Source organism: Achromobacter xylosoxidans (assembly GCF_002192695.1).
In the GTDB taxonomy this organism is placed as follows: domain Bacteria; phylum Pseudomonadota; class Gammaproteobacteria; order Burkholderiales; family Burkholderiaceae_B; genus Achromobacter; species Achromobacter xylosoxidans_C.
In genome coordinates this window covers 1-113,279 of sequence record NZ_MTLG01000055.1, presented here as the reverse complement: position 1 = coordinate 113,279, position 113,279 = coordinate 1, and the positions used below count along the sequence as shown (strand labels likewise).

Below are 113,279 nucleotides of genomic sequence, written 5' to 3'. Positions count from 1 at the left end.
AAACCCGCCGCGTAGTCCGGCAGCGGCACGCAATGGCGCCGCAGCTTCTGCGGCAAAGACTTCAGCAGCAGATGCACCTTCTCCTTGAGCATGCCGGGCACCAGCCATTCGCAGCGCGCCGGATCGATCTGGTTGAGCGCGAACAGCGGCACCGACAGGGTCACGCCGTCGCGCGGCGAACCGGGTTCGAAGTGGTAATCCAGCGCCATCGACACGCCCTGCCATTCCACCTTCTTGGGGAAGACATCGGTCGTGACGCCCGCGGCCTCGTGCCGCATCAGCTCGTCGCGGGTCAGCATGAGCTTGGCGGCGGAGGCCTTGTCCAGCCCCGACACCCACTTTTCCAGCGAGGCCGTCTGCGAGATGTCGGCCGGCAGCTGCCGGTCGTAGAAGGCGTGGATCAGCTCGTCGTCGACCAGGATGTCCGGACGGCGGGTCTGATGTTCCAGCTTTTCGATGCCGGCGATCAGCTTGCGGTTGTGCGCCACGAACGCCAGCCGCGTGTCGATCTCACCGGGCACCAGGGCCTGGCGGATGAACAGCTCGCGGGCGTGGGTCGGATTGACCCGGCCGTATTGGATGCGCCGGCCGGTGTAGATGGTCAGCCCGTACAGCGTGGCCCGTTCGTTGGCCACCACCTGCCCGGCCTTCTTTTCCCAGCGCGGATCGGACCAGTTCTTGCGGATCAGGTGCGCGCCGATTTTTTCCAGCCACACCGGGTCGATCCGCGCCACGCAGCGCGCGTACAGCCGCGTGGTCTCGACCAGTTCGGCCGCCACGATCCAGCGCCCCGCCTTCTTCACCAGCCGCGAACCGGGGTGGATATGGAAGCGGATTTCGCGCGCGCCCTGGTAGTGGCCGCCTTCGTCGCTCTTGAAGCCGATATTGCCCAGGAGGCCCGACAGCAGCGCCATGTGCAGCTGCTCGTAGGTGGCCTCGGCCTGGTTCAGGCGCCAACCCTGCTCGCCCACCAGCGCGGCCAGCTGGGTGTGCACGTCGTGCCATTCGCGCAGCCGGATCGGCGACAGGAAATTCTGGCGCAGCAAGGCCACCAGCTTGCGCTGCGAGGCCTTGTGCTGCACCTGCTCGCCATACCAGCGCCACAGCTTCAGGAAAGAGATGAACTCGGACTTGTCGTCGGCGAACTTGGCGTGCGCCGCCTCGGCCGCCTCGCGTTCCTGCATGGGGCGGTCGCGCGCGTCCTGCACCGACAGGGCCGAGGCGATGATCAGCATTTCGGCCAGGCATTGGTGTTCGCGCGCCGCCAGGATCATTCGGCCGATGCGCGGGTCCACCGGCAGCTTGGCCAGTTCGTGGCCCGTCTGGGTCAACGCGAAGGACGAGCCCGTGCGGGACGCCTCGGCATCGTCGTCGGAGGCGGACACCAGCTCGATCGCGCCCAGCTCCTGCAGCAGGTGATAGCCGTCGGCCACCGCGCGGCCCGGAGGCGCCTCGACGAAGGGGAACTGTTCGATGTCGTCCAGCTTCAGCGACTTCATCCGCAGGATGACCGAGGCCAGCGACGAGCGCAGCACTTCCGGGTCCGTGAACGGCGCCCGGTTGTTGAAGTCCAGCTCGTCGTAGAGCCGGATGCAGACGCCCGGCCCGACCCGGCCGCAACGGCCGGCGCGCTGGTTGGCCGAGGCGCGGCTGATCGGCTCGATGCGCAGCTGCTCGACCTTGTTGCGCCAGGAATAGCGCTTGATGCGCGCCAGCCCGCTGTCGACCACGAAGCGGATGCCGGGCACGGTCAGCGAGGTTTCCGCCACGTTGGTGGCCAGCACGATGCGCCGCGCGTTGGTGCGCGGATGGAAGATCTGCTCCTGCTCGGCCTGCGACAGGCGCGCGTACAACGGCAGGACTTCGGTGCCGGCCGGATGGCGCTTGCGCAGCGCCTCGGCGGATTCGCGGATCTCGCGCTCGCCGGGCAGGAACACCAGCACGTCGCCCGGGCCGTGGCGCGCGCATTCGTCCACCGCGTCCACGATGGCGTCGATCAGGTCGCGCTCTTCGTCGCCCGACACGCGCTCGCGGTCGCGGCCGGGCTTGGCCGGCGCGGCCTCGTCTTCCGGGAGTTCCTCGCGCACGGGGCGATAGCGGACCTCGACGGGGTAGAGGCGGCCGGATACTTCGATGACGGGCGCCAGCTTGTCCTCGGAGGCGCCGAAGTGCCGCGCGAAGCGCTCGGCGTCGATGGTGGCCGAGGTAATGATGATCTTCAGGTCCGGGCGGCGCGGCAGCAGCTGCTTCAGGTAGCCCAGCAGAAAATCGATGTTCAGGCTGCGCTCATGCGCCTCGTCGATGATGATCGTGTCATAACGGCGCAAGAGCGGGTCGCGCTGCGATTCGGCCAGCAGGATGCCGTCGGTCATCAGCTTGATGGACGCGTTGGGGCCGGTGCGGTCGTTGAAGCGCACCTGGTAGCCCACCACCTCGCCCATGGGCGTGTTCAGCTCTTCGGCGATGCGCTTGGCCACCGAGGTCGCGGCCAGGCGGCGCGGCTGGGTGTGGCCGATCATCTTCTGGCGGCCGCGGCCCAGTTCCAGGCAGATCTTGGGCAGCTGGGTGGTCTTGCCCGACCCGGTTTCGCCGCTGACGATCACCACCTGGTGATTGGCGATGGCGCGCGCGATCTCCTGGCGCCGCGCGCTGACGGGCAGGTCTTCGGGGTAGGTCACCACGGGGATGGGCCGCTCGGGACGCGGCGCGCGGGGCGCGTTGCGCGCGTTGGCCGCCGCCGGGGCCGCCGCGTCCGCGCTCTTGGGCGCGCGCGGGCTGGAGGATTCAGGCATGTACGATTTGTCCGGTTAGCCCGGCATTATAAATTTCCGCGGACCTCCTGCCGGCCCGCCGGGCGCAAAACGGAAAATCCGGCACCAAATTGGCACTCTTTTCCCCCTGCGCCGGGGCGCGACGGTCATATAATTTCGCCACGCCGTCGCCCGACGGCGCTATGGCGCGGCACGGCGCCGCGTTTTTTGCTTACTCTCAGGAATCCTTCCACCCATCATGCCCGACCTGGAACCAGACACCGTCTCCGCCCTCGAAGCCCCAGAATTCGCACCCGCCCAGTTCGTCCGATGGTTCCGAGAAGTGGCGCCCTATGTGCATGCGTTCCGAGGCAAGACATTCGTGGTGGCGTTCGGCGGCGAACTGGTGCAGGCCGGCGCGCTGAACGCGCTGGTGCAGGATCTGTCGCTGCTGTCCTCGCTGGGCATCCGCCTGGTGCTGGTGCACGGCTCGCGTCCGCAGGTCAATGAGCAGTTGCGCCTGAAGGGCTTTACCCAGCAGTTCGACCGCGGCCTGTCGCCCACCGACGCCGCCGCGCTGGAATGCGCCAAGGAAGCCGCGGGCGAAATCCGCCTGGACATCGAGGCCGCCTTCAGCCAGGGGCTGCCGAACACGCCCATGTCGCACGCCCACATCCGCGTGATCTCCGGCAACTTCGTCACCGCCCGCCCCACCGGCGTGCTGGACGGCGTGGACTACAAACACACCGGCCAGGTGCGCAAGATCGACATCGACGCGCTCAAGTTCGCCATCGAAAAAGGCTCGTCCGTGGTGCTGCTGTCGCCGCTGGGCTTCTCGCCCACCGGCGACGCCTTCAATCTGGCCATGGAAGACCTGGCCACCAGCGTCGCGGTGGCGCTGCGCGCCGAAAAGCTGATCTTCCTTTCCAGTTCGCAGGGCGTGCTGAACGACGACGGCACGCTCGACACCGAACTGGCCCGGGTGGACGCCGATGCGCTGCTGGCCGGCGGCGAGCTCGACGAAGAAACCCATGCCTTCCTGCAATACGCCTCGCTGGCGGTCAAGCGCGGCGTGGCCCGCGCCCACTTGCTGCCGTTCGCGCTGGACGGCAGCGTACTGCTGGAAATCTTCACCCACGACGGCGTGGGCACCATGGTGGTGGAAGACACGCTGGACGACCTGCGCGCCGCCACCATCGACGACGTGGGCGCCATCCTCAGCCTGATCGAACCGCTGGAAGCCGATGGCACCCTGGTGCCGCGCCCGCGCAGCGTGGTCGAGCGCGACGTGGAAAACTTCACCGTGCTGGAGCACGACGGCGTGATCTATGGCTGCGCTGCCCTGCATACCTTCGCCGAAGAGCAGATGGCCGAGATGGCCTGCCTGATCGTGCATCCGGAATGGCAGGGCTCGGGCGAAGGCGAAATCCTGCTGCGCCACATGGAATCGCGCGCGCGCGCCACCGGCGCCAAGCGCCTGTTCGTGCTGACCACGCGGACCTCGCACTGGTTCATGAAGCGCGGGTTCGTGCAGGGCGGCATCGCCGACCTGCCGCGCGAAAAGCAGCACAACTACAACCGTTCGCGCAACAGCCTGGTCTTCATCAAGAAGCTGTAACAGCCGGGCTACCCGCAGGGCCCGCAGGGGCTTGGCGCCGCCACGGCGCCAAGCCCGTTAAAATGCGGGATTACTCATTTCTTCCGGCAGCGAACCATGGCCCGTATCGTCAACTGTGTGAAATTGAAGCGTGAAGCCGAAGGGCTGGATTTTCCGCCCTATCCCGGCGAACTCGGCACCAAGATCTGGCAGAGCATTTCCAAGGAAGCTTGGGAAGAGTGGAAGGGCATCCAGACCCGCCTGGTCAACGAAAACCGCCTGAACCTGGCGGATGCGCGCGCCCGCAAGTACCTGAAAGAACAGATGGAGCGTTTCCTGTTCGAAGACGGTACCGTCGAAGCGCAGGGCTACGTCCCGCCGTCGGCCTGATCCGGCAGCGCCTTTCCGGCCGCAAGCGGATAGCGGCCGACCCAATGCAGCCCCTCGCCCGCGAGGGGCTGTTCATTTCCGGCGCCCGCTCCCGCCATGGCGCCGGCCTTAAGATTCAAGTATTGCTGGCCGTATCATCGCTGTCATGAAAGAAGAATCGAGCCTGTCCCCTTCCGCCGTCCCCTCCTCGCCCATCGAGCGCGCGCTAGCCATCGGGCCCGACCGCCGCACGGGCACCCTGCAGGATGTGCGGCACGTCGTGATCCTGATGCAGGAAAACCGGTCCTTCGACCATTATTTCGGCACCTTGCCCGGCGTGCGCGGCTTCGCGGATCCGCATCCCGCACCCACGCTGGCCGGCAACGTGCTGACGCAGGCTGACGGCGCAACACAGGTTCGTCCCTATGCCTTGCAGGCGGAATACGCCAGCGATGCGCAGGTGGGCTACATCACGCCGCACACCTGGGATGATGCGCAGCGCGCCTGGAACGACGGCCGCATGGACCAATGGCTGCCCGCCAAGAGCCGCCTGGGCATGGGCGCCTATCGCGGCGCGGAGATACCGTTCCAGACCGCGCTGGCAAACGCCTTTACCTTGTGCGACGCCTATCATTGCTCGATCCACGCCGGCACCAATCCCAACCGCCTGTTCCTGTGGACCGGCACCAATGATCCGCAGGGCCTGGCCGGCGGCCCGGCCCTGGTCAACACCTACGATCGCCTGGGTTCCGCCAGCGAAGGCTACGCCTGGACCACCTATCCCGAACGTCTGCAGACTGCCGGCGTGGACTGGCGCATCTACCAGGACATGGCCGACAACTATCACGACAACCCGCTGGCGGGCTTCCGGCAGTACCGCCGGCAGCACGCGGACGGCGGCGCCGACGCCCCCTTGCGCGACCGCGGCCTGTCCACCTACACGCTGGACGAGCTGGCCCGCGACGTCGCCCAGGGCACGCTGCCGCAGGTGTCGTGGATCATCGCGCCCACCCCCGACTCCGAGCACCCCGAGGTCTCCTCGCCCGCGCGGGGCGGCGCCTACACGGAACGCGTGCTGGAGATACTGACGCGCAATCCGGAGGTCTGGAGCCGTTGCGTGTTTTTCGTCACCTATGACGAGAACGACTGCTTCTTCGATCACATGCCCCCACCCGCGCCGCCCGCCCGCGCGGCCGGCGGCCTGCCCGGCGGCCTGTCCACGGTCGAGCTGGACGGCGAGTACCACGACGCGCGCCACGGTCCCAGCGCCGCCACGCGGGACGATCCCGCGGGCCTGCACGGCCGCGGATTCGGACTGGGGCCGCGCGTGCCCATGCTGGTGGTCTCGCCCTGGAGCCGCGGCGGCTGGGTCAACTCGCAGGTGTTCGACCACACCTCGGTGATCCGCTTCCTGGAGGCGCGCTTCGGCGTGCTCGAACCCAATATCAGCGCCTGGCGGCGCGAGATCGCCGGCGACCTCACCTCGGCCTTCGACTTCGCTGCCGACCGCGGCGCCCACGCCGAAGGCCGCCGCCAGGCCTGCGCCATTCCCTATGCACTGGATGTCCAGGGCAGGATGGCTGCCGACGGCGGGCATTACCGGCTGACCCTGCGCAACCCCGGCGTCGCGGGCGCGGTGCTGCAGGTGTATGACCGCCACGCACTGGAACACGCTCCGCGCCGCTACACCGTGGGCGCGGGCGCACGGCTGGACGACGGCTGGCGCCTGCACGCGGGCGGCTCCTATGACCTGTGGCTGCTGGGTCCCGACGGCCTGCACCGGCAATTCCGCGGCGATGCGCGCGATGCGGGCACGCTGGAGGCGCAAGTCATCCACGCGGCGGCAGGCTTGACCCTGCGCCTCGTCAATCGCGGCGAAACGCCGCAGCCGGTAAAGGTGGAGTCGCGCATGGGCGACGGCTGGTGCGCCATGGCGCACGTGCAGGCGGACGGCTCGCTGGAACTCGCCTATGGCGGTTGCCAGGGATGGTACGACCTGGAGGTCAGCGCGCCCGCCATGCCGGCCTTCGGCCGCAGGCTGGCGGGCCGCATCGACGCCGGCAAACCCGGCCTGCCGGACCCCCGCCTACAAGCTGGGGCGGCGCTGCCGCTGGACTGACGCAAGGCGTTTGGCGGCGCCGCGACGCAATCTCCGAAGCCAGACGCCCGGCGAGGCCGCCGGGCGTCAGACTGCGGCGATTACTCTTCCGTGTCTTCTTCTTCGCCGCGCGCCAGGCGTTCGGTGTTCTTCACGCCGGTATGGCGCACGTCGGCGCCCTTGACCATGTAGATCACGCGTTCGGACATGTTCTTGGCATGGTCGCCGATGCGTTCCAGCGCGCGAGCGATGAAGATCATGTCGATGGCGCGCGAGATGGTGCGCGGGTCTTCGATCATGTAGGTGATCAGGTGGCGCAGCGCGCCCTTCCATTCCTTGTCCACTTCCTTGTCGCTGCGCACGACGGCGGCGGCCTGGATGGGATCGAGGCGGGCGAACGCGTCCAGCGCCTGATGCAGCATGGTGCGCACATTGGCGGCCATGTGGCGCAGCTCGATCACCGGGATGTGGCGCAGCTCGGCTTCGTGGATGCGGCGCGCGACGGTGGCGACCTTCTCGGCTTCATCGCCGGAACGCTCCATGTCGGTCAGCATCTTGGACACGGCCATCAGCATGCGCAGGTCGATGGCGGTGGGCTGGTGGCGCGCCAGGATGCGGCTGATGCTCTCGTCGATTTCGACTTCGTGGCGGTTGACTTCCTTTTCCCGCTCGCGAACCTTGTCGACCAGCGACATGTCGCCGCTGGCGAGCGCGTCGATGGCCTCCTGGATCATGGCTTCCACCAAGCCGCCCATTTGCAGGAACTGCGAACGGACGCTTTCCAGGTCCGCATCGAACTGCTTGTTTGTATGCTCCGACATCCGGGCTCCCTGCGTGGTTGGTCTCATTGCACTGCCCTGATAAAAGGATATTACGGGGGTGGGCTTGCACAACCCGCAAGGTTATGACCCAAGTGTGACAGGATTATGAATGCGGTCCCCGGCGGCCACAAGGCGGGCCGGCCGGGGCCATGCCGGAGATCGCCGGAAGCGGAATCAGGCGCGGCGGTCCAGGCGGCGGATGCCGTTCTGCGTGGCCAGCAGGGCCACGTCGGCGCCCGCGATCGCGAACAGGCCGCAGGTCACCACGCCCGCCAGGTTGTTGACCCGGGCTTCCAGGCCCAGCGCGTCGGTGATGGACAGGCCGGACACGTCCAGGATGATGTTGCCGTTATCGGTGACGAATCCCTCGCGCAGCTTGGGCTGGCCGCCCAGCGCCGCCAGGGCGCGCGCCACGGACTCGCGGGCCATGGGAATGACTTCGACCGGCAGCGGGAACTTGCCCATGGTCTGCACCAGCTTGGATTCGTCGGCGATGCAGATGAAGCGCTCGGCGACGGAGGCCACGATCTTCTCGCGCGTCAGCGCGCCGCCGCCGCCCTTGATCATGTGCAGGTTGGCGTCGATCTCGTCGGCGCCGTCGACGTAGATCGGCATCGTCGTGATGTCGTTCAGGTCCAGCACCTTCAGCCCATGTCCGGCAAGCCGGGCGGCGCTGCGCTCGGAACTGGCCACCGTGCCGGCGATCCGGCCCTTGAAACGGGCCAGGCCGTCGATGAAGAGATCCGCCGTGGAGCCCGTGCCCACGCCGATGATGGCGTCCGGGCCGGCGACCTGTTCAACGAATTCCAGGGCCGCGTCGGCGGCTTGCTGCTTGAGTTCTTGCTGGGAAAGCATGGCGGAAAAATGCGGGAAGGTTGTTTGAGCCAGGAAATTTAGCACGCGGCGGCAGGCCACGCCCGCGCCAGGATGGCCTGCGCATCCGCGTCCGCCGCCAGTTCGCCGAACACGCCGCCGCCCGCGCTCAGGCGGCTGGCGACAAAAGCCCGAGCCACCGGCGCAGGCGCATGCTGGATCAGCAAGGCCGCCTGCCACAACCGCGCCAGGCCGGCGGCAATGCGGCGCGCCTGGAACTCGGCCTGGGCGCCGTCGGCCAGCAAGGCCCGCCAACGCGCCAGCGCGTCGTCGAAGTCCTGGTACTGGCCCGCCGCCTGCGCGAACTCGCGCTCCAGCGCGGGCAGCGCGCCGGCCTCGCGTTGCAAGGCCCGCAACACGTCCAGCGCCATCACGTTGCCGGAGCCTTCCCAGATGGAATTGACCGGGGTTTCACGGTAAAGCCGGGGCATGGGACCGTCGTCCACGTAGCCGTTGCCGCCCCAGACTTCCATGCATTCAGCCACCGCGGCGATGGCCCGCTTGCAGACCCAGAGCTTGGCGGCCGGCGTGCCCACGCGGACCAGGGCCCGCGCGCTGGCATCGCCACGCTCGTCCACAGCGCGCGCCAGCCGCAGGCCCAGCGCCATGGCCGCCTCGCTTTCAAGCGCAAGATCGGCCAGCACGTTGCGCATCAGCGGCTGTTCGATCAAGGGCTTGCCAAAGGCGTGGCGGTGGCGCGCATGATGGGCCGACTGCACCAGCGCCTGCCGCAGCAACGCCGCGCTGCCCAGCACGCAATCCAGCCGGGTGGTGGCGGCCATCTCCAGCAGCACCGCCAGGCCACGGCCCGGTTCGCCCACCATGACGCCCCAGGCATCCTCGAACTCGACCTCCGCGCTGGCGTTGCTGCGGTTGCCGAGCTTGTCCTTGAGCCGGCGCACGCGCACGGCATTGCGCGGTCCGTCCGGTATCCAGCGCGGCACGAAAAAGCAGCTGAGCCCTTCGTCGGTCTGGGCCAGCACCAGGTGCGCGTCGGCCTGCGGCACCGAAAAAAACCATTTATGGCCGACCAGCAAGTAGGCGCGGCCGCGGCCGGGCGCGCCTACCGGCGTGGCGCGCGTGGTGACGGCGCGCAGGTCCGAACCGCCCTGCTTTTCCGTCAGGCCCATGCCGATCAGGGCCGAGCGCTTGGCGGCCAGCGGCGCGTCGGCGCCGTCGAACTCCCGTGAATACAGGGCGTTCAGCCACTGCCCGCCGAAGTCCACGACACCCGCGGGTTCGCGCTGCAGCAGCGGCACCGCGGCAAACGTCATGGTGGTGGGACACAGGCTGCCCGCCTCGACCTGGCCCTGCATGAGATAGGCCGCGGCCCGCGCCACCTGCGCGCCCGGCTCGGGCTGCGCCCAGGCGCGGCTGTGCAGGCCGCGCGCCATGATGCCGCCCATCAGCAGATTCCAGGACGGGTGGAATTCGACGCGGTCGATGCGATGGCCGCCGCGGTCGTAGCTGATCAGGCGTGGCGGGCAGCGGTTGGCCTGCGCGCCGGCTTCCAGCGTCTGTGCACGGCCCAGCCAGGCGCCATGCGCCGCCAGATCAGTCGCCCAGGCTTGCGCGCCTTCGCGCCGCACCGCCTCGCGCAAGGCCGGGTCGGTCTCGTACAAGGAGTAGTCCTCCAGGGGCGGCACCTGGTTGGATACGTTGTGCGTCGCAAACGATGACATGGCTGCTCCCTGGATCGGTCCTCTGATGCGCCGCCCGCCCCGGCGCGGTCTGCCCCTTCGGGCCTATCTGGCCATCGGCGCCACCAGGGCCCAGGGCCGCAGCGCCTCGACCTGCGCCGCCAATTCCAGCAGCAGCGCCTCGCTGCCCAACGGCCCCATGAGCTGGATGCCGATCGGCAGGCCGTCGGACGACATGCCGAAGGGGATGGAGATGGCGGGCATGCCGGTCAGGTTGGCCAGGGGCGCAAAAGGCGAATAGCCGATGACGCCCTTCTTGCCCAGACGGTAGGCCAGGTAATCGGCGTTGTCCATGGCGTAGCGGCCGATGGGCGCCGGTGGCTGCGCCAGCACCGGGCTCAGGAACAGGTCGTAGCCATGCGCGCCGTCGCGTTCCAGGAAGCGGCCGACCCGGCGCGTGATCTCGTGGCAGGTATCGACGCAGGCCACGTACTGCGCGCCCGAGATGGCGCGGGCGTACTCACGCGCGCCCAGCGTGGTCGGCTGCAGTTCGTCGGCGGCCAGCCGGCGGCCGCGCGCGGCCACGAAGGCGTCGATGGCGTTGGCCGCCGCGCTGGCGATGAGCGGCAGCATGGGCGACAGCACCTCCTCGGATCCCACCGGCGGCGCGGCAGGCGCCAGCTCATGGCCCAGCGAAGCGAAAAGGCGCGCGGCCTCGTCCACGGCGGCCGCCACTTCGGGGTGGATGGCCTCCCCCTCGTAGGTCGTATTGACGAAGGCGATACGGCGCCGCGCGGCCGATTGCGGATCGGCGGCGACGCGCGCCACCACGGCGCGATAGGAATCCGCCGGCAGCGCCGGCGCGGCATAAGGCGCGCCCACGTCGGCGCCGGCGCTGATGTCCAGCGACGCGGCGCAGTCGCGCACCGACAAGGTCATCATGTGTTCGGTGGCCAGGCCGCCCCAGCCTTCACCCTTCAGCGGGCCCAACGGCATCAGGCCGCGCGAGGGCTTCAGGCCCAGCACGCCGCAGCAGGACGAGGGAATGCGGATCGACCCGCCGCCATCGCTGCCATGGGCGATGCGCACCATGCCGCTGGCCAGCGCGGCGCCCGCGCCGCCGCTGGAGCCGCCGGCGCTGTGGCCGGCCTTCCAGGGGTTCTGGGTGGCCGGTCCGTAGACCGGCGATTCGGTGGTGGGGCTCAGGCCCAGTTCCGCGCTGGTCGTGCGGCCAAACGGAATCAGGCCAGCGCGGCGGTAGCGCTTGACGATCTCGGCGTCGACGTTCCATTCCACCTGGCCGTACAACACCGAGCCCATGGCGCTGGGCAGGCCCAGTGCCGCCGTGCCCAGGTCCTTGAGCAAGGTCGGCACGCCCAGGAACGGACGCTTGCGCAACTGCGCCAGCCGCTGTTCCTGCGACAAGCCGGCCAATTCCTCGTCCAGCGACTGCGCCAGGCGCAGGCCGATTTCCGCCTGCAGGCCGCAGGCCGCGTTGATCGTGGGATTGCGGGCCGCCACCCGGTCCACCGCCTGCTGCATCGCAACAAGCGCAGTGGTGGCCCCTTGTGCGATATCGGCGCCCAGCGCCGTCGCGTCCAGGGTGGAGGAATCATGGCGTTCAGCGGTGCTCATGCTTGCAATGCTCCAGGTGTCTGACGGCGGATTGCCGCTAGCGCCAGGATATCGGCAGTCGCAGCGGGCAACAAGCTCACGCCCCTGCGATGCCGCCGGCACCGGATCAGTTCTGGCCTGCGGCCTGCGCGCCCTGGTCGCCCTGGTCGCCCTGGTCGCCCTCGTCGTCCCCGGCGTCGCCCTCGTCCGCGGCGCCAAGCAGGAGCCGGGCGTCGGCTTCAGGCAGCGCCTCGACGGCTTTCAGGTTCTTGAGCATCGCGCGGGTGCGCACTTCCGTCTGGCCGAGCTTGTTGCTGGCGGTGTCCAGGGTCTTCTTGACGCTGGCCAGCGATTCCCCGAACTTGCCGAACTCCGTCTTGACCGCGCGCAGCACCTGCCAGACCTCGGACGAGCGCTGCTCGATCGCCAAGGTGCGAAAGCCCATCTGCAGGCTGTTGAGCAGCGCCGCCAGATTGCTGGGACCCGCCACGTTGATGCGCAGGTCATGCAGCTTGTCCAGCAGACCCGGGCGGCGCAGCACCTCGGCGTACAGGCTCTCGGTGGGCAGGAACATGATGGCGAAGTCGGTGGTGTGCGGCGGCGCCACGTACTTGCCCGCGATCAGGCGCGCCTGCAGCTCGACGGCCCGGCCCAGCGCGGCCCCGGCGCTCTTCACGCCTTCGATGTCGGCGGCTTCCTGCGCATCCATGAGGCGCTCGTACTCTTCCTTGGGGAACTTGGCGTCGATCGGCAGCCAGACGGGTTCGCCGCCATCGCCGCGCCCCGGCAGGCGGATGGCGAACTCCACCACCGCGTCGCTGCCCGGCACGGGCTTGATGTTGCTGGCGTACTGGTCCGGCGTCATGTTGTCTTCGATCAGCCTGGCCAGTTGCACTTCGCCCCAGGTGCCGCGCGACTTGACGTTGGTCAGCACCCGTTTCAGGTCGCCCACGCCGGCCGCCAGCGCCTGCATTTCGCCCAGGCCCTTGTGCACGGCCTCCAGGCGGTCCGACACCAGCTTGAAGGACTCGCCCAGGCGCTGCTCCAGCGTGGCGTGGAGCTTTTCGTCCACGGTGCGGCGCATCTCGTCGAGCTTGGCGCTGTTGTCGGTTTGCAACGATTGCAGGCGCTGGTCCACCGTGGCCCGCACTTCCATCAAGCGCCGTTCGTTGATCTGGATAAGGCCCTGCAACTGCTCGGAGAAACCAGCGGCAAAGCGCGCCAGGGATTCCGCCGACTCGGCGCGCGCGGCCTGGGCGTCGCGCGACAGCCCGGCGCGCAGATCGCCATGCGACTGCGACAGCTCCACCCGCAGAGCGCGGGTAGAGTCCGCGAATTCGCTGCGCAGGCCGCGCTGCCCTTCCGCGATGTCGGAACGCAGCGCGCGCTCGCTGCGTTCCAGGCTTTCCAGCAGCGTGTCGAACCGGGCGTCCTGCGCAGGCGGGCGCAGCCATGCCAGCAAGGCCGCCAAAAAGGCCAGAACGGCGCCGCCCGCGGCGATCCAAAGCAGATGAATGTCGTTCAAAAGATGCGTCTCCAAAGCCGGGATTGTAGGACTCCGGCAACGTCTTCCCTGGTAAATCCAACAGAGACTCGGCATCTGGCGGACCCATGCTCCGGCTCAAGGATTAAACTCGGGAGCATCCAAACAGGCTTGATCTCCTCTTGAACCCCGCAGATCCCTCTCTCTGTACGCCCGCGGCGTCTTTCCAGTCCATCTTCGGGCCGTTGGACCTGAACGCCGCCACGCCGCTCGCCTCCGGCCATGACCGGCACATCTTCCAGCACCCCAACATGCCGTCCTTGCTCGTCAAGGTCATGGACATGCGCGCCCGCGCGATTTACCTGGAAGCCCGCCCGTTCAAGCGCTGGTACAAGCAGTACCAGCGCGAAAGCGCGTACCGCGTCTACCTGACCGAACTCTACGAATACGTCACCACCACCACCCGCCCCTCTGGCGTATGGCAGGTGCCCATGGCGCGCATACTCGGCGTTGCCCAAACCACGCTGGGCCTGGGCCTGGTGGTCGAAAAAATCTGCGACGCCAACGGCAACATCGCTCCCACCGTGACGGACTTGGCCAAGCAAGGCAAGCTGGACGACGCCCTCAGCGCGCAGCTCGACGAATTCTTCCAGGACCTGGCCGATGCCCACGTGGTGCTGCATGACGTCTCCGCCAGCAACATCGCCTGCGGCCTGAACGCCGACGGCAAGCAGGGCCTGTACCTGATCGATGGCTTCGGCGGGCTGCCGCTGATCCCGATCTATGCCTGGAGCAAACGGCTGAACACTCGGCGCATCCAGCGCAAGTACATGCGCATGCGCGCGGCCCTGGCCGAACGCATTGCCACGAACGGGTTCTGAGGCGCCCACCGCAGCCACGGCCAGCACGCATTCCGATCAGCTAGGGCTGCGGCGCCTGCCGCAACACCACGCCCTGGCGGTCCACCCAGACATAGTCATGGCCGGCGCGCTGTCCGCGGCGCAACGGATTGCGCGTGCAGAAGGCGGTGTAGCCCGGGTCGACAAAGCGGTAGTGCAGATGTTCGTCCCGCCCCAGGGGTATGCCCAGGCGCGTGGTGCAGATCAGGGCCTCGGGCGATTCCCCCACATCCTCCACGTACAGTGCCTGCGGATCGAAACTGCGCGCGTCCCAGTCCGGCACTTTCAGGCCCAGCGCCCGGCACAGCAGGGTCTGGCCGGCGCACAGGCCGGAGACCGGCCGCGGCCGCCCCTGCGCATCCGGATTCAACTGCAGCATGCGGGCCAGCGCCTGCGGTCCGGACAGCGCGTCCGTCCAAGGATAGGCGGATTTGATCAGCACGGCGTTGCCCGGCCCGCCGGCGCTGAAGTTCAGCGAATCGCCGCCACGGGCGTAATACATGTAGACCGTGCCGCCGTCCATGAACAGGGCGCGCCGCTTGTGGGTGTAGCCCAGCGACGCATGGCTGCCCTTCTCTGCCAGGTAATAGGCTTCGGTCTCGATGATGCGGGCCGACAGCCACAGGCCGCCCACGCGATGCCGGATGATCTTGCCCGGCAACTCGCGCGCCAGCTGCGCGGCGTCGCGGTCGAAGAAGGCGTCGGGCAAGGCCCGGCCGGGCGCGCCTGGCGCCAGGCCGGCCAGGGCCGGCGCCTCAGGCGAAACGTTCGCCGTAGCGTTTTTCGCTGAAGCCAACGCTCACCTCGCCATCGGGCGTAACCGTGACCGGGCGGCGCACCAGCGCCGGATACTCGGCGATCAGCTGGCTCCACTGGGCATCGGTATGCGCCGTCTTGCGCTCTTCGGGCAGGTTGCGCCAGGTCATGGACGTGCGGTTGACCAGCTTTTCCCAGCCGCCGACCTGGTCCGCCCAGGACTTCAGCGTGGCGGCGGGCACCGGGTTGTCGCGGTAGTCCACGAACGCGTGGGCGACGCCATGCTCGCTCAGCCAGTCGCGCGCCTTGACGCAGGTGCTGCACTTGGTCAGGCCGTACAGGGTGGTTTGCTTCATTTGGATTCGGACTCCTTGCGCCATTGCATGCGGTTGGCCAGGATCACGCAAGTGCCGACCGCCAGGATGAAGAGCGTCGCCAGCGCGTTGATCTCGGGTTTCAAGCCCAGGCGCACGCGCGAGAAAACTTCCATGGGCAGCGTGCTGGAGCTGGGGCCGGACAGGAACGACGCCAACACCACGTCGTCCAGCGACAGGGTGAAGGACAGCAGCCAGGCCGAGGCCAGCGCCGGCGCGATCAGCGGCAGCGTGATCTTGAAGAACACGGTCATCGGGGTGGCGCCCAGGTCCAGCGCGGCTTCTTCCAGCGAACGGTCCAGGTCGCGGATGCGGGTCTGGATGACCACCGCCACGAAGGCCATGCACAGGGTCACGTGGCCCACCCAGATCGTGAAGATGCCGTTCTCCGCGGGCCAGCCCAGGCTGCCGCGCAGTTCCACGAACATCAGCAGCAAGGAAATGCCCAGCACCACTTCAGGAATGACCAACGGCGCGCTGAGCATGCCCACGTACAGCGCGAAGCCGCGGAAGCGCCCCATGCGGCCCAGCACGTAGCCGGCCCAGGTGCCGATGATGACCGCGGCGGTGGCGGTCATGGCGGCGATGCGGAACGACAGCCAGGCCGCGCGCAGCAGCGCGTCGTCGTTGAACAGCGAGTGATACCAGCGGAACGAGAAGCCGGTCCAGGACGTGACGGTGGGCGACTCGTTGAACGAGAACACCATCAGGCTGATGATGGGCACGTACAGGAAGAAGTACCCCAGCCCCAGCACGACGGCGCGCAAAGTCTTGTTGGGCCCGTTCATTTGCTGCCTCCGCCCGGCTGTTCCTGCTGCTTGACCTGGTTGTATTGGAAATACACCAGCGGCAACAGCAGCAACAGCACCATCACGCAGGTCACGGCCGAAGCCATGGGCCAGTCGGCGTTGTTGAAGAATTCATTCCACATGAGGCGGCCCATCATGAGCGTATTGGCGCCGCCCAGCATTTCCGGAATCACGTATTCGCCCACCGCCGGGATGAACACCAGCATGGCGCCCGCGATCACGCCCTGGCGCGACAGCGGCACGGTGATCTGCCAGAACGCCTGCCAAGGCTTGGCGCCCAGGTCGTAGGCCGCTTCCAGCAGGCGCAGGTCCATCTTCACCAGCGTGGCGTACAGCGGCAGGATGAAGAACGGCAGGTAGGCATAAACCATGCCGATATAGACCGCGACGTCGGTGCGGTAGATTTCCAGCGGACTGGAAATAATGCCCAGCCCCTGCAGCAGGTTGTTGAGCAGGCCGTCGTTGCGCAGGATGCCGACCCAGGCGTACACGCGCAACAGCAGCGAGGTCCAGAACGGCAGGATCACGCCCAGCAGCAGCAGGTTGCGCACCGCGGGCGACGAACGCGCGATGTAGTAGGCGATGGGATAGCCGATCAGCACGCAGAAGAGCGTGGTGACGGCGGCGATCTTCACCGAATTCAAATACGTGGCGAAGTACAGGCTGTCCGTGAACAGCAGGATGTAGCCGCGCAGGTGCAGGCTGAACTGCACCGCTTCGTCCTTGAATTCCGCCAGCGACGTATACGGCGGAATGCCGAATTTCAGCTCGGCGAAACTGATCTTCAGGACCAGCAGGAACGGCACCAGCAGGAACAGCACCAGCCAGGCGAACGGCGGCACCACCGCCAGCGCCCTGCCCGACGGCAACCAGTCGCGGGGCGAAAACCGGATCATGACGCCAGCACCGTGGCGCTGTCGGCGTCCCAGCTGACGAAGATTTCTTCGTCGATGCCGGGCGCGTCCATCTGGGCCAGCAGTTGGCTGGGCACGCTGGCCTCGACCGTCTTGCCGGAATCCAGGCGGATCTGATAAAGCGCGTAGCTGCCCATCCACGCCATGTGGCTGACCATGCCATGGGCCCAGTTGTATTCGGCTTCGGGCTGCTCGCGCGATACCACCAGCCGCTCGGGGCGGATGGAGACGTGCACCTCCATGCCCAGCGGTTCGCTCACGCCGTGATTGACGAACAGCGGACGGGTCAGCTCGCCGCACTCGATGGCGACGTGGTCCGGTTCATCGACCACGATGGTGCCGGTGAACATGTTGGTCGAACCGATGAAGCTGGCGACGAAGCGGGAATTCGGGAAGGCGTAGACGTCCTGCGGCGTGCCGCATTGGACGATCTGGCCTTCGGTCATGACGGCCAGGCGGTGGGCCATGGTCATGGCTTCTTCCTGGTCGTGGGTGACCATGATGCAAGTCACGCCGACCTGCTCCAGGATCTTCACGAGTTCGATCTGGGTCTTCTGGCGGATCTGCTTGTCCAAGGCGGACATGGGCTCGTCCAGCAGCAGCAGCTTGGGCCGCTTGACCAGGCTGCGCGCCAGCGCCACGCGCTGCTGCTGCCCGCCCGACAATTGGTTGGGCTTGCGGCGCGAATAGCCGGCCATCTGGACCAGGTCCAGGGCTTCGAACACGCGGTCATGGATCTCGGCCCGGTCCACGCCTTCCTGCTTCAGGCCGAAGGCCACGTTGGCCTCGACCGTCATGTGCGGGAACAGCGCGTACGACTGGAACATCATGTTCACGGGCCGGCGGTACGGCGGCACGTGCGTGATGTCCTCGCCGTCCAGGAATATCTGGCCCGAGGTGGCTTCCTCGAAGCCCGCCAGCATGCGCAGCAAGGTGGACTTGCCGCTGCCTGAACTGCCGAGCAGGGCGAAGATCTCGTTGCGCTTGACCGAGAGATTGACGGAACGGACGGCGACCACATCGCCGAAGATCTTTACGACATCGGAGATCCGGACGAACTCGTCCGGATCGGCCGAATGCTGCGCCGAGTAACGGCTATCGCTCATGATGACTTATCTTCCAGACTTCAGCTCGGACCACATCCGGTTTTGCAGGCGTTGGATGTTCAAGGGCAGCGCCTTGATCACGTACAGGGTCTTGGAGACCTCCGCCGGCGGGTAGATCATGGGGTTGTCGGCCACGTCCTTGACCACGAACTGCCGCGCCTCCTTGTTGGCGTTGGGGTAGAACATGGTGTTGGTGATGGCCGCGTGCACCTTGGGCGTTTCGATGTAGTTGATGAAGGCCAGCGCCTCTTCGGGATGCGGGGCATCCTTGGGGATGACCATCAGGTCGAACCACGCGGGCGCGCCGCCCTTCGGAATGAAGTAGTTCACTTCATAGGACTTCTTGGCGTCCTGGGCGCGCTTGCGGGCGATCATCACGTCGCCGGAGAAGCCGTAGACCATGCACAGGTCGCCCACGGCCAGCTCGTCGATATAGCCCGACGAGCTGAACTGGCGGATGTACGGGCGGATCTTCATCAGCACGTCCAGCGCGGCCTTGTAGTCGTCGGCGTTGGTGCTGTTGGGATCCTTGCCCAGGTACTTCAGCACGGCCGGGAACACCTGGGCGGCTTCGTCCAGCATCGAGATGCCGCATTCCTTCAGCTTGGCGGCGTTCTCGGGCTTGAAGATCATGTCCCAGTTGGCCAGGTCCACGCCGTCGCCCATGATCTGCTTGACCTTGGTGACGTTGTAGCCCAGGCCGTTGGTGCCGTAGCCCCAGGGAATGGCGTACTCGTTGCCGGGATCGACGGTGGCGACCAGCGCCATGACTTCCGGATCCAGGTACTTCCAGTTCGGGATCTTGGACTTGTCCAGCTTCTGGAACAGGCCGGCTTCGATCTGGCGCGAGGCGTAATGCGTGGACGGGACAACGACGTCGTAACCCGACTTGCCGGCCAACAGCTTGGCCTGCAGGGTGTCGTTGCTGTCGTAGACGTCATAGCGGACCTTGATGCCGGTTTCCTTTTCAAAACCGGGAATCGTGTCCGGAGCCGTGTATTCGGCCCAGTTATAGACGTTGACGACCTTGTTCTGCGCCACCGCCGCCGAAGAGGCCGCCGTGACCAGCATCGCCCCAAGCGCCCAGCGCATACCCGCCCGTAATTTCATCACCAGCCCCCTTGCGTTATGCCGTATGTGACAGGAGTACCAAAAGGCGAAATGATAAAGCTTTTTAGCGAGGACCTGCCCAACTTTGCCGGGCGATTGGCGCGATTTGGGCCAGATGGCGGCAATTGGCCGCCCCCGCCCGGTCAGGGCTGGATTCCCACGCCCCAGGCCGTCCAGTAGCTGTCGCGCAGGCGCAGCCAGAAGCGCTCGCCCTCTTCCCCGGCCACCTTGCGCAGCGAACGGCGCAGGCGTTCCAGGTTGGCTTCGCGCTGCCGGTCCGATAGCGAGCCTTGCGTGCCCCGGTCGAAATCGATCAGCCAGACGCGGCCGTCGCTGCCCACCAGGATGTTGAAGGCATTGAGGTCGGCATGCCAGACGCCGGCCCGGTGCATGCGCACGATGGCCTCGGCCGCCGCCTGCCAGACCGGCTCGGCCAGCATGTGGGCCAGCGGCCGCACGCCCGGGATGCGCTCGACCACGATGGCGGCGCGGTAGATCGGGCCTTGCCGCCAATAGGCGGCGGCCAGCGGCGCGGGCACCGCCAGCCCCTGGGCGCGCATCGCGGCCAGCAGGCGGTATTCGCGGAAGCTGCGGGTGCGGGCCTCGCCGTTCCAGAGATAAGCGTCGCGGCTGATGCGGGCGATCATCCCGCCGCGGCGGTAGCGGCGCAACACACCCTGCCAGCCCGCCCCCTGCACGAACCAGGCCGCCTGGCGCCCGCCGGCATCCACCGGCCGGGCCCGGTCGCCATAGTGCGCCGGGTTGAACAGGTCCGGGCCGGCCTCGGCCAGCCGCAAGGGATCGCTCAGCATGGCTCCGCCCAGCGGGCCGGACCAGGCCAGGCGCCGTTCGCCGGCGCGGGAATCGCCTTCAGCCTTCACGGTTGCGCATCCAGTCGGCCACGCCGTAGAAGGACTGCAGCAGGCGTTCGACCAGGGCCGGCTCGATCCCCTGGTCTTCCATGGCGCGCCCGATACAGATAACCCACTGGTCGCGCTCGACCTCGCCGATCGAGAACGGCAGGTGCCTGGCGCGCAGCCGCGGATGGCCGAAGCGTTCTATATAGTGGTCCGGGCCGCCGAAGTAGCCGCACAAAAACCAGAACAGCTTGTCGCGCGCCTGGTCCAGGCTGGGGCCATGGGCTGCCCGCAGCTCTTTCAGGTCGGGCTCCATGTCCATCAGGTCATAGAAGCGGTCTACCAGGGCGCGCACGCCCGGCTCGCCGCCTAGTAGGTCAAAAATGCTGCTGGAGTTTTCCACGGGTTCGCTAATCGTATGGACGCGGGCTGTCATCAGGTTTCTCGTAGGGTGACCAGGGGCGGCGTGCGCAACACGCCGCGCAGGGCCAGGGCGCCGCCCGCCCAGGCGCCGAGCATGCCCGCGGCAATGCCCGCCAGCCACGGCCAGAGGCTGAGAGTAATAGTGAAATCAAAGACCTGCGTTGACAAAGCCCAAGCGATCGCGGTGGCGCCGGCTGCCGCCAGCAGGCCGGCCAGGCCGCCCACCGCCCACAGCTCGATGCGCTGGGAGCGCGCCAGCTGGCTGCGGGTCGCGCCCAGCGCGCGCAGCACGGCGGCTTCGCGCATGCGCTCGTCGCGCGTGGCGGTCAGCGCCGCGGACAGCACCAGCACGCCGGCAGCCAGCGTGAACAGGAACAGCAACTGCACCGCCTTGCCCACCTCGTTCAGCACGGACTGCAATTGCTGCAGGATGGCGCCCACGTCGAACACCGTCAGGTTCGGGAACTCGCGCACCAGCGCGGGCAGGACCGAGGCCTTTTCGGGCGGCAGGTAGAAGGAAGTGATCCAGCTTTGGGGCATGTCGGCCAGCGCGGCAGGGGTCAGGATGGCGAAAAAATTGACGCGCATCGTATCCCAATCGACCCGGCGGGTGCTGGAAACGGCCACCTCGACCTGCTGGCCCGCCACGTCGAAGGTCATCTTGTCGCCCAGCGCCAGGCCCAGGGTCTTGGCCAGGCCGGACTCCAGCGACACCTCGGCCGCGCCGGGTTCCAGCCAGCGGCCCTGCTCGATGCGGTTGGAGGATGGCAATTCGTCGCCATAGGACAGGTTGAACTCGCGGTCCACCAGACGCTTGGCGCGGGGCTCCTCGTAGTCGTCCGGCCCCACGGCCTTGCCGTTGATGGCGATCAGCCGCCCGCGCACCATCGGCGCCAGCGTGATGCGGCCCAGGCCTTCGCGGGTGAGCGCGTCGGTCACGGCCTGGCGCTGGTCCGGCTGCACATTGATGAGGAAGCGGTTGGGCGCGTCCGGCGGCAGGGTCCGCTGCCAGCCCTGGATCAGGTCGGTGCGCGTCATGGTCAGCAACAGCAGCGCCATCAGGCCCACCGCCAGCGCGCAGACCTGGGTGATGGTGGCCGCGCGCCGGCGCACCACGCCGGCCAGCGCGAAGCGCAACGCCGGCAGGCCGGCCGCCAGCCGGCGCACCCGCGCCAGGCCCAGGATGCTCAACCAGGCCACCAACGCGAACACGGCGAAGGCCCCCAGGAAGCCGCCCGCCACCACACCCCCCAGCTTGGCGTCGCCGGCAAACCACCAGATCAGCAGGGCAAAGCCCGCGGCCCCCAAGGTGTACCCCAGGGCGCTGCGCGCGCTCAGCGTGTCGGCATCGCGCCGCAGCACCCGGGCGGGCGGCACGTGGCGCAGCTGGGCCAGCGCCGGCAAGGCAAAGCCCAGCAACAGCAAAAGACCGGTCAGCAGCCCCTGCAAGGCCGGAATGGCCGAGGGCGCGGGCAAGGTGGTGTCGATGAGCGAGCCCAGCAGCATCACCAGTACCTGATGCACCGCGTAGCCCAGCAGGCAGCCCGCGGCCGACGAGAACAGGCCGACCAGGGTGAATTCCAGCGTCAGCATGCGCGACACCTGCGACTGCACCGCCCCCAGGCAGCGCATGACCGCGATGCCGTCGCGGTGACGCGTCATGTAACGGCCCGCCGCCAGGGCCACGGCCACCGCCGATATCAGCACCGCCAGCAGCGCCACCAGCGACAGGAAGCGCTGCGCCCGGTCCAGCGTGCGGCGCACTTCGGGCCGGCCGGACTCCAGGGTGGCAACCTTCTGGCCGCGCTTCAGGTTCTGCTTGAGCCACGCTGAGTAGCCGGCCACGGCATCGGGCGGGCCCGCAACCAGCATGGCGTAGCCGATGCGGCTGCCCGGCGCGATCAGGCCGGTGGCGGGCAGGTCGCTGGCGCGCAGCAACACGCGCGGCGCCACGTTGACGAACTGCATGCCGCGGTCCGGCTCATAGGTAATGACGCGATCCACGCGCAGGTGGGCGTCGCCCACGTTCAGCGTGTCGCCGACCTTCAGGTTCAGCAGGGACAGCAATTGCGCGTCCACCCAGACCGCGCCCTCGGGCGGCACATCGCGCGTTGCAGCGTCGGGCTCGAAGGGCGCGCCTGCCACGCGCAGGGCGCCGCGCAGCGGGTAGCCTGGCTCCACCGCCTTCAGCGCGGCCAGTTGGGCGCCGTCGCCGGCCCCGACCATGGACGGGAACTGCCACGTGCTGGACACGGCCAAGCCGCGTTCGCGGGCCTGGTCCATGAAGGCCGCGGGCACCGGCTCGTCGGCGTCCAGCACTAGGTCGGCGCCCAGCATCTGCCCGGCGTCGCGCTCCAGCGCCCGGCCGACCCGGTCCGCCAGGAAGCCGACGCTGGTCACCGCGGCCACGGCCACGACCAGCGCCAGCACTAGCAGCCGCAGCTCGCCGGCGCGGGCGTCGCGCATCATCATCCTGGCGCCCTGGCGCAAGGTGGACCAAAAACCTGGGCGCCTGGCCCGTGACGTATCAGGGAAATCCATCATTCCACAATGTTAACCAACGGCCTAGATCGGGGCCGAATCCCGATATCATCCCGGGGCGGGAGGCAAAGCCACCCATAAAGATACTCAAAACCTGGAGAAGACGATGCGTAAATCCTGGCTTGCCGCCACGATTCTGGCCGCCTGCACGGCCGCAACCGCCCTGCCCGCCGTGGCGCAGAACACCTTGAAGATGGCCTACGCGCTGTCCACGTCCTCGCACTACGGCGCCGGCGCCGACGCGCTGGCCAAGTCCATCGAAGCGTCCACGGGCGGCAAGTACAAGGTACAGCAATTCGCCAACAGCGCGCTGGGCGGCGAACGCGAAGTGATCGAAGGCCTGCAGATCGGCACCATCGACCTGGCCATCGTGTCCACCGGCGCCACGCTGAACTTCGTGCCTGAAACCGGCGTTTTCGACATCCCCTTCCTGCTGCGCGACCTGCCGCACGCCCGCAACGTGCTCGACAGCAAGATCGGACAAGATATGCTGGCAAAGTTCCCCAGCCGCGGCATCATCGCCCTGGCCTGGGGCGAACAGGGCTTTCGCCACCTGACCAACAACGTCCGCCCGGTCAAGACCCCGGCCGACGCCAAGGGCCTAAAGATCCGCACCACCGAAAACCCGATCCACATCACGGCCTTCCGCCAGATCGGCATCCTGCCCACGCCCATGGCCTGGCCTGAAGTCGCCACCGCCCTGCAGCAAGGCACCATCGACGGCCAGGAGAACCCGCTGTCGGTGATCACCTCGGCCAAGCTGTCGCAGATGCAGAAGTACCTGTCCTTGACCGGCCACGTCTATGGCCCGGCCCTGGTGCTGATGTCGGCCAACGTGTACGAGGGCCTGTCGGCCGCGGACAAGGCCAACTTCGACAAGGCCGGCAAGGAATCCGCCCAGGCCATGCGCGCCTACGTCGACAACATCGAGAAGACCGGCGTCGAACAGCTGAAGAAGGAAGGCATGCAGGTGTCCGAGGTGGACCGCGCCGCCTTCGCCGCCGCCGTCGAGCCCGCCTACCCCGAGTACTACAAGAAGTTCGACAAGAAGCTGATCGACTCGATCCGCGACACCAAGTAAACAGGGCCCCGCCCCGACCCGGGGCGCATCGCCCCTGGCGGCGGGATCCCGGTCCCGCCGCTTTCGTTCCAATCCTTTGCGTACATCGCCAACGGGATTCATCATGCGTTTGCTTTGCGCCTTCGACCGCATCCTGTTCAAAGTGGTCTCGGTCCTTGCCCAATTGCTGCTGGTCGCCGCCGCGGCCGCCGCCTTCTACCAAGTCATCGCGCGCTTCGTGCTGCACTCCCCGGCCGACTGGAGCGAGGTGCTGACCCGCGCCCTCCTGATCTGGACCGTGCTGCTGGGCGTGGCCCTGGCCTTCCGCCACGGCGCCATGATCAGCGTGGAGCTGCTGCGCAACCTGCTGGGCGGCACGCGCCGCCGCGTGCTCGAAGCCGTGATCGGCCTGATCTGCGCCGGATTCCTGGGCTTTCTGGCCTGGATCGGCGGCAACATGACCTACCGCGTGCGCTTCCAGAACGTGCCGAGCCTGGACATTTCGATCTCCTGGATCTACCTGGCCATTCCCGTGGGCGCCACCCTGGCAGCCATCGCCGTGCTGGCCCGCTGGTGCGCCGGCGAGGAAGACGACGTCCCCGTGCGCAACGACGCGCAAGGCTGAGCCGTCCCCCATCGAACATAAGCAGCAGATATCGCCATGTCCCAATTAATGATTGTCTCGATGCTGATCTTCTTCGGGCTGTCCGTGCCGGTCGCCGTGTCGATCGGCCTGGCCAGCCTGGCGGGAGTCGGCGCCGCCGGCCTGCCCTGGGTGGTGGTCGCCCAGCAACTGTTCGCCGCGCTGGACAAATACCCGTTGGTCGCCATCCCCTTCTTCATCCTGGCCGGCAACCTGATGGAAGCCGGCGGCATCTCCGAACGCATGGTGGAATTCGCCAAGAGCGTGGTGGGCGGCATCCAGGGCGGCCTGGCCTGCACCTGCGTGCTGACCTGCATGATCTTCGCCGCCGTGGCCGGCTCCAGCGTGGCCACCACCTTCGCGGTGGGCGCGATCCTGATTCCCGCCATGATCCGGCACGGCTACCCGGCGCCCTTCGCGGCCTCATTGCAGGCCAGCGCGGCGGAACTGGGCGTGATCATCCCGCCGTCGATCCCGATGATCCTGTTCGCGGTGTCCACCGACACCTCGACCGGCGAACTCTTCATCGCCGGCGTCATGCCCGGCATCCTGATCGGCGTGGCGCTGATGTTCTACGTCTGGTTCTACGCCAAGCGCAACAACCTGGGCAAGCGCGACGGCGAAGGCCGCCTGCCGTTGTGGCCGGCGTTCAAGAACGCCTGGCTGGCACTGCTGATGCCGGTCATCATCCTGGGCGGCATCTACGGCGGCATCTTCACGCCGACTGAAGCCTCGGTGGTGGCCGTCATGTACGCCGTGGTGGTAGGCAAGTTCATCTACCGGCGCCTGAGCTTCAAGCAACTGTCCGCCACGCTGCACAAGTCGGTGGTGTCTACGGCCGTGATCATGTTCGTGATCGCCAACGCCGGCATCTTCAGCTTCCTGCTCAACCGCGCGGGCATTCCGGACGCGCTGGGCGTGTGGCTGGCGCAGATCTTCGACACCAAGCTCACCTTCCTGATGGGCGTGAACGCGGCGCTGTTCGTGATCGGCATGTTCATCGAAACCTCGGCATCCATCGTGGTGCTGGCGCCCTTGCTGTTGCCGGTGGCGCTGAAGTTCGGCGTGGAGCCGGTGCACTTCGGGATCATCATGGTGGTGAACCTGGCTCTCGGGATGATTACGCCGCCGTTCGGCGTGAATCTTTTCGCGGCTTGCGCGGTGGCGAAGTTGCCGTTGGAGAGGTTGATCAAGCCGTTGATTCCGTTTGTGGGGGTGGTGATTGTTTGCCTGATGATCATTACTTATTGGCCGGGGTTGTCGCTGGGGTTGCGGGATCTGGTCTACGCTAAGTAGTTGTTCTTTGTTTGGCGAGTTGGCTTCGTAGGCCACCCGCCGGCGCGTGCGCCTGAGGGGCGAGCGCCCACGATTGCGGTCCGGAGCGTTCGCTCCGGACTGCCCCATCCTCATCCTCGTCCTCGCCTTCGGCGACTCCTTCGGATTCCGTCGGGCGCATCGAGGTTGCTCGCCCCTCAGGCGCCCGCGCCGGCGAGCTACCGGATTCTTGGCCTGTTGCGCTGCTAGAGCTGTGGTCGGTGGCGAGTCTTGCGTCGCCCGCTGCTTGCGGCCGCGCGGGCGGCCGCAAGCAGCATACGTGTTGATGGGCGTCGTGGCTGTCTGCGCTTGCGCGAATGCGGCGAGCTGCTTGTTAGTGACACCGGCATTTGGGGTGTGGGCGGTGATGGGTGGCGCGCGGCGCACACCTGCTTGCGCGTCGAGATCCGTACGCGCGCGCCACCCATCCGGCGGCGGAGTTGAAATGACGATGTTGGTTGGCCCATGCTCGCTGGCATCCAAAATCATTCACCGACAGCGCGCAGCGTCATCGCAAATCGCAAGACACCGTGTAAGCCCCACGAGGCCGCCCGGGCGGCCGGCATGGGGCGGGCACCGCAAGACCCGCCATACCCCATCGTCCGTGGCCAGAATGCCAAGAACACCGCCCACCCCGACTGACGTCAATTTTCAAACGCCGGAGCCAGCCGCGCCGTGGGCCTGGGGCGAGCGGGGCGTCGATAAGCCCGAGGGAATCGGAAGGCAGCCGCCGTAGGCGGCAACGACGATGACGACGGGGCAGTCCGGAGCGAAGGCTCCGGACCGCAATCGTTGCCCCGCTCGCCCCAGGCCCACGGCGTGGCTGGCGCCTTAAGAACCAGGACGCAACAAGCAAACAACTATCAGGCCGCCTGAACCACATCCCAAGTCACCGCATGACACCGCAGCTGACGTCCGCCAACGCTGGCAACCATCGGCGCCTCCACCTTGCACTGCTCCCGCGCCATCGAACACCGAGGATGAAACGTACACCCCGACGGCGGCGAAATAGGATTCGGCACCTCGCCCCCCATAGGCTCCCGATCCCGCCGCGGATCATCCAGGTCCGGAATCGTATCCAGCAGCATCCGCGTATACGGATGCTGTGGCGCATCGAACAGCTGATCCGCAGGCGCCTGCTCCACGATGCGCCCCAGATACATCACCGCCACGCTGTCCGACACATGCCGCACCACCGACAGGTTGTGGCTGATGAAGACATAAGTCAGCCCGAACTCCTTCTGCAGATCCCCCATCAGGTTCAGGATCTGCGCCTGCACCGACACGTCCAGCGCCGAGGTGGGCTCATCGCACACCAGGAATTCCGCCTCCGTCGCCAACGCCCGCGCAATCGAAATCCGCTGGCGCTGGCCACCGGAAAACTCGTGTGGGAAGCGGCCCGCGTCGCTGGCGGACAGGCCCACCAGTTCCAGCAGCTCGTCGACCCGGCGCCGCGTCTCGGCCTGCGTGGCTCGCAAACCCAGCGTCGTGATCGGTTCAGCCACGATATTGCCCACCCGCCAGCGCGGATTCAGGCTGGCATATGGATCCTGGAAAATCATCTGCGGATGCAGCACCCCGCCCTTGCAGTTGCGCCCGTAGCGCAGCGTTCCGCGCGTCGGCGCAACCAATCCCACCAGCAGCTTGGCCAGCGTGGACTTGCCGCATCCGGATTCGCCCACGATGCTCAGGGTCGTGCCGCGCGGCACGGATAGCGACACCCCGTCCACCGCCTTCAAGGTTTGCTCGGGCTGGCGCGACAAAGTGCGTTCCAGCCAGGGCGGCGACACGTCGAACCAACAGGCCAGGTCTTCGGCCCGCAACAGCACATCATCGTTACGCGGCATGGGCGACTCCTCCTTGATGCAGCCAGCAGGCGCTGACGGTGGCGCCGGCCGGAGATGCGGCCAGCGGCGGGCGCTGCTGGCCGCAGCGCGGTCCCGCCATGGCGCAGCGCGGATGGAAGGCGCAGCCCTCGGGCATGGCGTACAGGCGCGGCATGGCGCCGTCGATCTGGTTCAGCCGGGCCGCGCGCTGACGCAGGCCGGGAATCGCGTTCATCAGGCCCTGCGTGTACGGATGGCCCGGGCGGCGCAGCACCTCCAGCACCGGTCCGATCTCGACGATGCGGCCCGCGTACATCACCGCCACGCGGTCCGCGGTCTCGGCGATCACGCCCATGTCGTGCGTCACCAGCAGCACCGAGGTGCCCTGTTCGCGGCAAAGGCGCCGCAAGAGCGCCGTGATCTGCGCCTGCACCGACACGTCCAGCGCCGTGGTGGGTTCATCGGCGATGATGAGCGCCGGCCGCGCCGCCAGAGCCAGCGCGATCACCACGCGCTGGCGCATGCCGCCGGAGAACTGATGCGGATAGTGGTCGATGCGCTTGTCCGCCGCCGGGATGCCCACCGCCAGCAGCAGCTCCAGCGCCCGCTGGCGCGCAGACTGCGCCGTCACCTTGTCATGGTGGCGGATCGTCTCGACCAACTGGTCGCCCACCGTGAACAGCGGATGCAGGCTGGTCAGCGGATCCTGGAAGATCGCGCCGATCTCCTTGCCGCGCAGGCGCTGGCGCGCCTTGGGCGGCAGATTGTCGATACGCCTGCCCGCCAGATGGATTTCGCCGCCGCCCAGCCGGCCCGGCGGCTCCAGCAGGCCGATCACCGCCATGCCGGTCAGCGATTTGCCGGCGCCGGATTCGCCGACCATGCCCAGGATCTCGCCCGGCTGAATGTCGAAACTGATGTCGCGCGTGGCGACCAGGACGCCGTGGCGCGTGGGGAATTCGACCGACAGGCCGCGCACGGACAGGGTCGGCGCAACGTTGGCCGCGGCCGGCGGCTGCGTGGTGTTGGGTACGATGGCCATCATGACGGACTCCTTGCGGGACGCGGATAGCTGGAGGAAAAAATCTGCTCGACCGGCGGATGGCCCCAGGTGCGGTCGGGATAGCGCGCCACCAGCCCGTCGAATTGCGTCTGCGCCTGCTCTTGCGCCAGGCGCGCATCGAAGCCGGGGATACGCCCGTCCACCATGACGAAGCGGCCGTCGATCACGACCTGCGACACGTCGCGGCCGCTGCCGCTCACCATCAAGGTCTGTATCGGGTCGATCAGCTGGCCGTTGCGGTCGTGCGAAAAATCGAACACCACGATGTCGGCCTTGGCGCCCACGGCCAGCCGGCCCAGGTCCGGGCGGCCCAGCGCATCGGCCCCGCCCACCGTGGCGGCGTCGTAGTAGTCCTCGGAGCGGACCGCCTCGGTCGAGCCATCGGCCACGCGGCACAGCATCATGCCCACCTGCATGTTCAGCACCATGTCGGGCGGCCAGGTGTCCGTGCCCATGCCGATGTTCACGCCCAGCTTGCGATAGCGCGCGAACGATTCCAGCGTGGCGCCATGCCGCCCCGACACCAGCGGGCAATGCACGATACTGGCGCCGGCATCGCGGATGATCTCCATGTCTCGCCCGGGCCGCTCGATATGGCGCGAGCCCGACACGTAGGTGCCATGCGGCAGCAAGGCGCGCTCGGATAGGAAGTCCAGGCTTTGCAGCCATTCCGGCGGGCTCATGCCGTGCTGCTCCAGCACCAGGTCGTACTCCAGGCGCGACTGGCAGCAATGCAGCCGGATCGGAATATTCCGTTCGCGCGATGCGGCGGCCGAAGCACGCAGCAGCGCCGGCGTGCAGGTTTCGATGCGGTCGGGTGACAGCATGGCGCGCACGCGGCCGTTGTGGCGGCCTTCGATCTCGTCACAGAAGGCCAGGGCCGCCTCCAGTCCCGCCATGCCGCGCGCCTCGTCGTAGTGGCAGCGGATCTTGCCGTCCGCGTCCACATAGGTGTGGCCGCTGCGATAGGCCGGTCCCAGGTAGACGCGCAGGCCCAGCTCGCCAGCAGCGTTGGCCGCAGACAGGAATTCATCGCGGGTCTCGCCCCACACCCGGTAGAACAGCGACGCGATTGGCAGCGCCGTCGTGATGCCGTTGCGTATCAGCTGGGCAAAGGCGTAGCGCTTCTGGAATGCGAGTTCGGCCGCCGTGTACATCTCGTACGGCCCCCGCTTCATGTAGCTCTCGGGCCAGATGCGGCCCTTCTTCCAGGCGGGCGAGTTGTCGAAGCCCAGGATGGTCGTGTCCAGGTCGGACAGCGCATCCAGGTCCACGAAGCCCGGGCCGATCAGCGCGCGGCCGTAGTCGCGGCGCTGCGCGACCTGCCCCGGATAGCGGTGGCCGACGTAGATGACGCGGTCGCCCTCGAACACCACCTCGCCGTTCTCGTACAGGCAATGGCGGCCGTTCTCGTGGCCCACCACCCAGCGGGCGGTCAGCAGGATGGGGCCTTGCGGCGCGCTCATCACGGCGCCTCCGCCAGCGCGCGGCCATTGCGCGCGACCACACGCCCGCCCTTGACGACCAGCTTGCGCTGCGGGCGCGAGACGATGGCTTCGGCCACCGTCTCGGCGTCCACCAGCACGAAGTCGGCATGGCAACCTGGCGCCAGGCCGTAGTCCGACAAGCCCATGACCCGCGCATTGCCATAGGTGGCCACATGCAGCGCCAGATCCAGCTCGTCGTCGCGCCGGAAGTTGTTGCGCAAGCCCACCAGCATGGTCCGTTCCAGCATGTCGGGCTTGCCGTAGGGGCCCCAGGTGTCGCGCATGCCGTCGTTGCCCGTACAGACCGTGACGCCGGCCGCGTGCAGCTTCGCCACATTGGGTACCGGCCGCGAGGCCGAGCCCGTGGTCATGATGTGCACGCCGGCCTTCAGCAAGCCTTCGGTCAATGCCTGCACTGCGTACGTGTCCGGCATGCCCAGGCAGAAGGAATGCGACAGGGTGACCTTGCCCTGCATGCCCAGCGCCAGCACCCGGTCTATGGTCATCTGCATCGAGAACGCGCCGAGTTCGCCCGCTTCGTGCAGATGGATGTCAATGGGCTTGCCGTGCCGCTGGGCCAGCCCGAAGATGGCGTCCAGATGCCCCTTGGGATCGCGGTCCATGCCGGCCGGGTCCAGCCCGCCCACCACTTCCGCGCCCATGCGCAAGGCCTCGTCCATCAGTTCCAGCGTGCCCGGGCGGATCAGCAGCCCGCTCTGCGGAAACGCGACGATCTCCACGTCGATCTGGTCGCGGTACTGCTCGCGGGCGCGCATCACGCCTTCGATCGCGCCCAGTCCAATGTCCGTGTCCACGTCCACATGGCTGCGGATATGGCTGGTGCCGTCGCCGATCGACATCACCAGCTGACGCGCCGACTGCCGGTACGGATCGATGCCCAGGCGTTTCTTCTCGGCTCGCTCGTTCTCGATCTTGTCGATCAGGCGCGGGCCGACCTCGTTGCGGTACCAGGGCATGCCGTACATGGTCTTGTCCAGGTGCGCGTGGGCGTCGATCAGGCCCGGCAGCATCAGCGCGCCGCCCCCATCCACCACCGGCACGCCGGCGGGCGCCGGCCCGCCCAGCGCCTGGATGCGGCCGTCGCGCACCAGCACCGAGGTCATCTCGCCGCCTGCGGGACGGACTTGGGTATACAGCGTTGCGTTTTCCATGGTTCTACTCTTGTCGGTTTGCGTTCAGCGCAAACGGGGATTCAGGGCGTCGCGCAGCCAGTCGCCCAGCAGGTTCACCACCAGCACGATCAGGCTCAGGTACAGCGCGGGAAACACCACCACCCACCACTGCCCCGAAAACAGGAACTGGTTGCCCAGGCGGATCAGCGTGCCCAGCGACGGTTCGGTGGGCGGCATGCCCACGCCCAGGAAGCTGAGCGTGGCCTCGATCAGGATCGCCAGGCCCAGGTTCAGCGTCGCGGTCACCATGACCGGCGTCAGCGTGTTGGGCAGGATGTGCGTCAGCATGATGCGCAGCGAACTCACGCGGATCAGGCGCGCCGCCTGCACGTATTCCTTGCCGCGCTCCACCAGGGCCGAAGCCCGCACCGTGCGGGCGTACTGCACCCAGTTGGTCATGGAGATGGCCAGGATCAGGATCACGGCCGACAGCGTTTCCCGCAGGCCGGGCGGCAGCAACTGGCGGAACACCGCCGTCACCAGGATCGCAACCAGGATGGTCGGGATGCTCAGCAGCGTGTCGCCCAGGCGCATCAACGCGTTGTCGACCCAGCCGCCGAAATAGCCGGCCGCCAGTCCCACCAGCAGGCCGATGGCCAGGGACAGCACCACCGTCGCCAGCCCGATCACCAGCGACATGCGCGAGCCGTACAGAATGGCGGACCAGACGTCGCGGCCCTGCGTGTCCGTGCCCAACAGGAACTGCGGATCCGAGCCGGCCTCCCAGACCGGCGGCAGCTCCGCGTTCAACAGGTCCAGCTGAGCCAGGTCGTACGGGTTCTGCGGCGCGATCCAGGGCGCGAACACGGCCAGCAACACCACCGCCAGCAGCACGATGCCCGCGCCCATGGCCACATAGTCCTGCCGCAAACTCCACCACAGGTCGCTGCGCAGGAAACGGGCAAGCCGGCCCTGCCTCGTTGCGGAAATTGGTTTAGTGAGCATTGGCGCCTCCCTTGACGTGCTGGCTGCGCAGGCGCGGATCGACCACGCCGTACATCATGTCCACGAACGTGTTCAACGCCACGAAGATGAAGGACACGATCACCAGATAGGCGGCCATGACGGGGATGTCCACGAACATGACCGATTGGATGAACAGCAGCCCCATGCCGGGCCACTGGAAGACCGTTTCGGTAATCAGCGCGAAGGCGATCAGGTTGCCGATCTGCATACCGGTCACGGTGATCACCGGCATCAGGCAGTTGCGCAGGGCCAGGCGGAAATGCACGATCCGGTCGGGCAAGCCGCGCGCGCGGGCGAACTTGATGAACTCGGTGCGCAGCGTCTCCAGCATTTCGGCCCGCACCAGGCGCATGATGAGCGTGATCTGGAACAGCGCCAGCGTGATGGACGGCAGTACCAGCGCGGCGCGCCCCGAGGGCGTGAGCAGGCCAGTGGTCCACCAGCCGATCTTCACCGTGTCGCCGCGCCCGAAGCCCGGCAGCCAGCCCAGCTGCACCGAGAAGATCAGGATCAGCATGATCCCCACCACGAAGCTCGGCAGCGATATGCCCAGGATGGAAACGAACTGCAGCGCCTGCGCCAGGCGCGACTTGCGGTAGATGGCGGTCAGCACGCCCGCCGGCACGCCGATGGCGAGCGACAGCAAGGTCGCCATCAGGACCAGTTCGAACGTGGCCGGAAAGCGTTCGGCCACCAGCGCGAACACGTCCTGCTGGTTGCGATAGGAAATGCCGAATTCGCCTTGCGCCGCGTTGGTCACGAAGTGCACGAACTGCATGCCCACCGAGGCGTTCAGCCCCAGGCGTTCGCGCAGTTCGTCGCGCTGCGTCTGCGAGGCCTGCTCGTTGAGCATCATGTCGACGGGGTCGCCGACGAACCGGAAAATCACGAAGGCCAACAGCGCCACCGCCAGCATGACGCCGACCGCGTTGAAGACCCTTCTCACAATGAATGCCAGCATGTGCGGCTCCCCTTCAGACCCTAGTCATTCCCAGGACCGCCGGCGGGCGGCGGTCCGCGGCGTCACTGCATGCGCACGGTCCACAGGCGCGCCTTGTTGTCCGGCATCTGCAGCACCTCGCCGACCTTGTTGCCCACGGCCCAGGCCATCGGCTGCTGGTGCAGCGGCAGGAAGCGCACATCGTCATGCAGCGTCTGCAACACCTCGGCCATCATCTGCACCCGCTTGGGGCGGTCCATCTCGGCTGCGGCCGCGTCGATCCTGGCGTCCAGCGCCGCATCACCCCACTGGCCCCAGTTGAAGACGCCCGCCGGGCCGCTGCGGCTGTGCATCACCTGCAGCAGGATGGACAGCGCGTCGATCTGCGGCTCGTTGGCCCAGCCATGGATGGTGATGTCGAACTCGCCGCGCGAACGCTTGGGGTTCTGCAGCGAACGCGGGCCGCTGGCCAGCGAAGCCTTCACGCCGATGCGCGCCCACATGGAGGCGGCGGCCTGGCAGATTTCCTCCTCGTTGACGAACATGTCGTTCGAGCACAGCAGCGACACCGTGAACCCGTCCGGATAGCCGGCCTCGGCCAGCAGCTTCTTGGCGCGCGCGGCGTCGAACGGCAGACGCTCCTCCTGCTTGGGCTCGTAGCCCGGGATGGACGGCGCCACCAATGCGCCCGTGGTGCGCGACAGGCCGCGCATCACGCGCTTCTGGATCAGTTCCGGCGACAGCGCCATGTACAGCGCCTGGCGCACCTTCAAGTCCTTCAGCGGATTCTTGTCGGTGATGTTGGAGCCGACCAGCTTGTCGCCCAGGTTGAAGCCGAAGTACAGGGTGCGCAACTCGGTCGAGGCCAGCACCTTGACGTTGGACGCCGCGCGCAGCCGATCCAGGTCCTGCAACGGCGCGTTCTCGGTGAAATTGATGTCGCCCGACAACAGCGCCGCCACCCGCGTGGGCGCGGAGGCGATGGGCGTGAATTCGATGCGGTCCAGGTTGTGGCGCGGCTTGTCCCACCAGCCGGGGTTGACCACCAGCACGGTGCGCGTGTCCGGACGGTACGACTCCACCTTGAAGGGGCCGGTGCCGTTGGCATTGTGCGTGGCGTAGCCTTCGATCTTCTTGGCGGCGTCGGTCGGTTTCAGGCTGTTGTTGTCCACCAGCCACTGACGGTTGAAGATGAAGATGTTGGTCAGGTCGTTGAGCATCAGCGGATACGGATGCGTCATTTCGATGTCGACCGTATAGTCGTCGACCTTGCGCACCGCCTTGAAGGCCGGCAGATTGCCCTTCAGCGGCGAGGCTTCGTCCGAGACCCGCGTCATCGACGCCACCACGTCGTCCGCCGAGAACGGCGCGCCGTTGTGGAACTTCACCCCCTTGCGCAAATGAAAGCGCAGCACCGTGGGCGACGGCGTCTCCCAGGACTCCGCCAGCGCGGGCGTGATGTTGAACTTGTCGTCATAGCGGATCAGCGCTTCGTACACATGGTTCAGGAACGCCAGGTTGAAGGTGCTGCCGTAGGAATACGGATCCAGCGAATCCAGGTCCCGGGCCGCGCCCCACTTCAGCGTGTTGGCGGCGTTGGCCCCCGTGATGGCCGACAGCGCGATCACGGCGCCCGCGGTCCACTTGAGCAAAGTCTTCATGGCTGCAACTCTCCCTTGTGTATCTGTCTGAACTCGCCGGGGTCGGGCCCGGCGCGGTGGGTAAGACGAAAAGACTAGGAATGCGCGCCCGGACGGATCAGCGACAGCCGCTGCGCGCGCTCCAGGGACGCCAGCGCCAACACCTGGGCCAGCGCGGCACGGTAGGAATCGATGATGGGCACGGCCGGCAGGCGCGGCAGGCTGGGCAGGTAGCCGGCCAGCGCGGCGCCCGCCACGATGACCACGTCCGCGCCCTGCGCCACTGCGGCATCCAGCGCCCGGCTGACCTGCAAGGCAGACTCGGCCGAGCGCGACACGTAGTCCAGGGCATTGCCCGGCAGGGCCAGGATGCCGGCGCAGCGGGACTCCAGCCCCAGCTGGCGGATCTGTTCGCGCAGCATGCCGGGCCAGCGCTGCCCCACTGTCACGATGGCGTAGCGGTCGCCGCGCTGCAGGGCGCTCAGGATGGAGGCCTCGGCCATGCCCACCACCGGCACGTCCAGGCGTTCGCGCACCGCGCCGATGCCGGGCTCGCCGAAACAGGCCAGCAGGCAGGCGTCGAATCCGCCGTCCGGCGCTTCGCCTGCCGCGCGCTCCACGACGTCCAGCACGGCATGGGCGGCAATGGCCGCCTCCGCGCGGCTGGCGATGTAGGCGGGGCCGAACCCGGCGGTGACCGCATGGATGCGGACCATGTCCCCGTAAAAGGCCTCGGCCTGGCTGGCCAGGCTGGTCGTCAGCTCGGACGTGGTGTTGCCGTTGACCACCAGCAGGCGGTAAGGCGCGGAAAGGGACAGCTCGGTAGCGGCGGCCTGGGGTACAGCGGACATGGATCAGCCTTTGTGAACTTGTATACAAACAATTAGATAGATTAAGAACAACCAAGATTGTTTTGTATAAAAATTTGTATACGATTTATGTCGCCAATGTACTCCGCACAATCTCGGCGACAAGCTATCGCTAACCCTTATCCGCGGGTGTAGTATGCTTTCCAGCACAGAGAAAAATGCGCGCCGGCAGCGCCAGCCGGACCATTCCAACACCCTGAAAAGCGCGCAGGCATAGGAGCCAACAAGAAGATGAAGTCCCTCGCGCCGCCGGCCGACGAGCCCGCCAAGAAAGACATCAGCCGCAACGAAATCGTATACAAAAATTTGCGCAGAGCCATCATCGAGCAGGCCCTGCTGCCCGGCGACAAGCTGCCCGAGGACATCATCGGCGAGCGCTTCGGCGTCAGCCGGACCATCGTCCGCAGCGTCCTGACACGCCTGTTCAGCGAGGGCCTGGTGGATTTGCGGCCGAACCGGGGGGCTGCGGTGGCCCGCCCCAGCCTGGAAGAAGCGCACGACATCTTCGAGGCGCGCCGCTGCCTGGAGCGCGACGTGACGCGCCGGCTGCTGCAGCACATCACTGAGGCCGGGCTGGCGCGGCTGGAACAGCACGTGGCGCAGGAAGAGGAAGCCCGCAAGCGCAACAGCACCAACGAGTCCATCCGGCTGTCAGGCGAATTCCACATCCTGATGGCGGAACTGTCGGGCAATGCGGTGTATGCGCGCTACGTGAACGAGATCGTGTCGCGCTGCTCGCTGATCCTGGCGCTTTATGGCCGGCCGCATTCGAGCGAATGCGCGGTCAGCGAGCACATGGAGATCGTGGCGGGCCTGCGCGCGCGCGACGAGAAGCACGTGCTGCATCTGCTGGAGCACCACCTGGAATCGGTGACCGCGCGCGCGCTGCTGACCGCGGACGGCCAGGGCGTGCGCGATATCCGCAAGATCCTGGACCGATACGGCACGTAGGGGCGTGCGGCGTCCTCCAACGAAAAAGCGCCCGGTGAGGGCGCTTTTTTGGTTGGGGAGCCTAGATTTCGCGCTCTTCCGTCTTGAGGTTGTTGTCGCGGGCGAAATCCACCACGAACTTGTACGCCAGCGGTTCCAGATCGCGCAAACGCAGATCGACCACGATCCCGCGCACGCCGTCGATCACGACGGGCAGCACATAGGGCGAATAGGTGAGGTGGTTACCGGCACAGCCGGCGGGCCGGAATTGTGCCATTACGCCGGCGAGCCGTTCCGCCCAATCGCTGGGGCGAAAGCGGCTACCGCTTTCGGTAACGCCATGAATTACGAATTGTCTGACGCGAGTTGCCATGAGTTCTTCACTACAGCGCGCCCTTCACGAAAGCCGGATCTTCGGCGTGATCAAACATGCGCCCTGCGCCGCGAATTGTATATGATTGATCCTTTGCCCTCTTTCAAAAGGCGATTCGCCTGGGAAAACGAGCTGCCCGGGCTGCCAAACGCGGCGGCATCCCACGGGAACTCCAGCCGAGTCCCGGCGCAATCCGCTTCATCCACGGGAGGATCCGCGATGACTTCGCCTCTGGCCAATATCTACGCCCGGCTGCCGGTATCGTTCACGCACGGCCAGGGCGTCTGGCTGTGGGACGCCGAAGGCCGCAAGTACCTGGACGCGCTGGCAGGCATCGGGGTGTCCTGCCTGGGCCACGCCCATCCAAAACTGGTGGCCGCCATCAGCGAGCAGGCCGCCCGCGTCATCCATACCTCGAACATCTACGAAGTGCCGCAGCAGACCGCGCTGGCCGCGCGCCTGACGCAGCTGTCCGGCATGCAGGAAGTCGCCTTCAACAACAGCGGCTCCGAGGCCAACGAGGCCGCGATCAAGCTGGCGCGCTACTACGCCTACCAGCGCGGCAACAAGCACGCCCACATCATCACCATGGATTCGTCCTGGCATGGCCGCACGCTGGCCACGCTGGCGGCCACGGGCAGCGAAAAGGCGCGCAAGGGCTTCGAGCCCCTGCCCTCGGGCTTCATCCAGGTGCCGTACAACAGCGTGGACGCGGTGCGCGCCGCGGGCGACGCCGAGCCGCGCGTGGCCGCCGTGCTGCTGGAGGTCCTGCAAGGCGAAGGCGGCATCCGTCCCTCCGACATCGCCTACCTGCAGGAGGTGCGCCGGCTGTGCACCGAACGCGGCTGGCTGCTGATGATCGACGAAGTCCAGTCCGGCATCGGCCGCACCGGCAAGTGGTTCGCCCACCAATGGGCCGATATCGTCCCCGACGTCATGACCCTGGCCAAGGGCCTGGCAGGCGGCGTGCCCATCGGCGCCATGCTGGCCGCCGGCCCCGCCGCGGGCGTGCTCACGCCGGGCAGCCACGGCACCACCTTCGGCGGCGGCCCGCTGGTCTGTGCGGCCGGGCTGGCCGTGCTGGACGCGCTGGAATCCGAAAAACTGCTGGACAACGCCCACGACGTGGGCAACCACCTGAAAACCGCCCTGGCCGATGCGCTGGCCGGCACCCGCGGCGTCACCGAGATCCGCGGCCGCGGCCTGATGCTGGGCATCGAGCTGGCCCGCCCCTGCGGCGTGCTGGCCCTGCGCGCCATGGAAGCCGGACTGCTCATCAACGTGACGCGCGACCGCGTGATCCGCATGTTGCCGCCGCTGATCCTCAACCGCGACGAAGCCGACCGCATCGTCGCCATCCTGGTTCCGCTCATCCAGGAATTCCTGGCCGAAACACCATAAAATCAACGTCCCGCCCGGGCCATGAGCCTGGCCGGGCCCCATGACCTGCGACATCACCATGACACCTCCCACGACTCAAAACGGCCCGCTGCGGCACTTCCTGCAGTTCAAGGACTTCTCGTCCGCCGAGATCGCCTACGTGCTGGACCGCGCGCGCCTGATCAAGGACAAATTCAAACGCTACGAACCCCACATGCCGCTGCACGACCGCACGCTGGCGATGGTGTTTGAAAAGGCCAGCACGCGCACCCGCGTTTCGTTCGAGGCCGGCATGTACCAGATGGGCGGATCGGTCATCAACCTGACCTCCAACGATTCGCAACTGGGCCGCTCCGAGCCCATCGAAGACACCGCGCGCGTCATCTCGCGCATGGTCGACATCGTCATGATCCGCACGTTCGAGCAGACCCGCATCGAGCGCTTCGCCTCGCACTCGCGCGTGCCCGTGATCAACGGCCTGACCAACGAATTCCACCCCTGCCAGATCCTGGCGGACATCTTCACCTACATCGAGCACCGCGGCCCCATCGCCGGCAAGACGGTGGCCTGGGTGGGCGACGCCAACAACATGGCCTACACCTGGCTGCAGGCCGCGGAAATGCTGGGCTTCACGCTGCACGTGTCCACGCCGGCCGGCTACGAGCTCGAAGCCTCGCGCATCGGCACGCCGCCCGCCACGGTGCTGCGCCAGTTCAAGGATCCCATGGAAGCCTGCCAAGGCGCGCACCTGGTCACCACCGACGTCTGGACCAGCATGGGCTATGAAGCCGAAAACGAAGAGCGCCGCGCCGCCTTCGCCGACTGGTGCGTGGACGCCGAAATGATGGCCGCCGCCGACCCCCAAGCCGTGTTCATGCACTGCCTGCCCGCCCACCGCGGCGAGGAAGTCACCGGCGAAGTCATCGACGGCCCGCAAAGCGTGGTCTGGGACGAAGCCGAAAACCGCCTGCACGTGCAGAAGGCGCTGATGGAGTTCCTGCTGCTGGGCCAGCTCAAGTAAAGCCGCCCGAATACGGAAAAGCCTGCGCATCTTGCGATGCGCAGGCTTTTTTCATGGGCGCGGCACACCCGCATTCGAATCCGATGCGGCGGACGCCGCGCAATTACAGGAGCCGCTTGAACATGGTCCGGCGCGTATTGCGGAACGACGGCCGCACCCGGCTGCTCCAGTCGCTGGCGCGCACGACCAGCCAGGGCGGGCTGCCGAAGGTTTCGCGCGTGTGCAGGTCGTAGCAGGCCAGATAGCGCGGCGACTCGTCGCGGCATTCATAGCGCATGGCGCGCACCGTGCCAGGCACCGATGCCAGGCCCGGCAAGTGCTCCTGGTCGTACCAGGCATTCAGGTCGGCTTCGGCCTCGGGCAGCACGTCGGTCTCTACGATGTAGTGCCACGGCGCGTCCTGCCCCGCCGAAGCGCCTGCCAAGTCCAGCGTCAGGTGCAGCACGCGGCTGCGCGCGCCCGGGAAGCTCTCGGCCAGGCGCGCCTGCGCTTCCGGCAAGGCCGCCGCCGATCCGCGCAGATAGACGTAGGTTTCGTCCTCTTCCACGGCGGCGTACGCGGCGGCGCGCAGGCCTGCCAATCCTTGGGTCAAGGTCTGTTCAAGTTCGCGCGCGCGCGCCTCGTCGAAGCGTTCGCCCAGCGACACCAGCAATACGGTTTCCTGCACTCCAGTCTCCTGTTCAATGTCCGACGCGCAAGGCCACCAGAAAGCGCGACACCATGTTGTACGCGCCCACGGTCGCCGCCAGCTCCACCAGTTGCGTGTCATCGTAGCGCGCGCGCAGCGGCGCGAACACGGCGTCCGGCACCTCGATGTCGCGCGTCATGGCGTCCGTCAGCACCAGCACGTCGACCTCGCCGGCTTCCAGGCCCTGCAGGCCTGACGCCGCTGGACCGTCTCGCAACGCGTCCACCAGCGCCTGCGGCATGCCAGCGGCCAGCGCGTGCGGTACGTGCGCCTCGAACTCGTAGGGCGCGTTGTTCAAGGTCGCCACGCGCAGGATGATCAGCTCGCGCAGGCGCGGCGGTACCGCGGTGTTCAGGCGGATCGCCGTCAGCATGGCTTCCCAGCCCTGGACCACGGCCGGGCTGTTCAGCAGCACCTGGTACAGCGGCGAAATGCGCCCCCGCGCGGCCGCGATCCGCGCCTCGATGTCCGCCAGTTCCGGCCGGCTGCCCGGCGCTACCAGCCCTACTCTGCATGCCTTCATCTTCACTCCGGACGAATGTTCTTGCGCTGGATCAGCGCGGTCCACTTCTCGCGGTCGGACGCGATCAGGGCAGCCAGTTCCTGCGGGCTGCCGGGAGCGGCCTGGGCTCCGAATTTTTCCAGGCGCGCACGCACGCTCTCCGTGTTCAGCGCGGCGCGCACGGCCTGGTTGAGCTTGTCGATCGTGGCCGGCGGCGTGGCGACGGGCGCCACGATGCCGTACCAGTTGTTGGACTCCACGCCGGCAATGCCCTGCTCGGCCAGGGTCTTGACCTCGGGCAGCAGCGGGTGGCGGGTCGGCGCGGCGATGCCCAGGGGCTTCAACTTGCCGCCCTGGATATGGCCGATCAAGCCCGGCACGTCGCCGAAGAAGCCCGACACCTGGTTGCCCATCACGTCGTTGATGACCGGCGCCGCGCCCTTGTAGGGCACATGCATCACATTCGCCTTGCTGGAGTCCGCAAACATTTCCAGCGTCAGGTGGGGAATGCTGCCTATGCCCGACGAGCCGATCGCCACCGACTGCGAGGCCGCCTGCGACTTCTTGACGAAGTCCGCCGCGTCGACCGCCGGATTGGACGGGTTCACCACGAACACCGTGGCGTTGTTAACCACCTTGGACACCGGCGCGAAATCGCGCACGGGGTCATACGGCAGGTCCTTGTACAGCGCCGGGCTGATCGCGACCGCGCCCACGCTGGTCAGGAACAGCACCGAGCCGTCGGCGGGCGCCTTGGCCACGTAGGCTGCCGCAATGTTGCCATTGGCGCCGGCCTTGTTCTCCACGATGACCTGCTGCTTGAGTTCCTTGCCCAGTTGCTCGGCCAGCACCCGGCCGACCAGATCAACGGGCCCGCCAGGCGGGAAAGCAATGATGAGGCGCACCGGCCCATCGGCATGGGCAGGTCCCAGGGCGGCCAGGCTCAGCAGGCCGGCGGACAGTATTTTCTTGAACATGGTGTCTCCTGATTGAATGGAATTTTCTTGTCGTTCGCGCGCCGCCTGATGGCAGCCGCGTTTGCCGCGCCTACTCGAATCCGTACAGCCGCGCCGGGTTGTCCACCAGGATGCGCTGGCGCAGGGCCGCATCGGGGCAAGCTTCGAAAAACAGGTCGACCAGTTCGCCGTCGTCCGGCATGTCGCCTGCCACGTTCGGATGCGGCCAGTCCGTACCCCACAGGCAGCGGTCGGGCAACGCCTCGGCCAGCGCGCGCACGAAGGGCAGGCCCTCGGCGTATGGACGCTTGCCCGACGCGATGCGGTCGATGCCCGACACCTTGACCCAGGCCTGGGGCACCTGCGCCAAGCCCAACAGCGCCAGCATCGCCGGCGACTCCAGGCCATCACCCGCCTTCAACCGCCCCATGTGATCGACCACGAAAGGCAACGGCAAAGCGGCCAGGCGCGGCAACAGTTCAGGCAGCATCGCGCCATCCAGATGCAGACACAGATGCCAGCCCAGCGGCGCGATCAACGCCACCACATGGTCGAAGACCGCCGGATCGGGCGCGCCGCCCAGATGCGGCACGAAGTTGAAACGGGCCGCGCGCACGCCGCCCTCATGCAATTGCCTGACGCCGGCCTCGGTCGCGTCCGCTCCCAGCAGCGCGACGCCGCGATAGCGGCCGCCGCTTTGGGTCAGCGCATCCAGCAAGGCGCGGTGGTCGGATCCATGGCAGTTGGCCTGCACCACCACCGCGCGCTGCACGCCCAGGCGGCCGTGCAGCGCCGCCATGGCCTGGTAAGGCGCATCCGGCGGCGTGTACGAACGGCCCTCCGCATACGGAAACACGTCCGCCGGCCCAAACACGTGGCAATGCGCATCGCAGGCGCCCGGCGGCAAGGCGTGGCGGGGACGGGACGGCGCGGCTAGCGGAGGACGGCAATCGGGCACGGGCGGGTTCCTGCGTTGAAAACGCCATGGTCCCGGATTGCCCGCCGCCCAACAATGCTATATCTTTGATTTCAGATATAGATTTTTAGAATATCCGATGGATCTCAAGCAGATCGAATACTTCCTGCGGGTAGCTGAGAGACGCAGTTTCTCGCGCGCCGCCGAAATGCTGGACGTGGCGCAGCCCACGCTCAGCCGCCAGGTGCGCCTGCTGGAACTGGAGCTGGGCCAGCACCTGCTCTACCGCAACGGACGCGGCGCCGAGCCCACCGAGGCCGGGCTGCGCTTCCTGGAGCATGCCCGCGCCCTGCTGACCCTGGCCGAACGCGCCAAGGAAGACCTCCAGACCCTGCGCGAGACACCCACCGGCAAGGTCGTGGTGGGCCTGCCGCCCCGCATCGCGCGCGTGCTCACGCCCCCGCTGGTCCAGGCCTTCCGCCGCAGCTTCCCCGAGGCCTCCATCGCCGTGGCCGAGGGTCTCAGCGCCCAGGTGCGCGAATGGCTGCTGGCTGGCCGCGTCGACCTGGCCCTGCTCTATGACCCCGCGCCCTCGCCCCAACTGGCCTACGAATCGCTGTTCCGCGAAGACCTGGTGCTGGTGGCCGCGCCCGGCCACCGGCCCGCCCTGCCCCCGCGCATCGCCGTGGCGGAACTCGGCAACTACCCGCTGGTGGTGCCCAGCCTGCCCAACGCCATCCGCACTCTGGTCGAGAGCGTGTGCCGCGCCCAGGGCGTGCGCCTGACCATCGCCGTCGAGGTGGACGCCGTCCAGACCATCGTCGAACTGGCCGCCCAGGGCGACGCCTACGCCATCCTGCCGCGCTCGGCCGCGCGCGGCCCCGCCGCGGAACACGAACTGTCGCTGTGCGACATCGTCGAGCCGACCATCACCAACGACCTGGTGCTGGCCAGCGCCCGCCACCGCCCCGCCACCCGCCTGGCCGCCGCCACCGCGCTCCTGATCCGGCGGCTGGAGCTGCCTGCCCTGTTCGCCCCGGCGGCCCGCCCGCGGCAAAAGAGTTAAAATAGAGTCCGTTTTTCTTGTTTGGCGGCTAGCAGCTGTCAAAGTCTGCTGTCCAAGTCCTGTTGGCGTCTCACTTCAAACAATGACCACTATCCTCCCGAACCTTCCCACCGGCCAGAAGGTCGGCATCGCCTTCTCCGGCGGCCTCGACACCAGCGCAGCGCTCCTGTGGATGCGCAACAACGGCGCCATCCCCTACGCCTACACCGCGAACCTGGGCCAGCCCGACGAGTCCGACTACGACGAGATCCCGCGCAAGGCCATGGCCTACGGCGCCGAAAAGGCCCGCCTGATCGACTGCCGCGCGCAGATGGTGGCCGAAGGCATCGCCGCCCTGCAGTCGGGCGCGTTCCACATCTCGACCGCCGGCATCACCTACTTCAACACCACCCCCATCGGCCGCGCAGTGACCGGCACGATGCTGGTGGCCGCCATGAAGGAAGACGACGTCAACATCTGGGGCGACGGCAGCACCTTCAAGGGCAACGACATCGAGCGCTTCTACCGCTACGGCCTGCTGACCAACCCGGACCTGAAGATCTACAAGCCCTGGCTGGACCAGCGCTTCATCGACGAGCTCGGCGGCCGTTCGGAAATGTCCGAGTACATGCGCCAGGCCGGCTTCGACTACAAGATGTCGGCTGAAAAGGCCTACTCCACCGACTCCAACCTGCTGGGCGCCACGCACGAAGCCAAGGACCTGGAGCACCTGAACTCCGGCATCCGCATCGTCAAGCCCATCATGGGCGTCGCCTTCTGGCGCGACGACGTCGCCGTCAAGGCCGAGGAAGTCACCGTCCGCTTCGAGGAAGGCCACCCGGTCGCCCTGAACGGCGTGGAATACAGCGACCCCGTCGAACTGATGCTCGAAGCCAACCGCATCGGCGGCCGCCACGGCCTGGGCATGAGCGACCAGATCGAAAACCGCATCATCGAAGCCAAGAGCCGCGGCATCTACGAAGCCCCGGGCCTGGCCCTGCTGTTCATCGCCTACGAGCGCCTGGTCACCGGCATCCACAACGAAGACACCATCGAGCAGTACCGCGAAAGCGGCCGCAAGCTCGGCCGCCTGCTGTACCAGGGCCGCTGGTTCGACCCGCAAGCCATCATGCTGCGCGAAGCCGCCCAACGCTGGGTCGCCCGCGCCGTCACCGGCGAAGTCACCATCGAACTGCGCCGCGGCAACGACTACTCGCTGCTGAACACCGAATCGCCCAACCTGACCTACGCCCCCGAGCGTCTGTCCATGGAAAAGGTCGAAAACGCCCCGTTCACGCCCGCGGACCGCATCGGCCAACTCACCATGCGCAACCTCGACATCGTCGACACCCGCGGCAAGCTCTTCACCTACGTGAAGACCGGCCTGCTCGCCTCCTCCGGCAGCTCGCTGCCCCAGCTGAGCGACGACGGCAAGAAGAAGTAATTCTTCAACGCCCAAAACCAGAAAGCCCTTCGACACGCCGAAGGGCTTTTTGTTTGAACAACATCAATCGCAAGAAACCGCCAAAGCTCCCAAAGGCCGCCCGCGCGGCCGGCCGGGGGCGAGCGCCGCAAGATCCATCGCCATACCCCTCGCCCCAGGCGTCATAAGAACCCGAACACCGCCCCCAAGGCAAACAAACAAGAGCCTAAAGCTCCACCTGCATCCCCATCTCCACCACCCGATTAGCCGGAATCTTAAAGAACTTGGTACTCCGAGTAGAGTTCCGCGCCATGAACGAAAACACCGCCCGCCGCCAGCGCCACAACGCCGGCTTCTTCGCCGCCACCACCGTCTGCCGCGACAGGAAGTAAGAAGTCCTCATCGGCTCCAGATCGATCTCCGGATAAGCCTCCGCCACCAGCCGCAGCGCCTCCGGCACGTCCGGATCTTCCTTGAAGCCGTAGTTGATCGTCGCCTGCCAGCTCGACGCCGACAACTTGGTCACGGAGAAGCGCTCTTCTTCAGAGATATAGGGCACGTCCGCCACCAGGATCGTCAGGAACAGCACATGATCGTGCAGCACCTTGTTGTGCTTCAGGTTATGCAGCAACGCCGGCGGCACATTGCCCGAATTCATCGTCATGAAGATGGCGGTGCCCGGCACCCGCGACGGCGGATACTCCTCGAGCTGCGACATGAATTCCTTGAGCGGCTGGCGATCCCGCTGCTGCATCTCGGACAGCAGCCGGCGGCCGCGGCGCCAGGTCATCATCAGCGTGAACACCACGATCGCCACCAGCAGCGGCAGCCAGCCGCCCTCGTGGATCTTGAACACGTTGGCCGAGAACAGCAGCACGTCGAACAACAGCAGCAGGCCCAGCGCCACCAGCCACAACACACGCTTCACCCCGGTCGAGCCGCGCGGCAGCACCGCGAAAGCCAGCACCGACGTCGTGAACATCGTCCCCGTGACCGCGAAGCCATACGCCGCGGCCAAATTGTCCGAATTGCGGAACAGCAGCACCAGGATCAGCACCGCGCACAGCAGCAACGCGTTGACTTGCGGCAGATAGATCTGGCCCTTCTCCACCGCCGAGGTATGCAGGATCTGCATGCGCGGCCAGAAGCCCAGCTGCACTGCCTGGCGCGTGACCGAATAGGCGCCCGATATCACCGCCTGCGACGCCACGATGGTCGCGATGGTGGCCAGCGCCACCAACGGGGCCAACCCCCATTCCGGCGCCATCATGAAGAACGGATTGCGTATCGCCGTCGGATCGCGCAACAGCAGCGCGCCCTGGCCGAAATAGCACAGCGTCAGGGCCGGCAGCACCATGCTGAACCAGGCGCGGCGAATCGCCGGACGGCCAAAGTGGCCCATGTCGGCATACAGCGCCTCGGCGCCCGTCAGCGCCAGCACCACGGCGCCCAGCAGCACGAAACTGATCCACGGAAACTCGATGATGAAACGCAGGCCCCACATCGGATTCAAGGCCCGCAGCACTTCCGGCGTCTGCCATATCTGCCAGCCGCCCAGCGCGGCCAGCGTACCGAACCACAATAGCATCACCGGACCGAACAGCTTGCCCATGGCGCCCGTGCCGTGCGACTGGATCGCGAACAACGCGATCAACACCACCAGGGCCAGCGGCACCACCCAGGCGTCCAGTTGGTGCGACACGATGCCTATCCCTTCCAGCGCTGACAGCACCGAGATCGCCGGCGTGATCATGCTGTCGCCATAGAACAGCGCCGCGCCAAAGATCCCCAGCACGATCAGCACCCAGCGCAGCTTGCCTTCGCGCCCGCGCACCGCCAATTCCAGCAAGGCCAGCGTGCCGCCTTCGCCGCGGTTGTCGGCGCGCAGAATCAGCGTCACGTACTTGAACGACACCACCACCATCAGCATCCAGAACAGGATGGACAGCACGCCCAGCAAGTGGGCGGGCTCCAGGTCGGTGTGCACGCTCAGCCCCGTCAGACAGGCCCGCAGCGTATACAAGGGACTGGTGCCGATATCGCCATACACCACGCCCAGCGCCCCCATGATGAGGGCGGCCCGCGACGACGGCGCGTGTCCGCCTAGTGCTTGCCCATTGGACGACGAAGGAACGCTGACCGAACCCTGGCTCATGATGTAGGTTCTTGACGAGTGAGTTGGGCGCCCTTGCGGGGGCCGGGAAACACGACCGACAGCCGTGTTCCTGAAAAGTCCGGACGGCTGGTGAGCTTCCACCAGGCGCCATGCGCATGCGCGATTTCCCGCACGATGGCCAGCCCCAGGCCCGACCCGCCCGCGGTAGCCGTGGGCGAACGGTAGAAGGCCTCGAACACGCGTTCGCGTTCATCCGGCGAAATGCCCGGGCCATCGTCCTCCACGGTCAGCGAAGGCGGATTGGCGCCGACGATCAGCGTGATGCGGCCGGTCTTGTTGCCATAGCGCAGCGCATTGTCGATGAGATTGCCCAGCAGTTCGGCCAGCAACAGGGGATCGGCGTCGATCCAGATGGGTGCGTCGGGCGCGACCAGATCCAGGTCATAGTGCGCCTCGCGCACCCGCGGAAACCATTCCGCGCCATGCGCCCGCACCCATTCGCACAGGTCGATGCGCACGAAGCTGTCTTGCGGACGGGCGTTGGGGTCGGCGCGCGCCAGGACCAGCAATTGCTGCCCCAGGCGGATCATGCGGTCGCTCACGGCCTTGATCCGTTCGGCCCGCGCGCGCACGTCGTCGGGCAAGGGACGCGCCAACATCAGTTCGGATTCCAGCCGCAAGCCGGCCAAGGGTGTGCGCAATTGGTGCGCGGCGTGGCCGATGAAGCGGCGCTGCGCCGCCAGCGAGGCGTCCAGGCGCAGCAGCAAGTCATTGGTGTGCGTGACCAGCGGCTCGATCTCGACCGGCACGCCTGCCACCTCCAGCGGCTGCATGTCGTCGATCGAGCGCTGCCGGATCTCTTCGGACAGATGATTGACCGAACGCAGCCCCGAACGCACGCCTTGCACCACCACCCAGGTGAACAGCGCGATCAGCGCGACCTGCCCCACCACCATCAGCCAGAAAAAGTCTTCCAGCATCCAGAGCGACATGTCGATCTTGTGCGTGATGACCCAGGTGGCCGCCAGGTCCAGCAGGACCAGCAGCAGGATCGGCGGCATCAGGCGGATGACCAGATGCCGCGCCAGCGAACGGGAGGGAAGCAAGGGGCGGGAAGCCGGAGCAGCGGTAGGAGTGCGTTCCTGCATCATGACGCAATGCCCTCGCCTAGGCGTATGGATGCGCTCGGCCGGCGCGACGCGGCCGCAGCCGGCCCGTCAGGCCGTTTCCACATCCAGCATGTAGCCAAAGCCGCGCACCGTTTGAATACTGGCGCCCGTGCCTTCGAGGCGCTTGCGCAAGCGGTACACGTAGACTTCGACGGCGTTTTCGCTGAAATCGGCATCCCAGGCCGACAGCGAGTTCACGATCTGGCGCTTGGTCACGACGCGGCCGACGCGGGCCATCAGCATTTCCAGCACGGAAAGCTCGCGCACCGACAGGGACAGGCGCTGGCCATTGGCCCGGACTTCGCGGCCGACGGTGTCGAACACCAGCGGGCCGACTTCGATCAGGGGCTGCGCCTGTCCGGCACGGCGCCGGCCAAAGGCGCGCACGCGCGCCGCCAGCTCGGGCAGTTCGAAAGGTTTGGTGACGTAGTCGTCCGCTCCGGCGTCCAGGCCGGCGACGCGGTCCTCGATGCCATCGCGGGCGGTGAGGATCAGCACGGGGACCTGGTTGCCGTCCTGGCGCAATTGCCGCAGCACATCCAGCCCGCTCATGCCGGGGAGGTTGAGGTCGAGCAGCATGAGGTCGTAAGGCTGGCCTGCCAAGGCGCCCAGAACCCGGTCGCCCTCGGTCAGCCAGTCGACCGCATAGCCTTGGTCGGCCAGAAATTCCTGGAGCGCGTGGCCCAGGGTGGTGTCGTCTTCGATTACCAGAACTCGCATGCGGCGATTCTAGCGCGATCCCGGCCGGAACGGGGCGTGAAATACGCCCCGGGGCCGGGAAGCGTTCAAGGTGCGGACGGAGCCGGGGCGGCTCCCGCTGCTGCGGGGGCTGCCGCGCCCGCGGCGCCGCCCGAAGGAGGCGTGGTGACGAATCCGATGCGCGTCATGCCCGAACGGCGGGCCGAAGCCATGACCTTGGCCAGGGTCTCGTAACGCGTGTTCTGGTCCGCGCGGATGCGGATCTCGGGTTGCGGCTTGGTGCCGGCGATCGACTTGAAGCGGTTGGGCAGGTCGTCGATATTGACCGGCTTCTCGTCCCAGAACAGCGCGCCGCTGGCATCGATGGCCAGGTCGACGGTCTTGGGCTCTTCCTCGATCTGCTCGGCCGCCACCTGGGGCATGTTGATCTTGATCGAATGCGCCAGCAGCGGCGCGGTGATGATGAAGATCACCAGCAGCACCAGCATCACGTCGATCAGGGGCACCATGTTGATCTCGGAAACCGTATGGCTTCCGGATCCCTTGCCCTCGAAGCTGCCAAAGGCCATTATTCGCTCCCGCGTTGAGCCGCAGCGCCGTTGCCGTTCTGGCGACGCAGTGCGCGCACCTTGCCGTCGGACAGAGCGACTTGCTGGCCGGTGGTCAGGAACGCGAACAAATCATGCGCGAAAGCATCCAGACGCGAGAGGAACACGCGGTTGTTGCGCACGAAGGTGTTGTAGGCCAGCACCGCGGGAATGGCGACCGCCAGGCCCAGGCCGGTCATGATCAGCGCTTCGCCCACCGGACCGGCGATGCGGTTGATGGTCACGCCGTCGGACAGGCCGATGCCGACCAGGGCATGGTACACGCCCCACACCGTGCCGAACAGGCCCACGAAAGGCGCCGTCGAACCCACCGAAGCCAGCACGGTCAGGCCGTTTTCCAGCTTGGCGGTTTCTTCGTCGATGACTTTGCGCATGGTGCGCGTGACGAAATCGGTATTGCTACCGGCCTCTTCCAGCTTGGTCGCGCCGAACTTGTTGTGATGCGCCTGCGCGTGCATGGCGTGGCTGGCCAGGTGCGAGAACGGATCACGCGCGCCGTGCGTGACGATTTCGTTTTCGACCTGCTCGAGCGAGCTGGCGTTCCAGAACTTGTTCAGGAAATCCGCCGAGCGCTTGCGCATGCTGACGTTGCTGGCGACCTTGACCAGGATCAGGTACCAGGTCACCAACGACATCAGGATCAGAATGATGAACAGGCTCTTGCCGACGAAGTCGCTCTGCGCGATGAAGTGCAGAAAGCCCATATCCGGGACCGCGGCGGGAGCCGGCGCGGCAGGCAGCGCCGAGGGCAGCGCGGCGGCGGCGCCTTGCAGCGCGTCGGCCGATTGCTGGACAGCGCCAGCGGCTTGCTGAGCCACGGCGCCGACGGTCGAGGCGGCTTGTTGGGCTGCGGGCGCGGCCGCGGCCGCGGCAGGCGCAGCGGCGGCGGCAGCCGGCACAGCCGGGCTGGTGGTCGCCTGCGCCACCAGGGTGGCGCTATGCAGTGCGTTGGACATCTCAGTTCCTCATTACGAAATCGAACGGAATTTTGGCTTTGGCGGGATAGGCCACGCCGTTACGGGTATACGGTTTGAAACGGCCCTTGCGGGCGGCTGCCAGCGCCGATTCGTCCAGGCGCGGAAAGCCCGAGGATGCGTCGATGGTTGCCCGCTCGACCAGCCCCTGGGTATTGATCTCGACCAGCACCACCACCCGGCCCTCTTCCCGCATGCGGCGCGAAGCCATCGGGTAGTTGGGCATGGGACGAGCGCCCTGGAACTCGATGCTGGAAACCAGCACCGGCTGATCCGGCGGCGGCCCTTGCTGCGGTCCTTGCGGCGCCTGCGTGCCTTCGGGCGCGCCGCTGGGCGGCGCCTTTGGCGCATCCGGCTTGGGCTCGACCTTGACGTCCTGCTTGGGCTCGGGCTTGGGTTTAGGCTTGGGCTGCGGCTTGGGCTTGGGTTTGGGCGCCGGCATCGGCGGCTTTTCAACCACCGGCTCCGGTTCGGGTTCAGGCTCCGGCTCGGGCTTGAGTTCGGGCTCCGGCTCGGGCTCAGGTTCGACTTCGGGTTGCGGCGGCTCGGGCGGCGTTTCCGTCACCGGCTGCGGCTCCTCGGGAGTAGGTTCGGCCTTGGCGATCTGGGGTATGGGCGCATCCACCACGCTCACCATGATGGCTTCGGGCTCCTCGAGTTCAGGACGATTCTCGGGCGCCATGAAGATGGCGCCAATCACTGCCGCATGCAGCGCCAGGACCGTCAGGCCAGCGCCTGCGCGTATACCGAATGAAGAGCGCGAAGAAGAATTCCAACCGCGTTGAAAACTAGGCATGAATCAGCCAGGGTGCATTGACTTATCCGGCCAGCCAGGAAAGACGCACACGCGATGGCGACGCCGGCTGACCGGTACAAGCCCACAATAATATCTTAAATGCGAATGATTCGCACGTCCTATTTCATCTGATCCGGTCCTACTTCTTGACCACGATCATGGGCGCAAGCAACGCCGCTCACGCAACGCGCGCCGATCGCCAATGAATGAGAACACCTGACCCTCAAAACAAAAAACCCGCCACCATGACGTGTGCGGGTTTTTAGCGGAGCGCGTATCGGATGCAGTGCGTGCTTTTGGTGGGTGCTACAGGGGTCGAACCTGTGACCTACGCCTTGTAAGGGCGCCGCTCTACCAACTGAGCTAAGCACCCTTTCTGATGCAGCTTCAAGACGAAATTCGCGAAAAATCCGTACAAGCAACTGCCAACCGGGGCACTCAAAAGCAATACGCGGGCCGGAGTATACCGGACCGCGCACTTGTGGGCAAATCGCCAGGGCCGGGCCTGCGACCTGCCCGCCGTCCATTAGTTGACGGCGTCCTTCAGGGCCTTGCCCGGACGGAACTTCGGCACCTTGGCCTTCTTGATCTTGATGGTTTCGCCGGTGCGCGGATTACGGCCGGTGCGAGCGGCGCGAGCCGACACAGCGAACGTGCCAAAGCCAACCAACGTAACCGTACCGCCCTTCTTCAGGGTGGTCTTGACGGCACCGATCAGGGCGTCGAGCGAACGGCCAGCGGCAGCCTTGGAGATGTCGGCCTTGCTGGCGATGTGATCGATGAGTTCGGTTTTGTTCATTCAGGTGTACCCCTCACAAGGTATGGAGTCTGCCGGTAGTGCAGTTCATGGCCGTCATGATGGACGCCACAGAAGACGCAAGACCCGACAAACGACGAACAGACAGTGGATAAACTTTTTTCTTGCGCTGCGAAGCACAACTTTTAAACTGCTGCGCCGCCTGGATTCAAGGGCAAATTGCCTTCAAACCGTCAGCGACGCAGACGTGTATTAGGCCTTGGCGTGGCGCGGCTGTCAAGCGAAAACCTCACTACAACCCGCGCCAATACTAGCTTTTAGACCTTTTCGCAATAAACAGAAACACGCATTTCGGCGTTTGCGCGACACCCCTGGGCACGATAGTTAACTTGCGTCAGACCTCGGCCCATCGGCGCAGCAAATTGTGATAAATGCCGGTGAGCTGCACGATGGAAGCATGCCCCGCGACGTCCTGATTCAAGCGCTGTATGGCCACATCCATGTCCAGCAGCAGCGCGCGCTGGCTGTCTTCGCGCACCAGGCTCTGCATCCAGAAGAAGGACGACACGCGCGCGCCGCGCGTCACCGGATTGACCTTGTGCAGGCTGGTGCTGGGGTACAGCACCATATGCCCCGCAGGCAGCTTCACCGCGCGCGGACCGTAGGTGTCGTCGATGACCAGTTCGCCGCCATCGTAGGAGTCAGGTTCCGAGAAGAACAACGTGGCCGACAGGTCCGTGCGCACGCGCTCGGCCGTGCCGGCGATGCCGCGCACGGCGTTGTCCACGTGATAGCCGAAGGACTCTCCGCCTTCGTAGCGGTTGAACAGCGGCGGGAATATCTTGCGCGGCAAGGCAGCCGACATGAACAGGTTATTTCCCGCCAGGCGTTGCAGGATCAGGCTGCCCAGTTCCTGCGCCAGGGCATGTTGTTCCGGCAGTTGGCGGTTGCGCTTGACCTCGGCCGACTGATGGCCGGCCGTGACCTTGCCATCGATCCAATCGGCGGCGTCCAGGCGGCGCCGGATCTCGGCCGCCTCTTGCGGCGTAAAAACTTCTGCGATCTGTATAAGCATGGGGGCTATCCCGATTGCGTTGCAGGCGCGGCCGGCCAACGGCCGCACGCGTGCCGCATTATCCCTGCAGGCAGCCGTTGAGCGCCTGATCGAAATCAAACAGCAGATCGGCTTCGTCTTCGATGCCCACGGACACGCGGATGAGGCTGTCCGCGATGCCCATCTGCTTGCGGCGCTCGGCGCCCATCTCGTAATAGATGGTGTGCGCGGCAGGCAGCGCCAGGCTGCGCGTATCACCCAGGTGAGTCGCCATCAGTACGATGCGCAGGCGGTTCAGGAAATCGAAGCAGTCCACCCCATCGGCCAGCTCAATCCCCAGCAGGCCGCCGAAGCGCGAACCGAACAGCGCCGCCGAGCGCGCATGCTGCGGGTGGCTGGCCAGGCCCGGGTAATGCACCTTGGCCACGCCGCGATGCTCTTCCAGGAAGCGCGCCAGCGCCAACGCGTTGGCGCAGTGCTTGGCCATGCGCAGGGCCAGGGTCTCGGCGCCCACCGCGATGCGGTGCGCGGGCTCGGCCGCCAGGGTTCCGCCCATGTCGCGCAGGCCCTTCTTCTTGACCTGCGTCAGGCCCCAGCCGGTGGACGGCCCCTTGCGATAGGCCTCGTAGATGTTCGAGTAGCCCGACCAGTCGTACAGGCCGGTGTCCGTCACGGCGCCGCCCAAGGCGTTGCCATGGCCGCCGATGTACTTGGACAGCGAGTTCATCACCAGTGACGCGCCGACCGAGGCCGGCCGGAACATCCAGGGCGTGGTCAGCGTGTTGTCGACGACGTAGACCAAGCCCTTCTCGCGGCAGATTTCTCCGATCACGGCCAGGTCAGCCACTTGCGTGCCCGGGTTGGCGATGGTTTCGGTGAAGACCATGCGGGTGTTGGGCTGGATCGCGGCGCGCACCTGCGCCGAATCGGTCGCATCCACGAAGGTGATCTCCACGCCCAGGTCCAGCAGCGTGCCCAGCAGGCTGTTGGTGTTGCCGAAGACGTATTGGCTGGACACCAGGTGGTCGCCGCGGCGCAGCAGCGTGGTGAAGATGGCGGCCAGCGCGGCCATGCCGGTCGCGAAGCTGACCGTGCCCTTGCCGCCTTCCATCTGGCTGACCTTGGCCTCCAGCGCGGTGGTGGTGGGCGTGCCCTGGCGGGCATAGGTAAAGCCGGCCTTGCCCTGAAAGACCGCGGCCAGTTCGCGCGCGTCTTCGTAAGCGAACTCCGAGGACGGATGCATGGGCTTGTGCACCGCTCCGTGCTCGACGGATTGCTTGCGGTCGGAATGGAGGATCGTGGTGGTAAAGCCGTTCTGGTGCATGATGGGCTGACGCGAAGAGGAGGTGGTCTACAAGATAAGCAAGACGAATGGATCAGGAACGGCGCTGGCGCACGGTTTCATAGAGGCAGACGGCGCTGGCCACGCTGACGTTCAGGCTTTCCACCGAACCCAGCATGGGAATGTTCACCAACTGGTCGCAGGTTTCCCGCGTCAGGCGGCGCATGCCCTCGCCTTCCGCGCCCATGACCCAGGCCATGGGCTGGCGCGCATCGATCTGATGCATGCTGTCGGTGGCTTGGTCGTCGGTGCCCACCAGCCACACGCCTCGATCCTTCAGGCTGCGCATGGTGCGCGCCAGGTTGGTCACCATCAGATAGGGCACCGTATCGGCCGCGCCGCAGGCCACGCGCTGCACGGTTGCGTTCAGGCCCACGGCCCGGTCGCGCGGCGCGATGACGGCGTGCACGCCGGCTGCGTCGGCGGTGCGCAGGCAGGCGCCCAAGTTGTGCGGATCGGTCACGCCGTCCAATATCAGCAACAGCGGCGGCCCTTCGATGACGTCGAGCACTTCGTCCACGTCCACCGCCAGCTGGCGCTCCTCGGCCAGCGCCACCACGCCCTGATGGCGGGTGCCGCGGGACAGGCCGTCCAGGCGCTCCATGGGGACCGGATGCAGGCGGCAACCGGCTTTCTCAGCCTGTTCGATGAACGTCTGCATCCGCTTGTCGCGGCGCGACGCTTCTACATAGATTTCCTTGATCGAGTCGGGCGCGTGGCGCAGCCGCGCAACAACCGCGTGAAACCCGGCCAGGACTTGGGTCGACGCCATAAATGCAATACCTTTAGATAAACGAATACCCGCCCCAGAGCGGGGCGGGCTACCGGACCAAGCCGGCCATAGATGCAATGTTACCCCTTATGGCTCGGCCGCCAAACGACGGCCTCGCCATAAGGAAGCGTCAGTGGCGCTTGTGCGCGGCCTTCTTGGCCGGCGCGGCGCGCTTGGACGCCTTGGGCGCCCGGGGCGGCTTGCTGGCCTTCTTGGCCTCGGCGCGCCGCTCCTTGGCGGTCTGGCCCTTCAAGGCGGCGGGCTTGGGCGACGCCGCCTTCTTCACACGGCGGGAAGGTTCGTCCGGTCCGCGCGCCGAGGCCTTGCGCAAGGCGTCGAAGCTCGTGCCCTGCACCAGGCGGAACTCGATGCGGCGGGCTTCCAGATCCACGCGCGAGACCTGGACCTGGACCTTGTCGGTCAGGCGATAGCGCATGCCGGTGCGCTCGCCGCGCAGTTCGTGCAGGGCGTCGTTGAACTGGAAGTACTCGCCGCCCAATTCGGAGACGTGCACCAGGCCTTCGACGTGCAGGGTATCCAGCGTGACGAAGATGCCGAAGCTGGCGACGCCCGTAACGGTGCCGCTGAAGTCTTCGCCCACGCGCTCCTTGACGAACCAGCACTTGAGCCAGGCCTCGACGTCGCGCGACGCCTCGTCGGCGCGGCGCTCGCTGGCCGACAGCACCAAGCCCATCTTTTCCCAGATGGCGTGTTCGTGTTCGCGTTGCGTGCGGCCTATCACGACCGGCTGGTCTTCCAGGCTGGGCACGTACCGCTGCCCGGCCAGCAGCGCCTTGATGACACGGTGCGTCAGCAGGTCGGGATAACGGCGGATGGGCGAGGTGAAGTGGCTGTAGCCGGGATAGGACAGGCCGAAGTGGCCCATGTTGTCGGGGCTGTAGACCGCCTGCTGCATGGAGCGCAGGCACATGGTCTGCAGCAGCTGGTAGTCGGGGCGTCCGCGCACGGAATCCAGGAAGTCGCCATAGTCCTTGGCGGTGGGCGTTTCCCCGCCGCCCAGCGACAACCCCATGGTGCGCAGGAACTCGCGCAGCGATTGCAAGCGCTCGGGGGTGGGGCCTTCGTGGATGCGGTATAGGCCGGGATGCTTGCTGCGGGTCATGAAGTCGGCCGCGCAGGTATTGGCGGCCAGCATGCATTCTTCGATCAGCTTGTGGGCATCGTTGCGCACCGAGGGCACGATCTGCTCGATGCGGCCGAGTTCGTTGCAGACGATCTTGGTCTCGACGGTGTCGAAGTCGATCGCGCCGCGCTTCTTGCGCCCCTGCGCCAGAAGTTGGTAGAGCTCGTACAGGTGCTGGACCTGGGGCATGACGCTGCGCATGGCGTGCGCCGCCGGACCGCCCGGCTGCTGCAGCGCGGCCCAGATGTTCGTATAGGTGGTGCGAGCATGCGAGTGCATGACCGCGTTATAGAACTGGTAGGCCGTGACCGTGCCGGCCTTGGCGCCGCTGGCCGGGATGACCATGTCGCAAACCAGCACCAGGCGGTCGACGTCCGGGTTCAGCGAGCACAGGCCGTTGGACAGCGATTCCGGCAGCATCGGAATGACCCGGCGCGGAAAATAGACGCTGGTGCCGCGCTCGATCGCGTCGTCGTCCAGCGCGTCGCCCGGACGCACGTAGTTGCTGACATCGGCGATGGCCACCAGCAAGCGCCAGCCTGGACGCTTGCGCTGGCCCGTGCCGAGTTCCACGGGTTCGCAGTAGACCGCATCGTCGAAGTCGCGCGCGTCCTCGCCGTCGATGGTGATGAGGGGTACGTCGCGCAGGTCGACGCGGTCCTTGAGATCGGCCTTCCTGACCACGTCCGGCAGGCGCGCGGCCTGCTTGAGCGCGGCTTCGGAGAAATCGACCGGCACGTCGAACTTGCGCACCGCGATCTCGATTTCCATGCCGGGATCGTCGATCTCGCCCAGCACCTCGGCCACGCGGCCCAGCGGCTGCGTGTGGCGCGTGGGCTGCTCCATGATTTCAACCGCAACCACCTGCCCGTGCTGGGCGCCGTTGGTATCGCTGGGCGGAATCAGGATGTCATGCTTGATGCGCTGGTCCTCGGGCACGACGATGGACAGTCCGTGTTCGTGCAGGAAGCGCCCCACCAGCTTGTTGGTGCGGCGTTCGATGACTTCGACGATGGTGCCTTCCGGCTTGCCGCGATATTCGCCAGTGGGCTTGACCAGCACGCGGTCGCCATGCAGCACCTTGAGCATTTCGCGCGGCGACAGGAACAGATCGGGCCCGCCATCATCGCGCAGCAGGAAGCCGAAGCCGTCGCGGTGCCCCAGCACCTTGCCGGCAACGAAGTCCAGTTTGGTGGCCAGCAGCAACACGCCCTTGCGGTTGGGCATCAGTTGCCCGTCGCGCTCCATGGCGCCCAGGCGGCGCTCGAAGCCCACCATCGTCGCGGCGCGCTCGACGCCCATGCGTTCGGCCAGTTCCACCGGCGAAAGCGGCGAGCCTGCGGCGCGCAGCGCTTTCAGGATGGCTTCGCGGGACGGGACATCGGGATCGAAGTCCGGCGGCGCTTCGGGCAAGGGTGTTGATCTGTTGTTATTCGATTCGTTATTCGATCGTTTTGCCAAAGCTAAAATTTCCGTATATAATGCGCAGCTTCTGTGGTTCGCCCAAGGCTGAACACTGAAGCAGAAAAAGGTCAGAGGGTGGTTTAAAGCGAGTGTTGCTTGAAAACCGTATTGTAGAACCAACTGCACTTTGGACGCATGCTTTAGTTAATGTGTTTTAACTGAAGCGATGCAACTAGAGAGGCAGCGTATCACATACTTCTGACAGTATCTCTCAGTGCCCAGGTGGCGGAATTGGTAGACGCGCACGGTTCAGGTCCGTGTGCCGCAAGGTGTGGAGGTTCGAGTCCTCTCCTGGGCACCACGGAATTTCAATCAAGACCATGCAAGACGGTCTTGATGGCAAGAGCTAAAAAGCCCCGGAAATCGCAAGATTTCCGGGGCTTTTGCTTTGCGCCCTGCCACCCTCGCCGCTTCAACGCCACGGCACCTTGCGATTCAAATGATGCCGCGCGTACAGGTCGGCGCCCATGCCGTCGATCTGACCATCGATCAAGGCCTCGAAGGGCTTTAGCAACGCATCGAAATTCATCGGCGCCTCGATGGCATTCAAGGCATGCGTCACGGCCTCTATCGTGGACAGCGCGCCATCGACGTCGGCATGGCGCACCCGGTAACGCGTGGACAGCCCTGCGGGCAGCATCACGCGCGGCAAGGCGGCAAGCCCGGGATTGATATGCAGCAGCTTGCGCGCGTGTCCCCAGGTGCCGTCGGGCACGATCAACCTGATGGGCGCGCCGAGATCCTGTCCATAGCCCGGCGTCAGTACCTCGGCGTCCTCGCCGGGAAACAGCAGGCGGGGCAGATAGCCGGACAGCGCCCAATCGTCTTCCGAAAAATATTCGCTGACTACGCGGCGCGCGCCGGCCAGGCCCAGCACGGCCAATCGCGCTGTGTTCAAGGCATGGCGCGCCTCGCTGGGATGCTGCAGCACCACCACTTGAGTGCGGCAGGAAAGCGAGGGAATCAGCGCACACAGACAGTGCGATCGAGGACGCAGGCAACGCGTGCAAAGGGTACGGGACATGGGGCGACACTATATCGAAAGTTCGAAAGCGGCCCGGCAGCAAAAAAATATGAAAAAAACCCACACGACTTGCACACTTCAAAAAAAGTGTGCATAATCTCATTCCTCTGCTGCTGAACAAGAAACAACGCGAAAGCGAAGCGACAAGTAAAGCATCAGCGCCCAGGTGGCGGAATTGGTAGACGCGCACGGTTCAGGTCCGTGTGCCGCAAGGTGTGGAGGTTCGAGTCCTCTCCTGGGCACCAATTATTACATCACGAGGTACCTGCGTGATGCGCCAAAAAAACCCCGAACGCGTAAGCGTCCGGGGTTTTTTATTTGTCCGGCCCATTTGCTTGCCCGGCTCGCAAATCCTTGGAGCCGGGCAATCCGCCCTACTTCAGCACGCGCGTCATGACCACGTGCGGAATACCGGCCTCGACGAATTCCTCGCCTTCCACATTGAAGCCATGCGCCTGGTAGAAGCCCGCCGCATGCGTCTGCGCGTGCAGCACCAGCATGCGGTGGCCGTCGCCATGCCCTTGTTCGATCAATGCGTCCAGCAGCTGGCTGCCGACGCCCATGCCGCGGGCCTTCTTGTGGACCGCCATGCGGCCGATATGGCCGTCGGGCAGCAGCCGGCCCGTGCCCATCGGCGTGCCGTCCGGGCCATACGCCACGGCGTGCACCGACACGGCGTCGTCGTCGTCCAGCTCGACCTCGGGCGGCACTCTCTGTTCGACGACGAACACCTCGTGGCGCACCGAATACGCGTCGTCGCGCAAGCGGTCCCAGGTTCCCAGGGCGATACGCACCGTAGCTTGTTTGTTGGTCGACATGTCCATCCCTCGCGTGCAGCAAATGAATAAAAGTAATCCTACGCCGCATTTTGGCAGGGATGAAGAACGGCCAAAAGGGGGTACGATCGCGGCTTGCCCACGTCGCCCAGGTTCCGCCACATGCCGCCTGCCGCTCCTCCCGCCTGGCTGAAAGCCGCGCCCGCGCTCTTCCTGCTGCTCTGGTCCAGCGGCTTCGTGGTGCTCAAGGTGGGTTTGGCCTATGCCGACCCCATGACATTCCTGGCCTTGCGCTACGCCTGCGTGGTGCTGATACTTGCGCCCTTCATGCTGTTCCTGCGCCCGCCGCTGCCGCGCGGCGCCAGCGCCTGGGGCCACCTGGCGATGGTCGGACTGCTGTTGCAGGCAGGCTACTTCTGCTTCACCTACCTGTCGCTCAAGCAGGGCATGTCGGCCGGCGCCGTGGCGCTGATCACGTCGCTGCAACCCATCCTGATCGGCCTGCTGGCGCCGGCCATCGCGCACGAGAAGGTGGATGCGCGCCGCTGGGCAGGCCTGGGCCTGGGCGTATCGGGCGCCGCGCTGGTGATCATCGCCAAGGCTTCGATCGACGTGATTTCTCCGCTGGGCCTGGCGTTCGCCATCAGCGCCCTGCTCTGCATTACCGGCGGCACGCTGTATGAAAAACGCTACGGCGTGCAGACGCATCCCGCCACCTCCAACATGGTTCAGTACGCGGTCGGCCTCATCGCGACCGCGCCGCTGGCGTTCTGGCTCGAACCCATGCATATCGAATGGACCGGGCCCCTGCTAGGCTCGCTGGCCTACCTGGTCGTGGGCAATTCGCTGGTGGCCATCACCTTGCTGCTGACCATGATCCGCTACGGCGAAGCCTCGCGCGTGTCCGCGCTGTTCTTCCTGGTGCCGCCCTGCACTGCCCTCATCGCGCTGATCATCCTGGGCGAAGCCATCCCCGCGCTGGCCTGGCCGGGCATGGCCCTGGCGGCGCTCGGCATCCTGTTGGTGACGCGCACCGCGCCTGCAGCCTCCAAGTAGAATGAGCGCCCCTCCAGGTCTCTGTCCATGAACGCCGTCATTACCTCCGCCCTGCCGGTCTTCGCGCTGATCCTGACCGGCTGGCTCGCCGCCCGTTGGCGCATCCTGGGCTCCGGCGCCACCGACGCGTTGAACCGCTACGTTGTCTATCTGTCGCTGCCCGCACTGCTGTTCCGAGCCATGACGCAGGTGGACCTGGCGCACATGGCGCACTGGGGTTTCGTGGGCGCCTTCGCGGGCGGCATCGCGGTCACGTTCCTGGCTTCGTTCGTCGGCGCGCGCCGCTCGCAGCGCGCGCTGACCGATCGCGGCATCCAGGGCCTGGCCGCGTCCTACGCCAACGCCGGCTACATGGGCATTCCGCTGTGCCTGGCGCTGTTCGGCCCCGATAGCATGGCGCCCGCCACGTTCACCACCCTGCTCACCGCCAGCGTGCTGTTCGGCTTTGCCATCGCCTTGATCGAGTTCGACCGCCAGCAGACGCCCAATCTTTCCTTGACCCTGCTCAAGGTCGGGCGCGCGCTGCTGCGCAATCCGCTGCTTGCGGCGCCGCTGCTGGGCCTGGCCTGGGCTTTCACCGGCCTCGCCCTGCCTGAAGGCGTGGACCGTTACGTGGCCCTGCTGGGCGCATCCGCCAGCCCCTGCGCGCTGGTCACGATCGGCCTGTTCCTGGCGCAGACGGAAACGTCCAGTTCGGGGCCGGGCGTCATGCGCCTGGTCACCGGCAAGCTGCTGCTGCAGCCCGCCGTCACGGCGGTGCTGGCCTTCTACGTCTTCAGCATGCCGCCAGTATGGGCCTGGACCGCCGTGCTGATGAGCGCACTGCCCATCGGCACCGGTCCCTTCATGCTGGCCCAGATGTACGGCCGCGACGCCCGCGTGACCTCGCGCGCCATCCTGGTCTCCACCGTCGCGTCGGTGCTGACAGTCAGCCTGCTGGTCGCCTGGATCAGCGCCCACCCGATTTCCTGACGTTTTTCATCATGCTGCTCGCCGCCGCCATTTTCGTGCTCACCATCACGCTCGTCATCTGGCAGCCCAGGGGCCTGTCGATAGGCTGGAGCGCCGTGCTGGGCGCCGCGCTGGCCCTGGCCACGGGCGTGGTCCACCTGGCCGACATCGCGGACGTCTGGCGCATCGTCTGGAACGCCACCGCCACCTTCATCGCCATCATCGTCACCAGCCTGATCCTGGACGAGGCCGGCTTCTTCGAATGGTCGGCGCTGCATGTGGCGCGCTGGGGCGGCGGCCGGGGCAGGCTGCTGTTCGTGTTGATCGTGCTGCTGGGCGCGGCCGTGTCCGCGCTGTTCGCCAACGACGGCGCGGCGCTGATCCTCACGCCCATCGTCATGGAAATGCTGGTGGCGCTGGGCTTCGGCCCAGGCGCTTCGCTGGCCTTCGTGATGGCCGCGGGCTTCATCGCGGACACGGGCAGCATCGCGCTGATCGTGTCCAACCTGGTCAACATCGTGTCGGCCGACTTTTTCAACATCGGCTTCGGCGAGTACGCATCGGTGATGCTGCCGGTGAACCTGATGGCCGTGGCCTCCACGCTGGCGGTGCTGCTGCTGTTCTTCCACCGCAGCATTCCGCCGCGCTACGACGTGAGCCAGCTGCCGGCGCCCGCATCCGCCATCCGCGACCTGACCACCTTCCGCGCCGGATGGGTGGTGCTGGCGCTGCTGCTGGCGGGCTTCTTCATCCTGGAACCGATGGGCATCCCAGTCAGCGCCATTGCCGCCGTCGGCGCGCTGGGCCTGTTGCTGATCGCCGGAAGGCAGCACATCGTCGGCACGCGCCGCATCATGCGCGAGGCGCCCTGGCACATCGTGGTGTTTTCGCTGGGCATGTACCTGGTGGTGTACGGCCTGCGCAACGCCGGCCTGACCGCGCATCTGGCGCAAGTGCTGGACCGCTGCGCCGAGTACGGCGTCTGGGGCGCGGCGATGGGCACGGGCCTCATCACCGCCTTCCTGTCGTCCATCATGAACAATCTGCCTACCGTGCTGGTGGGCGCGCTATCGATCGCGGACACCAGCGCCACGGGAGCCGTGAAGGACGCGATGATCTACGCCAACATCATCGGCAGCGATCTGGGCCCCAAGATCACGCCTATCGGCAGCCTGGCGACGCTGCTGTGGCTGCATGTGCTGGCGCGCAAGGGCCTGCGCATCACCTGGGGCTACTACTTCAAGGTCGGTATCGTGCTGACCCTGCCGGTGCTGCTGCTGACGCTGGCCGCCCTGGCGTGGCGGCTGCAATAAACATTTTTATATTACTTTTAGTTATTTAAAAGGCATTAATTGGTGTTTTGAGCCAGGCGCTTGCCGCTTTAGACTTCCAAACATCGACGGGTGCCTGCGCGCGCCCGTTTTGCTTTCTTACGCATCAAATCCCAGGGACTCGCCCATGAGCACCAACGCCTCGACCCTTCCCCTGCCTCCCTCCGCCTTGCCGCCCATCCAGATCAACCGCAAGCCGCTCTGGATCGCCCTGCTGCTGGTGCTGGCAGGCGCCCTGTACTTGAACCAGACGGTCAGTTGGCGCCAGGGCGCGCTGTGGGTCGTCGGCGCGGCACTTGGCGTCACCCTGTACCACGCCTCGTTCGGCTTCACGCAAGCCTGGCGCGTCTTCGTGTCCGACCGCCGCGGCGCCGGACTGCGCGCGCAGATGCTGATGCTGGCCGCGGGCGTGCTGCTGTTCTTCCCCTTCCTGGCGGCGGGCACGCTGTTCGGCCAACCCGTCAGCGGCTTCGTGTCGCCCCCGGGCGTCTCGGTCCTGCTGGGCGCCTTCCTGTTCGGCATCGGCATGCAGCTGGGCGGCGGCTGCGCCTCGGGCACGCTGTTCGCCGTTGGCGGCGGCAACACCCGCATGGTGGTCACGCTGCTGTTCTTCATCATCGGTTCGGTCATCGCGACCGCCAATTTCGGCTGGTGGTCGAACCTGCCGGCGCTGGCCCCGACCTCGCTGATCAAGACCTGGGGCCTGGCGCCCGCGCTGCTCATCAATCTGGCCGTGTTCGCGCTGATCGCGTGGGCGGCCACGGCGCTGGAGAAGCGCCGCCACGGCCATGTGATCTCGTTCGCCTCGCGCACCGCGCGCCCGGCGTCCCTGCTGCAAGGCCCCTGGCCGCTGATCTGGGGCGGCGTGGCGCTGGTGGCGTTGAACTTCGCCACGCTGGCGCTGGCCGGGCGCCCCTGGGGCATCACGTCCGCCTTCGCGCTGTGGGGCGCCAAGACCCTGGACGCCTTCGGCGGCGACGTGGCCACCTGGGCCTACTGGGCCAAGCAGCCCTCGCTGGCCGCGCCGCTGCGCCAGGACGTCACCACCGTCATGGACATCGGCCTGATGCTGGGCGCGCTTGCCGCCGCCAGCGCCGCCGGCAAGTTCGCCCCCATCTGGAAGGTGCCTGCCCGCTCGCTGGCCGGCGCCGTCATCGGCGGCCTGCTGCTGGGCTACGGTTCGCGCCTGGCCTTTGGCTGCAATATCGGCGCCTACTTCAGCGGCATTCTGTCGGGCAGCCTGCATGCCTGGCTGTGGCTGCCGGCCGCCTTCGCCGGCAGCGCCCTGGGCGTGCGCCTGCGCCCCGCGTTCGGCCTGGCGGTCGAGAAGACCCCGGCGGCGTCCAGCTGCTGAGAAACAGTATTCCAGGACCGTCGCCCGGCACGGGGCGACAACTCCTGGTGTATGGTTGCTCCATCCCGAAATACGGAGATGGACATGAGCTGGATTTTCGGCCGCTACACGGCCTTTCTGTTGACCCTGATCGGCGCCGCGGTCACCGCCGCCCTGGCCGCGGCCAGCTCGCCCTGGTGGCTGTGGCTGGCCGTGCCGCTGACCCTGCTGGCCGCACTGGGCGTCTATGACCTGGCGCAGACCCGCCACGCCATCCGCCGCAACTATCCGGTCCTGGGCAATCTGCGGTTCCTGTTCGAATTCATCCGGCCCGAGATCCGCCAGTACTTCCTGGAAGACGACACGCAGGCCGCGCCGTTCTCGCGCGCGCAGCGCTCCATCGTCTACCAGCGCGCCAAGCGCGAAATCGACAAGCGTCCCTTCGGCACCCAGGAAGACGTCTACGGCGATCGCTACGAATGGATCAACCATTCCATGTCGCCCTCGCAGATCCCCGACACCGACTTCCGCGTCACCGTCGGCGGTCCCGATTCCAAACAGCCTTACTCCATGTCCGCGTTCAACGTGTCGGCCATGAGCTTTGGCGCCTTGTCGGCCAATGCCATCATGGCCCTGAACGAAGGCGCCCGCCAGGGCGACTTCGCGCACGACACCGGCGAAGGCGGCATCAGCCGCTACCACCGCCAGCCGGGCGGCAGCCTGGTGTGGAACATCGGCTCGGGCTACTTCGGCTGCCGCGACGAACACGGCGCGTTCTCCGAAGAGGCCTTCGTCAAGAATGCCTGTACGCCGCAGGTCAAGATGATCGAGATCAAGCTGTCGCAAGGCGCCAAGCCCGGCCATGGCGGCATCCTGCCCGCGGGCAAGGTGACGCCGGAGATCGCCGAGGCGCGCGGCGTGGTGGCCTGGCAGGACTGCAATTCGCCGGCCACGCATTCCGCCTTCGATACGCCCCTCGGCCTGATGAAGTTCGTGGCACGCCTGCGCGAACTGTCCGGCGGCAAGCCGGTGGGCTTCAAGTTCTGCGTGGGCCATCCGTGGGAGTGGTTCGCCATCGTCAAGGCCATGCTGGAAACCGGCATCACGCCGGACTTCATCGTGGTGGACGGGGCCGAAGGCGGCACCGGCGCAGCGCCGGTGGAATTCGTCGATCACGTCGGCACGCCGTTGCGCGAAGCGCTGCGCCTGGTCCACAACACGCTGATTGGCGTGAACCTGCGCGACCGCATCAAGCTGGGCGCCTCCGGCAAGATCATCACGGCCTTCGACATGGCCCGCGTCATGGCCATGGGCGCGGACTGGTGCAACGCCGCGCGCGGCTTCATGTTCGCCATCGGCTGCATCCAGGCCCAGGCCTGCCACACCGGCAAATGCCCCACCGGCGTCACCACCCAAGATCCGCTGCGCCAGCGCGCGCTGGTAGTGCCGGACAAGGCGCAGCGCGTGGCGAACTTCCACCGCAACACGCTGCATGCGCTGGCGGAACTGCTGGCGGCGGCCGGCCTGACGCACCCGGGCCAGCTGCGCCCGCACCATATCGCGCGCCGCATCTCGTCCAGCGAAATCCGGCTGCTGTCGGCGCTGTTCCCCGAACTCGCCCCCGGCGAACTGTTGCGCGGCGAATTCCGCCACCAGGTGTTCCGCGCGGGCTGGGCCATGGCCCAGGCCAATTCGTTCCAGCCCACCCACGACATCACCACCGCATTGGCGCAAGAACACGCCGCCCATGCCACGCCGGCCGCCGCACAGGTCTGAACCGGCTGGCGCCGGGCGCTACAGCCAGCGCTCGAACATGCGCGAGAAGAACTCCATCGAGCGGTCTCCCACGCCCCTGGCCCGCCAGGCCTCGGGCGTGATCCGCACCGAATCGGCGACGTCGCGCTGGAACAGCGACTCCATCTCGGCCGCGAATTCAGGCCCCAGCACGACGGCATTGATTTCGTAGTTCAACGCAAAGCTGCGCCAATCCAGGTTGCTGGACCCCACCGTGGACCATACGCCGTCCACCACCGCCGTCTTGGCATGCAAGAGCGCATCACGCCGCTCGTAGATTTTCACGCCGGCCTCGAGCAGGTCCGCGTAGTGCGAACGCCCCGCATGGAACACCAGCGAGGAATCGCTGAAGCCGGGCAGCACCAACGCCACGTCGACGCCGCGTCGGGCCGCGTCCGTCAGGACTTCGATGAAGGCCGGATCCGGCACGAAGTACGCCATGGTGACATGGATGTATTCCTGCGCGCTTTCAAACGCCGACATCAGCGTCAGATAGACCGTATAGCCGTCGCTGCGGTCCGGCTGGTTGGCCAGTATCCGCACGGTCGTGGCACCCGCGGGCGGCGCCACCTGCGAGTCTCCGCCCTTGATCGGCTCCTTGGACTGGGACTCCCAGCCCGCGCGGATGACTTGCTCCAGCTGGGCCACGGCTGGCCCCTCGATGCGCAGATGGGTGTCGCGCCAGGGAGCGACCTTGGCGTCGGCGGCCGCCGGCGCGTCGGCCTTGCCGGCGCCGCTCCCGCTTCCCGATCCTGAGCCTGCGCCCGGCGAAGACTGGTAGACGCTGCTGACGTTGATGCCGCCCAAGTAGCCGACCCTGCCATCCACGACCAGCACCTTGCGATGGTTGCGCTGGTTCGGCGACCAGCCCGCGCGGCCGCTGGCCGGGTTGACTGGATTGAAGACCGCCACCTGCACGCCCGCATCGCGCAATCGCTGGAACAAGGCGTCGGGCGTCTTGATCGTGCCGACCGCGTCGACCATCAAGGACACCTCGGCGCCACGGTTGCGCGCCGCGATCAGGGCCTCGGCAAAGCGCGAGCCCTCGGCATCGTCATCGAAGATATAGGTTTCCATGTGCACGTATCGGCGGGCCTGCGCGATGGAATGCAGCATGGCGCGATAGGTGCTGGGGCCGTCGGCCAGCAGCCGGACACGGTTGCCGGCCACCAGCGGCGCGCCGCTGACCGCCTGCTCGACGGCAAGGTGACGCGCCAGGAAGTCGTCCTTGGGTGTTTGCGGATCGGCGGCAATGCCCTGCCCTCGGCGATAGCTCTGCAACGCCGCGTCGGCCGACAGGGTGGCCTGCGATTCGCGCGCGCGGCGCTCCTGGGTGTCGGGAACGCTGGCGCACGCCGCCAGCAAGGCCGCGCACACCAGCGGCGGCAGCCACCGGCGCACGCCGGCCAGCCACGGCCAGCGCACAGCCCCGGGCGGCCTCATGGCATGACGGCTTAGCGGCGGCCGCCCGACGCCAGGAAGCAACCGAGCAAGGCGCCCACCAGCGCCGCCACGCCCACCGACTTCCAGGCGTGTTCATGCACGTACTCGTCGGCATAGGCGGTCGCGCGGCGCGCGCGCTCCCGCGCCGCGCCCTCCCAGTCCCCCGCGGACTCGCGCGCCTCGGCCAATTGGCGCTTCAGGCGCGTGCGCGCCGCCTCGATCTCGGAACCAGTGTATGTGGCCGTCGACCGCAACAGGTCTTCCGTGCCGGCGAGCAGCTCGTGGAAGCTGTCGCTGACGCGTTCACGGTGCAGGGACATTTCGGCGCGTTGGTGCTTTCGGTTCATGGTCGCTCCTTGTCGTTGTTGGGCCTCGCGGAGTCAGGCCGCCTGACGCAATGCAGCAAGCCCCGTTCCCGGACTGGGCTGCGCATTGAAGAGTCTCATTGTGACCATCATCGGCCGCCCCCGCCAGAGCTTTGGCAACCAGCCGTAAACCGATATTTCAACGCAAGCAAAGGTATCGGCAGCGCACGTCCGGGCGCCGGCGCTGGCGCTTGCGAGCGCCTTTCGAATTCGTAAAAGTCCATTGCATTCAGCGGCTTGGCGCTTGACACCGGCCCCGCCCTGACGGCCACAATAGACTTTTGCAATGCGCCAGAACCGCCTGGTCTGAGCCTCCCAACGCCGCGCCTCCCGACCGCCACCCGCCCCATCCGGGACGTGTTCGCGCCGGGCGTCCCAGCGACAGAAAAGGAACAGGACGCATGGTTTCGCCTTCTGCACTGTTTGCCCCCGCCGCGCCGACATTCATCGCGCAAGAACCGCAGCCTCCCAGCGCCGAGCAGGCCGAACTGCGCGCAGGCTTGCTGGCGCGCCATGCGCATATCGATCCCAAGTTCCTCTATGACGCGTTGGGCTCGGCGCTCTTCACCGCGATCACGCAGCTGCCGGAGTACTACCCCACGCGCTGCGAGTCGGAAATCTTCCAGCGCCACGGCGCCGACATCGCGCGCCACGTCGGGCCGGTGCTATCGATGATAGATCTGGGCGCGGGCGATTGCGTCAAGGCCGAACGCCTGTTCCCCAGCCTGCGTCCGCGCCACTATGTGCCGATCGACATCTCGGCCGACTACCTGCAAGCGGCGGTGCGCCGCCTGCAACTGTCGTACCCCGACCTGCGGATCACTCCCATCGGCCAGGACTTTACCCACGCGCTGGCCCTGCCCGACAGCATTCCGCCCCAACAGCGGCTGTTCTTCTATCCCGGCTCCAGCATCGGCAATCTCAGCCCCGAGGACGCGCATGCCATGCTGCAGCGAATCCGAGAACAATGCGCGGGCGGCGGACTGCTGGTGGGCGTGGACCGCGTCAAGCCCAAACAGGTACTGGAACCCGCGTACGACGACGCGCTGCATCTGACGGCGGCCTTCAACCTGAACCTGCTGCGGCACGTGAACAACGTGCTGGACGCCGATTTCGACGTGGACGACTGGCGCCATGTGGCGCTCTTCAACAGCGCCCGCTCGCGCATCGAAATGCATCTGGAAGCGCGGCGCGCGGTACGCGTGGCCTGGCCCGGCGGCGCGCGCGCATTCAGCGCCGGCGAACGCATCCACACCGAGAATTCCTACAAGTTCACGCCACCGGCCTTCGCCGACCTGCTGCAAAGCGCCGGCTACCGCGACGTCGCGCACTGGTCGGATTCCCGCGGCTGGTTCTCGATTTTCAGCGCCCGCGCATAAAGCGGGCTCGCCATCAACGCCACTGGAGGATCGCCATGGAACCTGCGTGCCTGCTGACTCACCCCGCCACCGGATCTTACGCTGCCGGCCAGGCGGGACAGCACGACCGCTACGACGCCGTGCGCTCGACCAGCACGGCCCTGGCCGCCCCCCTGAGCCCCGAGGATTGCCAAGTGCAGTCCATGCCCGACTGCAGCCCGGTCAAATGGCATCTGGCCCACACCACCTGGTTCTTCGAGACCTTTCTGCTGACGCGCTTTCATCCGCCCTATTCGGTCTTCCATCCGCAGTACCGCATGCTGTTCAACTCCTACTACAACGCCGTCGGCGCCAAGCATCCGCGTCCGCGCCGCGGCCTGCTGTCGCGCCCCGCGCTGGCGGAGGTGCAGCATTACCGCCGGCACGTCGACGGCGCCATGCACGAACTGATCTCGCGCCTGGGCGGCAACGATCCCGCCTTCGACGCCTTGCTGGAGCTGGGCCTGAATCACGAGCAGCAGCACCAGGAACTGATCCTGACCGACCTGAAGCACATGCTGTCGGCCAATCCGCTCAAACCGGCCTACGTGGCCCCAGGCCCGCCCGCGCTGCCGCCTGCCACGCCGGCCGGCTGGACCCGTTATGCCGGCGGCATCAGCCGCGTCGGCCATGACGGCCACGGCTTCGGCTTCGACAACGAAGGCCCCGCCCACGACGTGTTGCTGGCCCCGTTCCATCTGGCCGACCGGCTGGTGACCCAGCATGAATACCTGGCCTTCATCCGGGATGGCGGCTACAAGCGGCCCGAACTCTGGCTGTCGCTGGGCTGGGACATGGTCTGCGCCGAAGGCTGGCGCGCGCCCCTCTACTGGGAAGGGCAGCGCGACGACTGGCGCATCTTCACCTTGCGCGGCGTGCAGGAGCTGGAATTGCAGGCCCCGGTGACGCACGTCAGCTACTTTGAGGCCGACGCCTACGCCCGCTGGGCGCGCGTGCGGCTGCCGCGCGAAGCGGAATGGGAGCATGCCGCCCGCCAACTGCCCGAAGGCCTGCTGGCGGGACGCGCGAACATGCTGGAAAACGGCCACCTGGACACCCGCCCCGCCCCCACGCGCAACGGTTCGGGCGGCCCCGTGCAACTGTTCGGCGACGCCTGGGAATGGACCTCCAGCGCCTATGACGCCTATCCGGGCTTCAAACCCGACAGCGGTGCGGTGGGCGAATACAACGGCAAGTTCATGTGCAACCAATACGTGTTGCGCGGCGGCTCCTGCGCCACGCCCAGGGACCACATCCGCCCCAGCTACCGCAATTTTTTCCCGCCCGAAGCCCGCTGGCAGTTCTCGGGCATCCGGCTGGCGCGGGATGCCTGAAAGCACTTCCTTGAAATTTGATCTTGGATCGCTTGCGCACGCCAAAATTTTCGTGCTAGAATTTCTTTCTTCGTTGATCACTGCTTGCAACACAGATGTGGCGCAAATGCAGAGATTGACCGAAATGGCGCATTAGCTCAGCCGGTTAGAGCGACGGAATCATAATCCGCAGGTCCCCTGTTCGAATCAGGGATGCGCCACCAGGAATTCAAAGGGCGCCCACGCAAGTGGGCGCCCTTTTCGTTTTGCGCATTGGAACTCTTCGCGCGGGGAGCCAGTCTTACGACGCGGCGCCCGCCGCTGGTAGACGGACGCTACACGGCAACCAACTTGGTGGCCGCTATCCAGTCCCCTCAGGAGCGATCAAATTTCCTTGCGTCGACTTATCCATAGAGCAAAAAAAGGGCTGTTCCACTGGTCTCCTGAACTAGCCGCGCGTTGCGGCTTTGATTTCCGGCTGAAGGCTCCAAATCGCAGTTTCCTGGAGCAGCAGATATTCGACTACCTGAACCAGCAGGCTACCCGAACCGACACGCCGATGCGATGCCTGTTCGTCGGCATGCATGAGTACACCTGGCATTACCCCCGCTTGCTGAAGATGGAGTTCCATTCTCTGGATATGGATCCTGAACAAGCCATCTACGGCCCTACCGGCCGGCACACCATCGGAAGCGCAACGAACATGTCGGAGTTCTACGCCGAAGCTTCGTTCGACGTCGTGGTGGCCAATGGCGTGATCGGCTGGGGCCTCAACAAGAGAGCCGATTTCGAGCGCTTGATGGAGCAATGCCATCGCGTGCTCAAGCCTGCCGGGCTTCTGATCCTTGGATACAACGACACGCCGGAGCACGCTCCCTTTGAAGTGGACATCGCGTGGCGGGATCTGTTTGCTCCCACGACTCCGGCCATTCCAGGAGTCACGCAGGCCCGTCATGCCATGAACGACAGCTATGCGCACGTATTCATTTTCGGAGAAAGGCGCCCGGCGCTGGTCACTCCCTGACAGTAGCGGCCCGGCGCCCGCCTCTCGGCTAAGGCAACCGAACCGCATCGCGCCGCCTGCCGCCCCAGGTGGCCGCCAGGCTGGCCACGAAGGCGCCGATCAGCATCGAAGCGAAGCCCCACAGCGCGAATGCGGCCGCGGCCTTGCGCGCCTGGTCCGCGGCCTCCTTGGCCTTTTGCCGGGCGTCGTCCGCGGCCTGCTTCACGTTCTGCACGGCCTGCTCCACACGGCGCTGCGCCGCAGCCGGCTCCAGCCCGGCCTGTGCCGCCACGACCTTCACGACATAGTCGCGGTCTTCGCCGGTCATGGAGCCGCGCGCCACGCTCATCGCCACGATGCGGCCCACCTCCTCTCTTGCGCCGTTGCGGTCGCCGCCGGCGTCCGGCCGTTCCGATCGCAGCAACGCATCGGAGAAGTAGCCCTGCATCTGCGCCATGCCGTCGCCTCCGCCCGCAGCCGCCGCGGCCGTCGCCGCGGTGCCAGCCCCTGCCGCCACCGCGGCGCCCGCTTTCGCCACGCCGGACGCCAGCGTCGCGATGGACGCGCCCAGCAGCACTGCGCTTACGACCGCGCTCAAGGCCCACACCAGGAAGCCGTGCGCCGTATCGCGGAAATAGACCTCATCCGAATGCACGTCGACCCATTTGGTGCGCAGCCGCCCCGCGACGTAGCCACCTATGCCATAGGCGACGATCTGCGTGGCCAGCATCCACACGATAAGGCCTATGCCTACCGCGGGCGCGCTCGCCCCTTCGCCGCTCCAGGGCGACACTGAAAGAAAGCCCAGGCCCGTGCCGCCGGCGAACAAGGCCAGCGTAAGGGCCGCCGCAATGACCGCGCCCGCGATCACGGCGGCCCACGACACGGCGGAGATGGCGGATTCCCTCGGCGGCATGCCGGCGGGGTATGGCTGGCTCAATGAAGATGCGTTTTCCATGGATCTGTTCCTTGTTCACGGTTCAGCGCGGCCGCGCCGATACGCGCCGCCGCGGCGGTAAAGCCTCGCGGGTCAATGCCAGAAAAGCGCCAGCAGGATGATGATGGGAATGGGCACGCCCAACAGCCACAACAAGATGGAACGCATATAGCCTCCTTGAATGAAGTCCTGCGCGTCGCGCGCGGCGCTCAGGCCAGGTCGATCGTGCCGGGCGCGCGCGGATTCGGCGGCGGCTGCACGGGATCGGATGACGTCGGGATCGATGCGCGGCCGCGTCGGATCCTGCGGCGGATCGTCGGGCGGCGGATTACTGGGGAATGCGGGGTCGTCGGGCACGGGCTGGTCGCCCCCGCCGGGTTCGCGATGCATGGACTGGGACATGACGTTCTCCTCAAGCGGCGCGTGGCGCGCCGTCGCGTCCCATCAGCAAACCGCATTCCCGGCACGCTGCCGGCTGCCGTAAAAAAGCCCTCTTGCGAGGGCATTCAGGCATGCGCGGCCGGCCAGGGTCAGGGCTTGCCCTTGACGTCCCTGGCCGGGTCGGCGGTTTTCTGGCTACCGTTGCCGAGGAATTCGACGACGGCAGCCTTGCCCGCGGCGGAGGCCTCATCCTGGCTGGCGTAACGCCTGGGCGAATAATTGGTGCTGCGCACATTGCCGGTTTCGGGATCGAACAAGGTGATGATCCAGGCGAATTCTCCCGGCATCAATTGCCTGACTTGCAACGTGGCGCGCGTGCCTGGGCGCAGTTGCGGCATGGGTAGGCCTTTAGCATGATTCGACGCCGCCATCGTAGCGCAAGGTGCGCCGGCGCAAAACGCGTCGCCGGGAACCCGCGGAGAAATGCTGCGCCCGCACATGGATTCATGCTGCACACCCCGCGGCAAAAACGCCACAAACCCCATCTCGCGTCAGGAAAACCCTAGGGCCTATTGCGCAAATACAGGCGCACAATCGACACAAACATCTAGACCGCACAGCGGCAGCCGCATTCCCCTTTAATCAGGCGAGGACGGAGACAACATGACTTATGTAGCAGTGGTTATCAGCTGTTTGATGGTTGTGGGTATCGTCGCGTTGGTGATTCAAACGGTTCAAAGCGCAGGGTCCGAACCCTGGCTGAGAATCTCGGCGGCGATCACCAGTTCCTTGTTCGCTTCACTCTTGTTGATTCCGCTCGGATACGCGGTCGCGCAGACCGTGCTGATCGAATAACTCCTTGATCACGACATGTACGTCCCGGGGCTATCCGCCCCGGGCGGCCTTGCCGCGCGTGGCCGCCCAGCACAGCAGCGACCCCGCGGTAACCATGGCCACGCCCTGCCAGAATGATGCGGTCAGGCGGGTCGACAACCACACGGCCGCGAAGAACGTCGAGAAGACCGGAGTGAAGTAGGACGCCGTGGCCAGCAAGGTCAGGTTGCCCTTGAGTATTCCCACGTTCCATAGCGCATAGCCTGCGGCCATGGCGCCGCCCGTCACCAGCAATTCCAGCGTGGCGGGCCAGGTGAAGGCCAAGGCGGGCTCTGCGCCCAACAGGTACTTGGTCCACAAGGCAGCCGCGGTCAGCATGAAAAACAGGGCGACCCCATTCTTGCCGTCGGCGAATCTCGTGGTCACGTTGCAATAGACGGCCCAGATGATGGCGCCGCTGAAAGCCAGTCCATAGCTGAGGGGATTGCTGGACACGTTGGCGATGGTGCGGTCCCAGGAAAGTCCGCCCGATCCGCCGAGGACCCAGACAATGCCGCACAACGACAGCAATATGCCCGGCACCACCCACGCACTGGCCCGCTGGCCATTGATGAGGATGGCGAGTATCACGGTGAAGCAGGGCCAGAGATAGTTGACGATACCCAATTCGATCGCCTGCCCGCGGTTGGCGGCGTAGCCCAAAGAGAGCGAGAGGCAGATTTCGTAGGCGACGAACAGCAGGCTGCCCACGATGAGATAGGAGCGCGGAAAGGTCCGCAGCTTCGGGAAACCCAGCAGCAACACCAGGAACGCGGCACCCGTCGTGTAGATCAGCGCGGCGCCGCCGACCGGGCCGAAGCTTTCGCTGACGCCGCGGATCAGGCCGACGACGGTGCCCCACAGCAGCACCGCCAGCAAGCCCAGTGAAGTTGCCGTGTTCCGGCTCAGGGAGAGTTGCATTACCGATTCCGATTGCCCGCTTGGGGCGCCAAGCCGGGCAGTTTAGCGAAAACCCGCACGGCCCGCGGTCAGCCGCCGGCATGCGGCAGTGCCTGCGCCTCCACCCGAATGCCCGCAAAAACAATGCAGCACAAGGAGCAAGCGGCTTATGAGCATATCCACACGCAGACTGAGTGACGTGCTGGCCAGCACGGAATCGGGCCGGCTTTACCGGATTGAAGTGTTCGTGCGGCGGGAAGAGCCGGCCCGGCCTGACGCGGCCCGGCCTGACGCGGCCCGGCCTGACGCGGCCCGCTACATACTCCGCACCACTGAAGGGGAGCGGGTGTTGCCGCTGGATCGGAACCGGTACCGGCTGCAATCGGGCGAAGTGCTTACCGCCCTGGCCCCGCCGCCTCATGACGCGTGACGGCGCACCGGCGAGCGACAGGCCGGATCATTGATCCGCCTCCACCCTGCGCTTGCCCTGCCCCTTGGCCTTGTAGAGCGCCATATCGGCGCGTTCCAGCAGTTCGCGCACGGTGACGCCGGACTGCGGATATATGGCGATGCCCACGCTGGCGGATACCGAGACGCTGACCTCGGGATACGGCAGGGACAGGCTTTCCACCAGCGCCTGCGCGACACGCCGCGAATTGTCCCTGTCCGCCCCCAGCAGCAGCACGGCGAATTCATCGCCCCCAAGCCGCGCCGCCACGTCCGACACGCGGATCGCGTCGGCCATGCGCTCGGCTGCTTCCTGAAGCACCGCATCGCCCGCCGCGTGGCCATGCAGGTCGTTGACCGCCTTGAAGCCGTCAAGATCGATCGCCAGGATGGCGAAGGGTTCGCCGCTGCGCTGCGCCACCGCCAGCTCGCGCAGCACCAGTTCGCTGAACAGCACGCGATTGCACAGGCCGGTCAGCGGATCGTAGTGCGCCAAATGCTGGGCATGCGCCAGCATGCGGGACGCCTGCACCAGGGCGCCGCCCACTTCCGCGACCTCTTTGACGCGCGTGCCCGGCACCGCCACCGCGTGCCCCTTGCCCAGGGCCAACGCCGGCGCGACCAGGCTCTGCACGGCCGAAGTCAGGCGGCTGGCGAGCCGCAGGGCCAGCAGCAGACCCAGGCCGAAAGCCAGCAAGGTACCCAGGGCGATCCAGGCGATGGAGCGGTACAGGTCGGTGGTCAGCAGGCTCATTGGCGCGCCGGCTGCAACGGTCCAGCCGGATAGCGAAGAGCGGCTGAACGCGGTGTAGACCGGCGTGCCTTCCTTGGTGATGGTCTCCAACGAGCCCTCGCTTTCCTGCTGCACCGCCCGCGCCAGCTCGGGAACGGCCTTCTGGCCCAGGAACTTCGAGGTATCGCGTGTGCGCGCCAGGATCGTGCCGCTGTCGTCCAGCACGGCCGCCACCCAGCCGTCCGGCAATGCACGCCTGCCCAGCAGGTTGCCGATGCGCTCGGGCAGGATGCCGACGTTGAGGCTGTAGGCGACCTCGCCGTTGCGCAGCACCGGCACGCCCAACGCAATGAGCGGACCTTGATTGACCCTGCTGGTGAAGAGGCCCGTCAGCACCGCCGCGCGCGTCTGGAACACCTGGGCCAGTTGCGTGGAGGCGCCGGTCATCGGCAGGGGATTGCCGAACGGCACGGACGTGTTGATCAGCTGACGGCCGTCCTTATCGGTCAGGACATAGCTGTCTATGATCTGGAAGCGCACGGATTCGCGCGCCCGCCGGTGAAAACCGGCCAGGTCGCCAGCCACCAGATCCGGGGACGACGCCAGCATCTGCAGGCCCGCTTCGACGCCAGTGAGTTCGCGGTCCAGGATCGCAGTCAGATTGCGCGCCAGGAAGATCGTGTCGCGGAAGATCCGTTCTTTCTGGATGACGTAGCTTTCGTAGACCGCCACCGAGGCCATGACCAGCGCAGGCGTGATACAGGCGAACACGAGCGTCAGCAGGCCCGTGCGCATGGAATAGCGGCGCGGCCGGCGCACGCGCGCGCCCGCCAGGCTTTCGGCGTCAGCCACCGGAACCTCGCCCTGCGAAGTCCGCAAGCGTCGGCCTGCCGATCGAAACCACACCTCTGGACCCATGCGCCTCCCGATACGCTACGCTCGGCCCGCGGCCCGGGGTCGAACGAACGTCGGAAATTATTGCAGAAGTTCGCAGTCGCACAATCCGCGCCATGGGAATCCCCTCGCCGCGTCAATACGGATGTGATGTAAATACCGCGTCCCCAATTTACTCCGGACGCGCGGCGCCTGTCACGCCTGCGGGTCTTCCAGGTCCGGGGTGCCGGTGAACTGGGTCTTGAGCAGCGTCAACGCCCCCTTTTCGGCCAGCGCCTCGTTGGGGAACACGTGCTTGGTGTCTTCCAGCACCGGAAAGCCGAAAACCCGCACCCGAGCGTGATAGCCGTCCGGGGTCTCGGCGAATTCGATGTCGAAGTTGCGTTCTTCGATCCAGCCCGATCGATGCAGTTTCCATTCCATATCCCACGCGCTCCCGAAAAGTCGAGGTTGATACGAAAAGCCGGCCCCGATAAAGGCCGGCGCTGCTACACCATACACCCGTCTTGAGACGGGCGGACTGCCCCGGGCAGTCCGCCGCGTCTATTTGCCTGCGGGCGGCTGGTCCTCGGCGCTGTCCGCCAACCCGTCCACCGGCGGCGCGAACAGATCCCAGCTGGCCATGAACAGCGCGGCGATCAGCGGGCCGATCACGAACCCGTTCAGGCCGAACAAGGCCATGCCGCCCAGCGTGGAGATCAGCACCACATAGTCCGGCATCTTGGTGTCCTTGCCGACCAGAATCGGGCGCAGCACGTTGTCCACCATGCCGATGACCAGCACGCCAAAGAGGATCAGCACGACGCCCTTGATCGTGGCGCCGGTCAAGAGGAAGTAGATCGCGACCGGCGCCCAGATCAACCCCGCGCCTATCGCCGGCAGCAAGGACAGAAAGCCCATGATCACGCCCCACAGCAGCGCACCCTGGATGGACAGGATCGAGAAGATGATGCCGCCCAGCGCGCCCTGCGCCGCGGCCACCGCGACGTTGCCCTTTACGGTGGCGCGCACGACGGTGGTGAACTTGCGCAGCAGGTGCTGCTTGTGCGTGTCGCTCAGCGGCATGGCGCGCTTGAGCCGCGCCGAGAGCAGCGGGCCATCGCGCAACAGGAAGAACAGCAGGTACAGCATGATGCCGAAGCTGATCACGAACTGGAACGTGTCCTGGCCGATGTTCAAGGCCTGGGTCGCCAGGAACTGGCTGGCCTGCATGGCGCCCGCGCTGAGTTTTTCCTGCAGGCTAGGTATGTCGGTCAGGTCGAAGCGCGCCAGCAAGTCATGCACCGACGGCGGCAGGGCCGCCATGGCCTGCTGGAAATAGTCGCCGAAGTTGATCTGCCCGGACTTGACGCTCTGATAGAGGTTCGCCCCTTCGCGCACCAGCGACCCGCTGATGACGATGAGAGGCAGGATCACCAGCAGCAGCACCAACAGCAAGGTGATCAGCGCGGCCAGGTTGCGTCGTCCGCCGATGCGGGCGACCAGCCGGCGCTGTAGCGGCGCGAAGATGATGGCGAGAACGGCGCCCCAGAAAACAGCGCCGTAAAAAGGCCACAACAACCAGCCGAATGCGATGGTGACCGCCACCAGCAGGAGCAGAAAGGTTCTGTAGTGCACGCTGGAAGATTGGCTCATATTACGTCCCAGGCTCGGCAGACGCCGCGAGACCCGCATTGTACAAAGCGCTGCTCAGCGGACGTCCGGCGACTGTCCGGCAAGCTGCATCAAGGTGGCGCGCGCACGCTCCAGGACCTGCGACTGCGCATTCAGCCCCTGCAGGCGCAGGTTCAGCTCCTGCAGCAAAGTGAGCGTCGCGACGCGCGCCTGCCCGTCGAGCAGCAGGATGTCCTGCGCATGGGCGGCCACGAAATCCGCCACGCCCAGCGCATCGCGCGCCACCGCATCCATGGCGGCCGCCGCGTCCAGCAGCTCGGCCGCGGGCGCAGTCACGGCTTCGTCATAGACGCCGTCATAGACGGGCGCGAGATCGGGCGGCAGCGCCAGCGCCGCACGCGCCTTGTCCGCCTTGGCCTGGGCCCGCTGGACCTCGGCAGCCTGCTCGGCCAGCGTCTTGCGCGCGCCCTCGAAGCGAGCGCGCCGCTCCACGATCTCGGCCACCGAACGCAGGGTTTCGATTTCCGGCACATCGCGCATGGACGCCGCCGCCTGCGCCAGGGCTTCCTGAAAATCGGTGATCACTTCGTAGGCATCGGCGTAGCCGCCGACGGCCTCTTTTTCCGGCTCGCTCAGGATGCCCATGGGCAGCAGCGACGCGCTGCTCATCCGGCTTTGCAGCAGTTGGATGAACGCGGCGCGCTCCTGAGGCTCTTTGTTGACGCAGGCCGACAGAAACAGCATCGACGCCGTCGCCAGGCCCAGCAGGCAAGCTCGCAGCAGTGCCATGCCCATCCTCCTTGCATGCGGGTTCGCAAAACCGGCGCCGCCCGCGAGCAGGACGGCCGCCCTCCGGCAGATTATCCCGAAGGCGCTTCCCCGCGCCGCCGACGGGCGGATTTTGTTGCCATCGAAGCGAGTTGACACAGCGTCCGCCGCCCGCATCATGGCTCCAGCAAGAGCGCCATCGCGCAGCGGCGCGCCGGGTCGAAACCCATGGCAGCCTCGTGCCGCAAACGCGCCCGCAGGCCCGGCGTGAGTTCCGCCTCGGCCAGCTCGGCAAAGCCTTGCCGCTGGTAAAACGGCCCATTCCAGGACAGGCCGCGGTCGGTGGTCAGCACCACGGACCGGTAGCAGCCGGCATCGCGGGCATGGCGGCACACGGCGGAAAGCAACGCCCGCCCCAGGCCGCGCCCCTGCCACGGCAAGGCCACCGCCATCTCGGCCAGGTAAAGATCGCCGTCCATGGGCCGGGTCAGCGCAAAGCCTGCCGGCTGGCCCTCGCATTCCGCGATCCACAACAGGCCGGCCGCTTGAGACTGCGCAAGCTCGTCCTGCGGCGCCGTCTCGTCGCCAGCGGCCCAGGCCATGTGAGTGTCCAGGAAACGCTGCGCGGCGGAGCGTTCGATATCGGCCAGGCTGGCCAAGTCTGAAGGTCGTGCGAGTCTGATCATAGGCATGGCAGTATGCCTGATGCGGGCGCGCCGCCCGATCCCATAAAATGGCGTTTTCGGCCATCACGGCCCCCGCAACACAGGCCAGCCTCAAGACATGACTCAAAACGCCACCTCCGATACCTGGGGCTTTGCCCATCCCGATTGCCGCGGCGCGGCCGCCCTGCTGTTCTTCATGAACGACCTGGCGCGGGTGGTCAACCAGTACCTGAGCCCGGGTCAACTGACCGACGAAGCGCTGGCCGATGCGCAAAAGGCGGTCGATGCCTTGCTGGCCCGGTACGTGGAAATCCAGGCCGCCCCCGAGGCTTTCGACAATGAACGCATCGAGCTTGCGTTGGAAACCGAGACCCAACCTGACGGCCAGACCGGCGCACAGGTCGCCTTGCGCATGTCACCGCGCCTGGAAGGACTCATCATCGAAGCCCAGCGCCAGGCCCGCCCGACCGCGCATTAAGGGACGGATACGGGGGAGGATGTTCCCTCCCTAGCACAAAACGCTTGCAAGAACCATCAAATACCAGTATTGTTGATGGTTGAGTTCTGTGGTTAGCGCCAATTTCCATTCGAAAAAACGCGGCGACAAACCAAGGTACTGGCTCCGACGTCTGAACATCAGCCTCCCCCCAGACACTAAGAGCAGACCCCAGACCCTCGAAAACCATCCAAGCTCAATGGACGCAGCGGCCCCCAAGCCCGAGCATCCCATCCAGGTTGCATAGCACGCAAACCCGGATTGCGGCCTGGAACCAAACGCCTTCACCAAACCGCCAGTCCGGCTTGGCAAGAAGCAACAAGACCATCAGCGGCGCCTGCAACCCGCGCAAGCGACCTTTAGCGATAAGCGCGCCGCAATCGCCAGGGCTTTCCAGCCCTGCGTGAACCCTCGGGCCTCTGCCTGCCTTGCGCATCGCGCCGCCCGAAATGATGCCGTCCCGGACTGATGGACAGCATCGCGCCGCCAGCCCGTGCGTGCAAAAACATGAGAATGCGCAAAGGGACGGCGGCAGATATGCGTTAGTGTCACGACACGCCTGCCCCATTTGATACGGCTGGCATGGACACGCGGCAGGAATGCCGCGCGCCACGTGGCCAGAAGCAGCATCCCATAACTAGAAACCAAGAGAACAAACACCATGAATACTCGTTTCACTACCTCGGACCTGATCCGACGCCCGGCACACACCAAGCTGGACAACATGCCGATCCACATCGGCGACATCGTTTACCTGAAGCCCGCGAACGGCCCGGAAATCCGCGCCACGGTCATCTACAACGCGCCCATCGACGGCACGACGACCTACACGACCGAAGTCGTGCCCTGCGGCGCGCCCACGCAAGAGGCTCCCGGCCAGCGCATCCGCTTCCGCCACGAGCATGTGCATCGCATCGAATCCGTGCGCCGCACCACGCACTGAAGCGCAACCCCGCCCCGCTGCACACGCAACGGGGCAATTCGTGCGTGATAAAGTCCCCGGCAATACAGCCCTGGCGATCCCACCATGCAGAACAACCGTCTCGCGGTCCATATCTGGGACCTTCCCACCCGCCTATTCCACTGGGCGCTCGTCGCCTGCATCGTCGGCGCATTCGTCAGCGTCAAGCTCGGCGGCCTGTACATGGATTGGCACGTGCGCTTCGGCTGTACGGCGCTGGGCCTGATCCTGTTCCGCCTGCTGTGGGGATTCTTCGGCCCGCGCTACGCCCGCTTCTCGCAATTCGTGCGCGGGCCGGCGGCCGTGGCCCGCTACCTGAAGGGCGCCGCCGCGCCCGCCGGCCATAACCCGCTGGGCGCGCTGTCGGTGCTGGCGCTGCTGCTGGTCATCGGTTTCCAGGCGGTCAGCGGCCTGTTCACCACCGACGACATCATGACGCAAGGCCCGCTGTTCGGCCACGTCAGCGAAACCGTTTCCGCCGCCATGACCTCCTGGCACAAGCTCAATGAGTGGGTCATCCTGGCGCTGGTCGCGCTGCACCTGCTCGCGGTGTTCTGGTACGCACTGGTGTGCCGCAAGCGCATGGTGCGCGCCATCATCACAGGCAAGGTCGACGCCAAGGACGTGCCGGCCGGCACGCCGCCCACGCAGGACGGCTTCGCCGTCTGGCTGCGCGCCCTGGTGCTGGGCGCCTGTGTCACGGGCCTGGTGCTGTGGATCCGGTCGCTGGAAGTGGCGGCCGACATGTCTTTTTCCTGACTTCCATGAACACTGCCAAGCAAGCAGACGAGTAAGCCGCAACAACCCGCTTTTTTTTGGTTGTTGCGGCGTTCTCGACACTCCAGTCGCTACACGAGAGCGCCGCCTGATCCTTTCCAAGGAGATGGTTTCGTGCGTTCAAATGATTTTTCCTGGCGGCACTCCCTTGCCACCACACTCTTCCTCCTGTCACCGTTCGACCTGCTGGCCTCGCTGGGCATGGACATGTACCTGCCCGTGGTGCCCTCCATGGCCGATGCCCTGGGCGCCAACGCCGCGACGATCCAATGGACATTGACGGCGTACCTGGTGCTGCTTGGAGCGGGCCAGCTCATCTTCGGCCCACTGTCGGACCGGCTGGGACGCCGCCCGGTTCTGCTGACCGGCGGCCTGGCCTACATCGCTGCCTCGTTCGGCCTCGCGGCCGCCTCCTCGCCTGAAGCGTTCCTCGGTCTGCGCATCCTGCAGGCCTGCGGCGCCTCGGCCTGCCTCGTCGCCACCTTTGCCACCGTGCGCGACGTCTACTCGGGCCGCGACGAAAGCCACGTCATCTATGGCTTGCTCGGCACCATGCTGGCGATGGTTCCGGCAGCGGGTCCGCTGCTCGGCGCGGTGGTCAGCGCCTGGCTGGGATGGCGCGCCATCTTCGGTGCGCTCGGAATGGCGATGACGGGAGCCGTCGTCGCCGCCTGGCTGCTATGGCCGGAGACCAGGAGGCCTGCGGCAACGGTGCCGCAATGGTCGCAGTTCGCGCTCCCCCTGAAACGCCGGCATTTCTGGCTCTACACGCTTTGCTACAGCGCGGGAATGGGCAGCTTCTTCGTCTTTTTCTCGACCGCGCCCTGGCTGATGATGGGCCGCCAAGGGTTGTCGCAGCTGGGCTTCAGCCTGCTATTCGCCACGGTGGCCATCGCGATGATGGCGGCGGCGCGGTTGATGGGGCGTTTGATTCCTCGCTGGGGAAATCTGAAAACCTTGCGCCTGGCAATGTGCGGCCTGATTGCCGGAGCCGCCATCCTCACGCTCTCCGAGCTGTTTGCGCCGCATTCGGCGCTCGGTCTCATCCTCCCGATGTGGCTGGCCGGCGCCAGTATCGCTTGCGCGGTCTCCGTGGCGCCCAATGGCGCGCTCCAAGGCTTCGACCACATTGCCGGAACCGCCACGGCGGTCTACTTCTGCCTGGGCGGCTTGATACAGGGAGGTATTGGCACCCTCGCCATCATGTTCCTGCCCACCGGAACCGGCTGGCCCATCATCGCCTATTGCCTGAGTCTCGCCACGGCCGTGCTTTGGCTGTCCTGCACATGCAAACGCGATTGACACGGCACAGCAATCGCGGCCCGTATGGGCAACCTCGTTGCCCACGGGCCGCAGGCCACTTAGCGCCGAGCCTCGACCAGATGCCGCGCCGAATGGGCGACGAACGGCTCTCCCCGGCGCATCCGCCCATCCAGCGCCAGCAAGGCATCTCGGTATTTGCGCGCCGAGAAATCCGGCACCCACCAGACACACTTGCGCAGGATCCAGACCACGGCGCCCACGTCGTGGAACATCATCTGGCAACGGGCCGTGCGCAGGTCCGTCACGGTCAGCCCCGCCACCCTGGCGGCCGCCGCCTCGGCGTACGGATCGCGCAGGAGCCGCTCCCCTGGCAATGGCCCCAGGAAATGCTCGATCAACTCGAAGGCCGAGGCCGGCCCCACGTGCTGGGCAAAGTAATGCCCACCTGGCTTGACGACGCGATGGATCTCGACCCAATCCGGACTCACGGGATGCCGGGACGTGACCAGGTCGAACGAGGCGTCGGCGAACGGCAAGGCGGCGCCGGACGCGGTCTGCACCACCTGCACGCCGCGCGCGGCCAGGCGCTCACGCGCTTTCCTGGCATTGGGCGGCCAGGCTTCGGTCGCATGCATTACCGGCGGAAAGGCGGGAGCCTCGCCCAGCACCTCGCCGCCTCCCGTATCCAGGTCCAAGGCCGACTGCACGCCGGCCAGGCGCTGTGCGAGCGAGCGGGCATAGCCCCACGGCGGGCGCTCCTCGGAGGCCCTTCCAGCCAACCAATCGAAGCCCCAGCCGCTGACATCGGCGGCCTCGGCCTCTGCCACGAGATCGTCAAAGGATTTCATCCCACCTCTCCTGTCCGGGGCCAACGCACGGCCCCGTGGATCGCCGCAAGCCCTGCGATGGCATAAAAAAAGCGCCAACGGTTACGCTGGCGCCTCTTTGCCCACATGCCGCCCGCGGACGGCCAGCGCTTTATTTCTTCTTGCGGTACGCGTCGTGGCAGGCCTTGCAGCTTGCGCCGACATCGCCGAACGCGGCGCGCAGCTTGTCCAGGTCGCCGGCATCGGCAGCGGCCGACAGCTTGACGATGTTGTCCTGGAAGGCCTGCTGCTTCTGCTTGAAGCCCGCGGCGTCGCTCCAGATCTCCGGACGCGCGTCGCCGCCCTCGGTGCCCGCGCCGAAAGCCGTCCACGGCAAGGCCGACAAGGTCTTCAACACTTCCACATTGGCCTTGATCTGCGCGGCGTCATAGGGCTGCTGGCCCTTGACCACCGGCGCCATGCGGCCGAAGTGGGAAGCCATCAGCGTCAGCGCCGACTGGCGGTACTTGACCGCGTCCTCGGGCTTGGCGAACTGCGCGGACGCGCTCGTCGCCAGCAGGGGCCCCACCGTCATACAGGCCAACGCGGCGAGCGTGGACAACTTCTTCATTGCAATCTCCCGTAAGGTCAACAGAAGCCGCGCGCCCCAGGCGCGCGGCAAGGCGACTATACCGCCCGGGCCAAGTCGGCTGCCAGCCCGATGTAGGAGCGCGGGGTCATCGCCAACAGGCGGGCCTTGGGCTCTTCGGGCAGGGCCAGGCCCTGGATGAATTCTCGCAGGCCTTCCTCGGTGATGCCCTTGCCGCGCGTCAAAGCCTTGAGCCGTTCGTACGGTTGCGGCAGGCCATAGCGGCGCATGACGGTCTGCACCGGCTCGGCCAGCACTTCCCAGCAGGCGTCGATGTCGGCGTCGATGGCGGCGGTGTTGACTTCGAGCTTGCCCAGGCCGCGCATGCAGGCATCCCAGGCCACCAGGCAGTAGCCCAGGCCCACGCCCAGGTTGCGCAGCACGGTGGAGTCGGTCAGGTCACGCTGCCAGCGGGAGATCGGCAGCTTGTCCGCGAGGTGGCGCAGCACGGCGTTGGCCAGGCCCAGATTGCCTTCGGAGTTTTCGAAGTCGATCGGGTTGACCTTGTGCGGCATGGTCGAGGAACCGACCTCGCCCTCCTTCAGGCGTTGCTTGAAGTAGCCCAGCGCCACGTAGCCCCAGATGTCGCGGTCCAGGTCCAGCACGATGATGTTGGCGCGCGTGATGGCATCGAACAGGGCCGACATCCAGTCATGCGGTTCGATCTGGATGGTGTGGCGGTTCTGGGTCAGGCCCAGGCCGGCCAGCACGCGCTGGCTGAATGCGGGCCAGTCGATTTCGGGGTAGGCCGACAGGTGGGCGTTGTAGTTGCCGGTGGCGCCGTTCAGCTTGGCCAGCGGTTCGACGGCCTCGACGGCGGCGATGGCGCGGTTCAGGCGCGCGGCCACGTTGGCGAACTCCTTGCCCAGGGTGGTCGGGCTGGCAGGCTGGCCGTGCGTGCGCGACAGCATGGGCTGGTCGGCCTGGGCCACGGCCATGTCGTTCAGCTTGGCGGCCAGCTCGCGCAGGCGCGGCACCACGACTTCGTTGCGGGCGCGCGTCAGCATCAGCGCGTGCGAGGTGTTGTTGATGTCCTCGGAGGTGCAGGCGAAGTGGATGAACTCGGCGGCGCGGGCCAGCTCGGCGTCATCGGCCACCTTTTCCTTCAGCCAGTACTCGACGGCCTTGACGTCATGGTTGGTGACGCGTTCGATATCCTTGATGCGGGCGGCATCCGCTTCCGAGAAGTCGCGCACCAATTGTTGCAGGCGGGCGCGGGCAGCCTCGGAGAAGGCGGGCAGTTCCGGCAGGCCGGCATCGGACAGCGCGATCAGCCAGGCCACCTCGACTTCGACGCGGTGCGCCATGAAACCGGCCTCGGAAAGCAGGCCGCGCAGTGCGTCGCCCCGGGAAGCGTACCGGCCATCCAGTGGCGAAAGGGCGTTGAGTTGGCTGAGCTGATCGGCGATTTGCATGGTCTGGAAGAGAAAAAGCGGGGAATGAGCGAATCGGGCGATTTTATCATCCGGAAGCGCGCAACATTGTGGCAAACTGGCGAAGATTCCGGCCTCTTGCCGTCTTGCCGTCATGCGGCCTGCTATACTTCGGCCGCTTTCCGACTCCGCTTGTGACTCCATGAAACTGATCGGCTCGCTTACCAGTCCTTACGTGCGCAAAGTGCGTATCGTCATGGCCGAGAAAAAGCTGGACTACCGGCTTGAACTCGAAAACGTCTGGTCCGCCGACACGCAGATCCAAACGTACAACCCGCTGGGCAAGGTGCCTTGCCTGGTCATGGAAGATGGCGGCGCCCTCTTCGATTCGCGCGTCATCGTCGAATACGTCGACACCCTGTCTCCGGTTGCCCGCCTGATTCCTCAGCCGGGGCGTGATCGCGCCGCGGTCAAGTGCTGGGAAGCCATCGCCGATGGCCTCCTGGACGCCTGCGTGACCATCGTCAAGGAAAACCAGCGCCCCGAGGCTCAGCGCAGCGCCGAATGGATCGAGCGCCAGTACTCCAAGATCCACGCCAGCCTGGACGCGATGAACAAGAGCCTGGGCGACAACGCCCACTGCATGGGCATCAACTACAGCCTGGCCGACATCGCCGTCGGCTGCGCGCTGGGCTATCTGGACCTGCGTTTCGCGACGCTCGACTGGCGCGCCAACCACCAGAACCTGGCTCGCCTGTACGACAAGCTGTCGCAGCGCCAGTCCTTCATCGATACCGTTCCGGTGGTGTAGCCCCCCCCGAGGCGCTGCGCGCCTCCCCCCAGGGGGCGCCGCTACGGACCGGCGGAGCCGGATCCGTGCGGCCTGGCTTCTGCTTGGCCCCGCCTCCGCTCCGCCCGCGCTTCTGTTTTGCCTTTGCTTCTGCGCCGCCTTTGCTTCTGCATTGACGGCGCTTCTACGTGGACTGCGCCTTTCCCTCGGCGCAGCCCTGTCGGCTCAGGCGTTGAACGTCTGCCAGGCCTTGAACAGCATGTACGCGGCCAGCGCAAACAGCAGGCAGGCGAACACGCGCTTGAGCGTCTGCACCGGCAGGCGGTGCGCCATGCGCGCGCCCAAGGGCGCCGTCAGCACGCTGGTGCACACCAGCGCAATCAATGCCGGCCAGTAGATGTAGCCCAGCATGCCGGGACGTGATTCGCCCGAGTTCAGGCCCGACACCACATAGCCCACGCTATTGGCCAACGCGATGGGAAAGCCCAGCGCGGCCGAGGTCGACACCGCGTTGTGCAGCGCCACGTTGCACCAGACCATGAAAGGCACCGACAGGAAACCGCCGCCCGCGCCCACCAGGCCGGACAGGAAACCGATACCCGCCCCGGCCGCGCTGGTGCCCACCACGCCAGGCATCTGGCGGCTGGGCTTGGGCTTCTTGTTCTGCAGCATGCTCCAGCCGGAATAGCCGACGAACAAGGCGAAGAACAGCGACAGCCACAGCGTGCTGAGCGCGGCGAAGACCGCGCCGCCGGACAGCAAGCCGCCGATAATGATGCCCGGCGCCATCGCCCAGACGATGTTCCATTTGATCGTGCCGCGCTGCTGGTGCGCCCGCACGCTGGAAATGGAAGTGAACAGGATCGAGGTCATCGACGTGGCGATGGCCGCATGCACCACCAGATCGGCTGGCATGCCCTTCCACGCAAACAGCATCGTCAGGAAAGGCACCAGCAGCATGCCCCCGCCTATGCCCAGCAGGCCCGCGGCGAAACCCACCACGCCGCCCAGCACCAGCAGGCAAATCACCATCGTTACATCCACAACCGTCTCCTCTTTCTTCTTGGAAATGAACAAAGCCCCAGGGGCCGCGCCCGAGGGGCTTTGAGTAAAGTCTGCACACACCGCGCGGCGGATGCCGGCGCGGCGACTACAGGATGATGCCGCCGCCCAGGCAAACCTCGCCATCGTAAAGCACGGCGGACTGTCCGGGCGTTACTGCCCACTGCGGATCCGTAAAGCTCAGGCTGAAGGCGCCGTCGGCGGCGCCGTCCAGCCGGCAGGCGGCGTCGGCCTGGCGGTAACGCGTCTTGGCGCCATAGGCGCCGGGGGCCGGCGCGTGGCCGGCGACCCAGCTGGCGTCCTGCGCCCGCAGTTCGCCCGACAGCAACCAGGGGTGATCGTGCCCTTGCACCACGTAGAGCACATTGCGCTCCAGGTCCTTGCGCGCCACGTACCAGGCCTCGGCCGTGCCGTCCTCGCGCTGGCGCCCCTTCACGCCGCCCACGCCCAGGCCCTTGCGCTGGCCCAGCGTATAGAATGACAGCCCCTCATGGCGGCCGACCTTCTGCCCTTCCGGCGTCATGATCGGGCCCGGCTCGGTCGGCAGATAGCGGTTCAGGAACTCGCGGAACGGCCGCTCGCCGATGAAGCAGATGCCGGTGGAATCCTTCTTGGCGGCATTGTGCAGCCCGATCTCGTGCGCGATGCGGCGCACCTCGGTCTTGTGGATCTCGCCCAGCGGAAACAGGGTGCGCGACAGCTGCGCCTGGTTCAGCCGGTGCAGGAAGTAGCTCTGGTCCTTGGAGGCGTCCAGCGCCTTGAGCAGCTGGAACTGCGTGCCGCCGCCCTCGGCCGGCACTTCGCGCACCCGCGCGTAGTGACCGGTGGCGATGTGCTCGGCGCCCAGCGCCATGGCGTGATCCAGGAAGGCCTTGAACTTGATCTCGGCGTTGCACAGCACGTCGGGGTTGGGCGTGCGGCCCGCCGAGTACTCGCGCAGGAACTCCGCGAACACGCGGTCCTTGTATTCGGCGGCGAAATTGACGAACTCGAACTCGACGCCGACCAGGTCCGCGACGCTGGCGGCGTCCAGCAGGTCCTGGCGGGTGGAGCAGTATTCGGAATCGTCGTCGTCTTCCCAGTTCTTCATGAACAGGCCGACGACCTCGTAGCCTTGCTGCTTGAGCAGCCAGGCGGTGACCGAAGAATCGACCCCGCCGGACATGCCGACGACAACGCGGCCTTTCTTGGTTGATGTTTGACTCATGATGCGACTATTTTAGATCGGACTGGGCATCTTCCCGCGGCTGCGGCTCGGCCGCGCGCGACACTTCCATCAGCCAGGTGCGGAATGCCTGCAGGGTGGGCAGATTGGCCTTCTGCTCCGGATAACACAGGTAGTACCCCATGCGCGCCCGGATCGGCAGCTGGATGGCGACGGCCAGCTTGCCGTCGCGCAGCTCGTCCTCGATCAGGCAGCGCGGAATCAGCGCCACGCCGAAACCGGCCGCGGCCGCCTGCGACAGCAGCGCGTACTGGTCGAAGCGCGCGCCTTCCAGGCTGCGCCGGGTATCGCAGCCGGCCTGCTCGAACCAGTCGCGCCAGCCTTCCAGCGCCGAGGTGTGGTGCAGCAACGGGTAGGCCAGCAGGTCCGCCGGCGACGCACAGCCGCCTGGAATCAGGCGCGGACTGCAGACCGGCAGGATTTCGCGGCCGACGATGTAGTCCGCCCCGCTGCCCGGCCAGATACCCTCGCCGAAGCGCACGGCGGCGTCCAGCTCGGGCGTGGAAAAGTCATAGCCCTGGCGGTGGGGCAGGAATTCGACGTGGATGTCCGGGCGCAGGCGCATGAAGGCGGTCAGGCGCGGAATCAGCCAGCGCGCGCCGAAGGTCGGCATACAGGTCAGGTTGAGGGTGCCGCCCTGCCCCTGGTGCGCGATCAGCTCCACCGTGGCGGCCTCGATCTGCCCCAAGCCGGCCTGGATCTTGGTCAGATAGCTGCGTCCGGCCTCGGTCAGGACCAGGCCCTGCCTGATGCGCAGGAATAGTTCGATGCCGACGAACTCCTCCAGATGTTTCACCTGCTTACTGACCGCGCCCTGGGTGACACACAATTCCTGGGCCGCGCGCGTGAAACTGCTATGTCTCGCGGCGACTTCGAACGCCTGGAGATCCGTGAGTGAGGGACAGAATCGCCGCATGGATGAGGTACGTAAATTGTTTCAGGCCGTGCAGCAAAAACAGCCCTGTTCCGGACCGCCGCGAAAAGAGGCATGAAAAAAAGTCATAGCTTACGGAGAAACTTTCGTTTGCGCAAACCAGGCCGCCAGGAAAGAATCGTTGCGTTTGCGTCTGCCTTTGCGCAGCCGCTTTCCAATTCATTAGGGGAATCCATGCAACGCCGTAAAGTAGTAATGGGCCTGTGTGTCGCCGCCGCGACCCTGGCCGCGCCGCTGACCTCGGGCATCGCGCACGCTGAAGACGCGTATCCGACCAAGCCCATCCGCCTGATCGTTCCCTTCCCGCCCGGCGGCACCACCGACATCGTCGGCCGCCTGTTCGCGGACAAGCTGGGCAAGGAGCTGGGCCAGACCGTCGTGGTGGAAAACCGCGGCGGCGCCGGCGGCTCGATCGGCAGCGCCTTCGTCGCCAGCAGCGCGCCGGACGGCTACACGCTGGGCATCGCCACCGTCAGCACCCACGGCATCAACCCGGCCATCTACCCGAACCTGCCGTTCGACGGCGAGAAGGACTTCACGCCCATCTCGAACCTGGCGGCCGTGCCCAACATCATGACCATCAACCCGAAGGTCCAGGCCAAGAACATCGCCGACTTCATCAAGCTGGCCAAGAGCGAGCCGGGCAAGCTGACCTACGCGTCGGCCGGCAACGGTTCGGTCTCGCACATGATGGGCGAACTGTTCAAGATGGCGTCGGGCACCAACCTGATGCACGTGCCGTACCGCGGCGTGGGTCCGGCGCTGAACGACGCGCTGGCCGGCCAGGTCGACGTCATGTATGACAACCTGCCCTCCTCGCTGCCGCACGTGCAGTCCGGCCGCCTGATCGCCATGGCCGTGGCCTCGCCCAAGCGCGTGGCCGCCCTGTCCGACGTGCCCACGTTCGCCGAAGCCGGCCTGCCGGCCGTGAACGACGCCTCCTGGTTCGGCCTGGTGGCGCCCGCCAAGCTGCCCCAGCCCGTGCTGGACAAGCTGAACGCCGCCGTGCAGAAGGTCAGCGCCGAAGCCGACGTCAAGACCCGCCTGGAAGCCCTGGGCGCCGCGCCGGCCGCCAACACCCCGGCCGAATTCGCGGCGCAGATCTCGGCTGAAATCGCCAAGAACAAGCGCATCGCCAAAGAAGCCAACGTGAAGATCGACTAAGCGGTCTTCGGTCCCCGCGCGCCTCTCGGTGCGCGAGGACCTCCGATTCACGAACGCAACACCCCCTTATGCGAATTACCCAACCCCTGTCTTACCGGCTCGACCTCCCGCAGCAATATCCTGATTCGGACTCCTCGGCCCCCCTCGTGCTGGACTCCCCGCACAGCGGCACCGCCTACCCCCCCGATTTCGCGGCTGCGGTGGACTTTGGCGCATTGCGCACCGCCGAGGACACCTGGGTTGACGACCTGTGGGGCGACGCCATCGAAATGGGCGTGCCGATGATTGCCGCGGCGTTTCCGCGCGCCTACATCGACGCCAACCGCTCGCCCGACGAAATCGACGAATTGCTTTTGGACGCGGCCTGGCCCGACGCCATCAATGCCTCGCCCAAGGTCAAGCTGGGCAAGGGCCTGATCTGGCGCATGCTGGACGACGGCACGCCGCTCTACAACCGCAAGCTGACGGTGGACGAAGTGCGCCACCGCATCGACGCCTGCTGGAAGCCCTACCACGCCGCGCTGGGCCAGGTGCTGGACGCCGCCCACCAGAAGTTCGGCAAGGTCTGGCACATCAACTGCCACTCCATGCCCAGCGTCGCCGGCGCCTACGCCACCGACCGGCCTGGCCTGGTGCACCCCGACTTCGTGCTGGGCGACCGCGACGGCAGCACCAGCGATCCGGCTTTCCGCGAATTCATCGCCGCCTGGCTGCGTGAACGCGGTTACGACGTCACCGTCAACGACCCCTACAAGGGCGTGGAACTGGTGCGCGCCTTCGGCCGTCCCGAAGAAGGCCGCCACAGCCTGCAGATCGAGATCAACCGCAAGCTCTACATGGATGAAGTCTCGCTGCGCCCTTCTGAGAACTACGGCCGCCTGAAGGCCGATCTGCGCGAGCTCACCGCCGCGCTGATCACCTGGACTCGCGCGCAAACGGCTTGACGCCGGACGTTTGCGCGCAGGTGCCGGCCAGCGCAAAAGTCAGACTGGCCGGAGCAGTTGGGTTGCAAGACCCCAGCCCCATGGTTCGCCATGGGGCTTTTTTTCGCCCGAGCAACTCGTCGATCTAAGAGGGGGTTGGCGCCATTTACCCTATTGGCAATACGGCCGGGACACCCTTTCTTCTCTGGTTACCGTGTATAACTATTGCCAATTAATGAGGAGAGGCGTAGATGCACATCGGGATACCAAAAGAAACCCGAGACGGGGAAACTCGTGTCGCAGCAACACCGGAGACCGTCAAGAAGTATGTAGGCGGCAAACACACCGTCGTCGTGGAGCGCGGGGCAGGCACTGCCGCCCGCTATCTCGACGAGGCCTATGAGGCAGCGGGCGCCACGCTCGGCACCGCCCAGGATGCGCTGGGGGCAGAACTCGTCATGAAGGTGCGCGCGCCTTCCGCCGCGGAACTGCCCCAGATGAAATCCGGTGCCGTCGTGATCGGCATGCTGGATCCCTTCGACGCCGAAGGCATCCAGCAGATGGCCGCCGCCGGGCTCACCGGATTCGCGCTGGAGGCCGCACCCCGCATCACGCGGGCCCAGAGCCTGGACGTGCTGTCCTCGCAAGCCAACCTGGCCGGCTACAAGGCCGTGCTGCTGGCGGCGCACCACTACGGCCGCCTGATTCCCATGATGATGACCGCCGCGGGCACGCTGAAAGCCGCCCGCGCCGTCGTGCTGGGCACCGGCGTGGCCGGGCTGCAGGCCATTGCCACCGCCAAGCGGCTGGGCGCGGTGGTCGAAGCCTCGGACGTGCGCCCGGCCGCGCGCGAACAGGTGGAATCGCTGGGCGCCAAGTTCATCGACGTGCCCTTCGAGACGGACGAGGAACGTGAAATCGCGCAAGGCACGGGCGGCTACGCCCGGCCCATGCCGCCCGCCTGGATGGCGCGGCAGGCCGCGCTCGTATCCGAGCGCTGCAAGCAGGCCGACATCGTCATCACCACGGCGCTGATTCCCGGCCGCCCCGCCCCCACGCTGGTGTCCGCGGAAACCGTCGCGGCCATGAAGCCGGGCTCGGTGCTGGTGGACCTGGCGGTCGAACGCGGCGGCAATTGCCCGCTGTCCGAGAAAGGCCTGGTGGCGGAAAAGCACGGCGTGACGATCATCGGGCTGACCAACCTGCCCGGCCTGGTCGCGACCGACGCTTCGGCGCTGTATGCGCGCAACATCCAGGATTTCCTGAAGCTCATCATCAATGCGGACGGCGCGCTGGCGATCCAGCGCGACGATGAAATCGTCGCGGCCTGCCTGATGTGCGAAGGCGGCAACGTGGCGCGGAGGAATTAAAAGCATGGAAGCGATCAACCCCACCCTGATGAATCTCATCATCTTCGTGCTGGCCATCTATGTCGGCTACCACGTCGTGTGGAACGTCACCCCCGCCCTGCACACGCCGTTGATGGCGGTCACCAACGCCATTTCCGCCATCATCATCGTGGGCGCCATGCTGGCGGCCGCGCTGACCGAAGGCGGGCTGGCGCGCGGCATGGGCGTGTTCGCCGTGGCGCTGGCCGCGGTCAATGTGTTCGGCGGCTTTCTCGTGACCCGGCGCATGCTGGAAATGTTCAAGAAGAAGGACCGCAAGGCAGGCAAGGAGGAAGCGCAATGATCTCGCTGAACCTCGTCACCCTGCTGTACCTGATCGCCTCGGTCTGCTTCATCCAGGCGCTCAAGGGCCTGTCGCACCCCACCACGTCGCGACTGGGCAATGCGTTCGGCATGGCCGGCATGGCGATCGCCGTGCTGACCACGGCCGCGCTCATCGTCGCCCTGGCCCGCGACGGCGCCGCCACCATCGGCCTGGGCTGGGTCCTGCTGGGCCTGCTGGTGGGCGGCTCCATCGGCACGCTGATGGCCAAGCGCGTCGAAATGACCAAGATGCCCGAACTGGTCGCCTTCATGCACAGCATGATCGGCCTGGCGGCGGTCGCCATCGCGGTGGCCGTGGTGGCGGAGCCGCATGCCTTCGGCATCGTGCCGGCCGGCATGCCCATCCCCACCGGCAACCGCTTCGAGCTGTTCATCGGCACCTTCGTCGGCGCCATCACGTTCTCGGGGTCGGTCATCGCCTTCGGCAAGCTGTCGGGCAAGTACAAGTTCCGCCTGTTCCAGGGCGCGCCGGTGGTGTTCTCGGGCCAGCACATGCTGAACCTGGCGCTGGCGCTGCTGATGCTGGGCTGCGGCATCTGGTTCATGCTCACGCAGGAATGGACGCCCTTCATCATCATGACGATCATCGCCTTCGTGCTGGGCGTGCTGATCATCATCCCGATCGGCGGCGCCGACATGCCTGTGGTCGTGTCCATGCTGAACAGCTATTCCGGTTGGGCTGCGGCCGGCATCGGCTTCTCGCTGAACAACCCCATGCTGATCATCGCCGGTTCGCTGGTGGGTTCCTCGGGCGCGATCCTGTCCTACATCATGTGCAAGGCGATGAACCGCTCGTTCTTCAACGTGATCCTGGGCGGCTTCGGCGGCCAGGCCGGCGGCGCCGCTGCGGCGGGCGATGCGCAGCAGCGCAGCGTCAAGTCCGGCAGCCCCGACGACGCCGCCTTCCTGATGACCAACGCCGAAAGCGTGACCATCGTGCCCGGCTACGGCCTGGCGGTGGCGCGCGCGCAGCACGCGCTGAAGGAACTGGCGGAAAAGCTCACCGAGCGCGGCGTGACGGTCAAGTACGCCATCCACCCGGTGGCAGGACGCATGCCCGGCCACATGAACGTGCTGCTGGCCGAGGCCGAGGTGCCTTACGACCAGGTCTTCGAAATGGAAGACATCAACAGCGAGTTCGGCCAGACCGACGTGGTGCTGGTGCTGGGCGCGAACGACGTGGTCAACCCGGCCGCGAAGAACGACCCGAAGTCGCCCATCGCCGGCATGCCCATCCTCGAAGCCTACAAGGCCCGCACCGTGATCGTGAACAAGCGGTCCATGGCCTCGGGCTACGCGGGCCTGGACAACGAGCTCTTCTACATGGACCGCACGATGATGGTTTTCGGCGACGCCAAGAAGGTGCTCGAAGACATGGTCAAGGCCGTGGAGTAAGACGCCTGGCGCCGGATGCCGCCAGGCGTCCGGCGCCTAGGCGGCGCGCTGGCCCGCGGGCTGGCGCAACTGCTCGTCCACCACCTCGATCCAATGCCGCACCGGCGTGTCGGTGCCGCTTTGCAAGTGGCCGATGCAGCCGATGTTGGAGGACAGGATCACGTCCGGTCCGCCCGCGGCGATCGCGCCCAGCTTGCGGTCGCGCAGTTCCAGCGCAATCTCCGGATTCAATACCGAATAGGCGCCCGCCGAACCGCAGCACAAGTGCTTGTCGGCGAACGGCTGCAACGCAAAACCCAGATCCGCCAGCAATTGTTCCGACAGCGGCCGCAGGCCCTGCCAATGCTGCAGCGTGCATGGCGGATGGAATGCCGCGCGCGTGCCCGCCGGCAGCTGCGCGCGCAGTTGCGCCGCATGCGGCGCGACGATCTCGGCCACGTCCTTCACCAGTGCCACGATGTCCGCGGCCTTTTGCGCGTAGGCCGGATCGTGCCGCAGGTGATGCGCATATTCCTTAACCATGGCGCCGCAGCCCGAGGCGTTCATCACGATGGCCTCGACCTTGCCGTCCTGCAGCAGCTGCCACCAGGCGTCGACGTTGGCGCGCATCTGCGCCAGGGCCTCGTCCTGCGCGTCCAGGTGGAAACTGGCCGCGCCGCAACAGCCGGCGCCGGGCGCGATGCGCGCGCCTATGCCCACCGCGTCCAGCACGCGGATGGTGGCGGCATCGATGGTCGGCATCATGGCGGGCTGCACGCATCCCGCCAGCATCAGCACCTGCCGCGCATGGCCCGCCACCTGCGGCAGCGGTCCCACCGCGCGGCGTTCCGGCACCTTGCGCTTGAGCGCCTCCGGCAGCATGCCGCGCACCGCCTGCCCCAGCCGCATCGCAGGCGCGAACAGCGGCGACAGCATGGTCTTGCGCAGCAAGGTGCGTTTGGTTTTATCGGCCCAGCTGCGCGGCACGCGCTCTTCGACGATCTTGCGGCCGATATCCACCAGATGGCCGTACTGGACGCCCGACGGGCAAGTGGATTCGCAATTGCGGCAGGTCAGGCAGCGGTCCAGATGCTGTTGCGTGGACTGCGTGGGCTCGGCGCCCTCCAGCACCTGCTTGATCAGGTAGATGCGTCCGCGCGGGCTGTCCAGCTCGTCGCCCAGCACTTGATACGTCGGACAGGTCGCGGTGCAGAAACCGCAGTGCACGCACCGCCGCAGGATGGCGTCGGCCTCCTTGCCCAGATCGGTATCGCGTGCCCAGGATGCCAGATTGGTTTGCATGATGCCCTATAGATCCAGGACCAGGCGGCCGGGGTTGAACAGGCCGGCCGGATCGAGCTCTTGTTTGAGGCGGCGCGTGATCGAGGCGATCCCGGGCGCCAGCGGATGGAATACGCCGTCGGCCGGCGGCCTGCCCTGCCCGGCGCGGAACAGCGTGGCGTGGCCGCCCAGCCGCTCGGCGGTCTCGCGCAGCGCGGCGGCGTCTTGCTCGCCCGACAGCCAGCGCTGGCCTCCGCCCCATTCCAGCAGGGTCGGCCCCAGTCCGAGCGCGGCGGCGGTGGGCGGCAGGGCCAGGCGCCACAAGGGCCGGCCCGGCGCGAAGAAGGAATGCGTCTGCTCGCGCAGCGACCGCCACCAGGCCTGCGCCGCCTCGGGCGCCATCGGCGCCCCGCCTATCAGCTGGCGTGCGCTGGCGATCGCGGGCGGCGCGCCCGACAGGCGCACGGCCATCTGCCCTTCGGCGCCCTCATCGTCGCCGCTCCAGCTGGTGGCCGAGATCGGCAGGGGCTTGCCGCGCCACAGGGCGAAGCTGGCCAAGGCCTGCGCCTGCGTGGCGGGCAGCGCCAAGGTGATCTCTTGCATCGGCCGCGGCACGACCTTCAGGGAGACTTCGAGTATGGCGCCGAAGATGCCGTGCGAACCGGCCAACAGGCGCGACACGTCATAGCCCGCCACGTTCTTCATGACCTCGCCGCCAAACGAAAGAATGCGGCCTTCCGAATCCAGCAGTTGCGCGCCCAGGACGAAATCCTTGAGCGCGCCCGCGCTCATGCGGCGCGGGCCCGACAGCCCCGCCGCCACGCATCCGCCCACCGTGGCGGACACCGAGAAATGCGGCGGTTCGAAGGCCAGCATCTGCCCGTTCTCGGCCAGCGCGGCCTCGAGTTCAGCCAGCGGCGTGCCCGCGCGCACCGTCACCACCAGCTCCGACGGGTGGTAGCTGACGATGCCGCGATAGGGCGTCATGTCCAGCAGGCAGTGGCCGTCCTGCGGCGTCACCGGACGGTAGTTGCCATAAAACGCCTTGCTGCCCCCGCCCATCACAAACAGGGGTTTGTGGCCGGCACGGGCCGTCATGACCTGGTCGCACAATTCCGACAGGACGAAATCCATAAGGACGGGTCCTAGAAACGGGCGAGATCGGGGAAGCGCAATTCTCCCGCATGGACATGCATCTTGCCGTATTCGGCGCAGCGGGCCAGCGTGGGGATGACTTTTTCAGGATTGAGCAGGCAGGGCGGATCGAAAGCCCGCTTTACCGCCAGGAACGCGTCGAGTTCTTCGCGAGAGAATTGCACGCACATTTGATTTATTTTCTCCATACCCACACCGTGCTCTCCGGTCACGGTCCCTCCTACCTGCACGCACAGCTCGAGTATCGCGGCGCCGAATTTCTCGGCGCGCTCCACCTCGTCCGGCTTGTTTGAATCGAACAGGATCAACGGATGCAGGTTGCCGTCGCCTGCGTGAAAGACGTTGGCGCAGCGCAGGCTGAATTCGTCTTCCATCTGTTCTATGGCGCCCAGCACGCGCGCCAGATGGCGGCGCGGTATCGTGCCGTCCATGCAATAGTAATCGGGCGATACGCGCCCCGCGGCCGGAAAGGCATTCTTGCGTCCGGCCCAGAATTTCAGGCGCTCGGCCTCCGAGGACGAGACCTGGCAACGGGTAGCCCCAGCGTCGCGGAACACGGCCTCCATGCGCGCGATCTCGTGCTCGACCTCTTCGGGCGTGCCGTCCGATTCGCACAGCAGGATGGCTTGCGCGTCCATGTCGTAGCCAGCGCGCACAAAGGGTTCGACCATGTGCGTCGCGCGGCGGTCCATCATCTCCAGGCCTGCCGGGATCATGCCGGCCGCGATCACCTGGGTGACCGCGTTGCCCGCCGCTTCGACGCTGGAAAAGCTGGCCATGACGACCTGCGCGCAGGCCGGCTTGGGGATCAGTTTGACCGTCACCTCAGTGACCACGCCCAGCATGCCTTCCGAACCGATGAAGACCGACAGCAGGTCCAGGCCCGGCGCATCGGGCGCCTCGGAGCCCAGCTCCACCACGTCGCCGTCGATGGTCACGACCCGCACGCGCAGCACGTTGTGCACGGTCAGCCCGTACTTCAGGCAATGCACGCCGCCGGAGTTCTCCGCCACGTTGCCGCCGATGGAACAGGCGATCTGGCTGGAGGGGTCGGGCGCGTAGTACAGGCCGTAAGGCGCGGCCGCCTCGGAGATCGCCAGATTGCGCACGCCGGGCTGCACGATGGCCGTGGCGCTGGCCAGGTCTATGTGCTTGATGCGATTGAACTTGGACAAGCCGAGCAGCACGCCGCGGCTGTGCGGCATGGCGCCGCCAGACAAGCCGGTGCCGGCGCCGCGCGCCACCACGGGCGCATTCAGGCGTTTGCAGATGCGCATGACGGCCTGCACCTGTTCTTCCGTTTCGGGCAGGGCAACGACCGCAGGCAGCGCGCGATACAGGGATAGGCCGTCGCACTCGTAGGGGCGCGTATCCTCTTCGCGGAACAACACGCAGTGCGCGGGCAACACGGCCGACAACGCCTCGATGAGCTGCTGCAAAGAATAAGGCGCCTGCACTTGTGCCAGGCCGGTTTCGACCAAAGAATTCATGAGCGCAACAATAGCGCGAGCACCCGTCACTAGCAGACCGGGATTTACCCGCATCCGCGCACCTGCGGCACGCCAGATAAGTAACCAGCCGTAATCGCCAGCATTGCAGGCTGCGTCCGGCCGGCTTGCGCCCTTCATGCCGGCATGAAAAAACCGACGGCATGCCGTCGGCTTCGGAGGTCGGGAGCGCCGCGGCGCCAGCCTTTACCAGGAAACGATCTTTCCCGGGTTCAGGATGTTGTTCGGATCAAACGCATGCTTCAGGCTGCGCATCAGATCCAGGGCATTCTCGCCATGCTCTTCGGCCATGAACTGCATCTTGTGCAGGCCCACGCCATGCTCGCCCGTGCAGGTGCCGTCGGCGGCGATCGCGCGGCGCACCAGGTTGTGGTTGATGGTTTCGGATTCTTCCCACTCTTTGGCGTTGTCCGCATCGAGCAGCATCAGTACGTGGAAGTTGCCGTCGCCAACGTGACCCACGATGGTGTAGGGGAAGCTGGCGCGGTCGAGTTCCTCGACCGTGTCGCGCACGCAATCGGCCAGGCGCGAGATCGGCACGCAGACGTCGGTGGTGCTGGCGCGGCAGCCGGGGCGCAGTTGCAGGCCGGCGAAGTAGGCGTTATGGCGCGCGGTCCACAGGCGGCTGCGGTCTTCGGGACGCTCGGCCCATTCGAAGTCCATGCCGCCGTGATCCGCCGTGATCGCCTGCACGGTTTCGGCCTGCTCCTGCACGCCGGCGGGGCTGCCATGGAACTCGAACACCAGCAGCGGCGTTTCGCGCAGCGTCAGCTTGCTGTGCAGGTTCACCGCGCGCACGCTGGCTGCGTCCATGAACTCGACGCGCGCGACCGGCACGCCCATCTGGATGATTTCGATCACGCTCTGCACGGCCGAATCCAGCGTGGGGAAATTGCAGACCGCGGCCGATACGGCTTCAGGCTGGGGATACAGGCGCACCGTCACTTCGGTGATGATGCCCAGGGTGCCTTCGCTGCCGACGAAGATGCGCGTCAGGTCGTAGCCGGCCGAGGACTTGCGGGCGCGGCCCGCGGTGCGGACGATGCGCCCGTCCGCCGTCACCACGGTCAGCGACATGACGTTCTCGCGCATGGTGCCGTAGCGCACGGCGTTGGTACCGGAGGCGCGCGTGGCCGCCATGCCGCCCAGGCTGGCGTCGGCGCCCGGATCGATCGGGAAGAACAGGCCGGTGTCGCGGATTTCCTCGTTGAGCTGCTTGCGCAGCACGCCCGCCTGCACGGTGGCGGTCAGGTCCTCGGCGTTGACCGCCAGCACCTTGTTCATCTGCGACAGATCGAGGCTGATGCCGCCCTGGATCGCCAGGATGTGGCCTTCCAGCGAAGAGCCGGCGCCATAGGGAATCAGCGGCACGCGATGCTCGTTGCACAGCTTGGCGATCTCGGCCACTTCCTCGGTCGTGTGCGCGAAGACCACGGCGTCCGGCGGCATGGCCGGATAGGGAGACTCATCGCGGCCATGATGGTCGCGCATGGCGGAGGATTCGGACAAGCGGTCGCCAAAGCGGGCGCGCAAGGCATCCAGACAAGCGGCCGGCACCGGGCGGCGCAACGATTCTGCGTGCAAGGGAGCGTTCATGGTCAGCGTGATCTCGGGTTCGTTAACCTGATTATTCTACGCCGCCGCGCACGCCGCGCCGCAAACCGCCAGGCGTTGGCGATCCGCGGCGCTGCCAGGGGGTTACTTGCCGGAGGTCAGGGCGACCCGGCGGCGTTCGCGCACCGCATGGGCCAGGCGCTCCAACACCGCGACCGAGGCATCCCAGTCGATGCAGCCGTCGGTGATGCTCTGGCCGTAGACCAGCGGCGTACCCGGCACCATGTCCTGGCGGCCGCCCAGCAGATGGCTTTCGACCATGACGCCGACCAGGCGGCTGTCGCCCGCTTCCATCTGACGCGCCACGTCATCGATGACCAGCGGCTGGTTCTCGGGTTTCTTGCTGCTGTTGGCGTGGCTGGCGTCGATCATGATGCGTTGCGCCAGGCCGGCCTTGGACATGTCCTGGCAGGCCGCCTCGACGCTTGCCGCGTCGTAGTTCGGCGCCTTGCCGCCGCGCAGGATGACGTGGCAATCCTCGTTGCCGGCCGTCGACACGATGGCGGAATGGCCGCCCTTGGTCACCGACAGGAAATGGTGCGGCTGCGACGCCGCCTTGATCGCGTCCACCGCGATCTTCACATTGCCGTCGGTACCGTTCTTGAACCCCACCGGACACGACAGTCCCGAAGCCAGTTCGCGATGCACCTGGCTTTCCGTCGTCCGAGCCCCGATCGCCCCCCAGGAGACCAGATCCGCGATGTACTGCGGCGTAATCATGTCCAGGAACTCGCAACCCGCTGGCAGTCCCAGGCTGTTGATATCCAGCAGCAGTTCGCGGGCGACGCGCACGCCCTTGTTGATGTCGAAGCTACCATCCAGATCCGGATCGTTGATCAGGCCCTTCCAGCCCACGGTGGTGCGCGGCTTCTCGAAGTACACGCGCATCACGATTTCCAGGTCGGCGCTCAGCCGGTCGCGCACGGGCTTCAGACGCTTCGCATATTCGATGGCCGCGCGGGTGTCATGGATCGAGCAGGGACCGATCACGACGATCATCCGGTCATCCATGCCGTGCAGGATGCGGTGCATCCCCTGGCGGGCGGCGAACACGGTGTCGGACGCCTCCTTGGTGCAGGCGAACTCGCGCATGACGTGCGCGGGCGGGTTCAGCTCTTTGATTTCTCGAATGCGAAGGTCGTCGGTATTGTGTGACACGGTACTGCTCCTGGGTTGCCCGCCACGGGGATGTTCCCGAGTAGGTTTTCCTCAACTGGCGGCGCAAAAAAAGCCGCCAGTTCGCTGGCGGCTTTTTTGGGGGGATTCTTTCCAAACTTCAGATTGAGCGCGTCCCTTCCTCCGCCAGCGGCTTCAGAAAACCATAAAAATAAAAATAAAAGGCGGGGGACGCGAATTTCATGGGGATTGACTCTAGCACAATTTTCTTGAGCCGTCACCAGCGTTTTTTCAGATCAGGCGGTACCACCGACCGTCAGGCCTTCCATGCGGACCGTAGGCATGCCCACGCCGACGGGGACGCTCTGGCCGTCCTTGCCGCAGGTGCCCACGCCCGAATCCAACTGCAGGTCGTTGCCGATCATGGTGACGCGGGTCATGGCGTCCGGACCGTTGCCGATCAGGGTGGCGCCCTTGACCGGATAGGTCACCTTGCCGTTTTCGATCATGTAGGCCTCGGACGCCGAGAACACGAATTTGCCGTTGGTGATGTCGACCTGGCCGCCGCCGAAGTTGACCGCGTACAGCCCGCGCTTGACGGACGACACGATTTCCTCGGCCGGCTTGTCGCCCGCCAGCATGTAGGTATTGGTCATGCGCGGCATGGGCAGGTGCGCGAACGATTCGCGGCGGCCGTTGCCGGTGGCGGCGGTCTTCATGAGGCGCGCGTTCAGCGTGTCCTGCATGTAGCCGCGCAGGATGCCGTCCTCGATCAGCACGTTGCGCTGGGTGGCGTTGCCTTCGTCGTCGATGTTGAGCGAACCGCGGCGATCCGGAATCGTGCCGTCATCCACCACCGTCACGCCCTTGGAGGCCACACGCTCGCCGATGCGGCCGGAGAACACGCTGGAGCCCTTGCGGTTGAAATCGCCTTCCAGGCCATGGCCGACGGCTTCGTGCAGCAGGATGCCGGGCCAGCCGGAACCCAGCACGACGGTCATTTCGCCGGCCGGCGCCGGGCGCGCCTCGAGATTCACCATGGCTTCGTGCACCGCGCGCTCGACGTAGCCCTGCAGCATTTCGTCCGTGAAATAGGCCAGGCCCAGACGGCCGCCGCCACCGGCATGGCCCATCTCGCGGCGCCCATTGCGCTCCGCGATCACGGTCAGGGACAGGCGCACCAGCGGACGCACGTCGGCGGCCAGGCGGCCGTCGCTGCCGGCCACCAGCACCACGTCATATTCGGCGCCCAGGCCCGCCATGACCTGGATCACGTGCGGATCGCGCGCGCGAGCCATGCGCTCCACGCGTTCGAGCAGGGCGACTTTCTCGGGGGCGCTCAACGTAGCCACCGGATCGATATCGGCATACAGGCTGCGGCCGATCTCGGCTTCGACCTGCGCCGCCACCTTTACCTTGCCTGCGCCGCGGCGCGCGATGCCGCGCACGGCATGCGCCGACGACAACAGCGCTTCCGGCGACAGCGAATCGGAATAGGCGAAGGCGGTTTTCTCGCCGCTGACCGCGCGCACCCCGACGCCCTGGCTGATCGAAAAACTGCCGGTCTTGACGATGCCCTCTTCCAGGCTCCAGCCTTCGCTACGCGTGTACTGGAAGTACAGATCGGCGTAGTCGACCTTGTGCGTGAAGATTTCTCCCAGCGCACGCGCCATGTCCGCCTCGGTCAGGCCCCAGGGGTCGAGCAGCAGGGATTTGGCGGTGGCGAGGGAAGCAATGGCGGGATCGATGATTTTCATGGGGCTCTGTACAGGAAGCGGCGGCGCGCAGGCGCGCGCTCGCGGCGATACTTGAGATCATATCGTAACGCTGGCGCGGCCTGGCCGTCGCGGAGTTCCCTGGCGGAAAGGACTCCCCCGGGGAAGACCCCGGCGGCGAAAAATGCCACGGGCATTATCCATGGAGAATGAATGGGGTCGGAATATTACATATCAAGCCAAGAAGACGAGCCCACACCATGTCCGATGCGCCCCTTTTTCCGAATAGCCGTAGGACACCGGTGCACGCGGGCATACAGGCAGGACGCACACTTCAAACTCGTCATACAACTTGACATGAAAATGAAATATGCCAAACGGGCAATCAGGTAGGCAATACAGACCCGGGAAGGTTAACGGTCGGACGAAAATCAAGGCGCCAGACAATTGATCCGCTCCTGTACGCAACGTCATCAGACCACGTTCAGCGTCGCGCCGCCCGCCAGCACAATCGGGCGCGGCAGCCCGCAAGCCGCGTACTTGCGTGCTCAGCGAGACAAATCGGGCGCAGGCAAGAGCACGCACGGCCATTTGTCCGTCTCGTGAACCAATACCCGCATTGTTTCAAGTTGTCCCAAATTCGAGAATATCCTTCCCAAGACTTGGCCACTGCCGCATTCCCGGACCAAAAAACGGCATTCGACTCTTTTGATACAAAGTAATTGCTTCAGAAACCGCGAAGTCAAGCCACAATTTCTGTATTATGCGAAGCACAACAATTACACATAACTTCGCCGGCGATTACAGCAGTTCCATAATCAGGAATAAACCATGGCCCGAGAATCCTACGCAGCACTGCAAGCAAAGATCGAAAAGGAAATCAACAAACTACAAAAGAAGGCTGAAGTCCTGCAAACCAAGCGTCGCAAGCCCGTGATCACGCAGATCATCACGTCGATGCGCGAGTACGACATCACGCCCGAAGAAATCGTTGCAGCCTATGGCGCCGGCAAACCCGCCCGCGCCGCCACCACTGGCGGGCGCCGCAAGGCTGGCGCCGCTGCCCGTCCGGCCAACGCCGCCAAACGCGCCGTTGCGCCCAAGTACCGCCATCCTCAAACAGGGGAAACGTGGAGCGGCCGTGGCAAGGCTCCCCGCTGGCTCGCCGCGGAAGAAGCCGCAGGCGCAACCCGCGACAGTTTTCTTATCAAAGAATAAGAACCTATTCGCCAGTATTAAAAAATCGGCGCACCAAAATGGTGCGCCGATTTTATTTAAAGGCTGACCCAAAGGCCGCCGAAACTCACTGCACCGGAAAACGAATTTCGCGCTCCGCGCCATTATTTCCGGGGAAATTATCAAATATTGCACGCACCAGATACGGCATGGTCCGTAGGAAATCGTCGCGCTCGCTCAATATGAAAGCGCTGGAACGGTATACCTCCGCGCCGCCGCGCTGGGTGTCATAGATATGCAGGGTGAGGGTATTGCGCTGCACGACCATCGGCACGTCGACCCAGTCTGGGCCCCAATAGCCGTACCCGGCGCCCCAGGGACGCGGGCCGTAGAAACCGCCATAGCCGTAGCCGCCATAGAAATATGGGTCGTACGGACGCTGCACCATTATCTGGGTCTGGGTGGTGCCGTACTTGAACGACACGTCGAAACGGCCCTTGGCCCCAGGCTTGGCTTCGACCAGGCCTGTTGCGCCTATGCCGGCACGCACCATGTCCTGATAGGACTGATATTCGAGGTTGTTGTTTTGCGAGGCGTCCGCGGCAATGAATTGATATGTCTGCCCTTCCACGCCCGCCGGCCATTGCTGAAACGACGTCACCCGCGCGGAAACCGTGGGAGCCGCGCAACCCGACAAGGCGAGCGCCCCCGCCACGGCCAGCAGACCCGCCCAGCGGCGTGCATTGAACATGGACAACCTCGACATTTTGCAACCCCTCCGGCGCGCGACGGCGCCATGATACTGACTTTGACTCGAACCGCTACAAAAAGTTTACGGTACGCCAAACGGCCCAGGGCGGCCCATCATGCCCAGCCACTACAATAGAGCCCTCGTTCATACAGGACTGCAATCCCATGCGCACAGACACGCCCGTAACCGTATATCGCAAGGATTACCAGCCCTACCCCTACGACATTCCCGAAGTCGCCCTCGCCTTCGACCTCGCGCCGGACGCGACCGAAGTGCGCTGCACGATGCAAGTGCAGCGCAAGGCCGGGGCCAGCGCCGACGCCGCCCTGGTCCTGGACGGGGTAGACCTGGAACTCGTCTCGGTAGGCGTCAATGGCGCGGCCCTGCCCGCCGACAGCTACCGCCTGTCCGAACACAGCCTGGCCCTCCACGGCCTGCCGTCCAGCGCCACGGTGGAAATCGTCAGCCGCTGCAAGCCGTCGGCCAATTCGACGCTGATGGGCCTGTACGTCTCGGGCGGCAACTTCTTCACCCAGTGCGAAGCCGAGGGCTTTCGCCGCATTACCTGGTTCGCGGACCGGCCCGATGTGATGTCGCGCTACCGCGTGACCCTGCGCGCCCAGCCGGAGTATCCGGTACTGCTGTCCAACGGCAACCTGCTGGCCACCCGCCAGTTGCCCGACGGCCGCAACGAAGTCGAATGGGAAGACCCCTTCCCCAAACCCTGCTACCTGTTCGCGCTGGTGGCCGGCAAGCTCACGCACCGCGAGACCACCGTGAAGACCGCCAGCGGCCGCGACGTGCTGCTGCAGGTCTACAGCGACCCGGGCTCGGAGTCCAAGACCGAATGGGCCCTGGATTCGCTGGTGCGGGCCCTGCGCTGGGACGAGAGCCGCTTCGGCCTGGAGCTGGACCTGGACCGCTTCATGATCGTGGCCGTCCACGACTTCAACATGGGCGCGATGGAAAACAAGGGCTTGAACATATTCAATGCCGCCTACGTGCTGGCCGATGCGGAAACGGCCACGGACGCCAACTATGAAGGCATCGAGTCCGTCATCGGACACGAGTACTTTCACAACTGGACCGGCAACCGCGTCACCTGCCGCGACTGGTTCCAACTGAGCCTGAAGGAAGGCCTGACCGTCTTCCGCGACCAGGAATTCAGCGCCGACATGATGGCCCACGGCATGGATGCCGCCGAGGCCGCCAGCGCCCGCGCGGTCAAGCGCATCGACGACGTGGTGGCGCTGCGCGCCGCCCAGTTTCCGGAAGACGCCGGCCCCATGGCCCACCCGATCCGGCCGGAAAGCTACCAGGAGATCGGCAACTTCTACACCGCGACCGTGTACGAAAAAGGCGCCGAGGTCATCCGCATGCAGCACACCCTGCTGGGCGAGGAAGGCTTTCGCGCCGGCATGGACGAGTACTTCCGCCGCCATGACGGCCAGGCCGTGACCTGCGATGACTTCGTCGCCGCCATGGAATCCGTCTACGTGCGCCAGCACCCGGACCGCGACCTGTCCGTGTTCCGCCGCTGGTACCGCCAGGCCGGCACGCCGCGCGTGACGGCCAAGCTCGAGCACGACGCCGCCGCGCGCCGCTGCACCGTGACGCTCACCCAGGAATGCCCGCCGGTGGGCGTGGAAAAGAAGGCTGGCGCCGACTACGTGAAGGCTCCCTTCCACATCCCGTTCGCCATCGGCTTGCTGGACCGCGACGGCCGCGCCCTGCCCCTGCGCCATGCAGGCGGGGTCCAGGACACCGCGCTGCTGGAACTTACGCAACAAAGCCAGCAATGGGTATTCGAGGATATCGCCGAGCGCCCCGTGCCGTCGCTGTTGCGCGACTTTTCGGCCCCCGTCATCGTCGATTACGGCTGGACCAACGAGGAACTGGCCCTGCTGTCGGCGCATGACAGCAATCCTTTCGCGCGCTGGGAAGCCGGCCAGGAATTCGCCACCCGCCAGATCCTGGCGCTGGCCGAGGCCCGCCAAGCCGGCAAGACCCTGCATGCCGAGGCTGCCTTCATCGAGACCTGGCGCGCGCTGCTGACCGATCCGGCGCTCGACGCCGCCTACCGCGCCCGCGCCCTGGCCCTGCCGTCCGAAAAGACCCTGGCCGAACGCATGCAGCAGGTGGACCCGCCTGCCCTGGCGGTCGCGCGCGACTTCCTGCGCGCCGAACTGGGCCGCCAGCTGGCCGCCGAATTCCGCCAGGCATTCGACGACAACCAGACCCCGGGCGAGTACAGCCCGGCGCCGGTGCCCGCCGGCCAGCGCGCCATGAAGAACCTGGCGCTCAGCCACCTGATGGCCGCGGGCGAACTCGACGCCCAGCGCCTGGCCGAGCAGCAGTACGAGAAGGCCGGCAACATGACCGACAGCATGGCGGCGCTGTCCGCGCTGGTCAATTTCGGCCAGGGCGAATACCCGCAAAAGGCGCTCGCCGCGTTCTACGACAAATGGCGCGACAACGCCCTGGTGGTGGACAAGTGGTTCGCCCTGCAGGCCGCGGCCCGCTCGACCACCGTGCAGACGGCGCGCGAGCTGATGCAGCACCCCGCCTTCACCTTGCGCAACCCGAACCGCGCGCGCTCGCTGATCTTCCAGTTCTGCCTGAACAACGCCCGCGGCATGCATCATCCCGACGGCACCGGCTACGCCTTCTGGGCCGAGCAGGTGCTGGCGCTGGACGCCCTCAATCCCGAGATCGCCGCCCGCCTGGCGCGCGCGCTGGACAACTGGTCGCGCTTCGTGCCCGCCCTGCGCACGCCCATGCAGGCCGCCCTGCAGCAGGTGCGCGCCCACCCCGGCCTGTCGCGCAATGTGCAGGAAATCGTATCCAAGGCTTTAGAATTCGCAGCATAGGAGGTTCCTTTGAAACGCAAAACACTGACCCAATACCTGGTGGAGCAGCAACGCTCCGCCCAAGCCCTCGCGCCGGAAGTGCGGCTGCTCATCGAAGTGGTCGCGCGCGCCTGCAAGGCCATCAGCCATGCGGTGAGCAAGGGCGCGCTCGGCGGCGTCCTCGGCAGCCTGGAAAGCGAGAACGTCCAGGGCGAAGTGCAGAAGAAGCTGGACGTGCTGTCCAACGAGATCCTGCTCGAAGCCAATGAATGGGGCGGCCACCTGGCGGCCATGGCCTCGGAAGAAATGGAAACCATCCATCTGATTCCGAACCGCTATCCCAAGGGCGAATACCTGCTGCTGTTCGATCCCCTGGACGGCTCCTCGAACATCGACGTCAACGTCTCCATCGGCACCATCTTCTCGGTGCTGCACGCGCCGCACGATGTGTCGGGCGCGCCCGTGTGCGAACAGGACTTCCTGCAGCCGGGCGACAAGCAGGTCGTGGCCGGCTATGCCGTCTACGGTCCGCAGACCATGCTGGTGCTGACCATCGGCAATGGCGTGGTGGGTTTCACGCTGGACCGCGAAATGGGCTCGTGGGTGCTGACGCACGAGAACATCCGCGTGCCGGAAGACACCAAGGAGTTCGCCATCAACATGTCGAACATGCGCCACTGGGCCGCCCCGGTCAAGCGCTACGTCGACGACTGCCTGGCCGGCACGACCGGTCCGCTGGGCAAGGACTACAACATGCGCTGGATCGCCTCCATGGTGGCGGACGTGCATCGCATCCTGACCCGCGGCGGCATCTTCATGTACCCCTGGGATGCCCGCGAACCGGGCAAGGCCGGCAAGCTGCGCCTGATGTACGAAGCCAATCCCATGAGCTTCCTGGTCGAACAGGCCGGCGGCGCCGCGATCAACGGCACGCAGCGCATCATGGCGATCCAGCCGGACAAGCTGCACCAGCGCGTCAGCGTGATCCTGGGTTCGAAGAACGAAGTCGAACGCGTCGGCCGCTACCACGCCGAGGAAGCCGCCAAGCAGTAGGCTGCGCTCCACGCCAACGGAAAAGCCCCGGCGCCTCAGGCGGCCGGGGCTTTTTCATGGGCGCGCCATCGGAACGGCGGTCACTTCACCTGTTCGATGGACTTCACGTCGTCCTTGTTGATCTGGACCTTCTTGCCGTCCTTGTCATACTCGTACATGCCCGAATCCTTGTCGTACTTGGGCGTGTCGGGCGTCACGGTCGAGCTGCCGTCCCGCTGCTGAATGACCGACGGAGACGAGCATCCGGCCAGTACCCCGAATCCGGTCAAGGCCAGGGCAAGCGTCATGGTCTTCAGTTTCATGGGCGTGTACTCCGAAAGTGAATCGTGAATTCACTGTATCTGACGCCGTCCCCGCATTCGTGACGGGTTGTGGTCAAAATGCATGCGAAGGTAAGGCCGCGGACCCGCCAGAAAGCAAAAAACCCCTCGCGGGCCCGGCCTGCGAGGGGTTGCACACGCATACAAGACGCTAGCGGCCTTTACACCTTGGCGTGCGCCTCGATGAAACGGCGCACGGCGGCCACGTCGCAATCCATGATCTCGACGCGCTGCGGCAGGGATTCCAGGTCCGCCAGGTTGCCCGGCGGCGTGGCCGGACGGCCCAGGGCCTCTTCGATGGTTTCCGAGAACTTCGCCGGCAAGGCGGTTTCCAGGACCAGCATGGGCACGCCGGGTTCGACGAACTCGCGCGCGACCTTGACGCCATCGGCGGTGTGCGGATCGATCAGCACGCCGGTTTCGTCGTAGACCGAACGGATCGTCGCCAGGCGGTCCTCGTGCGAGCTTGCGCCCGACACGAAGCCATAACGCTCCTCGAACTGCGGCTTCAGGGCGGACAGGTCGAATGAGCCGTCGCGCGCCATGCCGGCCCATAGTTCCTTGACGCGAGCGGCGTCGCGGCCGACCAGGTCAAACACGAAGCGCTCGAAGTTCGAGGCGCGCGAAATGTCCATGGACGGGCTGGAGGTGGCATAGGTCTGCTTGGCGGGACGCGGACGATAGACGCCCGTGCGGAAGAACTCTTCCAGCACGTTGTTCTCGTTCGTGGCCAGCACCAGGCGGCGGATAGGCAGGCCCATGCTGCGCGCGATATGGCCGGACAGGATGTTGCCGAAGTTGCCCGAAGGCACCGCGAACGAGACCTGCTCGCCAGCCTTGCTGGTGGCGCGCAGCCAGCCGTGGAAGTAGTACACCACCTGGGCGGCGATGCGCGCCCAGTTGATGGAGTTGACCGCGCCCAGGCGGTACTTGGTCTTGAACGCCAGGTCGCCGGCCAAGGCCTTGACGATATCCTGGGCCTCGTCGAACACGCCGTGCACGGCGATGTTGTGAATGTTCTCGTCCTGCAGCGAATACATCTGCGCGCGCTGGAAGGCGCTCATGCGGCCCTGGGGCGACAGCATGAACACCGCCACGCCCTGCTTGCCGCGCAAGGCGTATTCCGCCGCCGAACCCGTATCGCCGGAAGTGGCGCCCACGATGTTCAGGGTGGTGCCGCGCTGGGCCAGCACGTATTCGAAGACCTGGCCCAGGAACTGCATGGCCATGTCCTTGAAGGCCAGCGTCGGCCCTTCGGACAGGCCCAGCAGCGACAGGCCGCCGTCCAGCGGACGCAACGGGACGATGTCCTCGCTGTTGAAGGTCTGCTGGCTATAGGCTGCGCGCGTCAGGCGGCGCAGATCGTCGGCCGGGATGTCGGTGGCGAACAGCGACAGCACTTCGAACGCCAGGTCGGCATACGGCAGGCCGCGCCAGGACTCCAGTGTTTCCGCCGAAACCTGGGGCAGTTGCTCCGGCATCGCCAGGCCGCCGTCGGGCGCCAGACCTTCCAGCAGGATGTCCGAGAATTCCAGCGGCGTCATGCCGCCGCGGGTAGAGATGTATTTCATAGCAAATTTTCCACGCGCAGGCGCGTCACTTTCGAGCGCACGAACGGCAAGGCTTCGATGCGTTCGATCGCCTGATTGACGTTGCCTTCGACCGCCTCATGCGTCAGGAAGATGATGTCGGCGCCGCCGATGTGCGACGGCTGCTGGATCATCGAGCCGATGGAGATGGAGCGGTCGGCCAGGATGCGGGCGATGTCGGCCAGCACGCCCGGCTGGTCGTCCACGCGCAGGCGCAGGTAATACGAGGTGCTGACCTGTTCGATCGGCAGGATCGGCGTGTCGGACATGGCGTCCGGCTGGAAGGCCAGGTGCGGCACGCGGTTGCCCGGGTCGGCGGTATGCAGACGGGTCACGTCGACCAGGTCGGCCACCACGGCCGAGGCCGTGGGTTCCTCGCCCGCGCCCTGGCCGTAGTACAGCGTGGGGCCGACGGCGTCGCCCTTGACCAGCACGGCGTTCATCGCGCCTTCGACGTTGGCCAGCAGGCGCTCGGCCGGTACCAGCGCCGGATGCACGCGCAGCTCGATGCCGTCCGGGCGGCGCTTGGTGACACCCAGCAGCTTGATGCGGTAGCCCAGGCGCTCCGCATGCTCGATGTCTTCGGCGGCCAGCTGCGAAATGCCCTCGATGTAGGCGCGCTCGAACTGGACCGGCACGCCGAAGGCCAGCGAGGCCAGCAGGGTCAGCTTGTGGGCAGCGTCCACGCCTTCCACGTCGAACGTGGGATCGGCTTCGGCATAGCCCAGGCGCTGCGCCTCGGCCAGCACGTCGGCGAACGGCAGGCCGCGCGAACGCATTTCGGACAGGATGAAGTTGGTGGTGCCGTTGATGATGCCGGCCACCCACTGGATGCGGTTGGCGGTCAGGCCTTCGCGGATCGCCTTGATGATGGGGATGCCGCCGGCGACGGCGGCTTCAAAGGTCACCATCACGCCGCGTTCGTGGGCCGCGGCGAAGATCTCGTTGCCGTGCTTGGCCAGCAGCGCCTTGTTGGCGGTCACGACGTGCTTGCCGTTGGCGATGGCTTCCAGCACCAGCTCGCGCGCCAGCGTGTCGCCGCCGATCAGTTCGACCACGATGTCGATTTCAGGATCGCGCACCAGCGCGCGCACATCGGTATCGACCAGGATGGCGTCGCCCACCCGCGCACGCGCCTTGGCCACATCGCGCACCGCGGCGCGGGTCACTTCGATGCGGCGGCCGGCACGGCGCGCAATTTCTTCCGCGTTGCGCGACAGCACCGACCAGGTGCCTCCGCCAACCACGCCCAGGCCGAGCAGGCCGACTTTCATGGGTTTCATCGCGGCGCCTTCTGCGGGCGGGCGTTGAGGGGAATTCATTTTCGGTTCTCCATAACTGCTGTACGAGAGCTGCGCCCCCTGATACGGTGCCCCCTATCGGGATGCCGCGGATCCGGCTCCGCCGGTCCGCAGGCATGCCCCCTTGAGGGGGAAGCGCGCAGCGCTTCGGGGGTGGGC

General features: G+C 66.3%; 103 protein-coding genes and 4 tRNA genes (1 of these 107 running past the window's edge). 38 read left to right on the top strand and 69 right to left on the bottom strand.

The annotated features are described in order from the left end of the window. Positions 1-2,792, bottom strand: partial view of an ATP-dependent RNA helicase HrpA gene (gene hrpA / locus BRO63_RS09300; RefSeq protein ID WP_088139431.1) — the 5' portion only. The gene continues 1,135 nt to the left of window position 1, outside the view; the window shows 2,792 of its 3,927 coding nt (coding positions 1-2,792); the start codon lies at positions 2,790-2,792; its stop codon lies off the left edge, out of view. A gap of 217 nt (positions 2,793-3,009) precedes the next feature. Here hrpA and argA point away from each other — a divergent pair, with 217 nt between their 5' ends. The 3 genes from argA to BRO63_RS09285 all read left to right on the top strand — a co-directional run bounded on the left by argA (position 3,010) and on the right by BRO63_RS09285 (position 6,835). Next, positions 3,010-4,368, top strand: a complete 1,359-nt coding sequence (gene argA / locus BRO63_RS09295; RefSeq protein ID WP_088139430.1) for an amino-acid N-acetyltransferase — start codon at positions 3,010-3,012, stop codon at positions 4,366-4,368. Between the two features lie 96 nt (positions 4,369-4,464). Beyond that, positions 4,465-4,737 (top strand): oxidative damage protection protein, encoded by a 273-nt coding sequence (locus BRO63_RS09290; RefSeq protein WP_013392664.1) that lies wholly within the window; start codon positions 4,465-4,467, stop codon positions 4,735-4,737. A gap of 145 nt (positions 4,738-4,882) precedes the next feature. Beyond that, entirely contained in the window at positions 4,883-6,835 is a 1,953-nt protein-coding gene (locus BRO63_RS09285) for a phosphocholine-specific phospholipase C (protein WP_088139429.1), read from the top strand. 80 nt (positions 6,836-6,915) lie between these two features. Here BRO63_RS09285 and phoU read toward each other — a convergent pair whose 3' ends face one another. The 5 genes from phoU to rmuC form a co-directional block, all read right to left on the bottom strand. Then, a complete protein-coding gene (phoU, locus tag BRO63_RS09280; RefSeq protein ID WP_088139428.1) occupies positions 6,916-7,635 on the bottom strand; it encodes a phosphate signaling complex protein PhoU in 720 nt (239 codons plus the stop codon). 174 nt (positions 7,636-7,809) lie between these two features. After that, positions 7,810-8,490, bottom strand: a complete 681-nt coding sequence (gene rpiA / locus BRO63_RS09275; RefSeq protein WP_088139463.1) for a ribose-5-phosphate isomerase RpiA — start codon at positions 8,488-8,490, stop codon at positions 7,810-7,812. A 38-nt stretch (positions 8,491-8,528) separates the two neighbouring features. Continuing rightward, positions 8,529-10,190: an isovaleryl-CoA dehydrogenase gene (locus BRO63_RS09270; protein ID WP_088139427.1), complete on the bottom strand. Its 1,662-nt coding sequence runs from the start codon at positions 10,188-10,190 to the stop codon at positions 8,529-8,531. Positions 10,191-10,253: 63 nt separating this feature from the next. Beyond that, a complete protein-coding gene (locus tag BRO63_RS09265; RefSeq protein ID WP_088139426.1) occupies positions 10,254-11,783 on the bottom strand; it encodes an amidase in 1,530 nt (509 codons plus the stop codon). Positions 11,784-11,889: 106 nt separating this feature from the next. Then, positions 11,890-13,287 carry a DNA recombination protein RmuC gene (gene rmuC / locus BRO63_RS09260; RefSeq protein WP_088139425.1) on the bottom strand — a complete coding sequence of 466 codons (1,398 nt, stop codon included), beginning with the start codon at positions 13,285-13,287 and terminating at the stop codon, positions 11,890-11,892. Between the two features lie 140 nt (positions 13,288-13,427). Between rmuC and BRO63_RS09255 the strand changes: the two genes are divergently transcribed. Beyond that, complete coding sequence (locus BRO63_RS09255) at positions 13,428-14,126, top strand: PhoP regulatory network YrbL family protein (protein ID WP_088139424.1); 699 nt, start codon at positions 13,428-13,430, stop codon at positions 14,124-14,126. Positions 14,127-14,166: 40 nt separating this feature from the next. Here the strand turns inward: BRO63_RS09255 and BRO63_RS09250 are convergent, their stop codons facing one another. From BRO63_RS09250 to BRO63_RS09210, 9 genes are all read right to left on the bottom strand, one after another. After that, positions 14,167-14,853, bottom strand: coding sequence for a DNA-3-methyladenine glycosylase (locus BRO63_RS09250; RefSeq protein WP_373557772.1), 687 nt, complete (start codon positions 14,851-14,853; stop codon positions 14,167-14,169). A 46-nt stretch (positions 14,854-14,899) separates the two neighbouring features. Then, a complete protein-coding gene (locus BRO63_RS09245; protein ID WP_088139423.1) occupies positions 14,900-15,256 on the bottom strand; it encodes an arsenate reductase in 357 nt (118 codons plus the stop codon). Next, the gene (locus tag BRO63_RS09240) at positions 15,253-16,062 is read right to left on the bottom strand and encodes an ABC transporter permease subunit (RefSeq protein WP_013392654.1); all 810 of its coding nucleotides are present in this window, start codon (positions 16,060-16,062) and stop codon (positions 15,253-15,255) included. The genes BRO63_RS09245 and BRO63_RS09240 overlap by 4 nt, the downstream gene beginning before the upstream one ends. Continuing rightward, positions 16,059-16,979: an ABC transporter permease subunit gene (locus tag BRO63_RS09235; RefSeq protein ID WP_088139422.1), complete on the bottom strand. Its 921-nt coding sequence runs from the start codon at positions 16,977-16,979 to the stop codon at positions 16,059-16,061. The genes BRO63_RS09240 and BRO63_RS09235 overlap by 4 nt, the downstream gene beginning before the upstream one ends. Further along, the gene (locus BRO63_RS09230) at positions 16,976-18,103 is read right to left on the bottom strand and encodes an ABC transporter ATP-binding protein (RefSeq protein WP_054451160.1); all 1,128 of its coding nucleotides are present in this window, start codon (positions 18,101-18,103) and stop codon (positions 16,976-16,978) included. Before BRO63_RS09230 ends, BRO63_RS09235 begins: the two co-directional genes overlap by 4 nt. Positions 18,104-18,109: 6 nt before the next feature. Continuing rightward, on the bottom strand, positions 18,110-19,213 hold the full coding sequence (locus BRO63_RS09225; protein WP_088139421.1) for a polyamine ABC transporter substrate-binding protein: 1,104 nt from the start codon (positions 19,211-19,213) through the stop codon (positions 18,110-18,112). 143 nt (positions 19,214-19,356) lie between these two features. Then, positions 19,357-20,094: a 3-deoxy-D-manno-octulosonic acid kinase gene (locus BRO63_RS09220; RefSeq protein WP_088139420.1), complete on the bottom strand. Its 738-nt coding sequence runs from the start codon at positions 20,092-20,094 to the stop codon at positions 19,357-19,359. Next, complete coding sequence (locus BRO63_RS09215; RefSeq protein ID WP_179215058.1) at positions 20,084-20,506, bottom strand: group II truncated hemoglobin; 423 nt, start codon at positions 20,504-20,506, stop codon at positions 20,084-20,086. Before BRO63_RS09215 ends, BRO63_RS09220 begins: the two co-directional genes overlap by 11 nt. Then, positions 20,506-23,037, bottom strand: coding sequence for an ABC transporter permease (locus BRO63_RS09210; RefSeq protein WP_088139419.1), 2,532 nt, complete (start codon positions 23,035-23,037; stop codon positions 20,506-20,508). The genes BRO63_RS09215 and BRO63_RS09210 overlap by 1 nt, the downstream gene beginning before the upstream one ends. Before the next feature lie 103 nt (positions 23,038-23,140). On the opposite strand from BRO63_RS09210, the gene BRO63_RS09205 reads away from it, so the two are divergent. The 3 genes from BRO63_RS09205 (at position 23,141) to BRO63_RS09195 (ending at position 26,033) form a co-directional block, all read left to right on the top strand. Then, positions 23,141-24,115, top strand: a complete 975-nt coding sequence (locus BRO63_RS09205) for a TRAP transporter substrate-binding protein (protein ID WP_088139418.1) — start codon at positions 23,141-23,143, stop codon at positions 24,113-24,115. Between the two features lie 103 nt (positions 24,116-24,218). Next, positions 24,219-24,719: a TRAP transporter small permease gene (locus tag BRO63_RS09200; RefSeq protein WP_088139417.1), complete on the top strand. Its 501-nt coding sequence runs from the start codon at positions 24,219-24,221 to the stop codon at positions 24,717-24,719. A 36-nt stretch (positions 24,720-24,755) separates the two neighbouring features. Next, positions 24,756-26,033 (top strand): TRAP transporter large permease, encoded by a 1,278-nt coding sequence (locus BRO63_RS09195; protein WP_088139416.1) that lies wholly within the window; start codon positions 24,756-24,758, stop codon positions 26,031-26,033. Positions 26,034-26,914: 881 nt separating this feature from the next. Here the strand turns inward: BRO63_RS09195 and BRO63_RS09190 are convergent. From BRO63_RS09190 to BRO63_RS09155, 8 genes are all read right to left on the bottom strand, one after another. Next, positions 26,915-27,898 (bottom strand): ABC transporter ATP-binding protein, encoded by a 984-nt coding sequence (locus tag BRO63_RS09190; protein WP_088139415.1) that lies wholly within the window; start codon positions 27,896-27,898, stop codon positions 26,915-26,917. Beyond that, positions 27,888-28,922 carry an ABC transporter ATP-binding protein gene (locus BRO63_RS09185; protein ID WP_088139414.1) on the bottom strand — a complete coding sequence of 345 codons (1,035 nt, stop codon included), beginning with the start codon at positions 28,920-28,922 and terminating at the stop codon, positions 27,888-27,890. Before BRO63_RS09185 ends, BRO63_RS09190 begins: the two co-directional genes overlap by 11 nt. Continuing rightward, positions 28,919-30,406: an amidohydrolase family protein gene (locus tag BRO63_RS09180; RefSeq protein ID WP_088139413.1), complete on the bottom strand. Its 1,488-nt coding sequence runs from the start codon at positions 30,404-30,406 to the stop codon at positions 28,919-28,921. Before BRO63_RS09180 ends, BRO63_RS09185 begins: the two co-directional genes overlap by 4 nt. Further along, positions 30,406-31,599 (bottom strand): amidohydrolase family protein, encoded by a 1,194-nt coding sequence (locus BRO63_RS09175; protein ID WP_088139412.1) that lies wholly within the window; start codon positions 31,597-31,599, stop codon positions 30,406-30,408. The genes BRO63_RS09180 and BRO63_RS09175 overlap by 1 nt, the downstream gene beginning before the upstream one ends. A 24-nt stretch (positions 31,600-31,623) precedes the next feature. Beyond that, positions 31,624-32,565: an ABC transporter permease gene (locus BRO63_RS09170; protein ID WP_088139411.1), complete on the bottom strand. Its 942-nt coding sequence runs from the start codon at positions 32,563-32,565 to the stop codon at positions 31,624-31,626. Further along, entirely contained in the window at positions 32,555-33,547 is a 993-nt protein-coding gene (locus BRO63_RS09165; protein ID WP_088139410.1) for an ABC transporter permease, read from the bottom strand. The genes BRO63_RS09170 and BRO63_RS09165 overlap by 11 nt, the downstream gene beginning before the upstream one ends. A gap of 62 nt (positions 33,548-33,609) precedes the next feature. Continuing rightward, positions 33,610-35,187 carry an ABC transporter substrate-binding protein gene (locus BRO63_RS09160; protein ID WP_088139409.1) on the bottom strand — a complete coding sequence of 526 codons (1,578 nt, stop codon included), beginning with the start codon at positions 35,185-35,187 and terminating at the stop codon, positions 33,610-33,612. A gap of 74 nt (positions 35,188-35,261) precedes the next feature. Beyond that, a complete protein-coding gene (locus BRO63_RS09155) occupies positions 35,262-36,017 on the bottom strand; it encodes an aspartate/glutamate racemase family protein (RefSeq protein WP_088139408.1) in 756 nt (251 codons plus the stop codon). A gap of 249 nt (positions 36,018-36,266) precedes the next feature. Here BRO63_RS09155 and BRO63_RS09150 point away from each other — a divergent pair, with 249 nt between their 5' ends. Continuing rightward, entirely contained in the window at positions 36,267-36,986 is a 720-nt protein-coding gene (locus tag BRO63_RS09150; protein WP_088139407.1) for a GntR family transcriptional regulator, read from the top strand. 61 nt (positions 36,987-37,047) lie between these two features. Here the strand turns inward: BRO63_RS09150 and BRO63_RS09145 are convergent, their stop codons facing one another. Then, positions 37,048-37,338, bottom strand: a complete 291-nt coding sequence (locus BRO63_RS09145) for a DUF3579 domain-containing protein (protein WP_013392635.1) — start codon at positions 37,336-37,338, stop codon at positions 37,048-37,050. Between the two features lie 219 nt (positions 37,339-37,557). Here BRO63_RS09145 and BRO63_RS09140 point away from each other — a divergent pair, with 219 nt between their 5' ends. Both BRO63_RS09140 and argF read left to right on the top strand, forming a co-directional pair. Continuing rightward, positions 37,558-38,739: an aspartate aminotransferase family protein gene (locus BRO63_RS09140; protein ID WP_088139406.1), complete on the top strand. Its 1,182-nt coding sequence runs from the start codon at positions 37,558-37,560 to the stop codon at positions 38,737-38,739. Between the two features lie 58 nt (positions 38,740-38,797). Then, entirely contained in the window at positions 38,798-39,739 is a 942-nt protein-coding gene (gene argF / locus BRO63_RS09135) for an ornithine carbamoyltransferase (RefSeq protein ID WP_088139458.1), read from the top strand. A gap of 103 nt (positions 39,740-39,842) precedes the next feature. Here the strand turns inward: argF and BRO63_RS09130 are convergent, their stop codons facing one another. The 4 genes from BRO63_RS09130 to BRO63_RS09115 form a co-directional block, all read right to left on the bottom strand. After that, positions 39,843-40,406 carry a DUF4286 family protein gene (locus BRO63_RS09130; RefSeq protein WP_088139405.1) on the bottom strand — a complete coding sequence of 188 codons (564 nt, stop codon included), beginning with the start codon at positions 40,404-40,406 and terminating at the stop codon, positions 39,843-39,845. A 13-nt stretch (positions 40,407-40,419) separates the two neighbouring features. Beyond that, positions 40,420-40,950, bottom strand: a complete 531-nt coding sequence (locus BRO63_RS09125; RefSeq protein WP_088139404.1) for a carboxymuconolactone decarboxylase family protein — start codon at positions 40,948-40,950, stop codon at positions 40,420-40,422. A gap of 2 nt (positions 40,951-40,952) precedes the next feature. Beyond that, positions 40,953-41,906, bottom strand: coding sequence for a Bug family tripartite tricarboxylate transporter substrate binding protein (locus tag BRO63_RS09120; RefSeq protein WP_088139403.1), 954 nt, complete (start codon positions 41,904-41,906; stop codon positions 40,953-40,955). Positions 41,907-41,976: 70 nt separating this feature from the next. Further along, the gene (locus BRO63_RS09115) at positions 41,977-42,843 is read right to left on the bottom strand and encodes an amidohydrolase family protein (RefSeq protein WP_179215057.1); all 867 of its coding nucleotides are present in this window, start codon (positions 42,841-42,843) and stop codon (positions 41,977-41,979) included. A 97-nt stretch (positions 42,844-42,940) separates the two neighbouring features. Between BRO63_RS09115 and BRO63_RS09110 the strand changes: the two genes are divergently transcribed. Further along, positions 42,941-43,867 (top strand): LysR family transcriptional regulator, encoded by a 927-nt coding sequence (locus BRO63_RS09110; protein ID WP_088139401.1) that lies wholly within the window; start codon positions 42,941-42,943, stop codon positions 43,865-43,867. 82 nt (positions 43,868-43,949) lie between these two features. Continuing rightward, positions 43,950-45,290, top strand: a complete 1,341-nt coding sequence (gene argG / locus BRO63_RS09105; protein WP_088139400.1) for an argininosuccinate synthase — start codon at positions 43,950-43,952, stop codon at positions 45,288-45,290. A 205-nt stretch (positions 45,291-45,495) separates the two neighbouring features. Here the strand turns inward: argG and BRO63_RS09100 are convergent, their stop codons facing one another. The 12 genes from BRO63_RS09100 to rnr all read right to left on the bottom strand — a co-directional run bounded on the left by BRO63_RS09100 (position 45,496) and on the right by rnr (position 58,161). Continuing rightward, positions 45,496-47,424, bottom strand: coding sequence for a potassium transporter Kup (locus tag BRO63_RS09100; RefSeq protein ID WP_088139399.1), 1,929 nt, complete (start codon positions 47,422-47,424; stop codon positions 45,496-45,498). Then, the gene (locus tag BRO63_RS09095; protein WP_256942799.1) at positions 47,421-48,536 is read right to left on the bottom strand and encodes a sensor histidine kinase; all 1,116 of its coding nucleotides are present in this window, start codon (positions 48,534-48,536) and stop codon (positions 47,421-47,423) included. Before BRO63_RS09095 ends, BRO63_RS09100 begins: the two co-directional genes overlap by 4 nt. A 66-nt stretch (positions 48,537-48,602) precedes the next feature. After that, the gene (locus BRO63_RS09090) at positions 48,603-49,274 is read right to left on the bottom strand and encodes a response regulator transcription factor (protein WP_006218435.1); all 672 of its coding nucleotides are present in this window, start codon (positions 49,272-49,274) and stop codon (positions 48,603-48,605) included. Between the two features lie 65 nt (positions 49,275-49,339). Then, complete coding sequence (locus BRO63_RS09085) at positions 49,340-49,822, bottom strand: ExbD/TolR family protein (RefSeq protein WP_088139398.1); 483 nt, start codon at positions 49,820-49,822, stop codon at positions 49,340-49,342. Next, entirely contained in the window at positions 49,822-50,817 is a 996-nt protein-coding gene (locus tag BRO63_RS09080; RefSeq protein WP_088139397.1) for a MotA/TolQ/ExbB proton channel family protein, read from the bottom strand. The genes BRO63_RS09085 and BRO63_RS09080 overlap by 1 nt, the downstream gene beginning before the upstream one ends. 1 nt (position 50,818) lies before the next feature. Then, positions 50,819-51,631, bottom strand: a complete 813-nt coding sequence (locus BRO63_RS09075) for an energy transducer TonB (RefSeq protein ID WP_088139396.1) — start codon at positions 51,629-51,631, stop codon at positions 50,819-50,821. Positions 51,632-51,928: 297 nt separating this feature from the next. Continuing rightward, positions 51,929-52,004 (bottom strand) — tRNA-Val (locus tag BRO63_RS09070). Between the two features lie 153 nt (positions 52,005-52,157). Beyond that, complete coding sequence (locus BRO63_RS09065) at positions 52,158-52,430, bottom strand: HU family DNA-binding protein (RefSeq protein WP_003812968.1); 273 nt, start codon at positions 52,428-52,430, stop codon at positions 52,158-52,160. Positions 52,431-52,782: 352 nt separating this feature from the next. Further along, positions 52,783-53,463, bottom strand: a complete 681-nt coding sequence (locus BRO63_RS09060) for a Fe2+-dependent dioxygenase (RefSeq protein WP_088139395.1) — start codon at positions 53,461-53,463, stop codon at positions 52,783-52,785. Positions 53,464-53,521: 58 nt separating this feature from the next. Beyond that, positions 53,522-54,766 carry a cystathionine gamma-synthase family protein gene (locus BRO63_RS09055; protein ID WP_088139394.1) on the bottom strand — a complete coding sequence of 415 codons (1,245 nt, stop codon included), beginning with the start codon at positions 54,764-54,766 and terminating at the stop codon, positions 53,522-53,524. Positions 54,767-54,818: 52 nt separating this feature from the next. Then, the gene (gene rlmB / locus BRO63_RS09050) at positions 54,819-55,556 is read right to left on the bottom strand and encodes a 23S rRNA (guanosine(2251)-2'-O)-methyltransferase RlmB (protein WP_013392619.1); all 738 of its coding nucleotides are present in this window, start codon (positions 55,554-55,556) and stop codon (positions 54,819-54,821) included. Between the two features lie 130 nt (positions 55,557-55,686). Beyond that, positions 55,687-58,161 carry a ribonuclease R gene (rnr, locus tag BRO63_RS09045; RefSeq protein WP_088139393.1) on the bottom strand — a complete coding sequence of 825 codons (2,475 nt, stop codon included), beginning with the start codon at positions 58,159-58,161 and terminating at the stop codon, positions 55,687-55,689. Between the two features lie 219 nt (positions 58,162-58,380). Between rnr and BRO63_RS09040 the strand changes: the two genes are divergently transcribed. Further along, positions 58,381-58,465, top strand: a tRNA-Leu gene (locus BRO63_RS09040). 111 nt (positions 58,466-58,576) lie between these two features. On the opposite strand, the gene BRO63_RS09035 is transcribed toward BRO63_RS09040, so the two are convergent. Next, positions 58,577-59,188, bottom strand: coding sequence for a tRNA-uridine aminocarboxypropyltransferase (locus tag BRO63_RS09035; RefSeq protein ID WP_088139392.1), 612 nt, complete (start codon positions 59,186-59,188; stop codon positions 58,577-58,579). Positions 59,189-59,348: 160 nt separating this feature from the next. On the opposite strand from BRO63_RS09035, the gene BRO63_RS09030 reads away from it, so the two are divergent. Continuing rightward, a tRNA-Leu gene (locus tag BRO63_RS09030) sits at positions 59,349-59,433 on the top strand. Positions 59,434-59,562: 129 nt separating this feature from the next. Here BRO63_RS09030 and BRO63_RS09025 read toward each other — a convergent pair. Beyond that, positions 59,563-60,012 carry a GNAT family N-acetyltransferase gene (locus BRO63_RS09025; protein ID WP_373557771.1) on the bottom strand — a complete coding sequence of 150 codons (450 nt, stop codon included), beginning with the start codon at positions 60,010-60,012 and terminating at the stop codon, positions 59,563-59,565. Positions 60,013-60,126: 114 nt separating this feature from the next. On the opposite strand from BRO63_RS09025, the gene BRO63_RS09020 reads away from it, so the two are divergent. From BRO63_RS09020 to BRO63_RS09000, 5 genes are all read left to right on the top strand, one after another. Then, positions 60,127-61,020: a DMT family transporter gene (locus tag BRO63_RS09020; protein ID WP_088139391.1), complete on the top strand. Its 894-nt coding sequence runs from the start codon at positions 60,127-60,129 to the stop codon at positions 61,018-61,020. 27 nt (positions 61,021-61,047) lie between these two features. Beyond that, positions 61,048-61,992, top strand: coding sequence for an AEC family transporter (locus BRO63_RS09015; RefSeq protein ID WP_088139390.1), 945 nt, complete (start codon positions 61,048-61,050; stop codon positions 61,990-61,992). 11 nt (positions 61,993-62,003) lie between these two features. Next, positions 62,004-63,284 (top strand): arsenic transporter, encoded by a 1,281-nt coding sequence (locus BRO63_RS09010; protein ID WP_088139389.1) that lies wholly within the window; start codon positions 62,004-62,006, stop codon positions 63,282-63,284. A gap of 145 nt (positions 63,285-63,429) precedes the next feature. Continuing rightward, positions 63,430-64,656, top strand: a complete 1,227-nt coding sequence (locus tag BRO63_RS09005) for a YeeE/YedE family protein (RefSeq protein ID WP_088139388.1) — start codon at positions 63,430-63,432, stop codon at positions 64,654-64,656. 84 nt (positions 64,657-64,740) lie between these two features. Beyond that, entirely contained in the window at positions 64,741-66,411 is a 1,671-nt protein-coding gene (locus BRO63_RS09000; protein ID WP_088139387.1) for an FMN-binding glutamate synthase family protein, read from the top strand. An 18-nt stretch (positions 66,412-66,429) separates the two neighbouring features. Here the strand turns inward: BRO63_RS09000 and BRO63_RS08995 are convergent, their stop codons facing one another. Both BRO63_RS08995 and BRO63_RS08990 read right to left on the bottom strand, forming a co-directional pair. Further along, positions 66,430-67,872 (bottom strand): phospholipase D-like domain-containing protein, encoded by a 1,443-nt coding sequence (locus tag BRO63_RS08995; RefSeq protein ID WP_256943264.1) that lies wholly within the window; start codon positions 67,870-67,872, stop codon positions 66,430-66,432. Between the two features lie 11 nt (positions 67,873-67,883). Beyond that, complete coding sequence (locus BRO63_RS08990) at positions 67,884-68,219, bottom strand: DUF883 family protein (protein ID WP_088139386.1); 336 nt, start codon at positions 68,217-68,219, stop codon at positions 67,884-67,886. Between the two features lie 419 nt (positions 68,220-68,638). Between BRO63_RS08990 and egtD the strand changes: the two genes are divergently transcribed. The 4 genes from egtD (at position 68,639) to BRO63_RS08970 (ending at position 71,971) form a co-directional block, all read left to right on the top strand. Next, the gene (gene egtD / locus BRO63_RS08985; RefSeq protein WP_088139385.1) at positions 68,639-69,616 is read left to right on the top strand and encodes an L-histidine N(alpha)-methyltransferase; all 978 of its coding nucleotides are present in this window, start codon (positions 68,639-68,641) and stop codon (positions 69,614-69,616) included. 35 nt (positions 69,617-69,651) lie between these two features. After that, positions 69,652-70,968: an ergothioneine biosynthesis protein EgtB gene (egtB, locus tag BRO63_RS08980; protein ID WP_088139384.1), complete on the top strand. Its 1,317-nt coding sequence runs from the start codon at positions 69,652-69,654 to the stop codon at positions 70,966-70,968. Positions 70,969-71,094: 126 nt separating this feature from the next. Then, positions 71,095-71,171: transfer RNA gene (locus tag BRO63_RS08975), tRNA-Met, on the top strand. A 170-nt stretch (positions 71,172-71,341) separates the two neighbouring features. Next, complete coding sequence (locus tag BRO63_RS08970; protein ID WP_256943263.1) at positions 71,342-71,971, top strand: class I SAM-dependent methyltransferase; 630 nt, start codon at positions 71,342-71,344, stop codon at positions 71,969-71,971. A gap of 28 nt (positions 71,972-71,999) precedes the next feature. Here BRO63_RS08970 and BRO63_RS08965 read toward each other — a convergent pair whose 3' ends face one another. From BRO63_RS08965 to BRO63_RS08955, 3 genes are all read right to left on the bottom strand, one after another. After that, on the bottom strand, positions 72,000-72,908 hold the full coding sequence (locus BRO63_RS08965; protein WP_088139382.1) for a hypothetical protein: 909 nt from the start codon (positions 72,906-72,908) through the stop codon (positions 72,000-72,002). 72 nt (positions 72,909-72,980) lie between these two features. Further along, complete coding sequence (locus tag BRO63_RS34435) at positions 72,981-73,289, bottom strand: hypothetical protein (RefSeq protein ID WP_256943262.1); 309 nt, start codon at positions 73,287-73,289, stop codon at positions 72,981-72,983. Positions 73,290-73,417: 128 nt separating this feature from the next. Further along, entirely contained in the window at positions 73,418-73,666 is a 249-nt protein-coding gene (locus tag BRO63_RS08955; RefSeq protein WP_088139381.1) for a hypothetical protein, read from the bottom strand. A 265-nt stretch (positions 73,667-73,931) separates the two neighbouring features. Between BRO63_RS08955 and BRO63_RS08950 the strand changes: the two genes are divergently transcribed. After that, a complete protein-coding gene (locus BRO63_RS08950; protein WP_054451113.1) occupies positions 73,932-74,123 on the top strand; it encodes a hypothetical protein in 192 nt (63 codons plus the stop codon). A gap of 30 nt (positions 74,124-74,153) precedes the next feature. Here BRO63_RS08950 and yddG read toward each other — a convergent pair whose 3' ends face one another. Continuing rightward, positions 74,154-75,062 carry an aromatic amino acid DMT transporter YddG gene (gene yddG, locus BRO63_RS08945; protein ID WP_088139380.1) on the bottom strand — a complete coding sequence of 303 codons (909 nt, stop codon included), beginning with the start codon at positions 75,060-75,062 and terminating at the stop codon, positions 74,154-74,156. Between the two features lie 148 nt (positions 75,063-75,210). Between yddG and BRO63_RS08940 the strand changes: the two genes are divergently transcribed. After that, complete coding sequence (locus BRO63_RS08940) at positions 75,211-75,471, top strand: 6-phosphofructokinase (protein ID WP_088139379.1); 261 nt, start codon at positions 75,211-75,213, stop codon at positions 75,469-75,471. Positions 75,472-75,498: 27 nt separating this feature from the next. Here the strand turns inward: BRO63_RS08940 and BRO63_RS08935 are convergent, their stop codons facing one another. From BRO63_RS08935 to BRO63_RS08915, 5 genes are all read right to left on the bottom strand, one after another. Beyond that, the gene (locus BRO63_RS08935) at positions 75,499-77,073 is read right to left on the bottom strand and encodes a GGDEF domain-containing protein (protein WP_088139454.1); all 1,575 of its coding nucleotides are present in this window, start codon (positions 77,071-77,073) and stop codon (positions 75,499-75,501) included. Between the two features lie 237 nt (positions 77,074-77,310). Then, positions 77,311-77,538, bottom strand: coding sequence for a hypothetical protein (locus tag BRO63_RS08930; RefSeq protein WP_088139378.1), 228 nt, complete (start codon positions 77,536-77,538; stop codon positions 77,311-77,313). Between the two features lie 120 nt (positions 77,539-77,658). Next, positions 77,659-78,750 (bottom strand): AI-2E family transporter, encoded by a 1,092-nt coding sequence (locus tag BRO63_RS08925; protein ID WP_088139377.1) that lies wholly within the window; start codon positions 78,748-78,750, stop codon positions 77,659-77,661. Positions 78,751-78,804: 54 nt separating this feature from the next. Next, positions 78,805-79,518: a DUF3053 family protein gene (locus tag BRO63_RS08920; RefSeq protein ID WP_088139453.1), complete on the bottom strand. Its 714-nt coding sequence runs from the start codon at positions 79,516-79,518 to the stop codon at positions 78,805-78,807. Positions 79,519-79,673: 155 nt separating this feature from the next. Further along, positions 79,674-80,189, bottom strand: a complete 516-nt coding sequence (locus BRO63_RS08915; protein ID WP_088139376.1) for a GNAT family N-acetyltransferase — start codon at positions 80,187-80,189, stop codon at positions 79,674-79,676. Positions 80,190-80,280: 91 nt separating this feature from the next. On the opposite strand from BRO63_RS08915, the gene BRO63_RS08910 reads away from it, so the two are divergent. The 4 genes from BRO63_RS08910 to cml all read left to right on the top strand — a co-directional run bounded on the left by BRO63_RS08910 (position 80,281) and on the right by cml (position 83,698). Next, entirely contained in the window at positions 80,281-80,640 is a 360-nt protein-coding gene (locus BRO63_RS08910) for a hypothetical protein (protein WP_088139375.1), read from the top strand. A 679-nt stretch (positions 80,641-81,319) separates the two neighbouring features. Next, positions 81,320-81,601 (top strand): hypothetical protein, encoded by a 282-nt coding sequence (locus BRO63_RS08905; RefSeq protein WP_088139374.1) that lies wholly within the window; start codon positions 81,320-81,322, stop codon positions 81,599-81,601. An 84-nt stretch (positions 81,602-81,685) separates the two neighbouring features. Further along, a complete protein-coding gene (locus BRO63_RS08900) occupies positions 81,686-82,378 on the top strand; it encodes a cytochrome b/b6 domain-containing protein (protein WP_088139373.1) in 693 nt (230 codons plus the stop codon). A 132-nt stretch (positions 82,379-82,510) separates the two neighbouring features. Further along, positions 82,511-83,698: a CmlA/FloR family chloramphenicol efflux MFS transporter gene (cml, locus tag BRO63_RS08895; RefSeq protein WP_088139372.1), complete on the top strand. Its 1,188-nt coding sequence runs from the start codon at positions 82,511-82,513 to the stop codon at positions 83,696-83,698. A 59-nt stretch (positions 83,699-83,757) separates the two neighbouring features. On the opposite strand, the gene BRO63_RS08890 is transcribed toward cml, so the two are convergent. The 3 genes from BRO63_RS08890 to purB all read right to left on the bottom strand — a co-directional run bounded on the left by BRO63_RS08890 (position 83,758) and on the right by purB (position 86,529). Continuing rightward, complete coding sequence (locus BRO63_RS08890; RefSeq protein ID WP_088139371.1) at positions 83,758-84,507, bottom strand: class I SAM-dependent methyltransferase; 750 nt, start codon at positions 84,505-84,507, stop codon at positions 83,758-83,760. A 130-nt stretch (positions 84,508-84,637) separates the two neighbouring features. Beyond that, complete coding sequence (locus BRO63_RS08885; RefSeq protein ID WP_088139370.1) at positions 84,638-85,096, bottom strand: c-type cytochrome; 459 nt, start codon at positions 85,094-85,096, stop codon at positions 84,638-84,640. 56 nt (positions 85,097-85,152) lie between these two features. Further along, the gene (purB, locus tag BRO63_RS08880) at positions 85,153-86,529 is read right to left on the bottom strand and encodes an adenylosuccinate lyase (protein ID WP_088139369.1); all 1,377 of its coding nucleotides are present in this window, start codon (positions 86,527-86,529) and stop codon (positions 85,153-85,155) included. A gap of 160 nt (positions 86,530-86,689) precedes the next feature. Here purB and BRO63_RS08875 point away from each other — a divergent pair, with 160 nt between their 5' ends. Then, positions 86,690-87,298 carry a glutathione S-transferase gene (locus BRO63_RS08875; protein WP_088139368.1) on the top strand — a complete coding sequence of 203 codons (609 nt, stop codon included), beginning with the start codon at positions 86,690-86,692 and terminating at the stop codon, positions 87,296-87,298. A 204-nt stretch (positions 87,299-87,502) separates the two neighbouring features. Here BRO63_RS08875 and BRO63_RS08870 read toward each other — a convergent pair whose 3' ends face one another. The 3 genes from BRO63_RS08870 to gcvA all read right to left on the bottom strand — a co-directional run bounded on the left by BRO63_RS08870 (position 87,503) and on the right by gcvA (position 90,480). Beyond that, complete coding sequence (locus BRO63_RS08870) at positions 87,503-88,321, bottom strand: sulfite exporter TauE/SafE family protein (RefSeq protein ID WP_088139452.1); 819 nt, start codon at positions 88,319-88,321, stop codon at positions 87,503-87,505. Between the two features lie 106 nt (positions 88,322-88,427). After that, positions 88,428-89,546, bottom strand: a complete 1,119-nt coding sequence (gene mnmA, locus BRO63_RS08865) for a tRNA 2-thiouridine(34) synthase MnmA (protein WP_088139367.1) — start codon at positions 89,544-89,546, stop codon at positions 88,428-88,430. 7 nt (positions 89,547-89,553) lie between these two features. Further along, positions 89,554-90,480 carry a transcriptional regulator GcvA gene (gene gcvA, locus BRO63_RS08860; RefSeq protein WP_088139366.1) on the bottom strand — a complete coding sequence of 309 codons (927 nt, stop codon included), beginning with the start codon at positions 90,478-90,480 and terminating at the stop codon, positions 89,554-89,556. A gap of 192 nt (positions 90,481-90,672) precedes the next feature. Here gcvA and BRO63_RS08855 point away from each other — a divergent pair, with 192 nt between their 5' ends. The 5 genes from BRO63_RS08855 to BRO63_RS08835 all read left to right on the top strand — a co-directional run bounded on the left by BRO63_RS08855 (position 90,673) and on the right by BRO63_RS08835 (position 95,713). Beyond that, positions 90,673-91,662 (top strand): Bug family tripartite tricarboxylate transporter substrate binding protein, encoded by a 990-nt coding sequence (locus BRO63_RS08855; protein WP_088139365.1) that lies wholly within the window; start codon positions 90,673-90,675, stop codon positions 91,660-91,662. Between the two features lie 68 nt (positions 91,663-91,730). Further along, a complete protein-coding gene (locus BRO63_RS08850) occupies positions 91,731-92,606 on the top strand; it encodes an N-formylglutamate amidohydrolase (RefSeq protein ID WP_088139364.1) in 876 nt (291 codons plus the stop codon). 230 nt (positions 92,607-92,836) lie between these two features. Continuing rightward, a complete protein-coding gene (locus tag BRO63_RS08845) occupies positions 92,837-93,955 on the top strand; it encodes a Re/Si-specific NAD(P)(+) transhydrogenase subunit alpha (RefSeq protein WP_088139363.1) in 1,119 nt (372 codons plus the stop codon). A 4-nt stretch (positions 93,956-93,959) separates the two neighbouring features. After that, positions 93,960-94,277 (top strand): NAD(P) transhydrogenase subunit alpha, encoded by a 318-nt coding sequence (locus tag BRO63_RS08840; RefSeq protein ID WP_088139362.1) that lies wholly within the window; start codon positions 93,960-93,962, stop codon positions 94,275-94,277. Further along, on the top strand, positions 94,274-95,713 hold the full coding sequence (locus BRO63_RS08835; protein ID WP_088139361.1) for an NAD(P)(+) transhydrogenase (Re/Si-specific) subunit beta: 1,440 nt from the start codon (positions 94,274-94,276) through the stop codon (positions 95,711-95,713). Before BRO63_RS08840 ends, BRO63_RS08835 begins: the two co-directional genes overlap by 4 nt. A gap of 36 nt (positions 95,714-95,749) precedes the next feature. On the opposite strand, the gene glcF is transcribed toward BRO63_RS08835, so the two are convergent. The 6 genes from glcF to tldD all read right to left on the bottom strand — a co-directional run bounded on the left by glcF (position 95,750) and on the right by tldD (position 104,123). Beyond that, positions 95,750-96,994: a glycolate oxidase subunit GlcF gene (gene glcF / locus BRO63_RS08830; RefSeq protein WP_088139360.1), complete on the bottom strand. Its 1,245-nt coding sequence runs from the start codon at positions 96,992-96,994 to the stop codon at positions 95,750-95,752. Positions 96,995-97,000: 6 nt separating this feature from the next. Further along, positions 97,001-98,107, bottom strand: a complete 1,107-nt coding sequence (gene glcE, locus BRO63_RS08825; RefSeq protein WP_088139359.1) for a glycolate oxidase subunit GlcE — start codon at positions 98,105-98,107, stop codon at positions 97,001-97,003. A gap of 11 nt (positions 98,108-98,118) precedes the next feature. Continuing rightward, complete coding sequence (locus tag BRO63_RS08820; RefSeq protein WP_088139358.1) at positions 98,119-99,618, bottom strand: FAD-linked oxidase C-terminal domain-containing protein; 1,500 nt, start codon at positions 99,616-99,618, stop codon at positions 98,119-98,121. Positions 99,619-99,822: 204 nt separating this feature from the next. Then, positions 99,823-101,232, bottom strand: a complete 1,410-nt coding sequence (locus tag BRO63_RS08815) for an FAD-binding oxidoreductase (RefSeq protein ID WP_088139357.1) — start codon at positions 101,230-101,232, stop codon at positions 99,823-99,825. Between the two features lie 102 nt (positions 101,233-101,334). Next, complete coding sequence (aroG, locus tag BRO63_RS08810; RefSeq protein ID WP_088139356.1) at positions 101,335-102,408, bottom strand: 3-deoxy-7-phosphoheptulonate synthase AroG; 1,074 nt, start codon at positions 102,406-102,408, stop codon at positions 101,335-101,337. Positions 102,409-102,662: 254 nt separating this feature from the next. Next, on the bottom strand, positions 102,663-104,123 hold the full coding sequence (tldD, locus tag BRO63_RS08805; protein ID WP_088139355.1) for a metalloprotease TldD: 1,461 nt from the start codon (positions 104,121-104,123) through the stop codon (positions 102,663-102,665). 789 nt (positions 104,124-104,912) lie between these two features. On the opposite strand from tldD, the gene BRO63_RS08800 reads away from it, so the two are divergent. Beyond that, a complete protein-coding gene (locus BRO63_RS08800) occupies positions 104,913-105,299 on the top strand; it encodes an H-NS histone family protein (RefSeq protein ID WP_088139354.1) in 387 nt (128 codons plus the stop codon). Between the two features lie 85 nt (positions 105,300-105,384). Here BRO63_RS08800 and BRO63_RS08795 read toward each other — a convergent pair whose 3' ends face one another. Further along, the gene (locus BRO63_RS08795; RefSeq protein WP_088139353.1) at positions 105,385-106,023 is read right to left on the bottom strand and encodes a DUF4136 domain-containing protein; all 639 of its coding nucleotides are present in this window, start codon (positions 106,021-106,023) and stop codon (positions 105,385-105,387) included. Between the two features lie 149 nt (positions 106,024-106,172). Here BRO63_RS08795 and pepN point away from each other — a divergent pair, with 149 nt between their 5' ends. Together pepN and BRO63_RS08785 are read left to right on the top strand one after the other, a co-directional pair. Next, entirely contained in the window at positions 106,173-108,878 is a 2,706-nt protein-coding gene (pepN, locus tag BRO63_RS08790) for an aminopeptidase N (protein ID WP_088139352.1), read from the top strand. A gap of 9 nt (positions 108,879-108,887) precedes the next feature. Then, entirely contained in the window at positions 108,888-109,910 is a 1,023-nt protein-coding gene (locus tag BRO63_RS08785) for a class 1 fructose-bisphosphatase (RefSeq protein ID WP_088139351.1), read from the top strand. Positions 109,911-109,990: 80 nt separating this feature from the next. Here BRO63_RS08785 and BRO63_RS08780 read toward each other — a convergent pair whose 3' ends face one another. From BRO63_RS08780 to BRO63_RS08770, 3 genes are all read right to left on the bottom strand, one after another. Then, positions 109,991-110,212 (bottom strand): YgdI/YgdR family lipoprotein, encoded by a 222-nt coding sequence (locus BRO63_RS08780; RefSeq protein ID WP_088139350.1) that lies wholly within the window; start codon positions 110,210-110,212, stop codon positions 109,991-109,993. 179 nt (positions 110,213-110,391) lie between these two features. Continuing rightward, the gene (gene thrC / locus BRO63_RS08775; RefSeq protein WP_088139349.1) at positions 110,392-111,801 is read right to left on the bottom strand and encodes a threonine synthase; all 1,410 of its coding nucleotides are present in this window, start codon (positions 111,799-111,801) and stop codon (positions 110,392-110,394) included. Further along, on the bottom strand, positions 111,798-113,102 hold the full coding sequence (locus BRO63_RS08770) for a homoserine dehydrogenase (RefSeq protein ID WP_088139348.1): 1,305 nt from the start codon (positions 113,100-113,102) through the stop codon (positions 111,798-111,800). The genes thrC and BRO63_RS08770 overlap by 4 nt, the downstream gene beginning before the upstream one ends. Positions 113,103-113,279 lie beyond the last annotated feature (177 nt).

Excerpts from the sequence above, each read along its gene's own strand:
- argA (WP_088139430.1), top strand. The coding sequence starts at position 3,010 with ATGCCCGACCTGGAACCAGACACCGTCTCCGCCCTCGAAGCCCCAGAA.
- BRO63_RS09290 (WP_013392664.1), top strand. The coding sequence starts at position 4,465 with ATGGCCCGTATCGTCAACTGTGTGAAATTGAAGCGTGAAGCCGAAGGG.
- BRO63_RS09285 (WP_088139429.1), top strand. The coding sequence starts at position 4,883 with ATGAAAGAAGAATCGAGCCTGTCCCCTTCCGCCGTCCCCTCCTCGCCC.
- phoU (WP_088139428.1), bottom strand. The coding sequence starts at position 7,635 with ATGTCGGAGCATACAAACAAGCAGTTCGATGCGGACCTGGAAAGCGTC.
- rpiA (WP_088139463.1), bottom strand. The coding sequence starts at position 8,490 with ATGCTTTCCCAGCAAGAACTCAAGCAGCAAGCCGCCGACGCGGCCCTG.
- BRO63_RS09270 (WP_088139427.1), bottom strand. The coding sequence starts at position 10,190 with ATGTCATCGTTTGCGACGCACAACGTATCCAACCAGGTGCCGCCCCTG.
- BRO63_RS09265 (WP_088139426.1), bottom strand. The coding sequence starts at position 11,783 with ATGAGCACCGCTGAACGCCATGATTCCTCCACCCTGGACGCGACGGCG.
- BRO63_RS09245 (WP_088139423.1), bottom strand. The coding sequence starts at position 15,256 with ATGAAGCAAACCACCCTGTACGGCCTGACCAAGTGCAGCACCTGCGTC.
- BRO63_RS09240 (WP_013392654.1), bottom strand. The coding sequence starts at position 16,062 with ATGAACGGGCCCAACAAGACTTTGCGCGCCGTCGTGCTGGGGCTGGGG.
- BRO63_RS09235 (WP_088139422.1), bottom strand. The coding sequence starts at position 16,979 with ATGATCCGGTTTTCGCCCCGCGACTGGTTGCCGTCGGGCAGGGCGCTG.
- BRO63_RS09230 (WP_054451160.1), bottom strand. The coding sequence starts at position 18,103 with ATGAGCGATAGCCGTTACTCGGCGCAGCATTCGGCCGATCCGGACGAG.
- BRO63_RS09225 (WP_088139421.1), bottom strand. The coding sequence starts at position 19,213 with ATGAAATTACGGGCGGGTATGCGCTGGGCGCTTGGGGCGATGCTGGTC.
- BRO63_RS09215 (WP_179215058.1), bottom strand. The coding sequence starts at position 20,506 with ATGACAGCCCGCGTCCATACGATTAGCGAACCCGTGGAAAACTCCAGC.
- BRO63_RS09210 (WP_088139419.1), bottom strand. The coding sequence starts at position 23,037 with ATGATGGATTTCCCTGATACGTCACGGGCCAGGCGCCCAGGTTTTTGG.
- BRO63_RS09205 (WP_088139418.1), top strand. The coding sequence starts at position 23,141 with ATGCGTAAATCCTGGCTTGCCGCCACGATTCTGGCCGCCTGCACGGCC.
- BRO63_RS09200 (WP_088139417.1), top strand. The coding sequence starts at position 24,219 with ATGCGTTTGCTTTGCGCCTTCGACCGCATCCTGTTCAAAGTGGTCTCG.
- BRO63_RS09195 (WP_088139416.1), top strand. The coding sequence starts at position 24,756 with ATGTCCCAATTAATGATTGTCTCGATGCTGATCTTCTTCGGGCTGTCC.
- BRO63_RS09190 (WP_088139415.1), bottom strand. The coding sequence starts at position 27,898 with ATGCCGCGTAACGATGATGTGCTGTTGCGGGCCGAAGACCTGGCCTGT.
- BRO63_RS09185 (WP_088139414.1), bottom strand. The coding sequence starts at position 28,922 with ATGATGGCCATCGTACCCAACACCACGCAGCCGCCGGCCGCGGCCAAC.
- BRO63_RS09180 (WP_088139413.1), bottom strand. The coding sequence starts at position 30,406 with ATGAGCGCGCCGCAAGGCCCCATCCTGCTGACCGCCCGCTGGGTGGTG.
- BRO63_RS09175 (WP_088139412.1), bottom strand. The coding sequence starts at position 31,599 with ATGGAAAACGCAACGCTGTATACCCAAGTCCGTCCCGCAGGCGGCGAG.
- BRO63_RS09170 (WP_088139411.1), bottom strand. The coding sequence starts at position 32,565 with ATGCTCACTAAACCAATTTCCGCAACGAGGCAGGGCCGGCTTGCCCGT.
- BRO63_RS09165 (WP_088139410.1), bottom strand. The coding sequence starts at position 33,547 with ATGCTGGCATTCATTGTGAGAAGGGTCTTCAACGCGGTCGGCGTCATG.
- BRO63_RS09160 (WP_088139409.1), bottom strand. The coding sequence starts at position 35,187 with ATGAAGACTTTGCTCAAGTGGACCGCGGGCGCCGTGATCGCGCTGTCG.
- BRO63_RS09155 (WP_088139408.1), bottom strand. The coding sequence starts at position 36,017 with ATGTCCGCTGTACCCCAGGCCGCCGCTACCGAGCTGTCCCTTTCCGCG.
- BRO63_RS09150 (WP_088139407.1), top strand. The coding sequence starts at position 36,267 with ATGAAGTCCCTCGCGCCGCCGGCCGACGAGCCCGCCAAGAAAGACATC.
- BRO63_RS09145 (WP_013392635.1), bottom strand. The coding sequence starts at position 37,338 with ATGGCAACTCGCGTCAGACAATTCGTAATTCATGGCGTTACCGAAAGC.
- BRO63_RS09140 (WP_088139406.1), top strand. The coding sequence starts at position 37,558 with ATGACTTCGCCTCTGGCCAATATCTACGCCCGGCTGCCGGTATCGTTC.
- argF (WP_088139458.1), top strand. The coding sequence starts at position 38,798 with ATGACACCTCCCACGACTCAAAACGGCCCGCTGCGGCACTTCCTGCAG.
- BRO63_RS09125 (WP_088139404.1), bottom strand. The coding sequence starts at position 40,950 with ATGAAGGCATGCAGAGTAGGGCTGGTAGCGCCGGGCAGCCGGCCGGAA.
- BRO63_RS09120 (WP_088139403.1), bottom strand. The coding sequence starts at position 41,906 with ATGTTCAAGAAAATACTGTCCGCCGGCCTGCTGAGCCTGGCCGCCCTG.
- BRO63_RS09110 (WP_088139401.1), top strand. The coding sequence starts at position 42,941 with ATGGATCTCAAGCAGATCGAATACTTCCTGCGGGTAGCTGAGAGACGC.
- argG (WP_088139400.1), top strand. The coding sequence starts at position 43,950 with ATGACCACTATCCTCCCGAACCTTCCCACCGGCCAGAAGGTCGGCATC.
- BRO63_RS09100 (WP_088139399.1), bottom strand. The coding sequence starts at position 47,424 with ATGAGCCAGGGTTCGGTCAGCGTTCCTTCGTCGTCCAATGGGCAAGCA.
- BRO63_RS09095 (WP_256942799.1), bottom strand. The coding sequence starts at position 48,536 with ATGATGCAGGAACGCACTCCTACCGCTGCTCCGGCTTCCCGCCCCTTG.
- BRO63_RS09090 (WP_006218435.1), bottom strand. The coding sequence starts at position 49,274 with ATGCGAGTTCTGGTAATCGAAGACGACACCACCCTGGGCCACGCGCTC.
- BRO63_RS09085 (WP_088139398.1), bottom strand. The coding sequence starts at position 49,822 with ATGGCCTTTGGCAGCTTCGAGGGCAAGGGATCCGGAAGCCATACGGTT.
- BRO63_RS09080 (WP_088139397.1), bottom strand. The coding sequence starts at position 50,817 with ATGTCCAACGCACTGCATAGCGCCACCCTGGTGGCGCAGGCGACCACC.
- BRO63_RS09075 (WP_088139396.1), bottom strand. The coding sequence starts at position 51,631 with ATGCCTAGTTTTCAACGCGGTTGGAATTCTTCTTCGCGCTCTTCATTC.
- BRO63_RS09065 (WP_003812968.1), bottom strand. The coding sequence starts at position 52,430 with ATGAACAAAACCGAACTCATCGATCACATCGCCAGCAAGGCCGACATC.
- BRO63_RS09060 (WP_088139395.1), bottom strand. The coding sequence starts at position 53,463 with ATGCTTATACAGATCGCAGAAGTTTTTACGCCGCAAGAGGCGGCCGAG.
- BRO63_RS09055 (WP_088139394.1), bottom strand. The coding sequence starts at position 54,766 with ATGCACCAGAACGGCTTTACCACCACGATCCTCCATTCCGACCGCAAG.
- rlmB (WP_013392619.1), bottom strand. The coding sequence starts at position 55,556 with ATGGCGTCGACCCAAGTCCTGGCCGGGTTTCACGCGGTTGTTGCGCGG.
- BRO63_RS09035 (WP_088139392.1), bottom strand. The coding sequence starts at position 59,188 with ATGTCCCGTACCCTTTGCACGCGTTGCCTGCGTCCTCGATCGCACTGT.
- BRO63_RS09025 (WP_373557771.1), bottom strand. The coding sequence starts at position 60,012 with ATGGACATGTCGACCAACAAACAAGCTACGGTGCGTATCGCCCTGGGA.
- BRO63_RS09020 (WP_088139391.1), top strand. The coding sequence starts at position 60,127 with ATGCCGCCTGCCGCTCCTCCCGCCTGGCTGAAAGCCGCGCCCGCGCTC.
- BRO63_RS09015 (WP_088139390.1), top strand. The coding sequence starts at position 61,048 with ATGAACGCCGTCATTACCTCCGCCCTGCCGGTCTTCGCGCTGATCCTG.
- BRO63_RS09010 (WP_088139389.1), top strand. The coding sequence starts at position 62,004 with ATGCTGCTCGCCGCCGCCATTTTCGTGCTCACCATCACGCTCGTCATC.
- BRO63_RS09005 (WP_088139388.1), top strand. The coding sequence starts at position 63,430 with ATGAGCACCAACGCCTCGACCCTTCCCCTGCCTCCCTCCGCCTTGCCG.
- BRO63_RS09000 (WP_088139387.1), top strand. The coding sequence starts at position 64,741 with ATGAGCTGGATTTTCGGCCGCTACACGGCCTTTCTGTTGACCCTGATC.
- BRO63_RS08995 (WP_256943264.1), bottom strand. The coding sequence starts at position 67,872 with ATGAGGCCGCCCGGGGCTGTGCGCTGGCCGTGGCTGGCCGGCGTGCGC.
- BRO63_RS08990 (WP_088139386.1), bottom strand. The coding sequence starts at position 68,219 with ATGAACCGAAAGCACCAACGCGCCGAAATGTCCCTGCACCGTGAACGC.
- egtD (WP_088139385.1), top strand. The coding sequence starts at position 68,639 with ATGGTTTCGCCTTCTGCACTGTTTGCCCCCGCCGCGCCGACATTCATC.
- egtB (WP_088139384.1), top strand. The coding sequence starts at position 69,652 with ATGGAACCTGCGTGCCTGCTGACTCACCCCGCCACCGGATCTTACGCT.
- BRO63_RS08965 (WP_088139382.1), bottom strand. The coding sequence starts at position 72,908 with ATGGAAAACGCATCTTCATTGAGCCAGCCATACCCCGCCGGCATGCCG.
- BRO63_RS34435 (WP_256943262.1), bottom strand. The coding sequence starts at position 73,289 with ATGTCCCAGTCCATGCATCGCGAACCCGGCGGGGGCGACCAGCCCGTG.
- BRO63_RS08955 (WP_088139381.1), bottom strand. The coding sequence starts at position 73,666 with ATGCCGCAACTGCGCCCAGGCACGCGCGCCACGTTGCAAGTCAGGCAA.
- BRO63_RS08950 (WP_054451113.1), top strand. The coding sequence starts at position 73,932 with ATGACTTATGTAGCAGTGGTTATCAGCTGTTTGATGGTTGTGGGTATC.
- yddG (WP_088139380.1), bottom strand. The coding sequence starts at position 75,062 with ATGCAACTCTCCCTGAGCCGGAACACGGCAACTTCACTGGGCTTGCTG.
- BRO63_RS08940 (WP_088139379.1), top strand. The coding sequence starts at position 75,211 with ATGAGCATATCCACACGCAGACTGAGTGACGTGCTGGCCAGCACGGAA.
- BRO63_RS08930 (WP_088139378.1), bottom strand. The coding sequence starts at position 77,538 with ATGGAATGGAAACTGCATCGATCGGGCTGGATCGAAGAACGCAACTTC.
- BRO63_RS08925 (WP_088139377.1), bottom strand. The coding sequence starts at position 78,750 with ATGAGCCAATCTTCCAGCGTGCACTACAGAACCTTTCTGCTCCTGCTG.
- BRO63_RS08920 (WP_088139453.1), bottom strand. The coding sequence starts at position 79,518 with ATGGCACTGCTGCGAGCTTGCCTGCTGGGCCTGGCGACGGCGTCGATG.
- BRO63_RS08915 (WP_088139376.1), bottom strand. The coding sequence starts at position 80,189 with ATGCCTATGATCAGACTCGCACGACCTTCAGACTTGGCCAGCCTGGCC.
- BRO63_RS08910 (WP_088139375.1), top strand. The coding sequence starts at position 80,281 with ATGACTCAAAACGCCACCTCCGATACCTGGGGCTTTGCCCATCCCGAT.
- BRO63_RS08905 (WP_088139374.1), top strand. The coding sequence starts at position 81,320 with ATGAATACTCGTTTCACTACCTCGGACCTGATCCGACGCCCGGCACAC.
- BRO63_RS08900 (WP_088139373.1), top strand. The coding sequence starts at position 81,686 with ATGCAGAACAACCGTCTCGCGGTCCATATCTGGGACCTTCCCACCCGC.
- BRO63_RS08890 (WP_088139371.1), bottom strand. The coding sequence starts at position 84,507 with ATGAAATCCTTTGACGATCTCGTGGCAGAGGCCGAGGCCGCCGATGTC.
- BRO63_RS08885 (WP_088139370.1), bottom strand. The coding sequence starts at position 85,096 with ATGAAGAAGTTGTCCACGCTCGCCGCGTTGGCCTGTATGACGGTGGGG.
- purB (WP_088139369.1), bottom strand. The coding sequence starts at position 86,529 with ATGCAAATCGCCGATCAGCTCAGCCAACTCAACGCCCTTTCGCCACTG.
- BRO63_RS08875 (WP_088139368.1), top strand. The coding sequence starts at position 86,690 with ATGAAACTGATCGGCTCGCTTACCAGTCCTTACGTGCGCAAAGTGCGT.
- mnmA (WP_088139367.1), bottom strand. The coding sequence starts at position 89,546 with ATGAGTCAAACATCAACCAAGAAAGGCCGCGTTGTCGTCGGCATGTCC.
- gcvA (WP_088139366.1), bottom strand. The coding sequence starts at position 90,480 with ATGCGGCGATTCTGTCCCTCACTCACGGATCTCCAGGCGTTCGAAGTC.
- BRO63_RS08855 (WP_088139365.1), top strand. The coding sequence starts at position 90,673 with ATGCAACGCCGTAAAGTAGTAATGGGCCTGTGTGTCGCCGCCGCGACC.
- BRO63_RS08850 (WP_088139364.1), top strand. The coding sequence starts at position 91,731 with ATGCGAATTACCCAACCCCTGTCTTACCGGCTCGACCTCCCGCAGCAA.
- BRO63_RS08845 (WP_088139363.1), top strand. The coding sequence starts at position 92,837 with ATGCACATCGGGATACCAAAAGAAACCCGAGACGGGGAAACTCGTGTC.
- BRO63_RS08840 (WP_088139362.1), top strand. The coding sequence starts at position 93,960 with ATGGAAGCGATCAACCCCACCCTGATGAATCTCATCATCTTCGTGCTG.
- BRO63_RS08835 (WP_088139361.1), top strand. The coding sequence starts at position 94,274 with ATGATCTCGCTGAACCTCGTCACCCTGCTGTACCTGATCGCCTCGGTC.
- glcF (WP_088139360.1), bottom strand. The coding sequence starts at position 96,994 with ATGCAAACCAATCTGGCATCCTGGGCACGCGATACCGATCTGGGCAAG.
- glcE (WP_088139359.1), bottom strand. The coding sequence starts at position 98,107 with ATGGATTTCGTCCTGTCGGAATTGTGCGACCAGGTCATGACGGCCCGT.
- BRO63_RS08820 (WP_088139358.1), bottom strand. The coding sequence starts at position 99,618 with ATGAATTCTTTGGTCGAAACCGGCCTGGCACAAGTGCAGGCGCCTTAT.
- BRO63_RS08815 (WP_088139357.1), bottom strand. The coding sequence starts at position 101,232 with ATGAACGCTCCCTTGCACGCAGAATCGTTGCGCCGCCCGGTGCCGGCC.
- tldD (WP_088139355.1), bottom strand. The coding sequence starts at position 104,123 with ATGAAAATCATCGATCCCGCCATTGCTTCCCTCGCCACCGCCAAATCC.
- BRO63_RS08800 (WP_088139354.1), top strand. The coding sequence starts at position 104,913 with ATGGCCCGAGAATCCTACGCAGCACTGCAAGCAAAGATCGAAAAGGAA.
- BRO63_RS08795 (WP_088139353.1), bottom strand. The coding sequence starts at position 106,023 with ATGTCGAGGTTGTCCATGTTCAATGCACGCCGCTGGGCGGGTCTGCTG.
- pepN (WP_088139352.1), top strand. The coding sequence starts at position 106,173 with ATGCGCACAGACACGCCCGTAACCGTATATCGCAAGGATTACCAGCCC.
- BRO63_RS08780 (WP_088139350.1), bottom strand. The coding sequence starts at position 110,212 with ATGAAACTGAAGACCATGACGCTTGCCCTGGCCTTGACCGGATTCGGG.
- thrC (WP_088139349.1), bottom strand. The coding sequence starts at position 111,801 with ATGAAATACATCTCTACCCGCGGCGGCATGACGCCGCTGGAATTCTCG.
- BRO63_RS08770 (WP_088139348.1), bottom strand. The coding sequence starts at position 113,102 with ATGAAACCCATGAAAGTCGGCCTGCTCGGCCTGGGCGTGGTTGGCGGA.